This window comes from Enterobacter soli, assembly GCF_964208575.1.
In the GTDB taxonomy this organism is placed as follows: domain Bacteria; phylum Pseudomonadota; class Gammaproteobacteria; order Enterobacterales; family Enterobacteriaceae; genus Enterobacter; species Enterobacter soli_A.
This window is the reverse complement of the sequence record NZ_CAXOFU010000003.1, coordinates 171,609-284,405: the sequence shown is the minus strand read 5'-3', so window position 1 is coordinate 284,405 and position 112,797 is coordinate 171,609. Positions and strand designations below refer to the sequence as shown.

The 112,797-nt window shown below is 57.8% G+C and carries 110 protein-coding genes, 5 tRNA genes and 1 riboswitch (2 of these 116 running past the window's edge); of the genes, 70 read left to right on the top strand and 45 right to left on the bottom strand.

The features are described 5' to 3' along the window. The 3 genes in view from kdpB to kdpF are tightly spaced (at most 18 nt apart) and all read right to left on the bottom strand, a layout consistent with a single transcriptional unit that may run on beyond the window. Positions 1–1,448 carry the 5' portion of a potassium-transporting ATPase subunit KdpB gene (gene kdpB / locus AB6V08_RS04760; RefSeq protein ID WP_368541599.1) on the bottom strand. Its footprint begins 601 nt before the window's first position, so 1,448 of the gene's 2,049 nt are visible here — the first part of the coding sequence; it begins with the start codon at positions 1,446–1,448; the stop codon falls past the left edge of the window. A gap of 18 nt (positions 1,449–1,466) precedes the next feature. Further along, the gene (gene kdpA, locus AB6V08_RS04755) at positions 1,467–3,146 is read right to left on the bottom strand and encodes a potassium-transporting ATPase subunit KdpA (RefSeq protein WP_368541598.1); all 1,680 of its coding nucleotides are present in this window, start codon (positions 3,144–3,146) and stop codon (positions 1,467–1,469) included. After that, positions 3,146–3,235, bottom strand: coding sequence for a K(+)-transporting ATPase subunit F (kdpF, locus tag AB6V08_RS04750; protein WP_015386886.1), 90 nt, complete (start codon positions 3,233–3,235; stop codon positions 3,146–3,148). The genes kdpA and kdpF overlap by 1 nt, the downstream gene beginning before the upstream one ends. Positions 3,236–3,544: 309 nt before the next feature. Here kdpF and AB6V08_RS04745 point away from each other — a divergent pair, with 309 nt between their 5' ends. The 7 genes from AB6V08_RS04745 (at position 3,545) to nei (ending at position 9,264) form a co-directional block, all read left to right on the top strand. Next, positions 3,545–3,751, top strand: coding sequence for a YbfA family protein (locus tag AB6V08_RS04745; RefSeq protein ID WP_368541597.1), 207 nt, complete (start codon positions 3,545–3,547; stop codon positions 3,749–3,751). A gap of 212 nt (positions 3,752–3,963) precedes the next feature. Then, positions 3,964–5,376: a deoxyribodipyrimidine photo-lyase gene (phrB, locus tag AB6V08_RS04740; RefSeq protein WP_368541596.1), complete on the top strand. Its 1,413-nt coding sequence runs from the start codon at positions 3,964–3,966 to the stop codon at positions 5,374–5,376. Between the two features lie 10 nt (positions 5,377–5,386). Beyond that, a complete protein-coding gene (locus AB6V08_RS04735; RefSeq protein ID WP_368541617.1) occupies positions 5,387–6,130 on the top strand; it encodes a type 2 GTP cyclohydrolase I in 744 nt (247 codons plus the stop codon). Between the two features lie 14 nt (positions 6,131–6,144). Next, positions 6,145–6,801 (top strand): 5-oxoprolinase subunit PxpB, encoded by a 657-nt coding sequence (pxpB, locus tag AB6V08_RS04730; RefSeq protein ID WP_368541595.1) that lies wholly within the window; start codon positions 6,145–6,147, stop codon positions 6,799–6,801. Further along, a complete protein-coding gene (pxpC, locus tag AB6V08_RS04725; RefSeq protein WP_368541594.1) occupies positions 6,795–7,727 on the top strand; it encodes a 5-oxoprolinase subunit PxpC in 933 nt (310 codons plus the stop codon). Before pxpB ends, pxpC begins: the two co-directional genes overlap by 7 nt. Next, positions 7,714–8,451 carry a 5-oxoprolinase subunit PxpA gene (gene pxpA, locus AB6V08_RS04720; protein ID WP_368541593.1) on the top strand — a complete coding sequence of 246 codons (738 nt, stop codon included), beginning with the start codon at positions 7,714–7,716 and terminating at the stop codon, positions 8,449–8,451. Before pxpC ends, pxpA begins: the two co-directional genes overlap by 14 nt. Positions 8,452–8,472: 21 nt before the next feature. Beyond that, positions 8,473–9,264 carry an endonuclease VIII gene (gene nei / locus AB6V08_RS04715; RefSeq protein ID WP_368541592.1) on the top strand — a complete coding sequence of 264 codons (792 nt, stop codon included), beginning with the start codon at positions 8,473–8,475 and terminating at the stop codon, positions 9,262–9,264. An 85-nt stretch (positions 9,265–9,349) separates the two neighbouring features. Here nei and AB6V08_RS04710 read toward each other — a convergent pair whose 3' ends face one another. After that, positions 9,350–10,633: a citrate synthase gene (locus tag AB6V08_RS04710; protein ID WP_368541591.1), complete on the bottom strand. Its 1,284-nt coding sequence runs from the start codon at positions 10,631–10,633 to the stop codon at positions 9,350–9,352. Positions 10,634–11,272: 639 nt separating this feature from the next. Here AB6V08_RS04710 and sdhC point away from each other — a divergent pair. The 26 genes from sdhC (at position 11,273) to pnuC (ending at position 33,490) form a co-directional block, all read left to right on the top strand. Beyond that, positions 11,273–11,677, top strand: a complete 405-nt coding sequence (gene sdhC / locus AB6V08_RS04705; protein ID WP_020684965.1) for a succinate dehydrogenase cytochrome b556 subunit — start codon at positions 11,273–11,275, stop codon at positions 11,675–11,677. Continuing rightward, on the top strand, positions 11,671–12,018 hold the full coding sequence (sdhD, locus tag AB6V08_RS04700; RefSeq protein ID WP_008501088.1) for a succinate dehydrogenase membrane anchor subunit: 348 nt from the start codon (positions 11,671–11,673) through the stop codon (positions 12,016–12,018). The genes sdhC and sdhD overlap by 7 nt, the downstream gene beginning before the upstream one ends. Further along, positions 12,018–13,784, top strand: coding sequence for a succinate dehydrogenase flavoprotein subunit (gene sdhA / locus AB6V08_RS04695; protein ID WP_234673499.1), 1,767 nt, complete (start codon positions 12,018–12,020; stop codon positions 13,782–13,784). The genes sdhD and sdhA overlap by 1 nt, the downstream gene beginning before the upstream one ends. Positions 13,785–13,799: 15 nt before the next feature. Continuing rightward, positions 13,800–14,516, top strand: coding sequence for a succinate dehydrogenase iron-sulfur subunit SdhB (sdhB, locus tag AB6V08_RS04690; RefSeq protein WP_008501090.1), 717 nt, complete (start codon positions 13,800–13,802; stop codon positions 14,514–14,516). A 344-nt stretch (positions 14,517–14,860) separates the two neighbouring features. After that, the gene (sucA, locus tag AB6V08_RS04685; protein ID WP_368541590.1) at positions 14,861–17,668 is read left to right on the top strand and encodes a 2-oxoglutarate dehydrogenase E1 component; all 2,808 of its coding nucleotides are present in this window, start codon (positions 14,861–14,863) and stop codon (positions 17,666–17,668) included. A gap of 14 nt (positions 17,669–17,682) precedes the next feature. Beyond that, on the top strand, positions 17,683–18,915 hold the full coding sequence (gene odhB / locus AB6V08_RS04680; protein WP_368541589.1) for a 2-oxoglutarate dehydrogenase complex dihydrolipoyllysine-residue succinyltransferase: 1,233 nt from the start codon (positions 17,683–17,685) through the stop codon (positions 18,913–18,915). A gap of 97 nt (positions 18,916–19,012) precedes the next feature. Beyond that, on the top strand, positions 19,013–20,179 hold the full coding sequence (sucC, locus tag AB6V08_RS04675; protein WP_368541588.1) for an ADP-forming succinate--CoA ligase subunit beta: 1,167 nt from the start codon (positions 19,013–19,015) through the stop codon (positions 20,177–20,179). After that, positions 20,179–21,048 (top strand): succinate--CoA ligase subunit alpha, encoded by an 870-nt coding sequence (gene sucD / locus AB6V08_RS04670; protein ID WP_006809578.1) that lies wholly within the window; start codon positions 20,179–20,181, stop codon positions 21,046–21,048. Before sucC ends, sucD begins: the two co-directional genes overlap by 1 nt. An 806-nt stretch (positions 21,049–21,854) precedes the next feature. Continuing rightward, positions 21,855–23,423: a cytochrome ubiquinol oxidase subunit I gene (cydA, locus tag AB6V08_RS04665; protein WP_368541587.1), complete on the top strand. Its 1,569-nt coding sequence runs from the start codon at positions 21,855–21,857 to the stop codon at positions 23,421–23,423. Positions 23,424–23,438: 15 nt separating this feature from the next. Next, positions 23,439–24,578, top strand: coding sequence for a cytochrome d ubiquinol oxidase subunit II (cydB, locus tag AB6V08_RS04660; protein ID WP_368541586.1), 1,140 nt, complete (start codon positions 23,439–23,441; stop codon positions 24,576–24,578). Between the two features lie 14 nt (positions 24,579–24,592). Continuing rightward, the gene (gene cydX / locus AB6V08_RS04655; RefSeq protein ID WP_003858598.1) at positions 24,593–24,706 is read left to right on the top strand and encodes a cytochrome bd-I oxidase subunit CydX; all 114 of its coding nucleotides are present in this window, start codon (positions 24,593–24,595) and stop codon (positions 24,704–24,706) included. Beyond that, the gene (gene ybgE / locus AB6V08_RS04650; RefSeq protein ID WP_368541585.1) at positions 24,706–24,996 is read left to right on the top strand and encodes a cyd operon protein YbgE; all 291 of its coding nucleotides are present in this window, start codon (positions 24,706–24,708) and stop codon (positions 24,994–24,996) included. The genes cydX and ybgE overlap by 1 nt, the downstream gene beginning before the upstream one ends. 148 nt (positions 24,997–25,144) lie before the next feature. Further along, a complete protein-coding gene (gene ybgC / locus AB6V08_RS04645; RefSeq protein WP_014069388.1) occupies positions 25,145–25,549 on the top strand; it encodes a tol-pal system-associated acyl-CoA thioesterase in 405 nt (134 codons plus the stop codon). After that, complete coding sequence (tolQ, locus tag AB6V08_RS04640) at positions 25,546–26,238, top strand: Tol-Pal system protein TolQ (protein WP_014069389.1); 693 nt, start codon at positions 25,546–25,548, stop codon at positions 26,236–26,238. The genes ybgC and tolQ overlap by 4 nt, the downstream gene beginning before the upstream one ends. A 3-nt stretch (positions 26,239–26,241) precedes the next feature. After that, positions 26,242–26,670, top strand: a complete 429-nt coding sequence (tolR, locus tag AB6V08_RS04635; RefSeq protein WP_003858589.1) for a colicin uptake protein TolR — start codon at positions 26,242–26,244, stop codon at positions 26,668–26,670. A 41-nt stretch (positions 26,671–26,711) separates the two neighbouring features. Further along, positions 26,712–27,953, top strand: a complete 1,242-nt coding sequence (tolA, locus tag AB6V08_RS04630; RefSeq protein ID WP_368541584.1) for a cell envelope integrity protein TolA — start codon at positions 26,712–26,714, stop codon at positions 27,951–27,953. 129 nt (positions 27,954–28,082) lie between these two features. Next, positions 28,083–29,375: a Tol-Pal system beta propeller repeat protein TolB gene (tolB, locus tag AB6V08_RS04625; protein ID WP_368541583.1), complete on the top strand. Its 1,293-nt coding sequence runs from the start codon at positions 28,083–28,085 to the stop codon at positions 29,373–29,375. A 35-nt stretch (positions 29,376–29,410) separates the two neighbouring features. Further along, a complete protein-coding gene (gene pal, locus AB6V08_RS04620; protein WP_003858578.1) occupies positions 29,411–29,932 on the top strand; it encodes a peptidoglycan-associated lipoprotein Pal in 522 nt (173 codons plus the stop codon). A gap of 9 nt (positions 29,933–29,941) precedes the next feature. Then, entirely contained in the window at positions 29,942–30,730 is a 789-nt protein-coding gene (gene cpoB, locus AB6V08_RS04615; protein ID WP_368541582.1) for a cell division protein CpoB, read from the top strand. Between the two features lie 161 nt (positions 30,731–30,891). After that, a tRNA-Lys gene (locus tag AB6V08_RS04610) sits at positions 30,892–30,967 on the top strand. 27 nt (positions 30,968–30,994) lie between these two features. Beyond that, a tRNA-Val gene (locus tag AB6V08_RS04605) sits at positions 30,995–31,070 on the top strand. Positions 31,071–31,073: 3 nt separating this feature from the next. After that, positions 31,074–31,149: transfer RNA gene (locus AB6V08_RS04600), tRNA-Lys, on the top strand. A gap of 145 nt (positions 31,150–31,294) precedes the next feature. After that, positions 31,295–31,370 (top strand) — tRNA-Lys (locus AB6V08_RS04595). A gap of 23 nt (positions 31,371–31,393) precedes the next feature. Further along, a tRNA-Lys gene (locus AB6V08_RS04590) sits at positions 31,394–31,469 on the top strand. Positions 31,470–31,704: 235 nt separating this feature from the next. After that, positions 31,705–32,748: a quinolinate synthase NadA gene (gene nadA / locus AB6V08_RS04585; protein ID WP_368541581.1), complete on the top strand. Its 1,044-nt coding sequence runs from the start codon at positions 31,705–31,707 to the stop codon at positions 32,746–32,748. A 22-nt stretch (positions 32,749–32,770) separates the two neighbouring features. Beyond that, complete coding sequence (gene pnuC, locus AB6V08_RS04580; RefSeq protein ID WP_368541580.1) at positions 32,771–33,490, top strand: nicotinamide riboside transporter PnuC; 720 nt, start codon at positions 32,771–32,773, stop codon at positions 33,488–33,490. On the opposite strand, the gene zitB is transcribed toward pnuC, so the two are convergent. Together zitB and AB6V08_RS04570 are read right to left on the bottom strand one after the other, a co-directional pair. Continuing rightward, positions 33,487–34,419: a CDF family zinc transporter ZitB gene (zitB, locus tag AB6V08_RS04575; RefSeq protein WP_368541579.1), complete on the bottom strand. Its 933-nt coding sequence runs from the start codon at positions 34,417–34,419 to the stop codon at positions 33,487–33,489. The genes pnuC and zitB overlap by 4 nt on opposite strands. Positions 34,420–34,526: 107 nt before the next feature. After that, on the bottom strand, positions 34,527–34,913 hold the full coding sequence (locus AB6V08_RS04570; RefSeq protein WP_368541578.1) for a protein YbgS: 387 nt from the start codon (positions 34,911–34,913) through the stop codon (positions 34,527–34,529). A 301-nt stretch (positions 34,914–35,214) separates the two neighbouring features. On the opposite strand from AB6V08_RS04570, the gene aroG reads away from it, so the two are divergent. Beyond that, the gene (aroG, locus tag AB6V08_RS04565; protein WP_368541577.1) at positions 35,215–36,267 is read left to right on the top strand and encodes a 3-deoxy-7-phosphoheptulonate synthase AroG; all 1,053 of its coding nucleotides are present in this window, start codon (positions 35,215–35,217) and stop codon (positions 36,265–36,267) included. A 59-nt stretch (positions 36,268–36,326) separates the two neighbouring features. Here aroG and gpmA read toward each other — a convergent pair whose 3' ends face one another. The 7 genes from gpmA to modE form a co-directional block, all read right to left on the bottom strand. Then, positions 36,327–37,079: a 2,3-diphosphoglycerate-dependent phosphoglycerate mutase gene (gene gpmA / locus AB6V08_RS04560; RefSeq protein WP_234676453.1), complete on the bottom strand. Its 753-nt coding sequence runs from the start codon at positions 37,077–37,079 to the stop codon at positions 36,327–36,329. A gap of 206 nt (positions 37,080–37,285) precedes the next feature. Then, entirely contained in the window at positions 37,286–38,326 is a 1,041-nt protein-coding gene (gene galM / locus AB6V08_RS04555; protein ID WP_368541576.1) for a galactose-1-epimerase, read from the bottom strand. Then, on the bottom strand, positions 38,320–39,468 hold the full coding sequence (gene galK, locus AB6V08_RS04550) for a galactokinase (protein WP_368541575.1): 1,149 nt from the start codon (positions 39,466–39,468) through the stop codon (positions 38,320–38,322). The genes galM and galK overlap by 7 nt, the downstream gene beginning before the upstream one ends. A 3-nt stretch (positions 39,469–39,471) precedes the next feature. Continuing rightward, entirely contained in the window at positions 39,472–40,518 is a 1,047-nt protein-coding gene (gene galT / locus AB6V08_RS04545; protein ID WP_368541574.1) for a galactose-1-phosphate uridylyltransferase, read from the bottom strand. A 9-nt stretch (positions 40,519–40,527) separates the two neighbouring features. Continuing rightward, positions 40,528–41,544, bottom strand: coding sequence for a UDP-glucose 4-epimerase GalE (galE, locus tag AB6V08_RS04540; RefSeq protein WP_368541573.1), 1,017 nt, complete (start codon positions 41,542–41,544; stop codon positions 40,528–40,530). A 200-nt stretch (positions 41,545–41,744) separates the two neighbouring features. Further along, positions 41,745–43,217, bottom strand: coding sequence for a molybdate ABC transporter ATP-binding protein ModF (gene modF / locus AB6V08_RS04535; protein WP_368541572.1), 1,473 nt, complete (start codon positions 43,215–43,217; stop codon positions 41,745–41,747). Positions 43,218–43,284: 67 nt separating this feature from the next. After that, positions 43,285–44,073, bottom strand: a complete 789-nt coding sequence (modE, locus tag AB6V08_RS04530; protein ID WP_368541571.1) for a molybdenum-dependent transcriptional regulator — start codon at positions 44,071–44,073, stop codon at positions 43,285–43,287. A gap of 129 nt (positions 44,074–44,202) precedes the next feature. On the opposite strand from modE, the gene AB6V08_RS04525 reads away from it, so the two are divergent. The 4 genes from AB6V08_RS04525 (at position 44,203) to modC (ending at position 47,053) form a co-directional block, all read left to right on the top strand. Next, the gene (locus tag AB6V08_RS04525) at positions 44,203–44,352 is read left to right on the top strand and encodes an AcrZ family multidrug efflux pump-associated protein (RefSeq protein ID WP_072241805.1); all 150 of its coding nucleotides are present in this window, start codon (positions 44,203–44,205) and stop codon (positions 44,350–44,352) included. 178 nt (positions 44,353–44,530) lie between these two features. Beyond that, positions 44,531–45,307, top strand: coding sequence for a molybdate ABC transporter substrate-binding protein (gene modA, locus AB6V08_RS04520; protein ID WP_368541569.1), 777 nt, complete (start codon positions 44,531–44,533; stop codon positions 45,305–45,307). Next, positions 45,304–45,993: a molybdate ABC transporter permease subunit gene (gene modB / locus AB6V08_RS04515; protein ID WP_368541568.1), complete on the top strand. Its 690-nt coding sequence runs from the start codon at positions 45,304–45,306 to the stop codon at positions 45,991–45,993. The genes modA and modB overlap by 4 nt, the downstream gene beginning before the upstream one ends. Before the next feature lies 1 nt (position 45,994). Then, positions 45,995–47,053 carry a molybdenum ABC transporter ATP-binding protein ModC gene (modC, locus tag AB6V08_RS04510; RefSeq protein ID WP_368541567.1) on the top strand — a complete coding sequence of 353 codons (1,059 nt, stop codon included), beginning with the start codon at positions 45,995–45,997 and terminating at the stop codon, positions 47,051–47,053. Here the strand turns inward: modC and AB6V08_RS04505 are convergent, their stop codons facing one another. Then, positions 47,054–47,872 carry a pyridoxal phosphatase gene (locus AB6V08_RS04505; RefSeq protein WP_368541566.1) on the bottom strand — a complete coding sequence of 273 codons (819 nt, stop codon included), beginning with the start codon at positions 47,870–47,872 and terminating at the stop codon, positions 47,054–47,056. A gap of 140 nt (positions 47,873–48,012) precedes the next feature. Between AB6V08_RS04505 and pgl the strand changes: the two genes are divergently transcribed. The 4 genes from pgl to AB6V08_RS04485 all read left to right on the top strand — a co-directional run bounded on the left by pgl (position 48,013) and on the right by AB6V08_RS04485 (position 50,575). Then, positions 48,013–49,008 carry a 6-phosphogluconolactonase gene (gene pgl / locus AB6V08_RS04500; RefSeq protein ID WP_368541565.1) on the top strand — a complete coding sequence of 332 codons (996 nt, stop codon included), beginning with the start codon at positions 48,013–48,015 and terminating at the stop codon, positions 49,006–49,008. A gap of 369 nt (positions 49,009–49,377) precedes the next feature. Further along, entirely contained in the window at positions 49,378–49,860 is a 483-nt protein-coding gene (locus tag AB6V08_RS04495; RefSeq protein ID WP_368541564.1) for an Hcp family type VI secretion system effector, read from the top strand. After that, positions 49,857–50,333, top strand: a complete 477-nt coding sequence (locus AB6V08_RS04490; protein ID WP_368541563.1) for a DUF2778 domain-containing protein — start codon at positions 49,857–49,859, stop codon at positions 50,331–50,333. Before AB6V08_RS04495 ends, AB6V08_RS04490 begins: the two co-directional genes overlap by 4 nt. After that, positions 50,333–50,575 (top strand): hypothetical protein, encoded by a 243-nt coding sequence (locus AB6V08_RS04485; protein ID WP_368541562.1) that lies wholly within the window; start codon positions 50,333–50,335, stop codon positions 50,573–50,575. Before AB6V08_RS04490 ends, AB6V08_RS04485 begins: the two co-directional genes overlap by 1 nt. Before the next feature lie 56 nt (positions 50,576–50,631). Here AB6V08_RS04485 and AB6V08_RS04480 read toward each other — a convergent pair whose 3' ends face one another. Beyond that, positions 50,632–51,915 (bottom strand): putative acyl-CoA thioester hydrolase, encoded by a 1,284-nt coding sequence (locus AB6V08_RS04480; protein WP_368541561.1) that lies wholly within the window; start codon positions 51,913–51,915, stop codon positions 50,632–50,634. Between the two features lie 224 nt (positions 51,916–52,139). Between AB6V08_RS04480 and hutI the strand changes: the two genes are divergently transcribed. The 5 genes from hutI to hutH all read left to right on the top strand — a co-directional run bounded on the left by hutI (position 52,140) and on the right by hutH (position 58,381). Next, the gene (gene hutI, locus AB6V08_RS04475; RefSeq protein WP_368541560.1) at positions 52,140–53,363 is read left to right on the top strand and encodes an imidazolonepropionase; all 1,224 of its coding nucleotides are present in this window, start codon (positions 52,140–52,142) and stop codon (positions 53,361–53,363) included. Further along, positions 53,360–54,298: a formimidoylglutamase gene (hutG, locus tag AB6V08_RS04470; RefSeq protein WP_368541559.1), complete on the top strand. Its 939-nt coding sequence runs from the start codon at positions 53,360–53,362 to the stop codon at positions 54,296–54,298. The genes hutI and hutG overlap by 4 nt, the downstream gene beginning before the upstream one ends. Positions 54,299–54,316: 18 nt before the next feature. Further along, the gene (locus AB6V08_RS04465; RefSeq protein WP_368541558.1) at positions 54,317–55,048 is read left to right on the top strand and encodes a histidine utilization repressor; all 732 of its coding nucleotides are present in this window, start codon (positions 54,317–54,319) and stop codon (positions 55,046–55,048) included. Positions 55,049–55,175: 127 nt separating this feature from the next. Beyond that, positions 55,176–56,864, top strand: coding sequence for a urocanate hydratase (gene hutU / locus AB6V08_RS04460; protein WP_368541557.1), 1,689 nt, complete (start codon positions 55,176–55,178; stop codon positions 56,862–56,864). Then, on the top strand, positions 56,861–58,381 hold the full coding sequence (gene hutH / locus AB6V08_RS04455) for a histidine ammonia-lyase (RefSeq protein WP_368541556.1): 1,521 nt from the start codon (positions 56,861–56,863) through the stop codon (positions 58,379–58,381). Before hutU ends, hutH begins: the two co-directional genes overlap by 4 nt. A 180-nt stretch (positions 58,382–58,561) precedes the next feature. Here the strand turns inward: hutH and AB6V08_RS04450 are convergent, their stop codons facing one another. Next, complete coding sequence (locus tag AB6V08_RS04450; protein ID WP_368541555.1) at positions 58,562–59,038, bottom strand: kinase inhibitor; 477 nt, start codon at positions 59,036–59,038, stop codon at positions 58,562–58,564. 48 nt (positions 59,039–59,086) lie between these two features. Further along, the gene (gene bioA / locus AB6V08_RS04445; protein WP_439649857.1) at positions 59,087–60,376 is read right to left on the bottom strand and encodes an adenosylmethionine--8-amino-7-oxononanoate transaminase; all 1,290 of its coding nucleotides are present in this window, start codon (positions 60,374–60,376) and stop codon (positions 59,087–59,089) included. 86 nt (positions 60,377–60,462) lie between these two features. On the opposite strand from bioA, the gene bioB reads away from it, so the two are divergent. From bioB to bioD, 4 genes are read left to right on the top strand one after another with little or no spacing between them, the layout of a single operon-like run. After that, positions 60,463–61,503 carry a biotin synthase BioB gene (gene bioB / locus AB6V08_RS04440; protein WP_368541553.1) on the top strand — a complete coding sequence of 347 codons (1,041 nt, stop codon included), beginning with the start codon at positions 60,463–60,465 and terminating at the stop codon, positions 61,501–61,503. Next, entirely contained in the window at positions 61,500–62,657 is a 1,158-nt protein-coding gene (gene bioF / locus AB6V08_RS04435) for an 8-amino-7-oxononanoate synthase (protein WP_368541552.1), read from the top strand. The genes bioB and bioF overlap by 4 nt, the downstream gene beginning before the upstream one ends. Continuing rightward, positions 62,641–63,396 (top strand): malonyl-ACP O-methyltransferase BioC, encoded by a 756-nt coding sequence (bioC, locus tag AB6V08_RS04430; protein WP_368541551.1) that lies wholly within the window; start codon positions 62,641–62,643, stop codon positions 63,394–63,396. Before bioF ends, bioC begins: the two co-directional genes overlap by 17 nt. Beyond that, positions 63,389–64,090 carry a dethiobiotin synthase gene (bioD, locus tag AB6V08_RS04425; RefSeq protein ID WP_368541550.1) on the top strand — a complete coding sequence of 234 codons (702 nt, stop codon included), beginning with the start codon at positions 63,389–63,391 and terminating at the stop codon, positions 64,088–64,090. Before bioC ends, bioD begins: the two co-directional genes overlap by 8 nt. On the opposite strand, the gene AB6V08_RS04420 is transcribed toward bioD, so the two are convergent. Next, positions 64,053–64,775: an ABC transporter ATP-binding protein gene (locus AB6V08_RS04420; RefSeq protein WP_368541549.1), complete on the bottom strand. Its 723-nt coding sequence runs from the start codon at positions 64,773–64,775 to the stop codon at positions 64,053–64,055. The two genes, bioD and AB6V08_RS04420, sit on opposite strands and share 38 nt — an antisense overlap. A 753-nt stretch (positions 64,776–65,528) precedes the next feature. Here AB6V08_RS04420 and uvrB point away from each other — a divergent pair. Further along, positions 65,529–67,544, top strand: a complete 2,016-nt coding sequence (gene uvrB / locus AB6V08_RS04415; RefSeq protein ID WP_368541548.1) for an excinuclease ABC subunit UvrB — start codon at positions 65,529–65,531, stop codon at positions 67,542–67,544. Between the two features lie 96 nt (positions 67,545–67,640). Here the strand turns inward: uvrB and yvcK are convergent, their stop codons facing one another. Beyond that, positions 67,641–68,549 carry a uridine diphosphate-N-acetylglucosamine-binding protein YvcK gene (gene yvcK / locus AB6V08_RS04410; RefSeq protein WP_368541546.1) on the bottom strand — a complete coding sequence of 303 codons (909 nt, stop codon included), beginning with the start codon at positions 68,547–68,549 and terminating at the stop codon, positions 67,641–67,643. A gap of 227 nt (positions 68,550–68,776) precedes the next feature. Next, a riboswitch (molybdenum cofactor riboswitch) is annotated at positions 68,777–68,911 on the top strand. Here yvcK and moaA point away from each other — a divergent pair. The 6 genes from moaA (at position 68,899) to AB6V08_RS04380 (ending at position 72,372) form a co-directional block, all read left to right on the top strand. Then, positions 68,899–69,888, top strand: a complete 990-nt coding sequence (gene moaA / locus AB6V08_RS04405; RefSeq protein ID WP_368541545.1) for a GTP 3',8-cyclase MoaA — start codon at positions 68,899–68,901, stop codon at positions 69,886–69,888. Its footprint overlaps the riboswitch before it by 13 nt. A gap of 24 nt (positions 69,889–69,912) precedes the next feature. Then, positions 69,913–70,425, top strand: a complete 513-nt coding sequence (moaB, locus tag AB6V08_RS04400; RefSeq protein WP_368541544.1) for a molybdenum cofactor biosynthesis protein B — start codon at positions 69,913–69,915, stop codon at positions 70,423–70,425. Between the two features lie 3 nt (positions 70,426–70,428). Further along, positions 70,429–70,914, top strand: a complete 486-nt coding sequence (moaC, locus tag AB6V08_RS04395) for a cyclic pyranopterin monophosphate synthase MoaC (RefSeq protein ID WP_049008689.1) — start codon at positions 70,429–70,431, stop codon at positions 70,912–70,914. Next, positions 70,907–71,152, top strand: a complete 246-nt coding sequence (moaD, locus tag AB6V08_RS04390) for a molybdopterin synthase sulfur carrier subunit (protein WP_368541543.1) — start codon at positions 70,907–70,909, stop codon at positions 71,150–71,152. Before moaC ends, moaD begins: the two co-directional genes overlap by 8 nt. A 1-nt stretch (position 71,153) precedes the next feature. Then, complete coding sequence (gene moaE / locus AB6V08_RS04385; RefSeq protein ID WP_368541542.1) at positions 71,154–71,606, top strand: molybdopterin synthase catalytic subunit MoaE; 453 nt, start codon at positions 71,154–71,156, stop codon at positions 71,604–71,606. A 58-nt stretch (positions 71,607–71,664) separates the two neighbouring features. Next, a complete protein-coding gene (locus AB6V08_RS04380) occupies positions 71,665–72,372 on the top strand; it encodes a Bax inhibitor-1 family protein (protein ID WP_368541541.1) in 708 nt (235 codons plus the stop codon). 87 nt (positions 72,373–72,459) lie between these two features. Here AB6V08_RS04380 and AB6V08_RS04375 read toward each other — a convergent pair whose 3' ends face one another. The 3 genes from AB6V08_RS04375 to AB6V08_RS04365 are packed head-to-tail and all read right to left on the bottom strand — an operon-like array spanning position 72,460 to position 75,418. After that, positions 72,460–73,422, bottom strand: coding sequence for a lysylphosphatidylglycerol synthase domain-containing protein (locus tag AB6V08_RS04375; RefSeq protein ID WP_368541540.1), 963 nt, complete (start codon positions 73,420–73,422; stop codon positions 72,460–72,462). After that, the gene (gene clsB / locus AB6V08_RS04370) at positions 73,422–74,660 is read right to left on the bottom strand and encodes a cardiolipin synthase ClsB (RefSeq protein WP_368541539.1); all 1,239 of its coding nucleotides are present in this window, start codon (positions 74,658–74,660) and stop codon (positions 73,422–73,424) included. Before clsB ends, AB6V08_RS04375 begins: the two co-directional genes overlap by 1 nt. Next, the gene (locus AB6V08_RS04365; RefSeq protein ID WP_368541538.1) at positions 74,657–75,418 is read right to left on the bottom strand and encodes an endonuclease/exonuclease/phosphatase family protein; all 762 of its coding nucleotides are present in this window, start codon (positions 75,416–75,418) and stop codon (positions 74,657–74,659) included. Before AB6V08_RS04365 ends, clsB begins: the two co-directional genes overlap by 4 nt. A gap of 133 nt (positions 75,419–75,551) precedes the next feature. Between AB6V08_RS04365 and AB6V08_RS04360 the strand changes: the two genes are divergently transcribed. Further along, on the top strand, positions 75,552–75,962 hold the full coding sequence (locus AB6V08_RS04360; protein WP_014883088.1) for a YbhQ family protein: 411 nt from the start codon (positions 75,552–75,554) through the stop codon (positions 75,960–75,962). Here AB6V08_RS04360 and AB6V08_RS04355 read toward each other — a convergent pair. The 5 genes from AB6V08_RS04355 to cecR are packed head-to-tail and all read right to left on the bottom strand — an operon-like array spanning position 75,924 to position 81,568. Continuing rightward, positions 75,924–77,030 carry an ABC transporter permease gene (locus AB6V08_RS04355; RefSeq protein ID WP_368541537.1) on the bottom strand — a complete coding sequence of 369 codons (1,107 nt, stop codon included), beginning with the start codon at positions 77,028–77,030 and terminating at the stop codon, positions 75,924–75,926. The genes AB6V08_RS04360 and AB6V08_RS04355 overlap by 39 nt on opposite strands. Before the next feature lie 13 nt (positions 77,031–77,043). Beyond that, on the bottom strand, positions 77,044–78,177 hold the full coding sequence (locus AB6V08_RS04350; protein WP_368541536.1) for an ABC transporter permease: 1,134 nt from the start codon (positions 78,175–78,177) through the stop codon (positions 77,044–77,046). Continuing rightward, positions 78,167–79,906, bottom strand: a complete 1,740-nt coding sequence (locus AB6V08_RS04345) for an ATP-binding cassette domain-containing protein (protein ID WP_368541535.1) — start codon at positions 79,904–79,906, stop codon at positions 78,167–78,169. Before AB6V08_RS04345 ends, AB6V08_RS04350 begins: the two co-directional genes overlap by 11 nt. Further along, a complete protein-coding gene (gene hlyD, locus AB6V08_RS04340; protein ID WP_368541534.1) occupies positions 79,899–80,894 on the bottom strand; it encodes a secretion protein HlyD in 996 nt (331 codons plus the stop codon). Before hlyD ends, AB6V08_RS04345 begins: the two co-directional genes overlap by 8 nt. Then, on the bottom strand, positions 80,891–81,568 hold the full coding sequence (gene cecR, locus AB6V08_RS04335) for a transcriptional regulator CecR (protein ID WP_368541533.1): 678 nt from the start codon (positions 81,566–81,568) through the stop codon (positions 80,891–80,893). Before cecR ends, hlyD begins: the two co-directional genes overlap by 4 nt. A gap of 237 nt (positions 81,569–81,805) precedes the next feature. On the opposite strand from cecR, the gene rhlE reads away from it, so the two are divergent. Further along, on the top strand, positions 81,806–83,191 hold the full coding sequence (gene rhlE / locus AB6V08_RS04330; protein WP_368541532.1) for an ATP-dependent RNA helicase RhlE: 1,386 nt from the start codon (positions 81,806–81,808) through the stop codon (positions 83,189–83,191). A gap of 97 nt (positions 83,192–83,288) precedes the next feature. Beyond that, on the top strand, positions 83,289–85,466 hold the full coding sequence (gene dinG / locus AB6V08_RS04325) for an ATP-dependent DNA helicase DinG (RefSeq protein ID WP_368541531.1): 2,178 nt from the start codon (positions 83,289–83,291) through the stop codon (positions 85,464–85,466). Here the strand turns inward: dinG and AB6V08_RS04320 are convergent. From AB6V08_RS04320 to AB6V08_RS04300, 5 genes are all read right to left on the bottom strand, one after another. Beyond that, complete coding sequence (locus tag AB6V08_RS04320; RefSeq protein WP_368541530.1) at positions 85,453–85,962, bottom strand: fimbrial protein; 510 nt, start codon at positions 85,960–85,962, stop codon at positions 85,453–85,455. The two genes, dinG and AB6V08_RS04320, sit on opposite strands and share 14 nt — an antisense overlap. A gap of 1 nt (position 85,963) precedes the next feature. Further along, complete coding sequence (locus AB6V08_RS04315; protein WP_368541529.1) at positions 85,964–86,941, bottom strand: fimbrial protein; 978 nt, start codon at positions 86,939–86,941, stop codon at positions 85,964–85,966. Positions 86,942–86,961: 20 nt separating this feature from the next. Then, positions 86,962–89,505: a fimbria/pilus outer membrane usher protein gene (locus AB6V08_RS04310; RefSeq protein WP_368541528.1), complete on the bottom strand. Its 2,544-nt coding sequence runs from the start codon at positions 89,503–89,505 to the stop codon at positions 86,962–86,964. A gap of 30 nt (positions 89,506–89,535) precedes the next feature. Continuing rightward, positions 89,536–90,210: a molecular chaperone gene (locus tag AB6V08_RS04305; RefSeq protein WP_368541527.1), complete on the bottom strand. Its 675-nt coding sequence runs from the start codon at positions 90,208–90,210 to the stop codon at positions 89,536–89,538. A 62-nt stretch (positions 90,211–90,272) separates the two neighbouring features. Beyond that, positions 90,273–90,809, bottom strand: a complete 537-nt coding sequence (locus tag AB6V08_RS04300) for a fimbrial protein (protein WP_368541526.1) — start codon at positions 90,807–90,809, stop codon at positions 90,273–90,275. Between the two features lie 359 nt (positions 90,810–91,168). On the opposite strand from AB6V08_RS04300, the gene ybiB reads away from it, so the two are divergent. Further along, complete coding sequence (ybiB, locus tag AB6V08_RS04295) at positions 91,169–92,131, top strand: DNA-binding protein YbiB (RefSeq protein ID WP_368541525.1); 963 nt, start codon at positions 91,169–91,171, stop codon at positions 92,129–92,131. A gap of 120 nt (positions 92,132–92,251) precedes the next feature. Here the strand turns inward: ybiB and ybiJ are convergent, their stop codons facing one another. From ybiJ to mcbA, 3 genes are all read right to left on the bottom strand, one after another. Further along, positions 92,252–92,512 (bottom strand): DUF1471 family protein YbiJ, encoded by a 261-nt coding sequence (gene ybiJ, locus AB6V08_RS04290; protein WP_368541524.1) that lies wholly within the window; start codon positions 92,510–92,512, stop codon positions 92,252–92,254. A gap of 285 nt (positions 92,513–92,797) precedes the next feature. Beyond that, positions 92,798–93,064, bottom strand: a complete 267-nt coding sequence (locus tag AB6V08_RS04285) for a DksA/TraR family C4-type zinc finger protein (RefSeq protein WP_368541523.1) — start codon at positions 93,062–93,064, stop codon at positions 92,798–92,800. Positions 93,065–93,183: 119 nt separating this feature from the next. Next, positions 93,184–93,447, bottom strand: coding sequence for a DUF1471 family periplasmic protein McbA (gene mcbA / locus AB6V08_RS04280; RefSeq protein ID WP_368541522.1), 264 nt, complete (start codon positions 93,445–93,447; stop codon positions 93,184–93,186). Positions 93,448–93,690: 243 nt separating this feature from the next. Here mcbA and rlmF point away from each other — a divergent pair, with 243 nt between their 5' ends. Further along, on the top strand, positions 93,691–94,602 hold the full coding sequence (rlmF, locus tag AB6V08_RS04275) for a 23S rRNA (adenine(1618)-N(6))-methyltransferase RlmF (protein ID WP_368541521.1): 912 nt from the start codon (positions 93,691–93,693) through the stop codon (positions 94,600–94,602). A 32-nt stretch (positions 94,603–94,634) separates the two neighbouring features. Here the strand turns inward: rlmF and ybiO are convergent, their stop codons facing one another. The 6 genes from ybiO to rhtA all read right to left on the bottom strand — a co-directional run bounded on the left by ybiO (position 94,635) and on the right by rhtA (position 101,278). After that, positions 94,635–96,848 (bottom strand): mechanosensitive channel protein, encoded by a 2,214-nt coding sequence (gene ybiO, locus AB6V08_RS04270; RefSeq protein WP_368541520.1) that lies wholly within the window; start codon positions 96,846–96,848, stop codon positions 94,635–94,637. 135 nt (positions 96,849–96,983) lie between these two features. Continuing rightward, on the bottom strand, positions 96,984–97,706 hold the full coding sequence (glnQ, locus tag AB6V08_RS04265; protein WP_368541519.1) for a glutamine ABC transporter ATP-binding protein GlnQ: 723 nt from the start codon (positions 97,704–97,706) through the stop codon (positions 96,984–96,986). Continuing rightward, positions 97,703–98,362, bottom strand: a complete 660-nt coding sequence (gene glnP, locus AB6V08_RS04260; RefSeq protein WP_003858462.1) for a glutamine ABC transporter permease GlnP — start codon at positions 98,360–98,362, stop codon at positions 97,703–97,705. The genes glnQ and glnP overlap by 4 nt, the downstream gene beginning before the upstream one ends. A gap of 118 nt (positions 98,363–98,480) precedes the next feature. Next, entirely contained in the window at positions 98,481–99,224 is a 744-nt protein-coding gene (glnH, locus tag AB6V08_RS04255; RefSeq protein ID WP_368541517.1) for a glutamine ABC transporter substrate-binding protein GlnH, read from the bottom strand. Between the two features lie 361 nt (positions 99,225–99,585). Beyond that, entirely contained in the window at positions 99,586–100,089 is a 504-nt protein-coding gene (gene dps, locus AB6V08_RS04250; RefSeq protein ID WP_368541515.1) for a DNA starvation/stationary phase protection protein Dps, read from the bottom strand. A gap of 301 nt (positions 100,090–100,390) precedes the next feature. Then, a complete protein-coding gene (rhtA, locus tag AB6V08_RS04245; RefSeq protein WP_368541514.1) occupies positions 100,391–101,278 on the bottom strand; it encodes a threonine/homoserine exporter RhtA in 888 nt (295 codons plus the stop codon). A gap of 354 nt (positions 101,279–101,632) precedes the next feature. Between rhtA and ompX the strand changes: the two genes are divergently transcribed. Further along, positions 101,633–102,151, top strand: coding sequence for an outer membrane protein OmpX (ompX, locus tag AB6V08_RS04240; protein ID WP_368541513.1), 519 nt, complete (start codon positions 101,633–101,635; stop codon positions 102,149–102,151). Positions 102,152–102,311: 160 nt separating this feature from the next. On the opposite strand, the gene AB6V08_RS04235 is transcribed toward ompX, so the two are convergent. Together AB6V08_RS04235 and mntS are read right to left on the bottom strand one after the other, a co-directional pair. Continuing rightward, complete coding sequence (locus tag AB6V08_RS04235; RefSeq protein ID WP_368541512.1) at positions 102,312–103,895, bottom strand: phosphoethanolamine transferase; 1,584 nt, start codon at positions 103,893–103,895, stop codon at positions 102,312–102,314. Between the two features lie 278 nt (positions 103,896–104,173). Next, a complete protein-coding gene (mntS, locus tag AB6V08_RS04230) occupies positions 104,174–104,302 on the bottom strand; it encodes a manganase accumulation protein MntS (RefSeq protein WP_368541511.1) in 129 nt (42 codons plus the stop codon). Positions 104,303–104,485: 183 nt separating this feature from the next. Between mntS and mntR the strand changes: the two genes are divergently transcribed. From mntR to AB6V08_RS04200, 6 genes are all read left to right on the top strand, one after another. Further along, positions 104,486–104,959: a manganese-binding transcriptional regulator MntR gene (gene mntR / locus AB6V08_RS04225; RefSeq protein WP_368541510.1), complete on the top strand. Its 474-nt coding sequence runs from the start codon at positions 104,486–104,488 to the stop codon at positions 104,957–104,959. After that, positions 104,956–106,065, top strand: a complete 1,110-nt coding sequence (locus tag AB6V08_RS04220) for an anion transporter (protein WP_368541509.1) — start codon at positions 104,956–104,958, stop codon at positions 106,063–106,065. The genes mntR and AB6V08_RS04220 overlap by 4 nt, the downstream gene beginning before the upstream one ends. Positions 106,066–106,166: 101 nt before the next feature. Continuing rightward, positions 106,167–107,261, top strand: a complete 1,095-nt coding sequence (locus tag AB6V08_RS04215; protein WP_368541508.1) for an HlyD family secretion protein — start codon at positions 106,167–106,169, stop codon at positions 107,259–107,261. Then, entirely contained in the window at positions 107,258–108,829 is a 1,572-nt protein-coding gene (locus AB6V08_RS04210) for a DHA2 family efflux MFS transporter permease subunit (protein WP_368541507.1), read from the top strand. The genes AB6V08_RS04215 and AB6V08_RS04210 overlap by 4 nt, the downstream gene beginning before the upstream one ends. Beyond that, complete coding sequence (locus AB6V08_RS04205) at positions 108,829–110,352, top strand: efflux transporter outer membrane subunit (protein ID WP_368541506.1); 1,524 nt, start codon at positions 108,829–108,831, stop codon at positions 110,350–110,352. Before AB6V08_RS04210 ends, AB6V08_RS04205 begins: the two co-directional genes overlap by 1 nt. A gap of 107 nt (positions 110,353–110,459) precedes the next feature. Continuing rightward, positions 110,460–111,500 (top strand): aldo/keto reductase, encoded by a 1,041-nt coding sequence (locus tag AB6V08_RS04200; protein WP_368541505.1) that lies wholly within the window; start codon positions 110,460–110,462, stop codon positions 111,498–111,500. 164 nt (positions 111,501–111,664) lie between these two features. Here AB6V08_RS04200 and AB6V08_RS04195 read toward each other — a convergent pair whose 3' ends face one another. Then, positions 111,665–112,072, bottom strand: a complete 408-nt coding sequence (locus AB6V08_RS04195; RefSeq protein WP_368541503.1) for a hypothetical protein — start codon at positions 112,070–112,072, stop codon at positions 111,665–111,667. Positions 112,073–112,128: 56 nt separating this feature from the next. Then, on the bottom strand, positions 112,129–112,797 hold the 3' portion of the coding sequence (locus tag AB6V08_RS04190; RefSeq protein ID WP_368541501.1) for a transcriptional regulator. It continues 126 nt past the right edge of the window; only the last 669 of its 795 coding nucleotides appear in the window; its start codon lies off the right edge, out of view; it ends in the stop codon at positions 112,129–112,131.

Sequence of the window (112,797 nt, the reverse complement as noted above, 5' to 3'; positions counted from 1 at the left end):
GCGGCAATCGCCGCGGCGGTCAGACGGTTATCCCCGGTGATCATCACCGTTTTGATGCCCATTTTGCGCAGCTGGGCAAAGCGCTCTTTGATCCCGCCTTTGACGATATCCTTCAGCGCAATCACCCCGAGCACGCGCGAGCCTTCCGCCACCACCAGCGGCGTGGCGCCCTGACGGGCCACGCTTTCTACCAGCTTGTCCACTTCCGGCGGGAAATGACCGTTGTTGGCTTCGATGTGGCGGCGAATGGCATCCACGGAGCCTTTGCGGATCATCCGGTCCTGAATGTTGATCCCGCTCATGCGGGTCTGGGCGGTGAACGGCACAAAGGTGGCGTGCAGGCTCTGAACGTCGCGCTGGCGCAGGTTGAAGCGCTGCTTCGCCAGAATCACGATGCTGCGGCCTTCGGGGGTTTCGTCCGCCAGCGAGGAGAGCTGCGCCGCATCGGCCAGCGTTTTTTCATCCACGCCGGGAGCCGGAAGGAAGTCGGACGCCTGACGGTTGCCGAGGGTAATAGTCCCGGTTTTATCCAGCAGCAGCACGTCCACGTCGCCCGCCGCCTCAACGGCGCGCCCGCTGGTGGCAATCACGTTGGCGCCCAGCATCCGGCTCATCCCCGCCACGCCAATGGCGGAAAGCAGGCCGCCGATGGTGGTTGGGATCAGGCAGACCAGCAGCGCCACCAGCACGGTCACGCTCACCGCCGTGCCGCCGTATAAGGAGAACGGCCACAGGGTGGCAGTCGCCAGCAGGAAGACGATGGTCAGCGCCACCAGCAAAATGGTTAACGCGATTTCGTTTGGCGTTTTGCGGCGCTGCGCCCCTTCGACCATGGCGATCATCCGGTCGAGGAAGGTTTCGCCCGGGTTTACGCTGCACTGGATCACCAGCCAGTCGGAGAGAATACGCGTCCCGCCCGTGACCGAGGCGAAATCGCCGCCGGATTCACGGATAACCGGCGCGGACTCCCCGGTAATGGCGCTTTCATCAACCGATGCGCCGCCCTCAATGACTTCACCGTCGCAGGGAATGATGTCCCCGGCTTCCACCAGCACCACGTCGCCCTTGCGCAGCTCGTCGGCGGGGACGTGATCCATCTGCGCGCCGTATTTAGGCTCGCGCAGCTTGCGGGCGAAGGCGGTCTTTTTGACCCCTTTCAGGCTGTTGGCCTGGGCTTTGCTGCGGCCTTCCGCGAGGGCTTCGGCAAAGTTGGCGAACAGCACGGTGAACCACAGCCACAGGCTGATTGCGCCGGTGAACAGCGCATTGCCCGGCAGATGACCGGTCCCCATCGCCACCGCCAGCGCGGTGGTCAGCACGCTGCCCGTCCAGACGATAAACATCACCGGGTTATGCCACTGAACGCGCGGGCTTAACTTTTTCACCGCGTCCATTAGCGCCTGGCGAACTAACGCAGGTTCGAGCAGGGCCAGTTGTTTACGACTCATGACAAATTCTCCGCAAAATCAGCGTAAAGAGAGTGTTTCCGCGACCGGGCCTAACGCGAGGGCGGGGATAAAGGTCAGGGCGCCGACCAGCAGCACGGTGCCAATCAGCAGGCCGATAAACAGCGCGCCGTGAGTGGGCAGCGTGCCGCTGGTGGTCGGCTGTATTTTTTTACTCACCAGCGAACCGGCAATAGCCAGCACGGGCACGATGACCCCGAAGCGGCCCACGAACATGCAGAATGCCAGCAGGCAGTTCCAGAACGGCGAGTTGGCGCTCAGGCCGGCGAAGGCGCTGCCGTTGTTGTTGGCGGCGGAGGAAACGGCGTAAAGCACTTCGCTAAAGCCGTGGATGCCCGGGTTGAAAATCCCGCTGCGTCCGGCTTCGGTCATCAGCGCCAGCGCGGTGCCGAGCAGCACAAGCGCCGGGGTGACCAGAATGGCCAGCGCGGTGAGCTTCATCTCGCGCACGTCGATTTTTTTACCCAGATATTCCGGGGTACGCCCGATCATTAGCCCGGCAATGAACACCGCCAGCAGAACGAACAGCAGCATCCCGTACAGCCCGGAGCCAACGCCGCCGAAGACCACTTCGCCGATCTGCATCAGCCACATCGGGATCATGCCCCCCAGCGCGGTAAAGGAATCGTGCATGGCGTTGACCGCACCGCACGAGGCCGCCGTGGTGACCACCGCGTACAGGCTGCTGGCGAGAATGCCGAAGCGGCTCTCTTTGCCTTCCATATTGATATTGCTGTCGGCGCCCAGCGCCATGAAGTGGCTGTTGCCGTGCCACTCGGCCCACATTACCAGCGCCACGCAGACGACGAAGATAAGCGACATCGCCCACAGCAGAGTGCGGCCCTGGCGGCGGTCGTTGACCACGTCGCCGAAGGCAAAGCACAGCGCGGCGGGGATCAGGAAGATCGCCAGCATCTGCACGTAGTTGGTCAGCGCGGTGGGGTTTTCAAACGGGTGCGAGGAGTTGGCGTTGAAGAACCCGCCGCCGTTGGTGCCGAGCATTTTGATCGCCTCCTGCGACGCGACGGGCCCCATAGGCAGAAGGGCTTTTGCCCCTTCCAGCGAGGTGTAAGGCGCGCAGGGCAGCAGGTTTTGCAGAGTGCCTTGCTGGATAAAGAACAGGGCAATCAGCAGCGAAATCGGCAGCAGCACCCACAGGGTGATGCGCGTTAAGTCGACCCAGGCGTTGCCGAGCGTGCCGACATTCTGACGGGCAAAGGCGCGGGTCAGGGCGAAAATCACAGCAATGCCGCTGGCGGCAGAAAGGAAGTTCTGCACCGTTAAGCCCGCCATCTGGCTGAAGTAGCTGAGGGTGGTTTCCCCTGCGTAGGATTGCCAGTTGGTGTTACTCACGAAGCTGACGGCGGTGTTCAGCGCCAGGTGCCAGGAGAGGCCCGGAAGCTGCTGCGGGTTCAGGGGCAGGATGCCCTGCAGCATCAGCATGGCGAATAGCGCCACCAGCCCGACGAGGTTCAGCAGCAGAATCGCCGTCAGGTACTGACGCCAGTTCATCTCCTGGTCGCGTATTCCCAGCACGCGCCAGATACCTTTTTCGACGCGGCCCGCAGCGGGCAGCGCCACGTTGTTGATCATCCGCGCAAGCAAGGTTCCCAGCGGCCTTGCGAGCAGGAACAGCACCAGTAAAAAGCTGGCGATAAGCAAAAACGCCTGAGCAGCCATCAGAATGCCTCCGCATTAATCAGGGCATAGACCAGATAACCCAATAACAGGAACACCAGCACGATGCCGGTAATCAGACCTGCACTCACAATCCACCTCCGGGTGACATTTGTATTTGTGCTAACGGTAGGATTTATGGCGCAAAGATTTCGCAAAAATCAGGACGGGGGGTGTAAAAAAAGTATAAAAACGGCAAAGACCCTAATTTAACTATTGATAAGTATATTGTTAACTTTTCTGTAACTTTCTTACGGCGGGAGTGTAAATATTCACTAAATGGATGAAAATAAGTGGTCGGATGAGTAGTAAAATTACAAACAAAGCGATATTATTTTATCCAGGTCACAGATTTTGAATTTTCCGGATGACGTTTCCGGCCAACTACAGGGGAGAAAAATATGGATCTTTATAAAGACTATCCGGCTCATATCGTTCTGATGCGTCGCACTTTCGCCGTAGTGGCTGGCGTGCTGGCTCTGCCGGTGATGCTGTTCTGGAAAGATCGCGCACGTTTTTACAGCTATCTGCACCGCGTCTGGGCGAAAACCAGCGAAAAACCGGTGTGGATGGATCAGGCCGAAAAAGCGACCTGCGACTTCTACTAAAAAAAGACGTACACACAGCAATAAAGAAACCGCCAGCAGCAATGTGGCGGTTTTTTTTGTCCCCAGCGCAGGACACGTCGCGTTCAGGCCGACTCGAGCGGCCTTTTTTATTTCAGGGCGTCTACACTTCATGGCAAAGTAGTTGGAAACATGCCCCTTTTTCCTTTGGCGGCATGACCTTATGGACGTAATGGATATTAGCCTGGAGTTTTATGCCCACCCATCTGGTTTGGTTTCGCGCGGATTTACGCGTTCATGACAATATCGCCCTGGCGGCCGCCTGCCGCGCCAAAGACGCCCGCGTGCTGGGGCTGTTTATCGCCACCCCCGGTCAGTGGCAGGAGCACGAGATGGCGCCGCGTCAGGCCGCCTTTCTCAACGCTCATCTTAACGACCTGCAGCAGGCTCTTGCGGAAAAGGGCATCCCTCTCCTCTATGAAGAGGTGAGCGATTTTGCAGCCCAGGCGCAAAAGGTGCAGGAGATCTGCGAGAAGCAGGACGTTACGCACCTGTTCTATAACTACCAGTACGAATTCAACGAGCAGCAGCGGGATCGGCAGCTGGAGAAGGCGCTGGACGTGGTGGTGTGCCAGGGATTTGACGACAGCGTCATGCTCCCGCCGGGCAGCGTCATGACCGGCAGCCGCGAGATGTATAAAGTCTTTACGCCGTTCAAAAACGCCTTTATCAAGCGGCTCAAGGAGTCGCTGCCGGAGTGCGTCGCGGCGCCGTCCGCGCGGGGGGATGCGCTAACCGATCTGCCGGAGCTCACGTTTGACTACCCGCAAAAGGACTTTGACGAGGCGCTGTTCCCCGCCACGGAAAAAGCGGCCATCGCCCAGCTGCGCAGCTTCTGTAAACACGGGGCGGCAGAGTACGAGGCGCGCCGGGATTTCCCCGCCGTCGACGGCACCAGCCGCTTATCGGCCTGTTTAGCCCTCGGCGTGCTCTCTCCACGCCAGTGTTTGCATCGCCTGCTGGCCGAACAGCCTCGGGCGCTGGAGGGGGAGGGGGGCGCCGTCTGGCTCAACGAGCTGATCTGGCGCGAGTTCTATCGCCATCTGATGACATATCATCCTGCTTTATGCAAACATCGGCCATTCATTCGCTGGACGGATAAGGTCAGCTGGCAGCATAACGATAAGCACCTGAAAGCCTGGCAGGACGGGGCAACGGGCTACCCGATTGTCGATGCGGCCATGCGTCAGCTCAATGAAACCGGGTGGATGCATAACCGTCTGCGAATGATTACCGCCAGCTTCCTGGTGAAGGATCTGCTTATCGACTGGCGTATCGGGGAGCGTTATTTTATCTCTCAGCTGATCGACGGCGATCTGGCTGCGAATAACGGGGGCTGGCAGTGGGCCGCCTCCACCGGAACCGACGCGGCGCCCTATTTCCGGATTTTTAATCCGACCACCCAGGGGCAAAAATTTGATGCTGACGGCGAGTTTATCCGCCGCTGGCTGCCCGAGCTGAAGGATGTCCCGGCGAAGGCTGTCCACGAGCCGTGGGCATGGGCGGAGAAGCAGGGCGTAACGCTCGACTATCCTCGTCCTATTGTCGACCACAAACAGGCGCGCGTCGCCACGCTGGCGGCCTATGAAGCCGCCCGCAAAGATTAAGAGAATGATGATGAAAAACACTGCACTTGAAAGCCTGATTAACGAAAAGCTCAATACCAGCGCCTTTAGCGACTACGGTCCGAACGGTTTACAGGTCGAAGGGCGTGAAAACATCCAGAAAATTATCACCGGCGTGACCGCCAGCCAGGCGCTGCTGGACGAAGCGGTGCGTCAGGAGGCGGATGCGGTCATTGTCCACCACGGCTATTTCTGGAAAAACGAATCGCCGATTATTCGCGGCATGAAGCGTAACCGCCTGAAAACCCTGCTGGCCAACGACATCAACCTTTACGGCTACCATCTGCCGCTGGATGCGCACCCGGAGCTGGGCAACAACGTTCAGCTCGCGCAGCTGCTGGGCATTACCGTGATGGGCGAAATCGAACCGCTGGTGCCGTGGGGCGAGCTGGCGATGCCGGTGCCGGGGCTGGAGCTGGCCTCCTGGATTGAAGCGCGTCTGGGGCGTCGTCCGCTGTGGTGCGGCGATACCGGGCCGGATACCGTTAAGCGCGTTGCCTGGTGTACCGGCGGCGGCCAGGGCTTTATCGACAGCGCGGCGCGTTTTGGCGTGGATGCGTTCATCACCGGTGAAGTGTCGGAGCAAACCGTTCACTCCGCCCGCGAGCAGGGCCTGCACTTCTACTCTGCCGGACACCACGCCACGGAGCGCGGCGGCATCCGCGCCCTCAGCGAATGGCTGACTGAAAATACCGATCTCGACGTGACCTTTATCGATATCCCTAATCCTGCGTGATGAGAGGTGCCTGAGTGCAGCGAGCGCGTTGTTATCTTCTGGGTGAAACGGCGGTGGTGCTGGAGCTTGAGCCGCCCGTCACCCTTGCCACGCAAAAGCGGATCTGGCGGCTGACGCAGCGCCTGGCCGAGATCCCGGAGGTGGTGGAAGCCATTCCGGGGATGAATAACATCACCGTGGTGCTGCGTAATCCGCACACCGTGGCGCTGGACGCCATCGAGCGTTTGCAGCGCTGGTGGGAGGAGAGCGAAGCGCTGGAGCCGGAATCCCGCGCCATCGAGATCCCGGTGGTCTATGGCGGCAGGGGTGGCCCTGATTTGTCCGTCGTCGCCGGGCACTGCGGGCTGACGGAAAAGCAGGTGGTCGAGCTGCACGCGTCGGTGAATTACGTGGTCTGGTTCCTGGGATTCCAGCCGGGCTTTCCGTATCTGGGCGGCCTGGCGCCCGAGCTGCACACCCCCCGTCGTGCGGAGCCGCGTCTGAGCGTTCCCGCCGGGACGGTGGCGATCGGCGGGGAACAAACCGGAATTTATCCGCTTGCCTCGCCCGGCGGCTGGCAGCTGATCGGGCATACCTCCGTTCCGCTGTTTGAGCCGGGGCACGATGCGCCCATCCTTCTTCGTCCTGGGGACACGCTGCGCTTTATTCCGCAGAAGGAGGGGATATGTTAACGCTTATTCGCGCGGGGCTTTACACCTCGGTTCAGGATGCGGGGCGCTTTGGCCTGCGCCAGTCGGGCGTGAGCTACTGCGGCGCGCTCGACCGCCCGGCGCTTGAGATTGCCAACCTGCTGGTGGGCAACCCCGGCAGCACGGCGGCGCTGGAAATCACCCTCGGGCAGTGCGTGGTGGAGTTTAGCGAGGAGACCTGGTTTGCCCTGACCGGGGCAGGCTGCGACGCGACCCTTGACGGCAAAGCGGTGTGGACCGGCTGGCGCCTGCGCGCCGGTGCGGGTCAACAGCTGGTGCTTAACCGTCCGCGGCACGGGGTTCGCAGCTATCTTGCGGTGGCCGGGGGCATCGACGTGCCGGAGGTGATGGGGTCGTTCAGTACCGACGCCAAAGCGGGGATCGGCGGGCATGAAGGGCGGTTATTGCGCGACGGCGATCGTCTGGCGATCCGTCCCTCTGCACGCCATTTTTCCACCACTCAGGGGGTGAAGCAGCTGCTGTGGGGAAACCGCATTCGCGCCCTGCCGGGGCCGGAGTACCATGAGTTTGACGAGGCGTCGCAGGACGCTTTCTGGCGTTCGCCCTGGCATCTTAGCCCCCAGAGTAACCGGATGGGCTATCGCCTGCAGGGGCAGCCGCTGACCCGCACGACCGGGCGCGAAATGCTGTCGCACGGCCTGCTGCCGGGCGTGGTGCAGGTGCCGCCCAACGGTCAGCCGATTGCGCTGATGAACGACGCCCAGACTACGGGCGGCTATCCGCGCATCGCCTGTATTATCGACGCCGACCGCTATCATCTGGCGCAGATCCCGCTCGGGCAGCCGATCCACTTCGTTCAATGCTCGCTGGAAGAGGCGCTGACGGCGCGTCAGGACCAGCAGCGTTATCTGCAACAGCTGGCGTGGCGACTCGATGGTAAAGATTGATTTAAACGCCGATCTGGGCGAGGGCGGCAGCGCGGATGCGGAACTGATGACGCTGGTTTCGTCGGTAAACATTGCCTGTGGGTTCCACGCGGGGGATGCGCAGACCATGCTGACCAGCGTGCAGCACGCCATTACACACGGCGTAGCGATAGGCGCGCACCCGAGCTTTCCGGACCGGGAGAACTTTGGCCGCACGGCGATGACGCTACCGCCGGAAACCGTCTACGCCCAGACGCTGTATCAAATCGGCGCGCTGGAGGCGATGGTTCGCACCCGACATGGCGTGCTGCGCCACGTGAAGCCCCACGGAATGCTGTACAACCAGGCGGCGAAAGAGCCCGCGCTTGCCGACGCGATCGCCCGCGCGGTGCGGGACGTCAATCCCCGGCTGATTCTGGTGGGGCTGGCGGGAAGCGAGCTGATTCGCGCCGGGCAGCGCTATGGATTAACCACCCGTCAGGAGGTGTTTGCCGACCGGGGCTATCAGCCGGACGGCAGCCTGGTGCCGCGCGGCCAGCCGGGGGCGCTCATTACGGACAGCGGGCTCGCGCTGGCGCAAACTCTCGACATGGTGCGTAGCGGGCGGGTAAAAACGGCCGACGGGGCGCTGGCAAAGGTCCAGGCGGACACGGTTTGTTTACACGGCGACGGCGAGCACGCGCTGCTGTTTGCGCGTCGGCTGCGCGAGGCATTTGCGGAACACGGCATTCTCGTCAGCGCCTGAATTTCACGATAAGGATAAAAGATGCCAGAAGGTCCGGAGATCCGCCGTGCAGCGGATAGCCTGGAGGCGGCGATAAAAGGCAAACCCCTGACGGAGGTCTGGTTTGCTTTCCCTCAACTGAAACCGTTTGAAGCCGATTTGATTGGGCAAACGGTGACCTACATAGAAACCCGGGGCAAAGCGCTGCTCACGCACTTTTCCCATAACCTGACGTTATATAGCCATAACCAGCTTTACGGCGTCTGGCGGGTAGTCGACGCGGGTGAGCAGTTACAAACTTCCCGCGTGCTGCGCGTTAAGTTGCAGACCGCGGAGAAAGCCATCCTGCTTTACAGCGCGTCGGACATTGAAATGTTAACGCCAGAGCAACTGCTTACTCACCCGTTCCTGCAACGGGTAGGCCCGGATGTGCTGGATATGCGGCTGACGGCGGCCGAGGTGAAGGCCCGTCTGCTCTCGCCAAAATTCCGCAACCGCCAGTTTTCCGGTCTGTTGCTCGATCAGTCGTTTCTCGCCGGGCTGGGCAACTACCTGCGGGTGGAGATCCTCTGGGCGGTGGGGCTGGCGGCGCAGCGCAAAGCGTCCCAGCTAAGCGACGACCAGCTGGAGGCGCTGTCCCACGCGCTGCTGGATATCCCGCGCTTGTCGTATACCACGCGAGGCGTGGTGGATGACAACAAGCATCACGGGGCGCTTTTCCGGTTCAAGGTGTTTCATCGCGAGGGGAAAAAGTGCGAGCGGTGCGGCGGGATTATCGACAGGACAACGCTCGCTTCAAGGCCGTTTTACTGGTGCCCGCATTGTCAGAAATAAAAAAAGCCGGGTGGCGGCTACGCCTTACCCGGCCTACATTTCTGACTCGTAGGCCCGGCAAGCGATAGCGCCGCCGGGCATTTTTTTAGCGCTTGATATCAGACTTAAAATCACGCTGCTCGTAGCCGGTGTACAGCTGACGAGGACGGGCAATTTTCATGCCTTCGCTGTGCATTTCGTTCCAGTGCGCAATCCAGCCGACGGTACGGGCCATCGCGAAGATCACGGTGAACATGGAAGACGGAATACCCATCGCTTTCAGGATGATACCGGAGTAGAAGTCCACGTTCGGGTAGAGTTTCTTCTCGATGAAGTACGGGTCGTTCAGCGCGATGTGTTCCAGCTCCATCGCCACTTCCAGCAGGTCATCTTTGGTGCCCAGCTCTTTCAGCACTTCATGGCAGGTTTCACGCATGACGGTTGCGCGCGGGTCATAGTTTTTGTAAACACGGTGACCGAAGCCCATCAGACGGAAGGAGTCATTCTTGTCCTTCGCGCGACGCACGAATTCAGGAATGTGCTCAACGGTGCTGATCTCTTCCAGCATCTTCAGCGCCGCTTCGTTCGCGCCGCCGTGCGCCGGTCCCCAAAGGGAGGCGATGCCCGCAGCGATACAGGCGAACGGGTTCGCGCCTGAAGAGCCAGCGGTACGGACGGTAGAGGTAGAGGCGTTCTGCTCATGGTCGGCGTGCAGGATCAGGATACGGTCCATTGCGCGTTCCAGTACCGGGTTCACTTCGTACTCTTCGCATGGGGTAGAGAACATCATGCGCAGGAAGTTGCCCGCGTAGGAGAGGTCATTGCGTGGGTAAACGAATGGCTGACCGATGGAATATTTGTAACACATCGCCGCCATGGTTGGCATTTTGGACAGCAGGCGGAACGCCGCGATATCGCGGTGGCGTGGGTTATTCACGTCCAGCGAGTCGTGGTAGAACGCCGCCAGCGCGCCGGTAATACCGCACATCACCGCCATCGGGTGAGAGTCACGACGGAACGCATGGAACAGACGGGTGATCTGCTCATGAATCATGGTGTGACGGGTGACGGTGGTCTTGAATTCATCGTATTGCGCCTGCGTTGGCTTCTCGCCGTTCAGCAGGATGTAGCACACTTCCAGATAGTTGGATTCGGTAGCTAACTGATCGATGGGGAAACCGCGGTGAAGCAGGATACCTTCGTCACCGTCGATAAAGGTGATTTTGGATTCGCAAGATGCGGTGGAGGTGAAGCCTGGGTCAAAGGTGAAAACCCCTTTTGAACCCAGGGAACGGATATCAATAACATCCTGACCGAGCGTGCCTTTTAGCACATCCAGTTCAATAGCAGTGTCACCATTTAGGGTGAGCTTTGCCTTTGTATCAGCCATTTACGGTCTCCTTAGCGCCTTATGCTTAAGACTGCGCTTTACCGGATTTGCATTCAGCTGTTAATCACCGTTACCAGATTGTTATTTGGCTTACCGCTCAGCTCACGAGGACAAACCAGGGTACAGAGCTATGGCGCCTTGCAGGTAAACGAATGAAAAATCAGTGAAACAACAGCAAATCAGTGTCTTTGCAGTCCGAATTATTCAAACCTGTATATCACTAATAACTGTCCTGATAACTTCGGTCAATACCGTCACACTGTTACATAACTATTTGTCAGGTGAAAGAGAGACCTCATAACTTTTGCGCATTATATGCCTTTTCTGATGACGTTTGTAACAATATTGTTTAACATTTGTCAAATCAGATGATTAAAAATTAAAAATATGTTGTTATCGTGACCCTGATCACTGTTCCAGAGAAAACCCGACAAACTGTATGTAGGTTAATTGTAATGATTTTGTGAACGGCCTATACTGCCGCCAGGTCTCCGGAACACCCTGCAATCCCGAGCCACCCAGCGTTGTAACGTGTCGTTTTAGCATTTGGAAGCAATGTTTTGCATGACGCGCAGTTATAGAAAAGGAACGCTGCTTGACCCGCATCGCAGTCCGGAGGAAGGAAACAATAAGAACAGCATGTGGGCGTTATTCATGATAAGAAATGTGAAAAAACAAAGACCTGTCAATCTGGATCTCAAAACGATCCGATTCCCTGTAACAGCAATAGCGTCCATTTTGCACCGCGTTTCTGGTGTGATTACGTTTGTGGCGGTCGGTATTCTGCTGTGGTTACTGGGAACCAGCCTCTCCTCTCCTGAAGGATTCCTTCAGGCCTCAGCCATTATGAACAGCTTCTTCGTGAAATTTATCATGTGGGGCATTCTGACCGCGCTGGCGTACCACGTTGTTGTGGGTGTTCGCCATATGCTGATGGACTTTGGCTACCTGGAAGAGACCTTCGAAGCCGGGAAACGCTCCGCTAACATTTCATTTGTTATCACTGTCGTGCTTTCACTTCTCGCAGGAGTTCTCGTATGGTAAGCAACGCCTCGGCATTAGGACGCAACGGCGTACATGACTTCATTCTGGTCCGTGCTACCGCCATCGTTCTCACCCTTTACATCATCTATATGATCGGTTTCTTCGCCACCAGCGGCACGCTGACGTGGGAAATCTGGAGTGGGTTCTTCGGATCTGCCTTCACCAAAGTGTTCACCCTGCTGGCGCTGTTCTCCATCCTTATTCATGCCTGGATTGGCATGTGGCAGGTGTTGACCGATTACGTTAAACCACTGGCTATTCGCCTTCCTCTGCAGCTGGCTATCGTCGTTGCACTGGTGGTTTACGTCATTTATGGATTCGTTGTGGTGTGGGGTGTGTAATGAAACTGCCAGTCAGAGAATTTGATGCTGTAGTGATTGGTGCGGGTGGTGCAGGTATGCGCGCCGCACTGCAAATTTCCCAGAGCGGCCAGACCTGTGCGCTGCTCTCTAAAGTCTTCCCGACCCGTTCGCACACGGTTTCTGCCCAGGGCGGTATCACCGTTGCGCTGGGTAATTCCCATGAAGATAACTGGGAATGGCACATGTATGACACGGTAAAAGGTTCCGATTACATCGGTGACCAGGACGCCATCGAATATATGTGTAAAACCGGCCCGGAAGCGATTCTGGAGCTCGACCATATGGGTCTGCCGTTCTCCCGTCTGGAAAACGGCACGATTTATCAGCGTCCGTTTGGCGGCCAGTCGAAAAACTTCGGCGGCGAGCAGGCGGCACGTACCGCGGCAGCGGCCGACCGTACCGGCCACGCGTTGCTGCACACGCTGTATCAGCAGAACCTGAAAAACCACACCACCATCTTCTCCGAATGGTATGCGCTGGATCTGGTGAAAAACGCCGACGGCGCGGTGGTGGGTTGTACCGCACTGTGCATCGAAACCGGTGAAGTGGTTTACTTCAAAGCCCGCGCGACCGTGCTGGCAACCGGCGGCGCAGGCCGTATCTATCAGTCCACCACTAACGCCCACATCAACACCGGTGACGGCGTGGGGATGGCTATCCGCGCGGGTGTGCCGGTGCAGGATATGGAGATGTGGCAGTTTCACCCAACCGGTATCGCCGGTGCGGGCGTGCTGGTCACCGAAGGCTGCCGTGGTGAAGGCGGTTACCTGCTGAATAAACACGGCGAGCGCTTCATGGAGCGCTATGCGCCGAACGCGAAAGACCTGGCGGGTCGTGACGTGGTGGCGCGTTCCATCATGATCGAAATCCGCGAAGGCCGCGGCTGCGACGGCCCGTGGGGCCCGCACGCGAAGCTGAAGCTCGACCATCTGGGTAAAGAGGTTCTGGAATCCCGTCTGCCGGGCATCCTTGAGCTGTCCCGCACCTTCGCCCACGTTGACCCGGTTAAAGAACCGATCCCGGTTATCCCGACCTGCCACTACATGATGGGCGGTATTCCGACCAAAGTGACCGGTCAGGCGCTGACCGTGAACGAGCAGGGCGAAGACGTGGTCATTCCTGGACTGTTCGCGGTAGGCGAAATCGCCTGCGTATCCGTCCACGGTGCGAACCGTCTGGGCGGCAACTCCCTGCTGGACCTGGTGGTGTTTGGTCGCGCGGTGGGTCTGCACCTGCAAGAGTCTATTGCCGAGCAGGGCGATCTGCTTGACGCTACCGACGACGAAATCGATGCCTCTCTTGAGCGCCTCAACCGCTGGAACGGCAACCGTAACGGCGAAGATCCGGTGGAAATCCGCAAAGCGCTGCAGGAATGTATGCAGCACAACTTCTCGGTGTTCCGCGAAGGCGACGCGATGGCCAAAGGTCTTGAGCAGCTGAAAGCGATTCGCGAGCGCCTGAAAAACGCCCGTCTGGATGACACTTCCAGCGAGTTCAACACCCAGCGCGTTGAGTGCCTGGAGCTGGATAACCTGATGGAAACCGCCTTCGCGACCGCGATGTCGGCAAACTTCCGTACCGAGAGCCGTGGCGCGCATAGCCGCTTCGACTTCCCGGATCGTGATGACGAAAACTGGCTGTGCCATTCCCTGTATCTGCCAGAGTCGGAATCCATGACGCGTCGCAGCGTCAATATGGAACCGAAACTGCGTCCGGCGTTCCCGCCGAAGATTCGTACTTACTAATGCGGAGACAGGACAATGAAACTCGAATTCTCAGTTTATCGTTATAACCCGGATGTAGACGACGCACCGCGTATGCAGGATTACACGCTGGAAGCAGAAGAAGGCCGCGACATGATGCTGCTGGATGCCTTAATCCAGCTGAAAGAAAAAGACCCGACGCTCTCTTTCCGCCGCTCCTGCCGCGAAGGGGTGTGTGGCTCTGACGGCGTCAACATGAACGGTAAAAATGGTCTGGCCTGCATTACGCCGATTTCGGCGCTACAGCGTCCAGGTCAGAAAATTGTTATCCGTCCTCTGCCAGGGCTGCCGGTCGTTCGCGATTTGGTGGTAGACATGGGGCAATTCTATGCACAATATGAGAAGATTAAGCCTTACTTATTGAATAATGGGCAAAATCCACCCGCTCGTGAGCACTTACAGTCTCCTGAGCAGCGTGAAAAACTCGATGGCTTGTACGAGTGTATTCTCTGCGCATGTTGCTCAACGTCTTGCCCGTCGTTCTGGTGGAACCCGGACAAGTTTATCGGCCCGGCGGGTCTGCTGGCTGCCTATCGCTTCCTGATCGATAGCCGCGACACCGAAACCGATAGCCGTCTGGAAGGACTGAGTGACGCTTTCAGCGTATTCCGCTGCCATAGCATCATGAACTGCGTCAGTGTGTGTCCGAAGGGGCTTAACCCGACGCGCGCCATCGGCCATATTAAGTCGATGCTGCTGCAGCGCAGTGCGTAAGTAAGAAGAGGGGAGCCCTGTTCCCCTCACCCTAACCCTCTCCCACAGGGAGAGGGGATAGATTGCAGAAACCTTTAAAAACTGCCAGTTAAGTAAATAATCGAGACGTTCAGCGCGAGACAAGGCGCGGTTGAACGAATCCCCTGGAGCATAGTGAACTATGTGACTGGGGTGAGTGAAAGCCGCAACGCAGTCGCAGCCTGAACGACGAAGATTATTTAGACAGTTTCTAAAGGTTCCTTCGCGGGCCAGAAAGAGCTCGCAGGTGAACCCCGGCACGTACACGCAGTGTGCGTGGTAGTTTCTACGGCGAAAGTAAGCATAAAAATGCTTAAGGGATCACGATGCAGAACGGCGCAATGAAAGCCTGGCTGGACTCTTCTTACCTCTCTGGTTCCAACCAGAGCTGGATAGAACAGCTCTATGAAGACTTCTTAACCGATCCTGACTCAGTGGACGCAAACTGGCGTTCCATGTTCCAGCAGTTGCCTGGTACAGGGGTCAAACCGGATCAATTCCATTCCAAAACACGTGATTATTTCCGTCGTCTGGCGAAGGATGCCTCACGTTACTCTTCTGCGATTTCCGACCCTGACACCAATGCGAAGCAGGTTAAAGTCCTGCAGCTCATCAACGCTTATCGCTTCCGTGGTCACCAGCATGCGAATCTCGATCCGCTGGGACTGTGGCAGCAAGACCGTGTGGCGGATCTCGATCCGGCGTATCACGATCTGACCGAGGCCGATTTCCAGGAAAGCTTTAACGTAGGTTCTTTCGCTATCGGCAAAGACACGATGAAGCTGGGCGATCTGATCGACGCCCTCAAGCAGACCTACTGCGGCTCCATCGGCGCGGAATATATGCACATCACCTCTACGGAAGAGAAACGCTGGATCCAGCAGCGCATCGAGTCCGTGGCGGGCCACGCGAACTTCTCTACCGAAGAGAAAAAACGCTTCCTCAGCGAACTGACCGCAGCAGAAGGCCTTGAGCGCTATCTGGGCGCGAAGTTCCCGGGCGCAAAACGCTTCTCGCTGGAAGGCGGCGACGCGTTAGTGCCGATGCTGAAAGAGCTGATTCGCCATGCGGGCAACAGCGGTACACGTGAAGTGGTACTGGGCATGGCGCACCGCGGTCGTCTGAACGTGCTGGTCAACGTGCTGGGTAAAAAACCGCAGGACCTGTTCGACGAATTCGCGGGCAAACATAAAGAACACCTCGGTACCGGCGACGTGAAGTACCACATGGGCTTCTCGTCTGATATCGAAACCGAAGGCGGTCTGGTTCACCTGGCGCTGGCGTTTAACCCGTCGCACCTGGAAATCGTCAGCCCGGTGGTGATCGGCTCCGTGCGCGCGCGTCTGGATCGTCTGGACGAGCCAAGCAGCAATAAAGTGCTGCCAATCACTATTCACGGCGATGCGGCCATCACCGGCCAGGGCGTGGTTCAGGAAACCCTGAACATGTCGAAAGCGCGCGGTTACGAAGTGGGCGGTACCGTTCGCATCGTTATCAACAACCAGGTGGGCTTCACCACGTCCAACCCGCTGGATGCACGCTCTACGCCGTACTGCACCGACATCGGTAAGATGGTGCAGGCGCCAATCTTCCACGTGAACGCGGATGACCCGGAAGCGGTGGCCTTCGTGACCCGCCTGGCGCTGGACTTCCGTAACACCTTCAAACGCGACGTGCTGATCGACCTGTTCTGCTACCGCCGTCACGGCCACAACGAAGCCGACGAGCCAAGCGCAACTCAGCCGCTGATGTACCAGAAAATCAAAAAACACCCAACGCCGCGCAAAATCTACGCTGACAAGCTGGAAGCGGAAAAAGTGACGACGCTGGAAGATGCGACCGAAATGGTCAACCTCTACCGCGACGCGCTGGATGCGGGTGAGTGCGTAGTGAAAGAGCTGCGCCCAATGAACATGCACTCCTTTACCTGGTCGCCGTACCTCAACCACGAGTGGGATGAGAGCTACCCGAACAAGGTCGAGATGAAGCGTCTGCAGGAGCTGGCGAAACGCATCAGCACCGTGCCTGAGGCTATCGAGATGCAGTCCCGCGTGCAGAAAATCTACGCTGACCGTCAGTCCATGGCGGCAGGCGAGAAGCTGTTCGACTGGGGCGGGGCGGAAACGCTGGCCTACGCCACGCTGGTTGACGAAGGCATTCCTGTGCGTCTGTCCGGTGAAGATGCCGGGCGCGGCACCTTCTTCCACCGTCATGCGGTGGTGCACAACCAGACCAACGGTTCAACCTATACTCCGCTGCAGCACGTTCACAACGGTCAGGGCCAGTTCAAGGTCTGGGACTCCGTGCTGTCTGAAGAAGCGGTACTGGCATTCGAATACGGCTACGCCACCGCAGAACCACGCACCCTGACCATCTGGGAAGCGCAGTTCGGCGACTTCGCCAACGGTGCGCAGGTGGTTATCGACCAGTTCATCTCCTCCGGCGAGCAGAAGTGGGGCCGTATGTGTGGCCTGGTGATGCTGCTGCCGCACGGTTATGAAGGCCAGGGCCCGGAACACTCCTCCGCACGTCTGGAGCGCTATCTGCAGCTCTGCGCAGAGCAGAACATGCAGGTTTGCGTGCCGTCGACGCCGGCGCAGGTTTACCACATGCTGCGTCGTCAGGCGCTGCGCGGTATGCGCCGTCCGCTGGTGGTGATGTCACCGAAGTCTCTGCTGCGTCATCCGCTGGCGGTGTCCAGCCTGGATGAACTGGCTAACGGCACCTTCCTGCCGGCCATCGGCGAGATTGACGAGCTGGATCCGAAAGGCGTTAAGCGTGTCGTAATGTGTTCTGGTAAGGTCTATTACGACCTGCTGGAACAGCGCCGTAAGAACGATCAGAAAGATGTCGCCATCGTGCGTATCGAGCAGCTTTATCCATTCCCGCATCAGGCGATGCAGGACGTGTTGAAACAATACGCTCACGTACATGATTTTGTCTGGTGCCAGGAAGAGCCGCTCAACCAGGGCGCATGGTACTGTAGCCAGCATCATTTCCGTGAAGTGATTCCATTTGGGTCTGCTCTGCGTTACGCAGGTCGCCCGGCCTCCGCCTCTCCGGCGGTAGGGTATATGTCCGTTCACCAGAAGCAACAACAAGATCTGGTCAATGACGCGCTGAACGTCGATTAATTAAAGGATACAAAATGAGTAGCGTAGATATTCTTGTTCCCGACCTGCCTGAATCTGTAGCAGATGCGACCGTCGCCACCTGGCACAAAAAACCGGGCGATGCCGTTAAGCGCGATGAAGTGCTGGTAGAAATCGAAACTGACAAAGTGGTACTGGAAGTACCGGCATCGGCGGATGGCGTTCTTGATGCTGTTCTGGAAGACGAAGGCACAACCGTGACTTCTCGCCAGATCCTGGGTCGCCTGCGTGAAGGCAACAGCGCGGGTAAAGAGTCCAGCGCCAAATCTGACGAGAAAGCCTCTACGCCGGCTCAGCGCCAGCAGGCTTCTCTGGAAGAGCAGTCTAACGACGCGCTCAGCCCGGCGATCCGTCGCCTGCTGGCCGAGCACAGCCTGGATCCGGCAGCCATCAAAGGCACCGGTGTGGGCGGTCGTCTGACTCGCGAAGACATCGACAAACATCTGGCGAAAGCGCCTTCTGAAGCGAAAGCAGAAGCTAAAGCACCGGCAGCAGCGCCTGCTGCACAGCCTGCTCCGGCGCTGGGCGCACGCAGCGAAAAACGCGTGCCGATGACCCGCCTGCGCAAGCGCGTGGCCGAGCGTCTGCTGGAAGCGAAAAACTCCACCGCGATGCTGACCACCTTCAACGAAGTCAACATGAAGCCGATCATGGATCTGCGTAAGCAGTACGGCGACGCGTTCGAAAAACGTCACGGTATCCGTCTGGGCTTTATGTCCTTCTACGTGAAAGCGGTAGTTGAAGCGCTGAAACGCTACCCGGAAGTGAACGCGTCCATCGATGGCGATGACGTGGTTTACCACAACTACTTCGACGTGAGCATGGCGGTTTCTACTCCGCGCGGCCTGGTGACCCCGGTTCTGCGTGACGTAGATACGCTGGGCATGGCTGACATCGAGAAAAACATTAAAGAGCTGGCCGTTAAAGGCCGCGACGGCAAGCTGACCGTTGACGACCTGACCGGCGGTAACTTCACCATTACCAACGGCGGCGTGTTTGGCTCTCTGATGTCCACCCCAATCATCAACCCACCGCAGAGCGCGATCCTGGGTATGCACGCCATCAAAGATCGTCCGATGGCGGTAGACGGTAAAGTGGAGATCCTGCCAATGATGTACCTGGCACTCTCTTACGATCACCGTCTGATCGACGGACGCGAGTCCGTGGGCTTCCTGGTTGCCATTAAAGAGCTGCTGGAAGATCCAACGCGTCTGCTGCTGGACGTGTAGTAGTTTTTTTAGCGTCACCTGCCCTGTAGGCCGGTTCGGCAACCGCGCTGGCCTACGGGTTTAAAGATAACGATTACCTGAATAGTGGATAGAACGCATGAATTTACATGAATATCAGGCCAAACAGCTGTTTGCCCGCTACGGTTTACCTGCTCCGGTGGGCTACGCCTGTACTACCCCACGTGAAGCAGAAGAAGCGGCATCTAAAATTGGCTCCGGCCCGTGGGTAGTGAAATGTCAGGTTCACGCTGGTGGCCGTGGTAAAGCGGGCGGTGTGAAGGTTGTTAAGAGCAAAGAAGAGATCCGCGCTTTCGCTGAACACTGGCTCGGCAAGCGTCTGGTGACCTATCAGACAGATGCGAACGGTCAGCCGGTTAACCAGATCCTGGTGGAAGCGGCGACGGACATCGCGAAAGAATTGTACCTGGGCGCGGTTGTTGACCGTAGCTCCCGTCGCGTGGTGTTCATGGCGTCTACCGAAGGCGGCGTGGAAATCGAAAAAGTGGCGGAAGAGACCCCGCACCTGATCCACAAAGTGGCTATCGATCCGCTGGCAGGCCCTATGCCTTATCAGGGACGCGAGCTGGCGTTCAAGCTGGGTCTGGAAGGCAAGCTGGTTCAGCAGTTCACCAAGATCTTCATGGGTCTGGCGAACATCTTCCTGGAGCGCGATCTGGCGCTGATCGAAATCAACCCGCTGGTGATCACCACCCAGGGCGATCTGATCTGCCTCGACGGCAAGCTGGGCGCTGACGGTAACGCGCTGTTCCGCCAGGCTGACCTACGCGAAATGCGCGACCAGTCTCAGGAAGACCCGCGTGAAGCGCAGGCTGCACAGTGGGAGCTGAACTACGTGGCGCTGGATGGCAACATCGGCTGCATGGTTAACGGTGCGGGCCTGGCAATGGGCACCATGGACATCGTTAAGCTGCACGGCGGCGAGCCGGCTAACTTCCTCGACGTGGGCGGCGGTGCGACCAAAGAGCGCGTTACCGAAGCCTTCAAAATCATCCTCTCCGACGACAATGTGAAAGCCGTTCTGGTTAACATCTTCGGCGGTATCGTGCGGTGCGACCTGATCGCTGACGGTATCATCGGCGCGGTGGCAGAAGTGGGCGTTAACGTTCCGGTTGTTGTCCGTCTGGAAGGTAACAACGCTGAACTCGGCGCGAAAAAACTGGCTGATAGCGGCCTGAATATTATTGCAGCGAAAAGTCTGACGGATGCAGCTCAGCAGGTTGTTGCCGCAGTGGAGGGGAAATAATGTCCGTTTTAATTAATAAAGATACCAAGGTTATCTGCCAGGGCTTCACCGGTAGCCAGGGTACATTCCACTCTGAACAAGCGATCGCCTACGGCACGCAGATGGTTGGCGGCGTAACTCCAGGCAAAGGCGGCACCACGCACCTGGGCCTGCCGGTGTTCAACACCGTGCGTGAAGCGGTAGAAGCGACCGGCGCGACCGCAACGGTTATCTACGTTCCGGCACCGTTCTGCAAAGACTCCATCCTGGAAGCGATCGACGCAGGCATTAAGCTCATCATCACCATTACCGAAGGCATCCCGACGCTGGACATGCTGACCGTGAAGGTGAAGCTGGACGAAGCCGGCGTGCGCATGATCGGCCCGAACTGCCCGGGCGTTATCACGCCGGGCGAGTGCAAAATCGGCATCATGCCTGGCCACATTCACAAGCCGGGTAAAGTGGGCATCGTTTCCCGCTCGGGTACGCTGACCTATGAAGCGGTTAAGCAGACCACCGACTACGGTTTCGGCCAGTCTACCTGCGTGGGTATCGGCGGCGACCCGATCCCGGGCTCTAACTTCATCGATATCCTGAAGCTGTTCCAGGAAGACCCGCAGACCGAAGCGATCGTGATGATCGGTGAGATCGGCGGTAGCGCTGAAGAAGAAGCGGCGGCGTATATCAAAGATCACGTCACCAAGCCGGTTGTGGGCTACATCGCAGGCGTAACGGCGCCGAAAGGCAAACGTATGGGTCACGCGGGCGCCATCATCGCAGGCGGTAAAGGTACGGCGGACGAGAAATTCGCTGCGCTGGAAGCGGCAGGCGTGAAAACCGTGCGCAGCCTGGCCGATATCGGCGAAGCACTGAAATCCATCATTAAGTAAGTCCTCTCTGCTCCCAGGACTGGGAGCGTTGAAATAAAAAATGTCCGTTTCGACATGGTTGGCCGCTGAAAAGCGGCCTTTTTTTTGGCGCGCGTCTCCGCCGCCCGATTTGTTTGTCTGAAAAATGCGCAAACGAACGAAACGCCGAAAAGGGGAAAAAAGTCGCTTAACGTAATCGTCACCGTGAGGTGTTAATTTACAGAGATTTAAAAGTGAATTAATTGTTATTTCGCATAGGGGGCGCGAAACCAAAATGGAAAGTTATCGCGAAACGGCTAAGATTATTGGTTTGCCGCCTGCAAAAATAGCGTTCTGCATGGGTTAAAAAAAATCACCTATATTTATATTATTCCCGCCATTTGATAACCAATAATAGCTCTCTGTACACATATCATTAACATGGTTTTTACCGTGTTTACCCAATATAAACACGGTTAACAAAAGATAGTTATTTTGATTTAAATCAATGTTTAATATTTGGAAAAAGGCGCCAAAAGAGGCTAAATTGTGCCAGATCAAACTGGCCTAAAAGTAGTAAATTCGCTATATATTGATCACCGTCGAAAAACGTAAAAGTGATTCAATAAAAACCTGTTTATTGTAAGGGTTTTGCGGCGTAATATATTTGCGGGATCAATTTGGGTTTTTTATTAACGTATTCGCAACCTTTCATCACTGCTTTTTCCTCCAGTTGAGAATAAGCAACGAAGAAGGGGAGTGGATAAATTTGTATTGGGGCATGCGTGTGGATCCTTATCTAACGGGGTTCACTCTCGGAGTCTTCATGCGATGAGCAAGGAGTCATAATGTTAGACGTAGTCGAACTGTCGCGCTTACAGTTTGCCTTGACCGCGATGTACCACTTCCTGTTTGTGCCGCTGACGCTCGGTATGGCGTTCCTGCTGGCTATCATGGAAACGGTTTACGTCCTCTCCGGCAAACAGATTTATAAAGATATGACCAAGTTCTGGGGCAAGTTGTTTGGTATCAACTTCGCACTGGGCGTGGCAACCGGTCTGACCATGGAGTTCCAGTTCGGGACTAACTGGTCTTACTATTCTCATTACGTTGGGGATATCTTCGGTGCGCCGCTGGCCATTGAAGGTCTGATGGCCTTCTTCCTTGAATCCACCTTTGTAGGCCTGTTCTTCTTCGGTTGGGACCGTCTGGGCAAAGTCCAGCATATGGCGGTAACCTGGCTGGTGGCACTGGGCTCTAACCTGTCTGCACTGTGGATCCTGGTGGCTAACGGCTGGATGCAGAACCCAATCGCCTCTGATTTTAACTTCGAAACCATGCGTATGGAGATGGTCAGCTTTGCCGAGCTGGTCCTGAACCCGGTGGCACAGGTTAAATTCGTACACACCGTGGCGTCTGGCTATGTCTGCGGCGCGATGTTCATCCTGGGCATCAGCTCCTACTACATGCTGCGCGGTCGCGACTTTGCGTTCGCTAAGCGCTCCTTCGCTATCGCTGCAAGCTTCGGTATGGCTGCAATCCTGTCTGTTATTGTTCTGGGTGATGAATCCGGTTACGAAATGGGCGACGTGCAGAAAACCAAACTGGCTGCAATTGAAGCTGAATGGGAAACTCAACCGGCACCTGCCGCGTTCACCCTGTTCGGTGTACCGGATCAGGAAGCGCAGGAAAACCGCTTCTCTATTCAAATTCCTTACGCGCTGGGCATCATCGCCACTCGCTCCGTCGACAAGCAGGTGACTGGCCTGAAAGATCTGATGGTGCAGCACGAAGAGCGTATCCGTAACGGGATGAAAGCCTACTCCCTGCTGGAGCAGCTGCGTGCAGGCTCCACCGACCAGAGCGTTCGCGATCAGTTTAATGACGTGAAAAAAGACCTGGGTTACGGTCTGCTGCTGAAACGCTATACGCCGAATGTGTCTGATGCGACTGAAGCCCAGATTCAGATGGCAACCAAAGACTCCATTCCACGCGTAGCACCGCTGTACTTCGCGTTCCGTATCATGGTGGGCTGCGGCATCATCATGCTGCTGATCATCGCGGCGTCCTTCTGGTCCGTTATTCGTAACCGTATCGGTGAGAAAAAATGGCTGCTGCGTACCGCGCTGTACGGTATTCCACTGCCGTGGATTGCTATCGAATCCGGCTGGTTTGTTGCGGAATATGGCCGTCAACCGTGGGCGATTGGTGAGGTGCTGCCAACGGCAGTGGCTAACTCCTCCCTGACGGCGGGCGATCTGATTTTCTCAATGCTGCTGATTTGCGGTCTGTACACCCTGTTCCTGGTGGCTGAACTGTTCCTGATGTTCAAGTTCGCGCGCCTTGGCCCAAGCAGCCTGAAAACCGGTCGCTATCACTACGAGCAGTCCACTGCGACTACTCAGCCGGCACGCTAAGACAGGAGTCATCAAATGATCGATTATGAAGTATTGCGTTTTATCTGGTGGCTGCTGATCGGTGTTCTGCTGATTGGTTTTGCGGTCACCGACGGGTTCGACATGGGGGTAGGGATGCTCTCCCGCTTCCTCGGTCGCAATGACACCGAGCGTCGAATTATGATTAACTCCATCGCCCCGCACTGGGACGGTAACCAGGTGTGGCTGATCACCGCCGGCGGCGCGCTGTTTGCTGCCTGGCCGATGGTCTACGCGGCTGCGTTCTCCGGCTTCTACGTGGCGATGATTCTGGTGCTGGCGTCTTTATTCTTCCGTCCGGTTGGTTTCGACTACCGCTCCAAGATTGAAGACACCCGCTGGCGCAACATGTGGGACTGGGGCATCTTCATCGGTAGCTTCGTGCCGCCGCTGGTGATTGGCGTGGCGTTCGGTAACCTGCTGCAGGGCGTGCCGTTCCATATCGATGAGTACATGCGTCTTTACTACACCGGTAACTTCTTCCAGCTGCTGAATCCGTTTGGCCTGCTGGCGGGCGTGGTGAGCGTGGCGATGATCATTACTCAGGGTGCAACCTACCTGCAAATGCGTACCGTGGGTGAACTGCATCTGCGTTCACGCGCAACGTCACAGATTGCTGCGCTGGTTACCCTGGTCTGCTTCGCGCTGGGTGGCGTGTGGGTGGTGTACGGTATCGATGGCTACGTCGTGACCTCCGCGATCAACCATGCTGCACCGTCTAACCCGCTGACCAAAGAAGTGGCGCGTCAGGCAGGTGCCTGGATGGTGAACTTCAACAACATGCCTGTGCTGTGGGCTATCCCGGCTCTGGGTGTGCTGCTGCCGCTGCTGACAATCCTGACGTCTCGTCTGGAAAAAGGCGCGTGGGCATTTGTGTTCTCCTCACTGACGCTGGCGTGCATCATTCTGACGGCGGGGATCGCGATGTTCCCATTCGTTATGCCGTCCAGCACCATGCTGAACGCTAGCCTGACCATGTGGGATGCTACCTCCAGCCATATGACGCTGAACCTGATGACGTATGTTGCATGCGTGTTCGTTCCGATTGTTCTGGCCTACACCATCTGGTGTTACTGGAAAATGTTCGGACGCATCACTAAAGAACATATCGAAAGCAACACCCACTCTATGTACTAAGTAAGGAGCTGAATATGTGGTATTTCGCATGGATTTTGGGGACGCTTCTTGCTTGTGCATTTGGTGTCATCACCGCCCTGGCGCTTGAGCATGTAGAAGCGACGAAAGCAGGTGAAGAAAAACACTAATGAACATCATCGTTAAGCTTTATGCGGTGATGGATAAGCGCCCGTTGAGGGCGCTTTCTTTAGTGATGGCATTACTGCTGGCAGGCTGTATCTTCTGGGACCCTTCGCGCTTCGCGGCGAAGACCAGCGAGTTAGAGATTTGGCACGGCTTCCTCATCATGTGGGCCGTCTGTGCTGGCGTCATTCACGGTGTTGGCTTTCGTCCGAAAGCCATTCACTGGCAAGGGATTTTCTGCCCGCTCATCGCTGACCTCGTTCTTCTTGCTGGATTGATTTTCTTCTTCTTCTGAATAAGAAATGTCCGTTAACGTTATGGGCTTACTTGAGCCCATAAATATTTACTCTCCGTTTACTTTCTCCCATTCCAAACCACCTTTCCCGCGCGTATAGTAGCGAAGTTTAAAAGCATTAACTTTTGTTGCATTACCGGGATGTAAAGTGAATACAACGCTGTTTCGATGGCCGGTACGTGTCTACTACGAAGATACCGATGCCGGTGGTGTGGTCTACCACGCCAGCTACGTTGCTTTTTATGAACGGGCACGCACAGAGATGCTGCGACATCATCACTTTAGCCAGCAGGTGCTGTTGGCTGAGCGAGTTGCCTTTGTGGTACGCAAGATGACGCTCGAGTATTTTGCGCCTGCCAGACTCGACGATATGCTCGAAGTTCAAACAGAAATAACATCAATGCGCGGAACCTCGCTGGTTTTCACGCAGCGGATCCTCAATGCAGAGAACACCGTACTGAACGAAGCAGAAGTACTGATTGTCTGTGTTGATCCACTCATCATGAAGCCTCGTGCGCTTCCTAAGTCTATTGTCGCGGAGTTTAAGCAGTGACTGACATGAATATCCTTGATTTGTTCCTGAAGGCTAGCCTTCTGGTTAAACTTATCATGTTGATTTTGATTGGTTTTTCAATCGCATCCTGGGCCATCATCATCCAGAGAACGCGCATCCTCAATGCTGCTGGCCGCGAAGCCGAAGCCTTTGAAGACAAGTTCTGGTCTGGTATCGAACTTTCTCGTCTGTATCAGGAAAGCCAGGGACGCCGTGATAACCTCGCAGGCTCCGAACAAATTTTCTACAGCGGTTTCAAAGAGTTTGCCCGTCTGCATCGCGCTAACAGCCATGCGCCGGAAGCGGTAGTGGAAGGGGCGTCGCGTGCGATGCGTATCTCCATGAACCGTGAGCTCGAAACGCTTGAAACGCATATTCCGTTCCTCGGCACCGTCGGCTCGATCAGCCCGTATATCGGCCTGTTCGGTACGGTTTGGGGGATCATGCACGCCTTTATCGCGCTGGGCGCGGTAAAACAGGCTACGCTGCAAATGGTTGCACCGGGTATCGCAGAAGCGCTGATCGCGACCGCTATCGGTCTGTTCGCCGCGATCCCTGCGGTTATGGCGTACAACCGTCTGAACCAGCGCGTGAACAAACTGGAACTGAACTACGACAACTTCATGGAAGAGTTCACCGCGATTCTGCACCGTCAGGCGTTTACCAGCACCGAGAGTAACAAGGGGTAAACCATGGCCAGATCGCGTGGACGAGGTCGTCGCGAACTCAAGTCCGAAATCAATATCGTTCCGCTGCTGGACGTGCTGTTAGTGCTGTTGCTCATCTTTATGGCAACAGCGCCGATTATCACCCAGAGCGTGGAAGTTGATCTGCCGGATGCGACAGAATCACAGGCGGTAAGCACCAATGACGATCCTCCGGTCATCATTGAAGTTTCCGGCGTGGGGCAGTACAGCGTCGTGGTAGAAAAAGATCGCATGGATCAGTTGCCGCCAGAGCAGGTGATTGCCGAAGCGCAGCGCCGTCTGGAGTCAAATCCGAAAACGGTCTTCCTGATCGGTGGCGCAAAAGACGTACCATACGATGAAATTATTAAAGCGCTGAACTTGCTACATAGCGCGGGCGTTAAGTCTGTTGGCTTAATGACGCAGCCTATTTGATCACCTGCTAGCAGTGGGATACGAGTTTTTGGGAACCGATAGTGTCAAAGGCAACCGAACAAAACGATAAGCTTAAGCGAGCGATAATTATCTCCGCAGTGCTGCACGTGATTCTTTTTGCGGCACTGATCTGGAGTTCGTTCGACGAGCATATAGATGCATCAGCCGGCGGTGGTGGGGGATCTTCCATCGACGCCGTCATGGTGGATCCTGGTGCGGTAGTGCAGAACTATAATCGCCAGCAGCAGCAGCAGGCGAGTGCAAAACGTGCAGAAGAGCAGCGTGAAAAACAGGCGCAACAACAGGCTGAGGAGCTGCGTGAAAAGCAGGCCGCAGAGCAGGAGCGCCTGAAGCAGCTCGAGAAAGAACGTTTACAGGCGCAGGAAGCCGCCAAAGAGCAGGCAGAACAGCAGAAACAGGCTGAAGCTGCGGCGAAGAAAGCACAGGAACAGCAGAAGCAGGCAGAAGAAGCCGCCGCAAAAGCGGCCGCTGACGCGAAAGCGCAGGCTGATGCCCAGGCAAAACTGGCCGCTGAAGCCGCGAAGAAAGCCGCTGCTGATGCGCAGAAGAAAGCCGAAGCCGAAGCTGCGAAGAAAGCCGCTGCCGACGCTCAGAAGAAAGCCGAAGCAGAAGCCGCGAAAAAAGCCGCTGCCGATGCTCAGAAAAAAGCTGAAGCAGAGGCGGCGAAAAAAGCCGCTCAGGAAGCAGAGAAAAAAGCTGCCGCTGACGCCGCGAAGAAAGCCGCTGCTGCCGAGAAAGCGGCCGCAGAAAAAGCTGCAGCAGCAGAAAAAGCCGCCGCAGATAAAAAAGCGGCGGCTGATAAGAAAGCCGCTGCCGAAAAAGCCGCAGCGAAAAAGGCCGCCGCTGCTGAAAAAGCCGCAGCAGCCGCAGGTGTTGATGACCTGTTAGGCGATTTAAGCTCCGGTAAGAATGCGCCGAAAACCGGCGGTGGTGCGAAAGGTAGCGGCCAGCCGTCGAAAGACAGCGGTACCTCTGGTGCTAACGGTGGTGCGACAGGTGCAGATATTAGCGCCTATGCGAAGCAGATCCAGGTTGCGATTCAGAGCCGACTCTTTGACGCAGGTCTGTATCAGGGCAAGCAGTGCGTACTGCATATCTACCTTGAGCCAAGCGGCAAGTTGAAAAACGTGACGTCTGAAGGAGGCGATCCTGCGCTTTGTCAGGCTGCGTTGGCTGCAGCAAGATCGGCGAACATTCCTAAACCGCCTAGTGAGGCTGTTTATGAAAAGATAAAAGATGCCAAACTGGACTTTAAGCTGTAATCATCTCTTCTCACGGAAGTATGAAAAACAGTCTATTGTCGTAATTGGGATAAGTAGTTTTGTATATTTGGGTTTGTTAACATTCTGCTAAATTATCGTGGGTAAGGTTACCCAGATAAGGGAGATATGATGAAGCAGGCATTACGTGTAGCATTTAGTTTCTTAATGCTGTGGGCAGCTGTGCTGCACGCAGAAGTACGTATCGAGATCACCCAGGGGGTAGACTCGGCACGCCCAATCGGTGTCGTCCCGTTCCAGTGGGCTGGCCCTGGTGCTGCGCCTGAAGATATCGGTGGCATCGTTGCGGCTGACCTGCGTAACAGCGGGAAATTCAATCCATTAGATCGTTCTCGTCTGCCGCAGCAGCCGGGCACTGCGCAGGAAGTTCAACCTGCTGCATGGTCTGCGCTGGGTATTGATGCGGTCGTTGTGGGTCAGGTAACCCCTGCTCCGGACGGCGGCTATAACGTGGCTTATCAGCTGGTTGATACCGGCGGTGCGCCGGGTACCGTTCTGGCTCAGAACTCTTACAAAGTGAACAAGCAATGGCTGCGCTACGCGGGCCACACCGCAAGTGACGAAGTGTTCGAGAAGCTGACCGGCATTAAAGGTGCGTTCCGTACCCGTATCGCCTACGTGGTGCAGACCAACGGCGGCCAGTTCCCTTATGAACTGCGCGTATCCGACTACGATGGCTACAACCAGTTCACCGTTCACCGTTCACCGCAGCCGCTGATGTCTCCGGCATGGTCACCGGACGGTTCTAAACTGGCTTACGTTACCTTCGAAAGCGGCCGTTCTGCGCTGGTCATCCAGACGCTGTCTAACGGTGCCGTTCGCCAGGTTGCGTCATTCCCGCGTCACAACGGTGCGCCTTCATTCTCTCCGGATGGTTCTAAACTGGCCTTCGCGCTGTCTAAGAGCGGTAGCCTGAACCTGTACGTGATGGATATTGGCTCTGGTCAAATCCGTCAGGTGACGGATGGTCGTAGCAACAACACCGAACCGACCTGGTTCCCGGATAGCCAGAATCTGGCGTTCACCTCTGACCAGGCAGGCCGTCCGCAAATCTATAAGATTAACGTGAACGGCGGTGCTGCACAGCGTATTACCTGGGAAGGTTCGCAGAACCAGAACGCAGACGTAAGCAGCGACGGTAAGTTTATGGTAATGGTAAGTTCTGCGGGTGGTCAGCAGCACATTGCCAAACAAGATCTGGTAGCGGGTGGCGTACAAGTTCTGTCGTCAACGTTCCTGGATGAAACGCCAAGTCTGGCACCTAACGGCACTATGGTAATCTACAGCTCTTCTCAGGGGATGGGATCTGTGCTGAATCTGGTTTCTACAGATGGGCGTTTCAAAGCGCGTATTCCGGCAACTGATGGACAGGTAAAATCACCTGCCTGGTCGCCGTATCTGTAAATAATAATTAATTGATTACTAAAGGAATCATAGAAATGCAACTGAACAAAGTGCTGAAGGGGCTGATGATCGCTCTGCCTGTAATGGCAATCGCAGCGTGTTCTTCTAACAAGAACGCAAGCAATGACCAGAGCGGCGAAGGCATGATGGGTGCCGGCACCGGTATGGACGCTAACGGCAATGGCAACATGTCTTCTGAAGAGCAAGCGCGTCTTCAGATGCAGCAGCTGCAGCAGAACAATATCGTTTACTTCGATCTGGATAAATACGACATCCGTTCTGACTTCGCTGCGATGCTGGATGCTCACGCTAACTTCCTGCGTAGCAACCCATCTTACAAAGTTACCGTAGAAGGTCACGCGGACGAACGTGGTACTCCAGAGTACAACATCTCCCTGGGTGAGCGTCGTGCTAACGCCGTTAAGATGTACCTGCAGGGTAAAGGCGTTTCTGCTGACCAGATCTCCATCGTTTCTTACGGTAAAGAAAAACCTGCAGTACTGGGTCACGACGAAGCGGCTTACTCCAAAAACCGTCGTGCCGTACTGGTTTACTAAGAGAATTGCATGAGCAGTAACTTCAGACATCATCTGTTGAGTCTGTCGTTACTGGTTGGAATAGCGGCCCCCTGGGCCGCTTTTGCTCAGGCACCAATCAGTAGTGTCGGCTCAGGCTCGGTAGAAGACCGGGTCACTCAACTCGAGCGTATTTCTAATGCTCACAGCCAGCTTTTGACTCAACTCCAGCAGCAGCTTTCCGACAACCAAAATGATATTGATTCCCTGCGCGGTCAGATCCAGGAAAGCCAGTATCAGCTTAATCAGGTTGTAGAACGTCAGAAGCAGATCCTGGATCAGATCAATAGTCTGAGCAGCGGTGGTGCAGCGGCACAACCTGCAGCAGGCGATCAGAGCAGCGCGGCAACGGCTACTCCGGCTCCGGATGCATCCGCCTCGACAGGTGCGCCTGTACAGAGCGGTGACGCGAATACCGACTACAACGCAGCCATAGCCCTGGTGCAGGACAAATCTCGTCAGGACGATGCTATCGTTGCGTTTCAGAACTTCGTGAAGAAGTACCCTGATTCAACTTACCAGCCAAACGCGAATTACTGGCTGGGTCAGTTGAATTACAACAAGGGGAAAAAGGATGATGCGGCGTTTTATTTCGCCTCCGTGGTGAAAAATTACCCGAAATCACCGAAAGCACCTGACGCGATGTTCAAGGTGGGCGTGATCATGCAGGACAAAGGTGATACCGCAAAAGCGAAAGCCGTCTATCAGCAGGTTGTCGCGAAATTCCCGGGTACCGAAGGTGCCAAACAGGCGCAAAAACGTCTGAGTTCGATGGGATGATTACCGCATGACCAGAAATCGCGTTATTTCTGGTCGTGCCGCATGATTCATAAGCAGTTAAGTGATCTTCATCGAAATTTTTGTTGCGTAGAAATCTTAAATCAGTAATATATGCCGCCGTTGCCACGGGATATCAAACAACGTGAAAACAGCGTAAAAGTGGGTCGTTAGCTCAGTTGGTAGAGCAGTTGACTTTTAATCAATTGGTCGCAGGTTCGAATCCTGCACGACCCACCACTTAAAGCAGTTCCGGCAGTACAGAGTGGGTGATTAGCTCAGTTGGTAGAGCATCTCCTTTACACGGAGGGGGTCGGCGGTTCGAGCCCGTCATCACCCACCACTCGGGTCGTTAGCTCAGTTGGTAGAGCAGTTGACTTTTAATCAATTGGTCGCAGGTTCGAATCCTGCACGACCCACCAATTTTAATATCTGACTCAGATATTAAACGTGAAGGATAACGTTGCTTCAGCAACGGCCCGAAGGGCGAGGCGAAGCCGAGTCATCCTGCACGACCCACCACTTTATGTGGTACCGAGTTTAAATCTTCGAAGTCAGCACCCGAATGGGTCGTTAGCTCAGTTGGTAGAGCAGTTGACTTTTAATCAATTGGTCGCAGGTTCGAATCCTGCACGACCCACCACTTCGAAGAAAAAATCCCGCAAGGGGTCGTTAGCTCAGTTGGTAGAGCAGTTGACTTTTAATCAATTGGTCGCAGGTTCGAATCCTGCACGACCCACCAATGTAAAAAAGCGCCCTAAAGGCGCTTTTTTGCTATCCGCAGATTAATCAAATCAAGCCTGTAGGTCGGGTAAGGCGAAGCCGCCACCCGACAAATGCTACCCGCACCTAATACCAGTGACTTTTCACTCCAGATTCGCTATCTTGTTTAGTATACAAAACACAATTGCCGCTCGTTTTGCTATGTCAGGCAAAAGAAAGGCAATATTGTTAAGCCAGTAAAACGAGAAGCCATAATGAGCGTGATGTTTGATCCTGAAGTCGCAATCTATCCGTTTCCGCCAAAGCCAGCCCCGCTGAGCCTGGACGAAAAGCAATTCTACCGCGAGAAGATCAAACGCCTTCTCAAAGAGCGCGATGCGGGAATGGTGGCGCATTACTACACCGACCCGGAAATCCAGCAGCTGGCGGAAGAGACTGGCGGCTGCATTTCTGACTCACTTGAGATGGCGCGTTTCGGCGCAAAGCATCCGGCCTCTACGCTGCTGGTTGCCGGGGTGCGCTTTATGGGCGAAACCGCCAAGATATTAAGTCCTGAAAAAACCATTCTGATGCCGACGCTAAACGCCGAATGCTCCCTCGACCTCGGCTGTCCGATTGAAGAGTTTAGCGCCTTCTGCGACGCACATCCTGACCGCACCGTGGTGGTCTACGCCAATACCTCCGCTGCGGTCAAGGCGCGTGCGGACTGGGTGGTGACGTCCAGCATTGCGGTAGAATTAATTGAACATCTCGACAGCCTGGGCGAAAAAATTATCTGGGCTCCTGACCGTCACCTGGGGAACTACGTCCAGAAACAGACCGGCGCCGATGTGCTTTGCTGGCAGGGGGCGTGTATCGTTCATGACGAGTTCAAAACCCAGGCGCTGGCGCGCATGAAGGCGCTGTATCCTCAGGCCGCTATCCTCGTCCATCCTGAGTCGCCGCAGTCTATCGTCGACATGGCAGATGCCGTTGGCTCAACCAGCCAGCTGATCAATGCCGCCAAAACGCTTCCCCACAAGCAGCTTATCGTGGCGACCGATCGCGGGATCTTTTATAAGATGCAGCAAGCCGTGCCGGACAAAGAGCTGCTCGAAGCGCCGACGGCGGGTGAGGGCGCAACCTGCCGCAGCTGCGCGCATTGTCCGTGGATGGCGATGAACGGCCTGAAGGCGATTGCCGAAGGGTTAGAAACCGGCGGCGCGGCGCATGAAATCCATGTCGACGCAGCGCTGCGCGAGGGGGCGTTAATTCCTCTTAACCGTATGCTGGATTTTGCAGCTACACTACGTACTTAATTCAAAACGCTCCGGGGAAAAGATGGATTTTTTTAGCACGCAAAACATTCTGGTTCACATACCGATTGGTGCGGGTGGCTACGACCTGTCATGGATTGAGGCTATTGGCACTCTGGCGGGCCTGCTCTGCATCTGGCTGGCCAGTCTGGAGAAGATCGGCAACTACGCGTTCGGGCTGATTAACGTTACGCTCTTTGCGATTATCTTCTTCCAGATCCAGCTCTACGCGAGCCTGCTCCTGCAGCTGTTTTTCTTTGCGGCAAACATATACGGCTGGTACGCCTGGTCGCGGCAGAACAGCCAGCAGGAGGCCGAGCTGCAAATCCGCTGGCTGCCGCTGCCTAAGGCCATCGCCTGGCTTGCGGCGTGCGTTGTCGCCATCGGTCTGATGACCGTTTACATTGACCCGGTATTTGCTTTCCTGACGCGCGTCGCCGTGTCGGTGATGTCTGCGCTGGGTCTGAACGTCACTCTGCCCGAACTCCAGCCGGACGCTTTCCCGTTCTGGGATTCCTGCATGATGGTGCTGTCGATTGCGGCGATGATCCTGATGACCCGCAAATACGTCGAGAACTGGCTGCTGTGGGTGATCATTAACGTCATCAGCGTGGTGATTTTCGCCCTGCAAGGGGTGTACGCCATGTCGCTCGAATATCTGCTGCTGACCTTCATTGCCCTGAACGGTAGCCGCATGTGGATTAACAGCGCGCGTGAGCGCGGCTCTCGCGCGCTGTCGAGCTAGTGATGGTGATGATGTGAATGGCCGGACTGCGCCTCGTTCAGGTGGCAGTCCGGCCCGTTACACGCCTGATACTCCATCTGGATGGTCGAGTGGGCAATCTCGTAATGGTGTTCAAGGAAATGCCGTATGCGCTCGAGCAGGGCATCATGATCGTGCGGCGGAATAACCTGAACGTGCAGCGTCATGATTGGCTTTTCACCCACCAGCCAGACGTGAACGTGGTGGACGTTTCGCACCTCCGGTATCGAGCGGCACAGATTGCGCTTCAGCGCCGGGATATCCAGCGAGTCCGGCGCCCCTTCCAGTAACTCGTTGACGCTCTCCTTCAGCAGCTGCCAGGCGCTGCGCAGCACCAGGCACGACACCAGCACGGAGAGGATGGGGTCGATGGGCGTCCAGCCCGTAAACAGGATCACCAGCGCCGCGGCGATGGCCCCGACCGAACCAAGCAGATCCCCCAGCACGTGCAGCGCCGCTGCGCGCACGTTCAGATTCTTTTCCCCGCTGCCGCGATGCAAAATCCAGAACGCCAGAATATTGGCAACCAGGCCTGCAACGGCAATTACCATCATGGTCGCTCCGGCAACCGGCTGCGGGTGCCTGAATCGCTGGATGGCTTCCCAGACGATAAGAATGGTGATCACCACCAGCGCGATGGCGTTAACGAAGGCGGCAAGAGTGGTGAGCCTGAGCCAGCCAAAGGTGTGGCGGGCGTTGGGCGGGCGGCGGGCAAACTGCACGGCTAGCAGGGCAAAGAGCAGGGCTGCGGCGTCGGTGAGCATATGCCCGGCATCGGCCAGCAGCGCCAGCGAGCCTGAAATCAACCCGCCGATAACCTCGATGACCATAAAGGTCGCGGTTACGCCGAAGGCCAGCATCAGCCTTTTTGCGTTGTCATCCCCGCCGGAATGCGAATGGGAGTGCGCCATAAAATCTTTCCTGATTCGTTATTGTTGTCAGTGTAGATTTTTTAATATTTTGTACAAAAAAGAAAGGAGAGCCGAAGCTCTCCTGATGCATTAAACCTGATTGGGCGTTACTGCGTTGTGCCGTCGGTTTTGGTGTCCGCACCGCTGCCGACCTTGTCGTTGGTGTCCGGACATTTACCGTCTTTACACATTGAATTTTTATGAACCTCGTCGCTGGTCATCCCATCGTGGTTCGCGGTGCCGGAGCTGGAACCGTTCGGGTGCAGCATAGTCCCTTCGGTATTGGTGTTGGTATTGCCGGTGTTAATCTGGCTGTTATCGACGTTGTTAGGGGCTAGATTCTGTTTTGCATCAGGGGCGGGCTGGCCGGCAGCCGCCGCCGCGTTTGCATCGCCGTTGCTGTCCGATGCGCCAGTCTCTGCTGCAAGGACGCTGCCGCTGGCCAGGGTCAGGGTGGCCGTCAGGAAAAGGGTTGCCAGTTTAGTCATTTTCATCATGCTGCTCCTGTTCTTGTCGTTACGCTGGAAAACATTCCAACAGCGCATCTCTTCGAAGGCGAAAGATTCCAACATAATGACTTATGTCAGTATGGAATCGTGTTTAAGCAGTAAAAGTTAGTTGTTACAGTTAAAAAGCTTAGGCCAGATCTCATTTTTCGCTATTTTGTGGCGTTTTTTAGCTGAATTCCAGGAATTATCTGCCCGAAGTGTAAAAGCCCGTTTACACTTCCTGGCCGACAAGATAGATTGAAGGGATTGCTTTCATTACTAAAGATATGGCAGAGCCGGAACCAAGATGAATTATCAGAACGACGATTTACGCATCAAAGAGATCAATGAGTTATTACCTCCAGTAGCGCTCCTTGAAAAATTCCCCGCCACTGAAAACGCTGCAAACACCGTTTCTCATGCGCGCAAAGCGATCCACAAGATCCTTAAAGGCAACGACGATCGCCTGCTGGTGGTGATTGGCCCATGCTCCATCCACGATCCTGCTGCGGCAAAAGAGTACGCTGCGCGCCTCCTCACCCTGCGTGAAGAGCTGAAGGGCGAGCTGGAAATCGTGATGCGCGTCTATTTCGAAAAGCCGCGCACCACCGTTGGCTGGAAAGGGCTGATTAACGATCCGCACATGGACAACAGCTTCCAGATCAACGACGGCCTGCGCATTGCGCGTAAGCTGCTGCTGGAAATCAACGACAGCGGTCTGCCGGCTGCCGGCGAATTCCTCGACATGATCACCCCTCAGTATCTGGCTGACCTGATGAGCTGGGGCGCGATTGGCGCGCGTACCACCGAATCTCAGGTGCACCGCGAGCTGGCCTCTGGCCTGTCGTGCCCGGTTGGATTCAAAAACGGCACCGACGGCACCATTAAAGTGGCGATTGACGCCATCAACGCCGCCGGTGCACCGCACTGCTTCCTGTCAGTGACCAAATGGGGCCACTCCGCCATCGTCAACACCAGCGGTAACGGTGATTGCCATATCATTCTGCGCGGCGGCAAAGAGCCGAACTACAGCGCCAAACACGTGGCGGAAGTGAAAACCGGTCTGGAAAAAGCGGGCCTGGCGCCGCAGGTGATGATCGACTTCAGCCACGCTAACTCCAGTAAGCAGTTCAAAAAGCAGATGGAAGTGGGCGCGGACGTTTGTCAGCAGATCGCGAACGGTGAGAACGCGGTGATTGGCGTGATGATCGAAAGCCACCTGGTGGAAGGAAATCAGAATCTGGAAGGCAGCGAGCCGCTGGTGTACGGCAAGAGCGTGACGGATGCCTGCATCGGCTGGGAAGACACGGATACGATCCTGCGTCAGCTGGCGAATGCGGTAAAAGCGCGCCGCGGCTGACAGGCCCAGGCCAAAAAAAAGCGTGGAATGCTCCACGCTTTTTTTATGTCTGGCGAAACTTACTTCGCTTTACCCTGGTTCGCTACCGCCGCCGCTTTTGCAGCGATTTCGTCAGCGTTGCCCAGATAGTAGTGTTTGATAGGCTTGAAGTTCTCGTCGAACTCATACACCAGCGGTACGCCGGTTGGGATGTTCAGCTCGAGGATTTCGTCTTCGCCCATGTTGTCCAGGTATTTCACCAGCGCACGCAGGGAGTTACCGTGAGCGGCGATGATCACGCGCTCGCCGCTTTTCAGGCGTGGCAGGATGGTTTCGTTCCAGTAAGGCACAACGCGGTCGATGGTCAGCGCCAGGCTTTCAGTCTGCGGCAGCTCGGCGTCGGTCAGTTTCGCGTAGCGCGGATCGTGACCCGGGTAGCGCTCGTCGTCTTTGGTCAGCTCTGGCGGAGTCACCGCGAAGCCGCGACGCCACTGTTTAACCTGCTCGTCACCGTATTTTTCAGCGGTTTCAGCTTTGTTCAGGCCCTGCAGCGCACCGTAGTGACGCTCGTTCAGTTTCCAGGATTTCTCAACCGGCAGCCAGGCCTGATCCAGTTCGTCCAGAACGTTCCACAGGGTATGGATGGCACGTTTCAGCACAGAGGTGTAAGCAAAATCAAAGCTGAAGCCTTCTTCCTTCAGCAGTTTACCTGCCGCTTTTGCTTCGCTTACGCCTTTCTCGGACAGATCAACATCGTACCAACCGGTGAAGCGGTTTTCGTTGTTCCACTGGCTTTCGCCGTGGCGCACCAGGACCAGCTTAGTAATAGCCATTTCTTACTCCTCAAGCATATATTGAATGATAACAATTCTTATTATATTGCCGTGACAATGTCAGCAGCAACGCTTACCCCTAACCATAGCGAAAATAGTCCCGGAGTGTAAGGTGCTTGTGAATGCAGGGTTAGGATTTTGTCTGCGACTGGCGGTAATTTCAGCAAGGCGCGCAGAAAAAAGCCCTCCGGATAGAGGGCTGATGGTTAACGCGGAATAAAGTGATATTCCGTCAGGCTAACGTACTCGTCGCCCGGGCGCAGAATGCAGTCTGGCTGCGGCCACTCCGGGTGGTTCGGGCTGTCCGGCAGGAACTCGCTTTCCAGCGCCAGACCCTGCCAGTCGCTGTACGCGCCCTGTTCGCGCGCGGTGGTGCCGCCGAGGAAGTTGCCGGAGTAGAACTGCAGGGCAGGGGCGGTGGTATAGACCGTCATTTGCAGCTTCTCATCTGCCGACCAGACCTGTGCGGCGGGCTGCTTCACGTCGCCTTTAGCCTGAAGCAGGAAGGCGTGGTCATAGCCTTTCACCTTGCGCTGATCGTCGTCGCTGAGGAAGTCCTGGGCGACAGGCTTAGCGCTGCGGAAATCAAAGCTGGTGCCGTCCACGGATTTCAGCCCCTGATGCGGGATCCCCATTTCATCCACCGGCAGATAGTGTTCCGCCAGGATCTGCAGCTTATGGTTACGCACGTCGCCCTGGCTGCCGTCGAGGTTGAAATAGGCGTGGTTGGTCAGGTTGACCGGGCACGGCTTATCCACGGTGGCGCGATACTCAATCGCGATGCGGTTATCGTCCGTCAGGGTAAAGCGCGCGGTGGCGGTAAGATTACCCGGGAAGCCCTGATCGCCGTCGAGCGAATCGAGCGAGAACAGCACCTGGCCGTCGTTTTGCTGCACGATGCGCCAGCGGCGCTTGTCAAAACCTTCCGGCCCGCCGTGCAGCTGGTTATCACCCTGGCTTGGCAGCAGCCGATAGCTCTCGCCGTCCAGCGCGAAGCGGCTGTTGGCGATGCGGTTGGCGTAACGGCCAACGGAAGCGCCGAGAAACGCCGCCTGATTAACGTACTGCTCGGGCGATGCGCAGCCGAGCAGGGTTTCGCGCACGCTGCCGTCAGGCATTGGCACACGCGCTGAGAGTAATGTGGCGCCCCAGTCCATCAGCGTAACCACCATCCCCGCGCTGTTGCGCAGGGTTAACAGGCGATACGGCAGACCATCCGGGGCGAGAGTGGGGGTTTCGTTTAGCACTGTCCTGCTCCTTGCGATGCTTTACATACATAGAAGGTTTCTTTGATACCGGTTTTGGCTTCGTACTGCTTCGCCACCGCGTCCTGAACCGCTGGAACCAGCGCTTCTGGCACCAGCGCCACCACGCAGCCGCCAAAACCGCCGCCGGTCATGCGCACGCCGCCTTTATCGCCGATGGTTGCCTTCACGATATCCACCAGCGTGTCGATCTGCGGCACGGTAATTTCGAAATCATCGCGCATGGAGGCGTGAGATTCCGCCATCAGCTCGCCCATGCGTTTTAAATCACCCTGCGCCAGCGCGGACGCGGCCTCCACGGTGCGGGCGTTTTCCGTCAGCACGTGGCGCACGCGTTTTGCCACGACCGGGTCAAGCTCGTGGGCGACTTTATTGAATTCACTGAGGGTCACATCGCGCAGCGCGGGCTGCTGGAAGAAACGCGCGCCGGTTTCGCACTGCTGGCGGCGGGTGTTGTACTCGCTGCCCACCAGGGTGCGTTTGAAGTTGCTGTTAATGATAATCACCGCCGCGCCTTTCGGCAGCGGTACCGCTTTGGTGCCGAGCGAGCGGCAGTCGATCAGCAGCGCGTGTTCTTTCTTGCCGAGAGCGGAAATCAGCTGATCCATAATCCCGCAGTTGCAGCCGACGAACTGGTTCTCCGCCTCCTGACCGTTCAGGGCGATTTGCGCCCCGTCCAGCGGCAGATGATAAAGCTGCTGGAAAACCGTCCCGACGGCCACTTCCAGAGAAGCCGATGAGCTCAGGCCCGCGCCCTGCGGAACGTTGCCGCTGATGATAAGGTCGGCACCGCCAAAGCTCTTGTTGCGCTGCTGCAGATGCTTCACCACGCCGCGCACGTAGTTCGACCACTGCTGCGCGTCGTGAGCCACGATGGGCGCATCCAGGGAGAACTCGTCCGCCTGATTGTCGTAATCGGCGGCAATCACGCGAACGATGCGGTCGTCGCGTTTCGCGCAGGCGATCGTCGTCTGGTAATCAATCGCGCACGGCAGCACGAAGCCGTCGTTATAGTCGGTGTGTTCGCCAATCAGGTTAACGCGACCAGGTGCCTGAATAACGTGGGTGGCAGGGTAGCCAAATGTTTCAGCAAACAGGGATTGTGTTTTATCTTTCAGACTCATTTTTTAGACTCCTGATTCGCGGTAATGGACGTCGCTTACGGCGCGAAGGCGTTCTGCTGCCTGCTCAGCCGTTAAATCTCGCTGGGTTTCCGCCAGCATTTCATAGCCCACCATAAACTTACGTACCGTCGCGGAACGCAGCAGCGGTGGATAGAAATGGGCGTGCAACTGCCAGTGCTGATTCTCTTCGCCGTTAAACGGCGCACCGTGCCAGCCCATGGAGTACGGGAAGGAGCACTGGAAGAGATTATCGTAGCGGCTGGTCAGCTTTTTCAGCGCCAGGGCGAGGTCGTCGCGCTGGGCGTCGCTGAGATCGGTGATGCGCTGCACGTGGGCTTTTGGCAGCAGCAGCGTTTCAAACGGCCAGGCCGCCCAGTAGGGGACAACCGCCAGCCAGTGTTCCGTTTCGACCACGGTCCGGCTGCCGTCGGCCAGCTCGCGGCGGGTGTAATCCAGCAGCAGCGGCGAGCCGTTTTGCGCGTAGTACGCTTTTTGCAGACGGTCTTCGCGCTCGGCTTCGTTAGGCAGGAAGCTGTTCGCCCAGACCTGTCCATGCGGATGCGGGTTAGAGCAGCCCATCGCCGCGCCTTTGTTTTCAAACACCTGCACCCACGGGTAGCTCTGGCCCAGTTCGGCGGTCTGCGCCTGCCAGGTGCTGACCACCTCTTTCAGGGCGTCGACGCTCAGCTCCGGCAGGGTTTTGCTGTGATCCGGTGAGAAGCAGATCACGCGGCTGGTGCCGCGCGCGCTTTCACAGCGCATCAGCGGATCGTCACTTTCCGGCGCGTCCGGGGTGTCGGTCATCAGGGCCGCGAAGTCGTTGGTAAAAACGAAGGTGCCTTTGTAGTCCGGGTTTTTATCGCCCGTAACGCGGGTGTTGCCCGGACACAGGAAGCAGTCAGGATCGTGCTGCGGGAGCGTTTGTTTCGCAGGGGTCTCTTGCGCCCCCTGCCAGGGGCGCTTGGCGCGATGCGGAGAAACTAAAATCCATTGCCCGCTGAGCGGGTTAAAACGACGATGTGGATGATCGACGGGATTAAATTGCGTCATGACAAATCCTTAATCCGGATAGCCCTGTGGATGGCGTGACTGCCAGTGCCAGGTATCTTGTGCCATTTCATCGAGCGTGCGCGTCACGCGCCAGTTCAGCTCTTTGTCGGCTTTGGTGGCGTCCGCCCAGTAGGCCGGAAGATCGCCATCGCGACGCGGCGCGAAGTGGTAGTTCACCGGTTTCCCGCAGGCTTTACTGAATGCGTTAACCACATCCAGCACGCTGCTGCCCACGCCCGCGCCGAGGTTGTAAATATGCACGCCCGGCTTACCCGCCAGCTGCTGCATTGCGGCAACGTGGCCGTCAGCTAAATCCATCACGTGAATGTAATCACGCACGCCGGTGCCGTCTTCGGTTGGGTAATCGTTGCCAAAAATAGCCAGCGAGTCGCGGCGACCGACGGCAACCTGCGCGATGTACGGCATCAGGTTGTTCGGAATGCCCTGCGGATCTTCACCCATATCGCCGGACGCGTGCGCACCAACCGGGTTGAAGTAGCGCAGCAGGGCGATGCTCCACTCTGGCTGGGCTTTTTGCAGGTCGGTCAGGATCTGTTCCACCATCAGCTTGCTTTTGCCATACGGGCTTTGCGGCGTACCGGTAGGGAAACTTTCGACGTAAGGAATTTTTGGCTGATCGCCGTAAACGGTGGCGGAGGAGCTGAAGATAAAGTTTTTGACGTTTGCCGCGCGCATGGCGGAAACGAGGCTCAGCGTACCGGTGACGTTGTTGTCGTAGTACTCAAGCGGTTTTGCTACGGATTCGCCAACCGCTTTCAGGCCAGCAAAGTGGATTACGGCTTCGATGGCGTGGTCGTGCAGGATTTCGGTCATCAACGCTTCGTTGCGGATGTCGCCTTCGATGAAGGTCGGCTGTTTGCCGCCAAGACGTTCAATGACGGGCAGCACGCTGCGCTTACTATTGCACAGGTTGTCGAGGATGATGACATCATGACCGTTTTGCAGCAGCTGCACACAGGTATGACTTCCGATGTAACCGCTACCACCTGTTACCAGAACTCGCATATTTCGCTCCATTGGGCTTATGGTATGTATTAACCTTAGCATAACAGAGTCAGAAAAAGTGTGACATGGGATAAAATAGTGGAATCGTTTACACTGTTCGCTAAAGCCGATTTTAGAATAGGTTCAGCCATTCTAGATCAAAGAGATAGAGTTGTAATGTTGCAGGTTATCTGAAAAGCGGGGGCCGCGCCCCCTGCGGGTTAATCGATTTTGCTCAGCAGGTAGCGATAGCGTTCGCCGTCCGGGACAAACTCCAGTCGGTGAGTGATGCAGGACGGGGCGTCTTCCGCGTGGTGCGACACGAACAGCAGCTGGGTTTCACCTTCGCCAATCAGCACGTCCACAAAGCGGCGGATCAGCTGGCGGTTGAGCGGGTCGAGCCCCTGGAGCGGCTCGTCCAGGATCAGCAGCGTAGGGTGCTTCACCAGCGCGCGCACGATCAGGGCCAGGCGCTGCTGCCCCCACGACAGGCTGTGGAACGGCGCGTCGGCCACCCGGCTATCCATCCCCAGAATATCAAGCCACTGCTGCGCCAGCTTGTGCTGTTTGTCCGACACCGCCTGATAGATGCCGATGGAGTCAAAATAGCCGGAGAGGATCACGTTGCGCACCGTGGTGCTTACGCGGTAGTCCAGATGCAGGCTGCTGCTCACATAGCCGATATGCTTTTTGATATCCCAGATGGTTTCACCGCTGCCCCGGCGGCGGCCGAAGAGCGTCAAATCGTTGCTGTAGCCCTGGGGATGATCGCCGGTTATCAGGCTCAGCAGCGTCGATTTCCCGGCGCCGTTCGGGCCGACAATCTGCCAGTGCTCGCCGGGATTGACCGTCCAGCTTAGCTGGTCGAGGATCGGCCGATCGTTATAGGAAACCACGCCGTTCTTCAGCACGATGCGCGGCTGGAGGGGATCGAGTCCGTGTCGGGCAGACGGCGCGTCCGGTTCCGGCAGGGCGATGCCGTCCAGCTTTTCGCTGTGCGCCAGCTGGGCAATCAGCGCCTGGTTGAGCAGCGCGGATTTTTCGCCGGTTTCCGTAAGGCTGCAGTCGGCCAGCACGCCCGCGTATTGCACAAAGTCGGGAATTTCATCAAAGCGGTTCAGCACCAGCACGATGGTATAGCCCTGCTGGTTGAGCGTGCCGAGCAGCGTCGCGAGCTGGGCGCGGGACTGCACGTCCAGCCCGTCAAAGGGTTCATCCAGAATCAGCAGTTCCGGCTCGCTCATCAGCGCCTGGCACAGCAGGGTTTTGCGCGTTTCACCGGTGGAGAGGTATTTGAAGCGGCGTTCAAGCAGGGCGGTGATACCGAACTGTTCCGCCAGCCGCTCGCAGCGGGCGCGGTCTTTCACCTCGTCCTGGATAATTTCCGCCGTGGTGCGCCCGGTATCCTCTTCGCCCGGGCTGAGCAGGTCGGTGTTGTTGCGCTGCCACTCATCGCTGACCAGCTTTTGCAGCTGCTCAAACGACAGGCGGGTCAGGCGCGTGAAGCGGCACTCGCGCTCGCCTTTGAGCTGGGTGAGCTCGCCCGCCAGCGCGCGGGCCAGTGCGGACTTGCCGCTGCCGTTGGTGCCGACAAAGGCCCAGCTTTCACCCGCGCGGAGCGTTAAATCAGGCAGCGTCAGCGTTCGGGTATCGCTAAGACGAAACGTGCCTTGCGAAATATGCAATGATGACATGATTTATCCCATTTTTTGCAGCAATAAGCGTCAGGGATACCCACTGTCGGCACGATTGTCAATGCACTCAGCACAATGTGGCGATAATCACCCGGTCGGCGTTGAAATATGCGGTCACGACAGCACCTTCTTCTAAATCTGCGGCGTCCGTCACCGGCACCGTGGCGCACAGCACCTGGCCGTCCGGCAGCGTCATCAGCACTTCGCACTGCGCTTCGCCGCGTTCGATATGGCTGATGGCACCCGAAAGCTGGTTGTCGGCGTCCTTCGCCAGCGCGGGATCGCGCGTGATATTCACCCACGGCGCTTTCAGCAGCACCAGCACCTCTTTGCCTTCATCCAGGCCCAGGCGCTGCCCGCTCTGGGCGGTGATCGCCGCCTTCAGGCGCGTGGTGCCGTCGGCAAGCAGAACGTCGATATGCTGCTGCACCTGCGAGTTATCGCGGGCCGTCACCGTTCCAAACCACTGGTTGCGCGCGCTGGTTTGCAGTGAAAAGCGGGAAATCGCCGCCAGCAGGCTGTCGAGCGGCAGGTTGTCGTCGTCGCTCAGCACGTCGAAGGCTTTTTGCTGAATTTTCGCCAGCAGATCGTAAAGCTGGATCAGGCGCTGGCCGTAGCGGGTGAGCACCGCGCCGCCGCCGCCTTTGCCGCCGGTTGCCCGGTCAACGATTGCCTGCTCGCTTAACGTATTCATGTCATTGATGGCATCCCAGGCGCTTTTATAGCTGATGCCCGCATTCTTTGCCCCCTGGCTAATTGAGCCGGTTTGCTCTATTTGTTTAAGCAGGGAGATACGTCGCGGGTCGGCGAAAAGCTTATGCTGAAGTCGTAGGGTGAGGAGAATTTCGGCCTGCATAGCGGTGTGTCCTGGCAAAAAGCGTATTGTGACCCAAATGCCCCGGTGGGCAAAGTCCACCGCACAAAAGGGGATGTTTTTATTACTTTTCAGGGTAGAATATGCCGTTCACACTGTCTGGAGAAAACCATGTTAGAGTTGTTGAAAAGTCTGGTATTCGCCGTGATCATGGTACCCGTAGTGATGGCCATCATCCTCGGCGCCATCTACGGCCTGGGTGAAGTGTTCAACGTATTTTCGAACATTGGTCATAAAGACCAGCCTAAAAAGCAGCATTGATTCCCTACAGAACGCCCGGCTTGTCCGGGCGTTTTGCTCTCAAGTTTCTCTCTTTCCCGCCGATATCATTTACAGCATCAGCCTGGTTTACTCATTAATCGGTACGATTAAACGCTAGGATATCCCTGTAGTTATCGTTATATTTGTTTGTATATAACGAAACTCACAGGAGCTACAGATGGCACGTACAGGGTTACGCCTTATCGCAGGGGCAGTATTGACGCTTTCTCTCGCTGGTCACGCGCTGGCAGACGAAGGTAAAATCACGGTCTTTGCCGCGGCGTCGTTGACCAACGCGATGCAGGATATTGCTGCAGAATATAAAAAAGAGAAGAACATTGAGGTGGTATCCTCTTTTGCGTCCTCTTCCACGCTGGCTCGCCAGATAGAAGCGGGGGCACCGGCGGATCTGTTTATTTCGGCCGATCAGAAATGGATGGATTACGCGGCAGATAAAAAATCTGTCGATACCGCTACGCGCGAAACGCTGCTGGGCAACAGCCTGGTTGTCGTGGCGCCAAAAGCCAGCGCGCAGGGCGATATCACCATTAACAAAGAGACAAACTGGACCCGCCTGCTGAGCGGTGGCCGTCTGGCGGTGGGCGATCCAGAGCACGTCCCTGCGGGCATTTATGCCAAAGAAGCGCTGCAAAAGCTGGGCGCGTGGGAAACGCTGTCGCCTAAGCTGGCCCCGGCGGAAGACGTGCGCGGCGCGCTGGCGCTGGTGGAGCGCAGCGAAGCGCCGCTGGGCATTGTTTACGGCTCTGATGCCGTTGCCAGCAAGGGCGTGAAAGTGGTTGGTACGTTCCCGGAAGATTCCCACAAGAAGGTGGAATACCCGGTGGCGATTGTTGATGGACATAAAAATGCGACGGTCAGCGCCTTCGTGGATTACCTGAAGGGCCCGCAGGCGTCTGCCATCTTTAAACGTTACGGATTTACGACTCACGAATGATATTGACCGATCCTGAATGGCAGGCCGTGCTGCTGAGCCTTAAAGTCTCTTCCCTGGCGGTTGCATTAAGTCTACCTTTTGGGATCTTCTTTGCCTGTCTGCTGGTTCGCTGCAGGTTCCCAGGCAAAGCCCTTCTGGACAGCGTTCTTCATCTTCCCCTCGTGCTGCCGCCCGTGGTGGTCGGCTATCTGCTGCTGATTGCGATGGGCCGACGCGGGTTTATCGGCCAATGGCTCTACGACTGGTTTGGCCTGACGTTTGCTTTTAGCTGGCGCGGCGCGGTGCTGGCGGCGGCGGTGATGTCCTTCCCGCTGATGGTGCGGGCGATTCGCCTCGCGCTGGAAGGCGTAGATATTAAGCTCGAACAGGCGGCGCGCACCCTGGGCGCAGGGCGCTGGCGGGTGTTTTTCACCATCACGCTTCCGCTGACGCTGCCGGGCATCATCGTCGGGACGGTGCTGGCCTTTGCCCGCTCGCTCGGCGAGTTCGGGGCGACCATCACCTTTGTCTCAAACATTCCCGGCGAAACGCGCACCATTCCGTCGGCGATGTATACCCTGATCCAGACGCCGGGCGGAGAGAGCGCGGCGGCGCGGCTGTGCATTATCTCGATTGTGCTGGCGCTGGCGTCCCTGCTGGTGTCGGAATGGCTGGCGCGCCTGAGCCGCGAACGGATGGGGAAATAAAATGCTGGAACTGAATTTCACCCAGACGCTCGGCAACCACTGCCTGACGCTGAACGAAACCCTCCCCGCAACCGGCATTACCGCCATTTTTGGCGTGTCGGGTGCCGGGAAAACGTCGCTGATAAACGCCATCAGCGGCCTGACGCGCCCGCAGTCCGGGCGCATCGTGCTGAACAACCGCGTTCTAAGCGACGTGGAAAACAAGATTTACCTCGCCCCGGAAAAGCGCCGCATCGGCTATGTGTTCCAGGATGCGCGCCTGTTCCCGCACTACAGCGTGCGCGGCAACCTGCGCTACGGCATGGCGAAAAGCATGGCCGGGCAGTTTGATAAGCTGGTGGATCTGCTCGGGATCGGGCAGCTGCTTGAGCGCCTGCCGTCGTCGCTGTCCGGCGGTGAAAAGCAGCGCGTCGCCATTGGCCGCGCGCTACTGACCGCGCCGGAGCTGCTATTGCTTGACGAGCCGCTGGCCTCGCTGGACATTCCCCGCAAGCGCGAGCTGCTGCCGTACCTGCAACGCCTCGCCCGCGAAATCAATATTCCGATGCTCTACGTCAGCCACTCGCTGGATGAAATTCTGCATCTGGCCGACAGGGTGCTGGTGCTGGAAAACGGCAGCGTGAAGGCCTTTGGCCCGCTGGAGGAGGTGTGGGGCAGCAGCGTCATGCACCCGTGGCTGCCGCAGGAGCAGCAGAGCAGCATCATCAAGGTGAGCGTGCTGGAGCACCATCCGCACTACGCCATGACCGCGCTGGCGCTTGGGGATCAGCACCTGTGGGTCAATAAGATCGATAAGCCGCTGCAGGCCACGCTGCGTATTCGCATTCAGGCGTCGGATGTTTCGCTGGTGCTGCAGCCGCCGCTGCAAACCAGCATTCGCAACATTCTGCGCGCCAAAGTGGCGGAGTGTTTCGACGACAACGGGCAGGTGGAGGTGAAGCTGGAGGTCGGCAGCAAGACGCTCTGGGCGCGCATCAGCCCGTGGGCCAGAGATGAGCTAGGGATCAAGCCTGGCCTGTGGCTTTACGCACAAATCAAGAGCGTCTCGATTACCACCTGATTACAGCAGGTGGGTGTAGATGTACTGCGCGATGCTGTCGGTGATGTTATCCCCGATCACCACGTTGGCGCGCGCTTTAATGGCCTCGTCGGCATTGCCCATCGCCACGCCGGTGCCGGCGGCTTCCAGCATACTGATATCGTTATAGTTATCGCCAAAGGCCGTCACGTCCTGCATTGACCAGCCCTGCGACTCCACGAACTGCGTCAGGCGTTTGCCTTTGCTGTTGCCTTGACGGGCGATATCCACCTGATCGTGCCACGACCACTCGCACTCCAGCCCCAGCGTCTGCTCCACGTGCTTCGCAAACGCGTTCAGCTTCACGGTGTCTTCGTCGGTCAGGGCAAATTTCCAGATAGCCTCAACGTCCGCCGCGGCCTGGCGCAGTGAAGGCACCTGGGTAAAGACCGGGCGCTGGGCTTCGGGCAGGGAGAGCGCCCAGTTGCTGGTGCGGATCACGTGGCCGGTCGGGCGCTCGTAGACCATCGCGTTATCGACGTACATCAGTCCGTGAATGGCGTGTTCATCCAGCAGATCGATTAATTGCAGCGCCTGGGGAACGGGCAGCGGATCGGAGGCTAAAACCTTTTTTGCCTGATAATCATACAAATAGGTGCCATTACAACAAATTGCAGGTGTATCTAACGCCAGTGCCTGATAAAAAGGATGAATGGCAACGTGATGTCGACCCGTTACGATGAGGAGTTGATATCCCGCTTCTTTGGCGCGTTTCAGCGCTTCAAGAGAAGAGGGCAGCAGGGTTTTTTGAGGGGTAAGCAGTGTTCCGTCTAAATCCAGTGCAATCACACGCGAGGTCATTTGGTCTTCCGGGTTAATGTTGAATTTAAGGTCTTACGGGATGGTACACCGAGAGAAGACCGCTGCAACATTCCAGACTAAAATTCAGCATTCACCGTTAAAAATAATCACTTTCACGCGCAGTGAGGAAAGGAGTATTCATGAAACAAACCGTTTATACCGCCAGTCCTGAAAGTCAGCAGATCCATGTCTGGCGTTTGAATGCAGAAGGCTCACTCACGCTGGTTCAGGTTGTTGATGTTCCGGGGCAAGTTCAGCCGATGGTCATCAGCCCGGATAAACGTTTTCTCTATGTCGGCGTGCGCCCGGAGTTCCGCGTGCTGGCCTACCGTATCTCCCCGGACGATGGCGCACTGACCTACACCGCAGAGGCACCGCTGCCGGGCAGCCCGACCCATATCTCTACCGATCGTAAAGGCAACTTCGTGTTCAGCGGTTCGTACAATGCTGGCTGCGTGAGCGTGACGCGCCTGGAAGACGGCATTCCGCGTGAAACGGTCGACGTGGTGGAAGGGCTGGAAGGCTGCCACTCGGCAAACATCTCCCCGGACAACCGCACCCTGTGGGTGCCCGCGCTGAAGCAGGATCGCATCTGCCTGTTTACCCTGAGCGACGACGGTCACCTGGTGGCGCAGACCCCGGCGGAAGTAACCACCGTAGAAGGCGCGGGCCCGCGTCATCTGGTGTTCCATCCAAACCAGCAGTACGCCTACGTGGTGAACGAGCTGAACAGCTCCGTGGACGTGTGGGAGCTGAAAGATCCGAACGGCCAGATTGAGTGCGTTCAGACGCTGGACATGATGCCGTCTGACTTCTCCGACACCCGCTGGGCGGCGGATATCCACATCACTCCGGACGGCCGCCACCTGTACGCCTGCGATCGCACTTCAAGCCTGATCACCGTGTTCAGCGTATCGGAAGACGGCAGCGTGCTGGCGATTGAAGGCTTCCAGCCGACCGAAACCCAGCCGCGCGGCTTTAATATCGATCACAGCGGTAAATACCTGATCGCGGCGGGACAGAAATCCCACCACATCGCGCTGTACGAAATCAAAGGCGAGCAGGGGCTGCTGGAAGAGAAAGGGCGCTACGCCGTCGGCCAGGGGCCAATGTGGGTTGTGATTAACGCGCACTAAGCGGCAGAAAACAAAAAACCTCGCAAATGCGAGGTTTTTTTATGTCCGGGATACGGCTCCTGTGATGAGAGCAGGTATCCCGGAGGATAATTAATTCATGCAGGGTTTAATATTAACTGAGTATGTCATAGCTAAATTATTGCTCCTGGAATATCGATATTGATAGCTTAAATGAGCTGCAAAAAGGCGAAGTTAGGAATAATGGGGCGTAATGACCAACTCCGATTATTTATAACTAGCGTGAATTATCTACGACAATAAAACAATGTAAATATATCAGTTACGATAAGGGCCAGAATTACCGTGTTGTATTAATTGAATTCATTGTGTATGGTCAAATTTTAATAACAGCAAAAGGACTTACTAACAATGGCAATTCCCGCGTATTTATGGATGAAGGATGATGGCGGTGCAGATATTAAAGGTTCCGTTGATGTACAGGGCCGTGAAGGAAGTATAGAGGTATTAGCATTCAGTCATGGTTTGCATCTACCAACTGATAACAGTACCGGTAAAATAACCGCAACACGTTTACATTCGCCACTGACATTTCAAAAAGAGTTTGATTCCTCAAGTCCATACATCTATAAAGCCGTAGCACAAGGCCGTACCCTGAAAAGCGTAGAGCTAAAATGGTATAGAATTAACTATTCAGGACAGGAAGAAGAATATTTTAATATGCTTTTAGAGAATGTTAAAGTCATTTCAATTTGTCCGATGATGCATGATTGTAAAAATCCCGCCTCCGAAAAGCATAATCACTTAGAGGCTGTTTCGTTGCGGTATGAAAAAATCACATGGAAACACAACGATGGGAATATCAGCTTTTCTGACGCATGGAATGAGCGATGATTCACTGTACCTTCTTTCTGAATGGTCATCGGCTGAGCAATCTTTGCTGCCCGGGAATAGGTTTTTTCCCCGCCTATTCAGGTACGGGTTCCTCACGTAATAATCCTGATGATATTTCAAAACCGTCAATTGGCCCACTTCCACCGGGTTTATACTATATTGTCACACGCGGTAGAGGAGGATTGTTAACTGGACTGAGCGATGCACTGGCTTCATTTGTTTCTGGATCCGAACGGTCATTATGGTTTGCACTTTATCGACATGATGCTCAAATCGATGATGTAACATTTATTGATAAAGTGGAAAGGGGACATTTTAGATTACATCCCGCTGGCTATAAGGGAGTGAGTGAAGGGTGTATCACATTACCTCGCCTGTCAGATTTCTTGATGTTACGTGATGCATTATTAGAAACGCCCACACAACTCATCATGGGGTCTTTAACGGCTTTTGGAACAGTACAGGTGTATTAATGAAACCGATACAATATACATTATTATGGATTGGCGAGGCGCTGCTTTTCTCGGTGGTATTAATAGTGCTTTATGCTTTTATTCCTGAGAGCAAAGCCTACAATATTATCAGGAACTTCACTGGAGTGATTCCTGGCGATACATGGGATAAATACTATTTTCTTTTTTTATGTTTATCTTCTTTATTCATTGTAGCCGTTATAGTTTTTATAAGTGCAGTCTTCAAAAAAGATAACCTGTAACACGGCCTCAAAAAAAACCTCGCAAAAGCGAGGTTTTTTTATGTCCGGGATACGGATTACTGCTTAGGCTCTGCCACGACCTTGCTGCCCACGCCGCGGTTGTTGTATTCCCACATGCGGTTGAAGCGAGTGTCGTTCAGGTTGCGCTGCACGTTACCTTTATCATCCACCGCACCGGTGTTGCCGGCGAACGGACGTTTGGAGATAGCGGCGTCGGCCCACGGTTTCGCCACGTTGAAGCCTTCGTTGATCACGCTGTCACGAATCACAACCTGACCGTTGGTGTTGGCATCCACATCCAGGGAGCGACCGAGCTGCGCCACGCCGTCACCGGACGCGGTAAAGCGGCTGTTGACGGCCAGGAAGCCGTAGTAGAGGTTGGACTGCGTTGCCGGAGCAAACACGTAACCTTCCTGCTGCGTGCGGGAGTTGACTACGCGGAACTCGGTGTTATCAAACACCACCGCGCCGCGGCCGGACACGATATCCACGTCGCCTTCAACGTAGCTGTTGGTCACCAGCGTGCGGGTCAGACGGTTGTTTTGCAGCGTGTTCTGCACGCCGCTGTTGGTCACGAAGAAGGTGTTCTGACGGCCCAGAATGTTCACGTTGTTGATCTGAACGCGATCGCCATCGGTGCGCAGCGCGACGGCCTGATGGTTGCCCGCGTCAACGCTGTCACCCACGGTGTTCTGAATGGTCAGGTTCTGCAGCTGCAGGCCGTTGTTCTGTGACCAGAAGACCGCAGAGCACATCATGCCCACGGTGGCGCTGCGCTTGCTCTGGCAGTTATCAAACATGTACCACGCCGGCTTGCCGGGCATGTATTTACCAGCCGGGTTCACCAGACGACGCCAGGTGTTGGTGTCGATTTCAGAGTCGATCGCCAGACCAATTTTCACGTCGATGGCTTTTTCGCCCGTACCGTACAGGGTAATGCTGCCCGGTGCGGCTGGCACGTAGACGGTGCCTTCGTATTCGCCTGGCAGGATGGCGATGTACTGGCGGGACGCGCTGTGTTTGGTGATTGCCGCATCAACCGCCGCCTGAATAGAGGTGTGCGTTACGCCCTGCGCACCTGCCGGGCCCACCACGAAGTCGGGCTGTTTTGGCAGGTTAATAGAAGAAGGCGTCCACGGCGCGGCGTTCGGATCCATCGCGGTGAAGTAGTTTGCGCGGTTGAAGTTTTTGGCTTCATCGGCGGACAGAATCGGACGAGATGCAGTGCCCGGCGCAGCCTGCTCAGAAGGCTGCTGATCCGGCGGCGTTGAGCTACAGGCGGATAATGTCACGCCGAAGGCGAGCGCTAACGCCAGACGGGAAATCCTGGAAATGTTCAAGGTAAAGCTCCTGGGTATGCAAGTCTTAACGGTATAGACGAAATAGCCTGCTTTTTTATACTAAGTTGAGCGAAACGGGAAGATAAAAAGGGTAAAAGTTGCATTTTCTCAACGGTGAAGGCGGGGAATTCATCACAAATAAATAACATTTTCCGCTCGGGCGGTTGACAGCCGCAGACGGATGAAAATAAATGTCTATACAACCCATGACAAGTGGAAGCCCCATGCAGCAGCTTCATCCCGACGATGTGATATGGCGTAACGCGCGACTGGCCACGATGGATCCTCATCATTCTGCCCCCTACGGACTTCTTGAGCAGCACGCGCTGGTTGTCCGCGACCGGGCGATTCTGGCCGTTATCCCCGAAGCCGACATTCCCCAGGAGCACCCTAACTGCGTTGATTTACAGGGGAGGCTCGTCACCCCCGGCCTTATCGACTGCCATAACCATCTGGTGTTTGGCGGCGATCGCGCCGCAGAGTGGGAGCAGCGGCTAAACGGCGTTTCCTACCAGACCATCAGCGCCCGGGGCGGCGGCATTAACGCCACCGTCACCGCCACGCGCAGCAGCACGCCGGAAACCTTGCTGGCCCTCGCCCGGCAGCGCCTTCTGCGGTTAATGAATGAAGGGGTCACCACCCTTGAAATCAAATCAGGCTACGGGCTTAGCGCCGAATCGGAAGAGAAGATGCTCGACGTGGCGCGCAAGCTCGGGCGGGACAACCCGGTAGAAATCAGCCCGACGCTGCTGTCGGCGCACGCCGTCCCGGCGGAGTACCGCCACGATCCCGATGCCTACATCACGCTGGTGTGTGACGACATTATGCCCGCGCTGTGGCGCAAAGGGCTGTTTGAAGCCGTGGACGTGTTCTGCGAAAACGTCGGCTTTACCCCCGCCCAGAGCGAACGCGTGTTTAAGGCCGCCGCTCGGCTGGGGATCCCGGTCAAGGGGCACGTAGAGCAGCTGTCGAACCTGGGCGGCGCGGCGCTGGTGAGCCGCTATCAGGGGCTCTCTGCCGATCATATTGAGTATCTCGATGAAGCGGGCGTGAAGGCAATGGCGGCCAGCGGCACCGCGGCGGTGCTGCTGCCCGGCGCATTCTATTTTCTTCAGGAGCGCCAGCGCCCGCCGGTTGAGCTGCTCAGAACGCACGGCGTCGCGATGGCGGTCGCCACCGACTACAACCCCGGCACCAGCCCGTTTGCCAGCCTCCATCTGGCGATGAACATGGCCTGCGTGCAGTTTGGCCTGACGCCGGAAGAGGCGTGGGCTGGCGTGACGCGCCACGCGGCGCGGGCGCTCGGGCGGGGCAAAACCCACGGGCAGCTCAAGGCCGGGTATGTGGCTGACTTTATCGTCTGGGACGCGCAAAGCCCGGTGGAGATGGTCTACGAGCCGGGGCGTAACCCGCTGTATCAACGCATTTTTCGGGGAGAAGCGGTATGATGCTCTGGCATCCGGTATCAAACGACGTCTGGCAGGGGCGCGACGACAGCGCGGAGTCCAGCGCGGCCAAACGCCTTTTCCAGACTCTCGTCCAGGCGCAGGCGTTCGAGCCCGCAGGCGCGGGCATCGCCCTGCTGGGCTTTGAGTGTGACGAGGGCGTCAGGCGCAACCTCGGCAGGCCGGGGGCGGCGCACGCGCCGGATGCGATCCGCAGGGCGCTGGCAAACATGGCAAGCCATCGGGGGCACGAGCGGCTGGTGGACATGGGCTCAATATACGCCGAGGGCGAAGGGCTCGAAGCCGCGCAGCAGGCGTTAAGCGATGCGGTGGTTCAGTGCCAGCGGTCGGGAATGCGCACGCTGGTGCTCGGCGGCGGGCACGAAATCGCGTGGGCGCACGGGCGCGGCGTGCTGGACGCCTTTCCGGGCGAGCGGGTGGTTATCATTAATCTTGATGCCCATCTCGACCTGCGCAAGGCCGAACGCGCCACATCGGGCACGCCGTTTCGCCAGCTTGCCCACTACTGCGCCGCGCAGTCGCGGGAGTTTCACTACGCCTGCTTCGGCGTCAGCCGCGCGGCGAACACCCAGGCGCTGTGGGATGAGGCCGGACGGCTGAACGTCACGCTGGTGGAAGATCTCGATTTTCGCCGCGACGCGCTCCCGGTGCTTGAGCAGGTTCTGGCCCGGGCGGACGGCGTCTACCTGACGATTGATCTCGACGTGCTGCCCGCCGGGGAAATGCCCGCGGTATCGGCCCCGGCGGCGCTGGGGATCCCGGCGCTGGATCTGCTGCCGGTTATCGAGCGCGTCTGCCGCAGCGGAAAGCTGCGGGCGGCAGATTTGGTCGAGTTTAATCCGCATTACGACCGGGACGGACAGGGGGCGAAGCTTGCCGCGCGTCTGGCCTGGCAAATTGCTCACTGGTGGGCATAACACAGTTAAGGAGTCATCATGTTTTCACGCTCACCCGAGCAGCCCAGCCCTCCGGCGCCTTTTTATGAAAAGGTTAAGCAGGCGATAAGCGAAAAAATCGCGGCGGGCGTCTGGCGCGCGCACGACCGTATTCCGTCCGAGGCCGAGCTGGTGGCGCAGTTTGGCTTTAGCCGCATGACCGTCAACCGGGCGCTGCGCGAACTGACCGATGAAGGGCTGCTGGTGCGTTTGCAGGGCGTCGGCACCTTCGTCGCCGAGCCAAAAGGCCAGTCGGCGCTGTTTGAAATTCGCAGCATCGCCGACGAAATTACCGCCCGGCATCATCAGCACCGCTGCGAGGTGCGGGTGCTGGAGGCGACCCAGGCCAGCGCCGAGCAGGCGATAGAGCTGAACGTTAAGGAGGGGACGCGGATCTTCCATTCGGTGATGGTGCATTTTGAGAATGACATCCCGGTGCAGATTGAAGATCGCTGCGTCAACGCCGAGCGCGTGCCGGAGTATCTGGCGCAGGATTACACCCGCACCACGCCGCACGCCTATCTCTCGCTCGTCGCGCCGCTGACGGAAGGGGAGCACATCGTGGAAGCGGTTCGCGCAACGCCGCAGGAGTGCGAGCTGCTGCGCATCAAAGAGCAGGATCCCTGTCTGCTGATCCGCCGCCGCACCTGGTCATCGTCGCAGATTGTCTCCCACGCCAGGCTGCTCTATCCGGGAAGCCGCTACCGTTTGCAGGGCCATTTCATGTCGTAACGGCTGAAATCGTGATAGCTAACGCAATATAACAAAATTGTATCTTTTTTGTTAAAACCAGCCTTGTGTGTGCTTGTCTATACAAGTATATCTAATTGCATCATCAGTCCCGAATGAGGAGCACACAATGTCGTCAGGTAAATACCGCCAGCAGGATGTTCGCGCCCCGCGCGGCACTCAGCTCACCGCAAAAAGCTGGCTCACCGAAGCACCGCTGCGCATGTTGATGAACAACCTCGATCCCGAGGTCGCAGAGAATCCCCATGAGCTCGTGGTTTACGGCGGCATCGGCCGCGCCGCGCGCAACTGGGCGTGCTACGACGCCATTGTGAACGCGCTGACGCAGCTCGAAGACGATGAAACCCTGCTGGTGCAGTCCGGCAAGCCGGTCGGCGTGTTCAAAACCCACGCCAACGCCCCGCGGGTGCTGATTGCCAACTCCAACCTGGTGCCGCACTGGGCGACCTGGGAACACTTCAACGAGCTGGACGCCAAAGGGCTGGCGATGTACGGCCAGATGACCGCGGGCAGCTGGATCTACATCGGCAGCCAGGGCATCGTGCAGGGCACCTACGAAACCTTCGTGGAAGCAGGCCGCCAGCACTACGGCGGCTCCCTGAAGGGGCGCTGGGTGCTGACCGCCGGCTTGGGCGGCATGGGCGGCGCGCAGCCGCTGGCGGCGACCCTCGCGGGGGCCTGCTCGCTGAACATTGAATGCCAGCAAAGCCGCATCGATTTCCGTCTGCGCACCCGCTACGTGGACGAGCAGGCGGACAACCTCGACGACGCGCTGGCCCGCATCAAGAAATACACTGCCGAAGGCAAGGCCGTGTCGATTGCGCTGTGCGGCAACGCGGCGGATATCCTCCCACAGCTGGTGGCGCGCGGCGTGCGACCGGATCTGGTCACCGACCAGACCAGCGCCCACGATCCGCTCCACGGCTATCTGCCAAAAGGCTGGACGTGGGAAACCTACCAGCAGAAGGCGGAAACCGACCCGGAAGGCACGGTGCTCGCCGCCAAGCGGTCTATGGCAGAGCACGTTTCCGCGATGCTGGCCTTCAGCGCGATGGGCATTCCGACCTTCGATTACGGCAACAACATTCGCCAGATGGCAAAAGAGATGGGCGTCAGCAACGCCTTTGACTTCCCCGGCTTCGTACCTGCCTACATTCGCCCGCTGTTCTGCCGCGGCATCGGCCCGTTCCGCTGGGTGGCGCTCTCCGGCGACCCGGAAGATATCTACAAAACCGACGCGAAGGTAAAAGAGATTATCGCGGACGATGAGCACCTGCACCGCTGGCTCGACATGGCGCGGGAGCGCATTAACTTCCAGGGCCTGCCGGCGCGCATCTGCTGGGTGGGTCTGGAGTGGCGGCAGAAGCTGGGCCTGGCGTTCAACGAAATGGTGCGCAGCGGCGAAGTCTCCGCGCCGATCGTTATCGGGCGTGACCATCTGGACTCCGGCTCGGTTGCCAGCCCGAACCGCGAAACCGAAGCCATGCGCGACGGCTCAGACGCGGTATCCGACTGGCCGCTGCTGAATGCCTTGCTGAATACCGCCAGCGGCGCGACCTGGGTGTCGCTGCACCACGGCGGCGGCGTGGGGATGGGCTTCTCCCAGCACTCGGGGATGGTCATCGTCTGCGATGGCACCGACGACGCGGCGGCGCGAATCGCGCGCGTGCTGCACAACGACCCGGCCACCGGCGTGATGCGCCACGCGGATGCGGGTTACGACATTGCGATTGAATGTGCCAAAGAGCAGGGGCTAAACCTGCCGATGATCCCTGCCACACAAGGAAAGCATGAATGAACGCTCTTACCCTTACTCCCGGCTCTCTGACGTTACAACAGCTGCGCAGCGTCTGGCGTCAGCCGGTGACGCTCACGCTCGATGAAAGCGCCCACGCGGCGATCAACAACAGCGTAGCCTGCGTCGAAGCCATCGTAGCCGAAGGGCGCACGGCCTACGGCATCAACACCGGGTTTGGCCTGCTGGCGCAGACCCGCATCGCCACCCACGATCTGGAAAATTTGCAGCGCTCGCTGGTGCTCTCCCACGCCGCGGGCGTGGGCCAGCCGCTGGACGATGACATCGTGCGGCTGATGATGGTGCTTAAGATCAACAGCCTGGCGCGCGGCTTCTCGGGCATTCGCCTGAGCGTGATCCAGGCGCTGATGGCGCTGGTAAACGCCGAAGTGTATCCGTGGATCCCGGCGAAGGGCTCGGTCGGGGCCTCCGGCGACCTTGCGCCGCTGGCGCACATGTCGTTGCTGCTGCTGGGCGAGGGCAAAGCGCGCTGGCAGGGCGAGTGGCTTCCGGCGAAAGAGGCGCTGGCCAAGGCCGGACTGGCGCCGATCACGCTGGCGGCGAAAGAGGGGCTGGCGCTGCTTAACGGTACGCAGGCCTCGACGGCGTTCGCCCTGCGCGGCCTGTTTGAAGCCGAAGACCTGTTTGCCTCGGCGGTGGTGTGCGGCGCGTTGACCACCGAAGCGGTGCTCGGCTCGCGTCGTCCGTTTGACGCCCGTATTCACGAGGTGCGCGGCCAGCGCGGGCAGATTGACGCCGCGGCGATGTATCGCCACCTGCTGACCGACACCAGCGACATTGCCGAGTCCCACCATAACTGCGACAAGGTGCAGGATCCGTACTCTCTGCGCTGCCAGCCTCAGGTGATGGGCGCGTGCCTGACCCAGCTGCGCCAGGCGGCAGAGGTGCTGCTGGTGGAGGCCAACGCGGTGTCGGATAACCCGCTGGTGTTTGCCGAGGAGAATGACGTGGTCTCCGGCGGCAACTTCCATGCCGAGCCGGTGGCGATGGCGGCGGATAATATCGCCCTGGCGATTGCCGAGGTGGGGGCGTTGTCCGAGCGCCGTATCGCGCTGATGATGGACAAGCACATGTCCCAGCTGCCGCCGTTCCTGGTGCGCAACGGTGGGGTGAACTCGGGCTTTATGATTGCCCAGGTGACCGCGGCGGCGCTGGCGAGCGAGAACAAAGCGCTGTCGCATCCGCACAGCGTTGACAGCCTGCCGACTTCCGCCAATCAGGAAGATCACGTGTCGATGGCGCCCGCCGCCGGGCGTCGCCTGTGGGAAATGGCGTCCAACACCCGAGGCGTGTTGGCGGTGGAATGGCTGGCGGCGTGTCAGGGGATTGATCTTCGCGAAGGGCTGAAGTCCAGCGCCCTGCTGGAGCAGGCGCGTTACGCGCTGCGCGAGCAGGTTTCGCATTACGATGACGACCGCTTCTTTGCGCCGGATATTGATAAGGCGATGCAGCTTCTGGAAGAAGGGCGTCTGGTGGGGCTGCTGCCGTCGGTGCTGTGATTTTTCCCCTCACCCTAACCCTCTCCCCGAAGGGGCGAGGGGATTAAAGGCCTTCTCCCCCTCCCCGTGGTGGTGAGGAGCTCTGAGGTTTTCTCCCTCTCCCCATGGTGGTGAGGGGCTCTAAGGTTTTCTCCCTCTCCCTGTGGGAGAGGGCCGGGGTGAGGGCATCAGGCCGCTCGATCAGGAATACATCGCCGTAATCGACGCGCTTCCCAGCGTATGGAAATGCACGTTAAACCCAACCATCGCGCCGCTCGCGCCTTCATCCACCTCAATCCTGTCCACGTCCAGGGCGTGAACCGTGAAGATATAGCGGTGGGTTTCGCCCTTCGGCGGAGCCGCGCCGCCGTAGCCCGCTTTACCGAAATCGGTGCGCGTCTGGATTGCACCTTCCGGCAGCGCGGCCACGCCGGAGCCTGACCCCTGCGGCAGCACGCGCGTGTCGGCCGGCAGGTTGGCGACAATCCAGTGCCACCAGCCGGAGCCGGTTGGCGCGTCCGGGTCGTAGCAGGTCACGACAAAGCTTTTGGTTCCGGCGGGAACGTCGTCCCACGCCAGGTGCGGGGAGAGGTTATCCCCCTGATACCCCATACCGTTAAACACGTGGCGTTCGGGCAGCTTCTCGCCGTCGCGCAGATCCTGACTGATGATTTTCATACGGTTTATCCTCGTTAACCACTTGTTCTTGAAGTGTAACGCATTGGCTTAAATCGCGAAATGCGCCGGGATATTCACCGCCTCAACCACCGCAGCCGTCAACTTTCGCAGCTCGTCGGCGGTAATGATGTACGGCGGCATCAGGTAGATCAGCTTGCCAAACGGACGCACCCAGACGCCGCGCTCAACGAAGAAGCGCTGAAGGGCGGCCATGTTCACCGGATGGGTCGTCTCAATCACGCCGATGGCGCCGAGGACGCGCACGTCGGCGACAAATTCCGAGCCGGACGCCGCGTTCAGCTCCTGCCTGAGCTGCGCCTCAATCGTCGCCACCTGAGCTTGCCACTCGCCGCTTTCGAGGATCGCAAGGCTCTCGCCCGCCACCGCGCACGCCAGCGGATTGCCCATAAAGGTCGGGCCGTGCATAAAGCAGCCCGCCTCGCCGTCGCTGATGGTATCGGCAACCCGGCGCGTGGTGAGGGTGGCGGAGAGCGTCATGGTACCTCCGGTCAGCGCTTTGCCGAGGCACAGGATGTCCGACGCGATGCCCGCGTGCTCGCAGGCGAACAGCTTCCCGGTGCGGCCAAACCCGGTCGCTATCTCGTCGGCAATCAGCAAAATGCCTTCGCGATCGCACATCCTGCGGATGCGCTTCAGCCACTCCGGGTGATACATGCGCATCCCGCCCGCGCCCTGCACAATCGGCTCAAGGATCACGGCGGCAATCTCGTGGCGGTGGGCAGCCATCAGGCGCGCAAAGCCGACCATGTCCATCTCGTTCCACTCGCCGTCGAAGCGGCTTTGCGGTGCGGGGGCGAACAGGTTCTCCGGCAGATAGCCTTTCCACAGGCTGTGCATGGAGTTGTCCGGATCGCACACCGACATCGCGCCAAAGGTATCCCCGTGATAGCCGTTGCGGAAGGTGAGGAAGCGCTGCCGCGATTCGCCTCGGGCGTGCCAGTACTGCAGCGCCATTTTCATCGCCACTTCAACCGCCACCGAGCCGGAATCGGCAAGGAAAACGCACTCCAGCGGCTCCGGCGTCATCGCCACCAGACGGTGGCATAAATCCACCGCGGGCTGATGGGTGATCCCGCCGAACATCACGTGGGACATCCGGTCTATCTGCGCCTTCATCGCCGCATTCAGGCGCGGGTGGTTGTAGCCGTGGATCGCCGCCCACCAGGAGGACATGCCGTCTACCAGCGCTTCGCCGCCGGCAAGCTGCAGCGTGCAGCCGTGGGCAGACTCGACCGGATAAACCGGCAGCGGGTGGGTCGTGGAGGTGTAAGGGTGCCAGATATGCTGCCTGTCGAAGGCGAGATCGTCCTGAGTCATAATCGACTTGTAAACCATTTTGAAAACATTTAGGTTTACAAGTATAAACCGAACCGAGAATTAACAAAACCCTTTGGAGAAGCCCCATGGCTCACCACGCACGCTGGACGATGTCGCAAGTTACTGAATTATTCAATAAACCTTTCCTGGAGCTGATGTTCGAAGCGCAGCAGGTACACCGCCAGCACTTCGATCCGCGCCACGTTCAGGTCAGCACGCTGCTGTCGATCAAAACCGGCGCCTGCCCGGAAGACTGCAAGTATTGCCCCCAGAGCGCCCGCTATAAAACCGGCCTTGAATCCGAACGCCTGATGGAGGTGGAGCAGGTGCTCGACTCCGCGCGCAAGGCCAAAAACGCCGGATCGACCCGCTTCTGCATGGGTGCGGCGTGGAAAAACCCGCACGACCGCGACATGCCGTATCTGGAGCAGATGGTCAAAGGCGTGAAGGAGATGGGGCTGGAAGCCTGCATGACGCTGGGGACGCTCAACGACGAGCAGGCGCAGCGCCTGTCGGCGGCGGGGCTGGATTACTACAACCACAACCTCGACACCTCGCCGGAGTTTTACGGCAACATCATCACCACCCGTACCTATCAGGAGCGCCTGGACACGCTGGAAAAAGTGCGCGATGCCGGGATTAAAGTCTGCTCCGGCGGTATCGTCGGGCTGGGCGAAACCGTGAAGGACCGCGCGGGCCTGCTGCTCCAGCTGGCGAACCTGCCGACCCCGCCGGAAAGCGTGCCGATCAACATGCTGGTGAAGGTCAAAGGCACGCCTCTGGCGGACAACGACGACGTGGACGCGTTCGATTTTATCCGCACCATCGCCGTGGCGCGCATCATGATGCCGCGCTCGTTCGTGCGCCTCTCCGCGGGCCGCGAGCAGATGAACGAACAGACCCAGGCGATGTGCTTTATGGCGGGCGCTAACTCCATTTTCTACGGCTGCAAGCTGCTCACCACGCCGAACCCGGAAGAGGACAAAGACGTTCAGCTGTTCCGCAAGCTGGGGCTGAACCCGCACCAGACCGACGTGCTGACCGGCGATATCGAACAGCAGCAGCACCTGGAGCAGCAAATTTTCAACGCCGACACCGACCAGTTCTACAACGCGGCAGCCGTATGACCTGGGAGCAGCGCATCAGCGCCGCCCTGGCGGAGCGCCGGGCGGCAGACGCCTTTCGCGTGCGCGGCGCGGTTGAAAACGGCGCGGGCCGTTTTCTCACCCGCGACCGGAAGCGGTTCTGTAATTTCTCCAGCAATGACTATCTCGGCCTGAGCCAGCACCCGCAGATTGTGCGCGCCTGGCAGCAGGGCGCCGAGCGCTACGGCGTGGGCAGCGGCGGGTCGGGCCACGTCAGCGGCTACACCACCGCCCATCAGGCGCTGGAGGAGCAGCTTGCCGACTGGCTTGGCTACCCGCGCGCGCTGCTGTTTATCTCCGGCTTTGCCGCCAATCAGGCGGTGATTGCCGCCCTGATGGGCAAAGACGACCGGATCCTGGCCGACCGCTTAAGCCACGCCTCGCTGCTGGAGGCGGCAAGCCTCAGCCCGGCGCAGCTGCGCCGCTTTGCCCATAACGATGCCGGCCAGCTTCAAACCCTGCTCGCTAAGCCCTGCGACGGCCAGCAGCTGGTGGTGACGGAAGGGGTATTCAGCATGGACGGCGACAGCGCGCCGCTCGCTCAGCTGCACGCCGGGGCGGCGCGGCAAAACGCGTGGCTGCTGGTGGATGATGCCCACGGTATCGGGGTTGTTGGCGAGGAGGGGCGCGGCAGCGCGTATCAGCAAAACGTGAAGCCCGAGCTGCTGGTGGTGACCTTCGGCAAGGGCTTTGGCGTCAGCGGCGCGGCGGTGCTGTGCAGCGAACCGGCTGCCGACTATCTGCTGCAGTTCGCCCGCCACCTGATCTACAGCACCAGCATGCCCCCGGCGCAGGCCGTGGCGCTTTCCGCGTCGCTGGCGGTGATTCGCAGCGACGACGGCGCATCCCGCCGCGCGCGCTTAGCGGAGCACATCCGCCGCTTCCGCCGGGGCCTTGCCGGGCTGCCGTTCCGCAGCACCGATTCCCACAGCGCTATCCAGCCGATCGTCGTCGGGGATAACGGCCGGGCGCTGGGCCTGGCGCAGGGGCTGCGCGAACGTGGCATGTGGGTCACGGCTATTCGCCCGCCGACCGTTCCGCCGGGCACCGCGCGCCTGCGCCTGACGCTGACGGCGGCGCACGAAGCCGACGATATCGATACGCTGATGGAGGCGCTGCATGTCGCCAGTCAATAAGCAGGCCATTGCCGCCGCGTTTGGGCGGGCGGCGCAGAGCTATTCCCGGCACGACGAGCTGCAGCGCCGGAGCGCGTGCGGGTTGCTTTCCGCGCTTGGCGAGGGGCATTTCCCGCAGGTGCTGGACGCCGGATGCGGGCCGGGGGCGAACAGCCGCTACTGGCGCGAGGCCGGGAGCCGCGTGACGGCTATCGATCTCTCCCCGCAGATGCTGGACGAGGCGCGGCAGCAGCAGGCCGCCGACCGCTATCTGCTGGCGGATATCGAAGCCATTCCCCTGGCGGACGCGCAGTTTGACCTGGTCTGGAGCCACCTGGCGGTGCAGTGGTGCAGCAGCCTGCCGCAGGCGCTGCGCGAGCTGTACCGCGTGGCGCGCCCGGGCGGGAAGGTGGCGTTCACCACGCTGCTTGAAAGCTCGCTGCCGGAGCTGAATCAGGCCTGGCAGGCGGTGGACGCGCAGCCGCACGCTAACCGCTTTTTAGCGCAGGATGAGGTAATCAAAGCCCTGCACGGCTGGCGCTATCGCCACGCGGTGCAGACCATCACGCTGCCCTTTGACGATGCGCTGAGCGCCATGCGATCGCTGAAGGGCATCGGGGCCACGCACCTGCACACCGGGCGCGACAAAAAGCCGCTCACCCGCGGTCAGCTTCGGCGTCTGGAGCTTGCCTGGCCGCAGCAGCAGGGGGCGTTCACGCTCTCTTATCAACTTTTTCATGGGATTATCGAACGTGACTGAACGTTATTTTGTGACCGGCACGGACACCGAAGTGGGTAAAACGGTCGCCAGCTCGGCGCTGCTGCAGGCGGCGAATCTGCAAGGGTATGTCACCGCAGGCTACAAGCCCGTGGCCTCCGGCAGCGAGATGACGCCGGAGGGGCTGCGCAATAGCGACGCCCTGGCGCTGCAATACCACAGCAGCCTGGCGCTTGCCTATCCGCAGGTGAACCCGTATACCTTCGCCGAGCCGACCTCGCCGCACATCATCAGCGCCGACGAGGGGCGCAGCATTGATTTCGCCGTGCTGTCCGAGGGCCTGCGCGCGCTGGAGCAGCGCGCCGAATGGGTGCTGGTGGAGGGGGCTGGCGGCTGGTTTACGCCGCTCTCCGACGAGCAGACCTTTGCCGACTGGGTGCAGGCGGAGCAGCTTCCGGTCATTCTGGTGGTCGGCGTGAAGCTGGGCTGCATCAATCACGCGATGTTAACCGCGCAGGCGGTTCAGCAGGCCGGGCTGCGCCTGGCGGGCTGGATAGCCAACGACGTGGTGGCACCCGGAAAGCGGCATCAGGCGTATTTAACCACCCTTAAGCGCGTGCTTCCGGCTCCGTTCCTCGGGGAGATCCCCTGGCTCGCAGAGGGGGCAGAACGCGCCGACACCGGGCGCTATCTGGATCTCAGCGCCTTGCCTCAAGCGACATCCAGTGGGCGATAAGCTCGTCGTTTAGCTCGTTAACGTGGCCCTGCGCCACGTTACGCCCGCGATAGAGCATGCAGAAGCGGTCGGCCACCCGGCGGATAAACGACAGCTGCTGCTCCGCCAGCAATACCGTCATGCCTAACTCCCGGTTCAGCCGCGCCAGCAGCTGCGTGAGCTTCTGGGCAAAGCTCGGCTCTGCGCCGTGCATCGGCTCATCCAGAATCAATACCCGCGGGCGCGTGACCAGCGCGTTGGCCAGCGCCAGCTGGTACTGCACGTCCGGCGACAGCCCGTTGGCGCGACGCTGGCGCAGGGGATGGAGCTGCGGGAACAGGTCAAACATCTCGCTTTTGGCGACGGGATCGGCCGTGCCGGTTGCCCGCATCGCAATGTGCAGATTCTCTTCAACGGTAAGCTGGGAAAAAATCCGCCGGTCCTGCGGCACGTAGCCAATGCGAGGAGTCTGGCGCTGGCCGGGGGCCTGGCTCAGCAGGTCGCAGGGCGGGGCGCCCGCTTCATGCCAGACGATGGTTCCGCTCTCGACGGGCAGATTGCCCACAATGCAGTTCATCAGGGTCGTTTTCCCCATCCCCGGCAGGCCGATCACGCCCGTACACTGGCCCTGGGGAAAATCTAAATCAACATTCCACAGCGTATGTTGGCTTCCGTAGAACTGGTTTACTGCACGCAGACTCAACATGTTTCTCTCCTTAAAAATCGATGTGGGCAGAGCTCGTGAGATGTTCTGCAAAACTCCTGCCAGAAGAGATAAGCGGACTAAAAAAGATGATTTTTTAGGACTACGTCCCGCGCCCGGACGCCATGTGTGAACAATTTGCACAGTCGCAGTGCCGGGGATGTTGAGCGGTGGTGCAGCAGAGCATTTGATGGATTTGTGATTAAGATCTCACCAATCCGTTATCATCGGCTCAACTGATTATCATCAAAAAATAGCTATAAAAATTTTTTGTGACCCCGGCGATGGGAAAAACCGGGAATTGCCCGAGTGGCGGTCTGTACGGGCTGGAGGCAGTTATCCACTATTCCTGTGGATAACCATGTGCATTAGAGTTAGAAAACACGCGATAAGCGAGAGAATACGCGGGTTACGCCTGAATTGGTGCGAAACGCGGCTTTAGGAAATATCTGTTAAAAATTAACTGGTTAAATAAAAGCAATTGTCGTAACGAAACTGTCACCTGGAAAGCTGAAACTTTTCTTACACGGGTTGACAAATGTTAAAAAAGAAAAAGTTCTGGGGATAACCCCATCTCGCTAGCGTTTTATCTCGTCCCGGCCTAAATTTTGACCTTATTCGCGCTAATCATCCCGACGCTATCCTAAACATCCTGACACGCCACTGGTTTTTCATCCAGTATCTTTTACTGGCAATCCTGGCATTGACGAGTAAAATTACTCACCTGCCGCTAATAACGTCATCAGGTCATCGCCCATGAGTAAACCGTTCAAACTGAATTCTGCTTTCCGCCCCTCGGGCGACCAGCCTGAGGCTATCCGTCGTCTGGAAGAGGGGCTGGAAGATGGTCTGGCACATCAAACCCTGCTGGGTGTGACCGGCTCCGGTAAAACCTTTACCATCGCCAACGTCATTGCGGATTTGCAGCGCCCGACCATGGTGCTGGCGCCCAACAAAACCCTGGCGGCACAGCTTTACGGCGAAATGAAAGAGTTCTTCCCGGAGAACGCGGTGGAGTACTTCGTGTCGTACTACGATTACTACCAGCCAGAAGCCTACGTGCCGAGCTCGGACACCTTTATCGAGAAAGATGCCTCGGTGAACGAACACATCGAACAGATGCGTCTGTCGGCGACCAAAGCGCTGCTGGAGCGTCGCGACGTGGTTGTGGTGGCATCGGTCTCCGCTATCTACGGTCTGGGCGATCCGGATCTCTATCTGAAGATGATGCTGCACCTGACCCAGGGGATGATCATCGACCAGCGCGCCATCCTGCGCCGCCTCGCCGAGTTGCAGTACACCCGCAACGACCAGGCGTTCCAGCGCGGTACGTTCCGCGTGCGCGGTGAGGTTATTGATATCTTCCCGGCGGAATCGGACGACATGGCCCTGCGTGTTGAGCTGTTCGACGAAGAGGTTGAGCGCCTGTCGCTGTTCGACCCGCTGACCGGGCACATCGAGTCCACCATTCAGCGCTTCACCGTTTACCCGAAAACGCACTACGTGACGCCGCGCGAGCGCATCGTACAGGCGATGGAAGACATCAAAGTTGAGCTGGCAGACCGTCGCAAGGTGCTGCTGGCGAATAACAAACTGCTGGAAGAGCAGCGCCTCAGCCAGCGCACCCAGTTCGATCTCGAAATGATGAACGAGCTGGGCTACTGCTCCGGCATCGAAAACTACTCGCGCTACCTGTCCGGGCGCGGGCCGGGCGAGGCGCCGCCCACCCTGTTTGACTACCTTCCGGCAGACGGCCTGCTGGTGATTGACGAATCTCACGTCACCATTCCGCAGATTGGCGGCATGTACCGCGGCGACCGGGCGCGTAAAGAGACGCTGGTGGAGTACGGCTTCCGCCTGCCGTCGGCGCTGGATAACCGTCCAATGAAGTTTGAAGAGTTCGAGGCGCTGGCGCCGCAAACCATCTACGTCTCGGCCACGCCGGGCAACTACGAGCTGGAAAAATCCGGCGATGAAGTGGTGGATCAGGTGGTGCGTCCAACGGGGCTGCTCGACCCGATTATCGAGGTGCGTCCGGTGGCGACCCAGGTTGACGATCTGCTGTCCGAGATCCGCGCGCGTTCGGCGATCAACGAGCGCGTGCTGGTGACCACGCTCACCAAGCGCATGGCGGAAGATCTTACCGAGTATCTCGAAGAGCACGGCGAGAAGGTGCGCTACCTGCACTCGGACATCGATACCGTGGAGCGTATGGAAATCATCCGCGACCTGCGTCTGGGCGAGTTTGACGTGCTGGTGGGTATCAACCTGCTGCGAGAGGGTCTGGACATGCCTGAGGTGTCGCTGGTGGCGATTCTGGACGCCGACAAAGAGGGCTTCCTGCGTTCTGAGCGTTCGCTGATCCAGACCATCGGCCGCGCCGCGCGTAACGTTAACGGTAAGGCGATTCTGTACGGCGATAAAATCACGCCGTCGATGGCGAAGGCGATTGGTGAAACGGAGCGTCGTCGCGAGAAACAGCAGCGCTACAACGAAGAGCACGGCATTACGCCGCAGGGCCTGAACAAGAAGGTGGTGGATATTCTGGCGCTGGGTCAGAACATCGCTAAGACCAAAGCCAAAGGGCGCGGCAAAGCGCGTTCCGTGGTGGAAGAAGATACCGTGGCGCTGACGCCGAAAGCGCTGCAGCAGAAAATCCACGAACTCGAAGCGCAGATGATGCAGCACGCGCAAAACCTCGAGTTCGAAGAGGCGGCGCAGCTCCGCGACCAGCTGCATCAGCTAAGGGATTTGTTTATTGCGGCGTCCTAGGTAAACGCAAGATGGCAGCCAGTGGCTGCCATCTTTATGTTTTTCTCCCTCTCCCCGTGGGAGAGGGTTGGGGTGAGGGCATCAGGCCGCACTCAATTACCCCAGCGCCTGAATCGCCTTCTCCAGCGCCGCGCGCAGCAAATGCCGATCGTGGCGATACTGAATATCGCTGGCCTCCAGCGGCTCCTGCACCACCACGCGCGCGCCAATGCCGGACACATCCACCTTCGGCCCAACCACCACCGCATCGATAATCTTTTTCCCGACGTACTGCTCCATCATGTTGAGCTTATCCGCCAGCGTCAGGTTCGCCGCCGCCGGGCTCAGCTCGCGCCCCAGGTTGCCGATATAGACCATCGGCGCCGGGGTTCTGCGCAGCGCCTGGGCCAGCTCTTTAACCAGCAGGCCGGGCATCAGGCTGGTGTAAAAGCTGCCGGGGCCGATCAGAATCAAATCGGCTTCGCTGATTGCGTCAACCGCTTCGCGGGTGGCCGGCACGCTCGGGTAGATCATCAGCTCTTTTGGCGGCTGGGTGAGCTGATCGATATTCACTTCCCCGTACACTTCATGCCCTTCCACGTCGATCGCCATCAGATCGACCGGATGTTCGGACATTGGGATCAGGAAGGCGTCCACTTTCAGCAGATTACGGATTAAATTGATGGCCTCTAACGGCCGCACGCTCAGGTGATCGAGCGCCTTTAACATCAGATTTCCGAGGTTATGCCCGGAAAGTTCGCCGTTGCCGCCAAAACGGTACTCAAACATGGCGGAAGCGACGCTCGGCTCAGTGATTAACTGATTTAAGCAGTTGCGCATGTCGCCCCACGCGATGCCTCCTTCCGAACGACGAATGCGCCCGGTGGAACCGCCGTTGTCGGTGGTGGTGACGATCCCGGTGAGCCGGGAGCCGAGTGAAGAGAGTGAAGACATCACTCGTCCCAGACCGTGGCCTCCGCCGATAGCCACAACCCGGTCAAGATCCGCAAAAGTGCGATTGCGCATACATCATCCTTATAACGTTCGATCTGCGTAACAGTAACCTAACTACCCCTAAAAGACGATGCTTCACCCGGCTCAAAATGACGTATATCAATGCGAAACCGCGAGTTTTGCGTATTCTGTAGCGAAAATGCACGATTAGGTCGTTATGTATATAACTATATAGCGAAATCCGATCGTGGCGAAGTGCCGTTTTCCGCGCTACTATCGCCATAACCACGTTTTCATTTTTTGAAAACATACACTCTAGCCCTTGTGCCTGTGTCGAAAGATATGGCGCTCTGGCCGTGGCGGAACTGCCACCAGGGTACAGAAAGAAATGACTGTGCCTCCCGTATCTGGAAAGGTGTACATGGCTTCACAACTCACTGATGCTTTCGCGCGTAAGTTTTACTATTTACGTCTGTCGATTACCGACGTGTGCAATTTTCGTTGCACCTACTGCCTGCCCGACGGCTACAAACCTGGCAGCACCACCAACAACGGCTTCCTCTCCGTGGATGAAGTGCGCCGCGTAACGCGCGCGTTCTCCGCCCTCGGCACTGAAAAAGTGCGTCTGACCGGGGGCGAGCCCTCTCTGCGCCGCGATTTCCCCGACATCATTGCCGCCGTGCGTGAAAACCCGCGCATTCGCCAGATTGCGGTCACCACCAACGGTTACCGTATGGCGCGCGACGTGGCGAACTGGCGCGAGGCGGGGCTGACGGCGATCAACGTTAGCGTCGATAGCCTCGATGCCCGCCAGTTCCACGCCATTACCGGCCAGGACAAGTTCCGCCAGGTGATGGACGGCATCGACGCCGCGTTTACCGCCGGGTTCGACAAGGTCAAGGTCAATACGGTGCTGATGCGCGATGTAAACCATCATCAGCTGGACACCTTCCTGGCGTGGATCAAACCGCGCCGCATTCAACTGCGTTTTATTGAGCTGATGGAAACGGGCGAGAGCAGCGAGCTGTTCCGCCGCCATCATATCTCCGGCATGGTGCTGCGCGACGCGCTGCTGAGGCGCGGCTGGATCCACCAGATCCGCCAGCGCAGCGACGGCCCGGCGCAGGTCTTCTGCCACCCTGATTACGAAGGGGAAATCGGGCTTATCATGCCGTATGAGAAGGACTTCTGCGCCAGCTGCAACCGCCTGCGCGTGTCGTCGGTGGGCAAACTGCACCTGTGCCTGTTCGGCGACGGCGGCGTGGATCTTCGCGATTTGCTGGAAGAAGACGCTCAGCAGGACGCGCTTGAAGCGCGCATTTCCGACGCGCTGACGCACAAAAAGCAGACCCACTTCCTGCATCAGGGCAACACCGGAATTACTCAGAACCTGTCGTACATTGGCGGGTAATCAGGCTTAAGAAGGAACCAGAAGATGAGTCAGGTAAGCGCAGAGTTTATCCCAACCCGTATTGCCATTCTTACCGTTTCTGACCGCCGCGGCGAAGAGGACGATACCTCCGGCCACTGGCTGCGCGATGCCGCGACCGACGCGGGGCATCACGTTGTTGACAAAGCGATAGTGAAAGAGAACCGCTACGCCATTCGCGCGGAAGTGTCCCGCTGGATCGCGAGCGATGAGGTGCAGGTCGTTCTGATTACGGGCGGCACCGGCTTTACCGCAGGCGATCAGGCTCCCGAAGCGCTGGTGCCGCTGTTTGACCGCGAAATCCAGGGGTTTGGCGAAGTGTTCCGCATGCTCTCCTTCGAAGAGATTGGCACCTCGACCCTGCAATCGCGCGCGGTCGCGGGCGTGGCGAACAAAACGCTGATTTTTGCCATGCCGGGCTCGACCAAAGCGTGCCGTACCGCGTGGGACAACATTATCGCTCCGCAGCTGGATGCCCTTACCCGTCCGTGTAATTTCCATCCCCATTTAAAGAAATAAGCTATGTCGCAACTGACCCACATTAACGCCGCTGGCGAAGCGCATATGGTGGATGTTTCTGCCAAAGCGGAAACCGTGCGCGAAGCCCGCGCCGAAGCGTTCGTCACCATGCTGCCAGAAACCCTGGCGATGATTATCGATGGCAGCCATCACAAGGGTGATGTGTTCGCCACCGCCCGCATTGCCGGCATTCAGGCGGCAAAACGCACCTGGGATTTAATCCCGCTGTGCCACCCGCTGATGCTGAGCAAGGTTGAGGTTAACCTCCAGGCGCAGCCGGAGCACAGCCGCGTGCGCATTGAGTCCCTGTGCCGCTTAACCGGCAAAACCGGCGTTGAGATGGAAGCGCTAACGGCAGCGTCCGTTGCCGCGCTGACCATCTACGACATGTGCAAAGCCGTCCAAAAGGACATGGTGATTGGCCCGGTGCGCCTGCTGGCGAAAAGCGGCGGCAAATCCGGTGATTTTAAGGTGGACAGCCATGATTAAGGTGCTCTTTTTTGCCCAGGTTCGCGAGCTGGTCAATACCGACAGCCTGACGCTGGACGCGCCGTTCGAAAACGTTGCCGCCCTTCGCGCGCATCTTGCGGGGCAGGGCGACCGCTGGGCGCTGGCGCTGGACGAAGGCAAGCTGCTGGCGGCGGTGAACCAGACGCTGGTGGAGTTTACCCATCCGCTGAAGTCCGGCGATGAGGTGGCCTTCTTCCCGCCGGTGACAGGGGGCTAAGATGACAGACACTCGCATTCTGGTCGGGCCTGAACGCTTTAACGTCGGCACTGAATACGGCTGGCTGGCGGAGCGGGACGAAGATGGCGCGGTCGTCACCTTCACCGGAAAAGTCCGGAATCATAATTTGGGCGACAGCGTAAAAGCGCTTACGCTGGAACACTATCCCGGCATGACGGAAAAATCCCTGGCGGCGATCGTTGAAGAGGCGCGCGGCCGCTGGGCGCTCGGACGAGTCACTGTTATCCACCGCATCGGCGAAATGTGGCCGGGGGAGGAGATTGTTTTCGTCGGCGTCACCAGCGCGCACCGCGGCAGCGCGTTTGAAGCCGGGGAGTTCATCATGGATTACCTGAAAACTAAGGCGCCGTTCTGGAAACGTGAAGCGACGCCGGAAGGCGAGCGGTGGGTTGAATCGCGCGATAGCGATAAGCAGGCCGCCAGCCGTTGGTAGTTGGTTTACGCAGATGTGTTAGTCTTAGACTGTATGTCCCATTAACCAGGAGTGAATCATGGACCGATTTCCGCGTTCCGATTCGATAGTGCAGCAGACCCGTACCGGGCTGCAAACGTATATGGCTCAGGTGTACGGCTGGATGACGGTCGGCCTGCTGCTTACCGCGTTTATCGCGTGGTATGCCGCAAATACGCCCGATCTGATGATGTTTATCTTTTCCAACAAATTCACCTTCTACGGGCTGATTATCGCGCAGCTTGCGCTGGTGTTCGTGCTCTCGGGTCTGGTGCACAAGCTTAGCGCAGGGATGGCGACCACGCTGTTCATGCTCTATTCGGCGCTGACCGGGCTGACGCTCTCCAGCATCTTCATCGTTTATACCTACTCGTCCATCGCCAGCACCTTCGTGGTGGCAGGCGGAATGTTCGGCGCAATGAGCCTGTACGGCTACACCACGAAGCGCGACCTGAGCGGCTTAGGCAGCATGCTGTTCATGGGGCTGATTGGTATCGTGCTGGCGTCGCTGGTGAACCTGTGGCTGAAGAGCGAAGCGCTGATGTGGGTGGTGACCTACATTGGGGTGGTGGTGTTTGTCGGGTTGACGGCCTACGACACCCAGAAGCTGAAAAACATCGGGCAGCAGATTGACGTGCGCGACGGCTCAACGCTGCGTAAATACTCTATTCTTGGCGCACTGACGCTGTATCTGGACTTTATCAACCTGTTCCTGATGCTGCTGCGCATTTTGGGGAACCGTCGCTAAGAGTGCGGTCTGGTGCCCTCACCCTGACCCTCTCCCACGGGAGAGGGGACAAACACTAAAAACGGCAACAGGGTTGCCGTTTTGCGTTTATTTAGCCATCGCCTTCTCGTTCTTCGCTCTGAGCTTCTTCGCCCGACTCTCCAGCACCAGATAACAGACCGTTGCCAGCGCCAGCGGCAGGAAGTAATAGAGCATTCGGTAGGCCAGCAGCGCGGCGATGATCGTGCCCTGAGAAACGTGCTCTCCGGCGAGCAGGGCGATAAACACCGCCTCCAGCACGCCGATCCCCGCAGGGATATGCACAATCACCCCGGCGATACTGCTCACCAGCAGCACCCCCAGCACGAAGAAGTAGTTCACCTCTTCGCCAATCAGCAGCCAGATAATTGCCCCCATCGCCATCCAGTTGGCGCTGGAAACCGCCATTTGCAATACCGCGAATCGCCACGACGGCAGCACCAGCTTCTGCCCCTTGATAGTCATATGCCGGCGCTTAGCGAAGGCGCAGGCCCACAGGTAGACGGCGATAATCAGCAGCAGCACGATGCCCAAAATGCGCAGCGTGAATTCATCGATATACCAGTGGGCGGGAAGCTGCACCACGCCGATGGTGAAGATCACGCCGCCGAGCAAAATGTAGCCCAGCCAGTTGGTGGTGATGCTCAGGGAGAAAATCCGGGTGATGGTGCCCCCCGGCAGCCCGAGGCGCGAATACAGGCGGTAGCGCATGCCGATGCCGCCGACCCAGGTGCTCAGCGTCAGGTTAAAGGCGTAGCAGATGAACGACACCAGCATCACCTGCCGTTTGGCCAGCTTATGCCCGCAGTAGGCGCGCCCCAGCAGGTCGTAGCAGCCGTAAATCAGGTAGCTGACGATCACCAGCCCGACCGCGCCGAGCAGCACCATCCGGTTGTAGTTGCGGATGACCTTCCACACCTCTTCCCAGTCGACCTTCTGGGCGTACACCACCAGCAGCACCGCCACGGCGATGAAGAACAGCCAGGTGAGGATTTTTTTCGCCAGCCTCCAGCGGGGATGGGATTTCGACATCAGGTTTTGCCTCCATCTTCCGCTTCAACGCGGTCCTGGGTTTCCATTTCGGGCTGCACCGGCGGGTCCACCAGCGCCAGCTTCGGCGTGTGGGCGGGCAGCCAGCCGACCATCGCCGGGAAGTGGCGCAGGAAGTGGAACACCACCACGCCAATCCCCAGGTTCCACCAGCTGCGTTTGGGCACCATCGACTCGTCCACCCGCACGCAGTCGTGGGTGATAAGCCCCTGCAGGTTGTCGCGCAGGGTCTGGTTGAACTGGCGATCGTAGATGATCAGGTTGGCCTCCAGGTTGAGCGACAGGCTCAGCGGATCGAGATTGCTGGAGCCGACGGTCGCCCAGTGGTCGTCCATCACCGCCACCTTGCCGTGAAGCGGACGGCGGCGGTATTCGTAGATTTGCACGCCGCCTTTCACCAGGTAGTTGTAGAGCAGGCGGGCGCCAACCTTCACAATCGGCATATCCGGCTCGCCCTGCACAATCAGCTTCACCCGCACGCCGCGGCGGGCGGCATTGCGCATGGCGTGCAGCAGGCGGTAGCCCGGGAAGAAGTAGGCGTTCGCGATAATCACCTCGCGCTTCGCGTTCGCCAGCATCTTCAGGTAATGGCGTTCGATGTCGTCCCGGTGCTCGTCGTTATCCCGCCAGACGAACAGCGCCTGCGCTTCGCCGGGGAAACGGTTCTCTTCCGGACGGTGGCGGCGTTTCCACCAGCGGCGAACGCGCTCCTTGCCGGGTAAATTTTCCAGCTCAAACAGCAGAATATCCTGAACCACCGGCCCTTCGATGCGAATCGCATAGTCCTGCTTGGCCTCCGGACCGTAGTCGGACATGTGCTCCGCCGAGTAGTTGATGCCTCCGACAAAGGCTATAGACTCATCGACCACCACAATTTTTCGGTGCATCCGGCGGAAAAGGTTGGTGCGCATCCCGAACAGCCGCGGGCCGGGATCGTAATAGCGGAACACCACGCCCGCCGCGGTGAGTTCGTTGACGAATTCATCGCTTAAATCCGGCGAGCCGTAGCCGTCGAGCAGCACCTCAATCTGAATGCCGCGCTGGGCGGCGCGCAGCAGCACGCTGTGCAGCTGTTTTCCCACGTCATCCTCAAACCAGATAAAGGTTTCGAGGATCACTTTTTTTTGTGCCTGGCTAATCGCTTCAAACACCGCCGGATAATAGTTATCACCATTTTCCAGCAGCGTGATCCGATTGCCTTCCTGCCACGTACATTTCATAGATGGATCTCCGCGCTGAGCGGGGCATGGTCAGACAAATGTCGCCAGTTGAGTAGCGCCAGCGCCGTCGGACTGCTGGCGTGAGCGTTTTTTACGTAGATGCGATCGAGGCGCAGCAGGGGGAAGCGCACCGGGAACGTCCGCGCCGGTCTGCCGTGGGCGCGGGTAAAAATCTCCTCCAGCCCGGCCTCCACCTTCAGCGGATGGTTGGCCCGCTGCCGCCAGTCGTTGAAATCGCCGGCAACCACCACGGGGTCGCCTTCCGGCAGGGCGTTGGTCCATTCAGCCAGCATTTGCAGCTGCGCCTGACGGTGCGCTTCACGCAGGCCGAGATGCACGCAGCCCACGTGTACCGGAAAATCCAGGTCCGGCGGGGCGATACGGCAGTAAAGCAGGCCGCGTTTTTCGCTCTCACCCACCGAGACGTCCCGGTTTTCATAATGTTCGATGGGAAAACGCGACAGCACCGCGTTGCCGTGGTGGCCTTCCGGGTAGACCGCGTTGCGCCCGTAGGCGTAATCGCTCCACATGGTATCGGCCAAAAATTCGTAGTGCGGGGTGTCCGGCCAGTTTTCGAAATGCATCGGGTGAACCTCGTGGGCACCCATCACTTCTTGCAGGCAGACGATGTCCGCGCTGACCGTGCGCACCGCGTCGCGCAGCTCCGGTAAAATGAAGCGGCGGTTAAATGCTGTGAAGCCTTTATGAATGTTAATCGTCAGCACTCTCAGCGAGAAGTGCTGCATTTTTTTGCTCATAAACACCTTCCTGGGTGACTATCCCGATGAAAATAAAGTGTAGTCGGCGTCACAAAAAGGTGCGGTGATACGGAATTTTCCGTAAAGTGCGGTAGTCTGATTGAGCAGATAAAAATTCTTCAGGAGAGAAGCCATGAAGTGGCAACAACGCGTTCGTGTCGCAACAGGTCTTAGTTGCTGGCAGATAATGTTGCATTTACTGGTCGTGGCCGTACTGGTGATGGGCTGGATGAGCGGCACGCTGGTGCGTGTCGGCCTGGGGTTATGCGTGCTTTACGGCGTAACGGTACTGTCGATGCTGTTTTTACAGCGCCACCATGAAGCGCGCTGGCGCGAGGTGGGTGATGTGCTCGAAGAGCTCACCACCACCTGGTATTTTGGTGCCGCAATGATTGTGCTTTGGCTGCTGTCGCGCGTGCTGCAAAACAACCTGCTGCTGGCTCTTGCGGGTCTGGCAATCCTCGCAGGGCCTGCGGTGGTATCGTTGCTGACCAAAGAGAAAAAGCTACGCAATGTTGCGTCTAAACATCGCGTACGCCACTGATCCCGTCGTGGCCGCTATGACCAGTAGCGGCCACAAGCTTCCCCAGACAATGTCCAGACTCGCATCCTTCAGATAAATTTGCTTGGTGATATCCGTGAAGTGACGTATCGGGTTTATCCAGGTCAGATCCTGTAGCCACACCGGCATGTTCTCCACCGGAGAGACATACCCCGACAGCAATATCGCCGGCATCATAAAGACGAACACCCCGATAAACGCCTGCTGCTGCGTGGAGCAGAGCGCCGAAATCAGCAGGCCAAATCCCACCAGCGACAGCCCGTAAATCAGCATCGTGAAGTAAAACAGCGCCAGCGAACCGGCAAACGGGATCTGGTACGCCCAAATTCCCACCCCGAGCACGATGGTGGCCTGGAAGGTGGCGACAATCAGCGCCGGAACCGCTTTGCCCACGAATATCTGCCACGTTGACAGCGGGGAGACCAGCAGCTGGTCGAGCGTGCCCTGTTCCCGCTCGCGCGCCACGGACAGCGAGGTGACGATCATCACGCCGATGGTGGTGATCATGGCGATCAGCGACGGCACCACAAACCACTTGTAGTCCAGATTCGGGTTATACCAGTTGCGCACCACCAGCGTGCTGTTGTTGGGTTTGGTTTTGCCCTCCATCAGCTCCTGCTGATAATCCTTCACCACCTGCTGAAGATAGTTGGCGGCGATCTGGGCGCTGTTGGAGTTACGCCCGTCGAGGATCAGCTGCATCGGCGCGGTCTGGAAGCTGTCCAGATTGCGGGAAAAATCCGCCGGGAAGCGCACCAGCAGCAGCGCCTTTTGCGTGTCGATGGTGGGCTGGATCTCCTGCGGGCTTTTCAGCAGCAGGATATGGGTAAAGGCTTTCGCCCGGGCAAACCGCTGCGTCAGCTCGACGGCGTGTTTCCCGCTGTCTTCGTTGTAGATGGCGATGGTGGCGTTGGTCACCTCCAGCGTGGCGGCGAACGGGAACAGTAAGACCTGTATCAGCACCGGCAGCACCAGAATGGCGCGGGTCTGCGGCTCGCGCAGCAGGGATTGCAGCTCTTTGCGAATCAATGTCCATAAACGGTGAAACATCGCGTCGTCCTCCTTAATCCAGGCGCCGTTTGGTTTTCATCCACGTCAGCCCGACAAACATCACCGCCGAGGCCATCAAAAACAGAATGTTGATCGCCAGCACCACCGGGATATTCCCCGCCAGGAACAGGCTTTGCAGGGTGCTGACGAAATAGCGCGCCGGAATAATGTAGGTCACCGCGCGGATCGCCGCGGGCATACTGTCTATCTGGAAGATAAAGCCCGACAGCATAATCGACGGCAGAAACGCGGCGTTAAGCGCCACCTGTGCGGCGTTAAACTGGTTGCGGGTAATGGTCGAAATCAGCAGCCCCATGCCAAGCGTGCTGAGTAAAAACAGGCTGGTGATCAAGAACAGCAGCACCAGCGAGCCGCGGTAGGGCACGCCAAGAATAAAGACCGACACCAGCATACAGAGCAGCATCGCCAGCATTCCGAGGAAGTAGTAGGGGATAAGCTTGCAGAGCAGCAGCTCGACCCGGGTCACTTCGGTGGAGAGCAGCGCTTCCATCGTGCCGCGCTCCCACTCGCGGGCGATCACCAGCGAGGTCAGAATGGCGCCGATCACCGTCATGATGATGGTCACCGCGCCGGGGATAATAAAATGCTGGCTGATGGCGGCGGGGTTAAACCAGTAGCGGGTCTGCACGTCAATCAAGGGCTCAAACGTCTCGCCCCGGTCTTCGGCGCGCTGCATTTGCCACAGCTGCCAGATGCCCTCCACGTACCCCTGCACGAAGTTCGCGGTGTTCGGCTCGCTGCCGTCGGTAATCACCTGAATCGGCGCGTCGGTGTTCGCCCGCGCCATGTTGGCGGCGAAATCCACCGGGATCACCACCAGGCCGCGAATTTTCCCGGCCTGCATTTTCTGGATCAATTCCTGGCGGCTGTCGCTGATGGTGGCGTCAATGTAGGGCGAGCCGGTCATGGCGTGGGTAAAGTCCAGCGCCTCTTCGCTCTGCTGTTCGAGCAAAATCCCCACCCGCAGCTTGCTGGAGTCGAGGTTAATGCCGTAGCCGAAGATAAACAGCAGCAGCAGCGGGATCACCACCGCAATCAGCCAGCTGCTGGGATCGCGCACGATCTGGCGAGTCTCTTTGACGCACAGGGCGCGTACCCTGCGCCAGGAAATTGCGCTAGTGCTCATGGCTATGCTCCTTATCCCAGTCGTGGATCAGGGTGATAAACGCCTGCTCCATGGTCGGGTCCGGCTGGTCGCTGTCGGCGGCCTGGGCCTTCAGGTCGTCCGGCGTGCCGTGGGCGATCAGCTTGCCGCGATAGACCAGCCCGATGCGGTCGCAGTATTCCGCCTCGTCCATAAAGTGGGTGGTCACCATCACCGTCACCCCTTTTTCCACCATGCTGTTGATGTGCAGCCAAAACTCGCGGCGGGTGAGGGGGTCAACGCCGGAGGTGGGTTCGTCGAGGAACAGAATATCCGGCTCGTGCATCAGCGAACACGCCAGGGCCAGACGCTGCTTAAACCCGAGCGGCAGGTCGTCGGTGGCGTGGGAGGCGATGCTGGTCAGGCTGAAGGCGTCGCTCATGCGGCGAATCTTCTCGTTCTGCGCCCTGCCGCGCAGGCCGTAGACGCCGGAGAAAAAGCGCAGGTTCTGTTCTACCGTCAGGTTGCCGTACAGGGAGAATTTTTGCGCCATATAGCCCAGATGCTGGCGCGCTTTGCCGGAGCTGACCTTTAAATCCATATCCAGCACCAGCGCCTTGCCGGAGGTGGGCACCAGCAGGCCGCACATCATCTTAAAGGTGGTGGATTTTCCGGCGCCGTTCGGCCCGAGCAGGCCGAAAATTTCCCCGCGCTTCACCGCGAAATCCACGTTGTCGGTGGCGGCAAAATCACCAAACTTTTTGGTGAGGGATTTGGCCTCAATCACCGTTTCACCCGGCGTGCCGTCAACGGTGTGCAGAATGGCCCCCAGCGGAGATTCCGAGGTGCCCGCGCCGCCGAGCAGGTCGATAAAGGCATCCTCAAAGCGCGGGGCGGTCTCTTCCATTTCAACGTCGGGCATTCCCGGCGCGCGGCGAATGTCGTCCGCGGTGGCCTCTTTTTTCAGGATCAGGCGCACCGAGCGCCCCTGAATCATCCCGTCGCTCACCTGGGGCAGCTTCAGCACCCGCTGCAGCAGCCTGCGGTTGGACTCCTGCGGGCTGTGCAGCAGGAAGCTGCGCCCGGCCATGCTTTGCGTCAGCTCGGTGGGCTCGCCCTGGTAGAGCAGCTCGCCTTCGTTCATCAGCAGCACGTCGCGGCACTGCTCGGCCTCGTCAAGGTAGGAGGTGCTCCAGAGGATCAGCATGCCGTCGCCCGCCAGCTCGTGCACCATCTGCCACAGCTCCCGGCGCGAAATCGGGTCAACGCCGACGCCCGGCTCGTCCAGCAGCAGCACCTTCGGCTCCCCCACCAGCGTGCAGGCCAGCCCCAGCTTCTGCTTCATCCCGCCGGAGAGCTTCCCGGCAAGGCGATCCGTGAACGGCCCCAGGGCGGTAAATTCCAGCAGGCGGGCGAAGGTTTTCTGCCGGGTCTCCCCGGTGACGCTGCGCAGGTCGGCGTACAGGTTGAGGTTTTCCATCACCGTCAGATCTTCGTACAGGCCGAACTTTTGCGGCATATAGCCGAGGATGGCGTGCAGGGCGCTGTCGTCGTTGATCGGATCGAGACCCAGCACCTGTGCGCGGCCCTCGTCCGGCTTGAGCAGCCCGGCGAGCATCCGCATCAGGGTGGTTTTACCCGCGCCGTCCGGGCCAACCAGCCCGGTGACATAGCCTTTCTGAATGGTGCAGTTCAGCGGCGCAACGGCGGGCTTGTCCATTCCGGCAAAGCGTTTGACTAAACCTTCAAGCTGGATAACCGCATCATTCATGTTTATCCCCATCGCTGAAGGTGACGGTGACCGGCATCCCCTGACGCAGCGCGTCGTCGGCGTCCGTCACGATAATGCGCAGGCGATAAACCAGGTCGGTGCGCAGATCCGGCGTTTCAACGGTTTTCGGGGTGAACTCGGCGGTAGGCGACACAAAGCCGACCTTGCCGTGATACGGCTTGTCCGGGCGACCGTCGGTGTAGAGCAGCAGCTCGCGTCCCGGCTGTACCTGGCCGAGATTCGGTTCATCAATGTAGGCGCGCACCCACACCGGGCGGGTCAGGGAGAGGGTAAGGACGGTGCTGCCCGCGCTCAGCATGCTGCCCGGCTCCACGGCGCGGGTCAGAATGGTGCCGTCGGACGGGGCGACCAGCGTGGTGTCATGCAGATCTAGCTGCGCCTGGGCAAGCTGCGCCTGCGCCTGCTCAAGGCTGGCTTTCGCCTGGGCGATATCCTGCGGGCGGTTACCGGTGTGGTACTGGCTAAGCTTGTCCTGGGCGGATTTCAGCGTCGCCTGCGCCTGGTCGCGGGACGAGCGCGCGTTTTCCAGATCGTTGGCGGAGATAGTGCGGCTTTTCCACAGCCCCTGCTGGCGGGCGTAGAAGTTCTGCGCGTAGTCATAGGCGGCCTGGGCCTGCTTAACCGCGGCGGCGGCCTGCGAAATCTCTTCGTCACGGTAGCCGGCCAGCATCAGGTCGTACTGCGCCTGTGCTACGGAGACCCCGGCTTTCGCCTGCATCAGCGCGTTTTCGTAGGGCGCTTTGTCCAGCATCCCCAGCGTCTGCCCGGTTTTAATGGCATCGCCTTCGTCAACGCCGAGGGACGCCAGCCGTCCGCCAACGCGGAAACTCATATTAACGGTGCGAATATCCACGTTGCCGTAGAGCGTCAGACCTTTGTCCTGCTGGCTTTGATACCACAGCCAGCCGCCGATCCCCGCAGCGAGTAAAACAACAACCACCAGAATGATGGCGACAGGTTTTTTCATGACTTCAGGCTCCTTTGCGTTAAGCCCTGCAGGATCAGATCGAGGTGGCAGGCGATCACCCGGCTAATCTGCGCGGCTTTATCCTCATCGAATTGTGTCCAGCCGGTACGTAACAGAATGGTTTCCCGCCCGAGGCGAAAGGCGAGCACTTCGCCGAGCAGGGCATGGGTGTGCAAAATGGTGTCGGTGTCGTCCGCCTCGCGCCCGGTGTAGGCGGCAATCAGCCGGGTCAGATGGGTGTGCATCGGGGCAATCACCTGGTCGTGAACCAGCTGGTAGGCGGAGGAGGGCGAAAGCTGCTCGCGTGAGATAAACTTACTCAGGTTCAGCGTGTCGTCGTGGGTCAGCATGCGGATCATGTTGTGGCAGGCGCTGAGGATAAGCTCGCGAATGGCCGCCCGGTCGGGGGAGGGCTGCTCAAGCAGCGCGCTGGCCTCTTCGACGTGGGGGCGGAACTGGGTGCTGATAAAGTCGGCGATCCACTGGGCGCAGGCGAGGTATAAATCCTCTTTTGAGCCAAAATAGTAGGTGATGGCGGCGATGTTCTGCCCGGCCTGAGCGGCGATATCGCGGGTGGTGGCGTGGAGTCCGTATTCGCCAAACTGGGCCAGCGCGGCGGCGATAAGCTGGCTTTTCGCCTGTTCGCCTTTGGTAGTGGTCGGGGTTGTATTCATAGCGCCACTCGGAATTAATCAATCGATTGATTAACTTTATGCCTGGTTCACTATTTTGTCCAGCGGCCCCCTTCGGCGGGAAATGTTCGGTTCAGGGATCGCGGAGGGATATTTTATGCGCCGCGTCACAAAAGCTGCTACACTCCGCTGCTTCGCGACATTGTGGTTTTTGTCCTCTCAATTGTTATATCTCCCTGAAAACTACACCTGTGATGGTCGGGGCGGTTCGGAGTTTTTATGTCTTTTGATTCCCTTGGCCTGAACCCGGAAATTCTGCGCGCCGTTGCAGAACAGGGCTACCTTGAGCCAACCCCGATCCAGAAGCAGGCGATCCCTGCCGTGCTGGAAGGCCGCGACCTGATGGCCAGCGCCCAGACCGGTACCGGTAAAACCGCAGGCTTTACCCTGCCGCTGTTAGAGCTGCTGGTAAAAAAAGAGCCGCACGCCAAAGGCCGTCGCCCGGTACGCGCCCTTATCCTTACGCCAACCCGTGAGCTGGCGGCGCAGATTGGTGAGAACGTGCGTGAGTACAGCCGCTATCTCAACATTCGCTCGCTGGTGATCTTCGGCGGCGTGAGCATTAACCCACAGATGATGAAGCTGCGCGGCGGCGTGGACGTGCTGGTGGCAACGCCGGGCCGTCTGCTGGATCTGGAACACCAGAACGCCGTGAAGCTCGATAACGTTGAAATCCTGGTGCTGGATGAAGCCGACCGTATGCTGGATATGGGCTTTATTCACGACATTCGCCGCGTGCTGGCCAAGCTGCCGCCGAAGCGCCAGAACCTGCTGTTCTCCGCGACCTTCTCCGACGACATCAAAGCGCTGGCGGAAAAACTGCTGCACAACCCGCTGGAAATCGAAGTCGCGCGCCGCAACACCGCCTCCGAGCAGGTGACCCAGCACGTTCACTTTGTGGATAAAAAGCGCAAGCGCGAGCTGCTCTCCCAGATGATCGGCCAGGGCAACTGGCAGCAAGTGCTGGTCTTTACCCGCACCAAGCACGGCGCTAACCACCTGGCGGAACAGCTGAATAAAGACGGCATCCGCAGCGCCGCCATCCATGGTAACAAGAGCCAGGGCGCGCGTACCCGTGCGCTGGCAGACTTTAAATCCGGCGACATTCGCGTGCTGGTGGCAACCGACATCGCCGCGCGCGGTCTGGATATCGAAGAGCTGCCGCATGTGGTGAACTACGAGCTGCCGAACGTGCCGGAAGATTACGTACACCGTATCGGCCGTACCGGCCGCGCGGCGGCAACCGGTGAAGCGCTGTCGCTGGTGTGCGTCGATGAACACAAGCTGCTGCGCGATATCGAACGTCTGCTGAAAAAAGAGATCCCGCGTATCGAAACGCCGGGCTACGAGGTTGACCCGTCTATTAAAGCCGAGCCGATCCAGAACGGTCGTCAGGGCGGCGGTCGCGGTCAGGGCGGCGGCGGTCGCGGACAGCAGCCGCGCCGTGCTGAAGGCGGTGCGCCGAAGGCCTCCTCCGGTAAACCGCCGCGTCGCATCGGCGAAGCGAAATCCGGCGGTGAAAACCCGTGGCGCAGCGGTGAAGCGAAGCCATCCGGAGAAGGGCAGCGTCGTCGCCGCCCGCGCAAACCGGCTAACCCGCAGTAATCTGGAAGCCCGGCCGTAAAGCCGGGCTTTTCTTTTTGCGACAAGCAAAAGAAAGTGCCACAATAGTGGCTGTTTATACAGTATTTCAGGTTTTCCGATGGCCTTAACCGCTGCGCTCAAAGCGCAAATTGGCGCCTGGTATAAGGCGCTACAGCAGCAGATCCCCGACTTTATCCCCCGAGCGCCGCAGCGGCAGATGATTGCCGACGTGGCGAAAACGCTCGCCGGGGACGACGGGCGGCATCTGGCGATTGAAGCCCCCACCGGCGTCGGGAAAACCCTCTCGTATCTGATCCCCGGTATCGCCATCGCCCGCGAAGAGCAAAAAACGCTGGTGATCAGCACCGCCAACGTGGCCCTGCAGGATCAGATCTACAGCAAAGATTTACCCCTGCTGCGCAAGATTATCCCGGAGCTGCGCTTTACCGCCGCGTTTGGCCGCGGGCGCTACGTCTGCCCGCGCAATCTGGCGGCGCTCGCCAGCAGCGAGCCAACCCAGCAGGATCTGCTGGCGTTTCTCGACGACGAACTCACGCCCAACAACAAGGCCGAGCAGGAGCAGTGTGCGAAGCTTAAGGCCGATCTCGACGGCTACAAATGGGACGGCCTGCGGGATCACACCAGCCAGGCGATTGGCGACGATCTCTGGCGCAGGCTCAGCACCGATAAGGCGAGCTGCCTGAACCGCAACTGCCACTACTACCGCGAGTGCCCGTTTTTTGTCGCGCGCCGTGAGATCCAGGAAGCGGAAGTGGTGGTGGCAAACCACGCGCTGGTGATGGCGGCGCTGGAAAGCGAAGCGGTGCTGCCGGACCCGAAAAACCTGCTGCTGGTGCTCGACGAAGGCCACCACCTGCCGGACGTGGCGCGGGACGCGCTGGAGATGAGCGCCGAAATCACCGCCCCGTGGTTCCGCCTGCAGCTCGATCTGTTTTGCAAGCTGGTGGCGACCTGCATGGAGCAGTTCCGCCCGAAAACCACGCCGCCGCTGGCGGTGCCCGAGCGGCTCAGCGAGCACTGCGAAGAGGTCTACACCCTGATTGCCTCGCTGAACAACATCCTCAATCTCTATCTCCCGGCAACCCAGGAGGCGGAACACCGCTTTGCAATGGGCGAGCTGCCGGAGGAGATCATGGAGATCTGCCAGCAGCTGGCGAAGCATCTTGAAAAGCTGCGCGGGCTGGCGGAGATGTTCTTAAACGATCTCAGCGAGAAAACCGGCACTCACGACGTGGTGCGTTTGCACCGCGTCCTGCTGCAAATGAACCGCGCGCTGGGCATGTTTGAAGCCCAGAGCAAGCTGTGGCGGCTGGCGTCGATGGCGCAGGCCTCGGGCGCGCCGGTCACCAAATGGGCGACCCGGGACGTGAAGGACGGGCAGGCGCATCTTTTCTTCCACTGCGTCGGCATCCGCGTGGCCGATCAGCTGGAAAAACTCATCTGGCGCACCGTGCCGCACGTGGTGGTCACCTCCGCGACCCTGCGCTCGCTGAACAGCTTCTCGCGCTTACAGGAAATGAGCGGCCTGCGTGAAAAGGCGGGCGACCGCTTTGTGGCGCTGGATTCACCCTTCAACCACTGCGAGCAGGGCAAGCTGGTGATCCCGCGCATGAAGTATGAGCCGCTGATGGAGAACGAGGAGCAGCACGTTGCCGAGATGGCGGCCTACTTCCGCGAACAGCTGGAGAGCAAGAAATTCCCCGGCATGCTGGTGCTGTTTGCCAGCGGCCGCGCGATGCAGCGTTTTCTGGAGCACGTTACCGACCTGCGGCTGCTGCTGCTGGTGCAGGGCGATCAGCCGCGCTACCGGCTGGTGGAGCTGCACCGCAAGCGGATCGAAAGCGGCGAGCGCAGCGTGCTGGTGGGGTTACAGTCCTTTGCCGAAGGTCTGGATCTGAAAGGCGATTACCTGACCCAGGTGCATATCCATAAAATAGCCTTCCCGCCCATCGACAGCCCGGTGGTGATCACCGAAGGGGAGTGGCTCAAGAGCCTGAACCGCTATCCGTTTGAGGTGCAAAGCCTGCCCGCGGCGTCGTTTAACTTGATCCAGCAGGTAGGCCGACTGATTCGAAGCCACGGCTGCTGGGGTGAAGTGGTTATTTACGACAAACGCCTGCTCACCAAAAACTACGGCCAGCGGCTGCTGAACGCCCTGCCGATCTTCCCTATCGAACAGCCGGACGTGCCCGAGGTAAAAAAAAGCCCGGCGAAACTGCCTGCCGGGCGTCGGAAAAGCATCCGTGCTAAGGGGCGCGGTCCTACTGGTAAGTGAAGGTAGCCTGTACCACGCTTGAGAATGTCCCGGCGCTGACCGGCATGCTGGTGGTGTAGTAACGGGCCGAAAACGGAAAGTCTGCGGTGTGGGTGCTGCTGTCGATCACCGCGTTAAAGCTGGAGAGCGGCGCAAGGGTAATCGAGTCCGTGCGGTCTGCCAGCTCCAGCGCCAGCCCTTTTGCCGTCCCGGTGTTGGCAAATTTATTCGGGTGAATCGAATCCGGCTGCCCGTTCACCGTGACGGTGGCGACCATCAGGCTCGGCGGGCAGTTCGACAGCGTCAGATCGAAATTTTTCCACTTCCCGGTATCGCCCACGTCCCTGAAGTTGCTGGCAATCTCCTGACCCAAATCCACCACCATATTCCGGCTGCTGCCGTCCACCTGGCAGGTGGTGTCGTAGATATTGCCGACAACGTTAAGCGTCACGTTGGTGGCCTGCACGCCCGCCGTCGCGAGCAGGGCCAGCGCGGGAAGCAGCTTGCGCAGCGTCATATCAGTTGTACTCCATGTCGATGGTCATCACGGTGTTGGCTTTTCCGGCGGTGACCTGCACATCGGTCTGGAAGTAATCCACCGAGAAAGGAATGTCGTTCGGGACGTTGGCCTGAGTCGCCCCGCCCACCGGAATCGGATAGTCGTAGCGCAGATCCACGCCGTCCAGCAGCACGCGTACCCCGACGCCCGTGGCGCTGTCCGGCCCCGGCGTCAGGTTGATCACGTCGCCAAAGGTGCTGTTCACCCCGTTGGCGCTGGTGATACTGGCGGTAAAGGCGGTGTCGTTGTCGCAGGTGGCCGTGAGGTGGAAATTGTTCCAGCCGGTGTAAGACCCGACGTGGTTGAACTGGCTGACGGGGAAATCCCCCAGCGTTACGGTCAGATTCATCGGGTCGATAGAGCAGGTGGTAGTGATGGGCGAGATGGTGCTGCTGTACCTGGTTTCGTTGTTGGTGCCCAGCGGCGCCTCGTCGTGAACGTTAAAGCCAAAGCGCGACGTCGCGAGCGTGATCACCCCGGAGGCGACCGTCGTCGCGGTCTTCACCAGTCTTATCGAATAGGTGAAGTTAAAGTTCTGGCTGCTGTCCACCGTTCCCACTGGCGTGGCGGTGCTGTTGCAGGCGCTGCCTTTGCCCTGAATGACCTGTCCGGCGCTGTTAAGCATTTCGATCCCCACGCCCGCCACGCCGGTTTCATACACTCCCGGCAGGCCGGGCACTTCCGTACCCAGCCCCAGATAGCAGGCCGTGATAACGGTGTTGTTCAGCGTGCCGGTGCAGCTCCCCGTCACGCTGTGGGTTTCCGTTGACGCGGGAACAATGCCCCCGACCGCCAGGCTTGGCGATACCGGCACTTTGCCCGCGCTCAGCGTGTAGGGCAGATCGCTGGTGGTGCAGGTCGCCGCGTGGGCGTGGGGCATAAAAAGCGCGCCGGCGGAGAGCGTTATCAGCAAAAAAGCATAGCGAAACAGAGACATGGTTATTTCCTGTTTTTGGGTCAGGAGCACTGGGCCGTGACGTTAATAATCTGGCTTCCGTTACCGGACGGAAGGTGATACGAGGCGGTGCAGCGGGTATCGGCGGTTCTGCCCCAGCTGACCTTCAGCGTCCCTTTTTGATGCATTCCCGACAGGAACACCTGCCCGTCGTCGCCGACGATAAATTCACCGCTATCCCCCGCGGCCGACGCGGTGGCGCCGAACGGAACCGGATGCCCGTCGGCCCGGCGCAGGGTCATCAGCACGCGGCTGCCCACGCGGGGAGTAAAGCTCGCGCGCACCACCGCGCCGCGCGTTGGCGTCACGACCTTGACCGCGTGGTCCACGTCGGCGGAATCCGGCAGCGTTTCGGTATTGAGCGCGACGGTGTTGTGACGGTACGGCGAGACATACGGCACAATCGCGTAGCCGCGGAAGTCGGTATTCACCCCGGTCTGGTTGCTGATGTTGGTGCCGTCCGCGCCCGGCGCTTCCACCAGCGCCACGGTATCGCCCATCGGCTGGCCAAGCGTCACGCCGTGCGCGTGGGCGATAACGCTGCCCTGCAGGCCAAAATTGACCTGCCGCTGGCTGTTGTCCTGGGAGTAGCCCGCCGTGGTTTCGCCGTAGGTGCCTTTGTAATCCGCGTTCAGGTTGGTGGTATCGCCGTTGGACTGGCTGTGGCCCTGCTGCATGCTCCAGCTGAGGTTATTTTCAGCCAGCGCGGTTCCGTTGATCCCCACGCTCTGGGTGGTGTCGTGCTTCGTGCTGTTCAGGTTGTAGTTCGCCCAGGTGTTGCTCATCCAGCGGTCGAGCGGAACGGATATGTTCAGGGCGATGGTGCGGTCGTTGCTGTAATCGCTGTCGTCATCGCCGTCGTAGGTGTTTTTGTTGTAGCCGTAGTTAATGCCGTAGCTGATCCCATGCCAGCTGTTGGTATACCCGACGCTGACGGAGGTCATATTCTGCTGGCTGTTCCAGTAGTTCTCTTTCACGTAGCTCAGGTTTATTGAGCCAAAACCGCCGCCCAGAGACTGGTCGACGGTGGCTTCCTGGCGGCTGCGGCGGCGATCCGGCGGCGTCCAGTCGTCGTTCCGGGTGTGGGAATCCAGCACTTCGCCAAGGGTGTAAAAGCCCGACGTGTTGTAGCGATACCCCGCCATCGAAAAATGGGTGCCGGTGGCGGCGAAATCTTTGCTGTAGCGCAAACGCCAGGACTGGCCCCGGGAGGTGGAATCCACGCCGCCTAACGCCGTGCGGGCGGTGGTGGCGTCCACGGAAACCGCGCCGAAGTCACCGATGTTCTTACCGATGCCGAGCGCCAGCGCGCTGTAGTATTTGCTGGCCTGAACGCCGCCGTAGGCGGTAAACCCAAACGGCAGGCCGTACATCGCCGTGCCCTGCATGAACGGCGTCTTCTCCACGTCGTCGTCATAGCTGCGATAGCGCCCGGCGGTGAGGCTGTACTTGAAGCGCCCCTCGCGCTGCAAAACCGGAACCGACGCGAAAGGCACCACGAAGTGCTGCTCGCTGCCGTCGGTCTCTTTCACCGTGACGTTCAAATCGCCGCTGCCGCCGGTGGGGTAGAGGTCGTCAATCACAAACGCGCCGGGCGCGACGAAGTTCTGGTAAATGACATAGCCGTTTTGCCGGACGGTGACCTGCGCGTTGCTGTGGGCAATCCCGCGGATGACCGGGGCGAAGCCCTTCATGCTGTCGGGCAACATATCGTCGTCAGACGCCATCTGCGCGCCAGTAAAGGAAATGCTGTCAAACACGTCGGCCGGCGACGAGCTCTGCCCGAGGGTCAGCTCGCTGTTGAGCCTGATAATGTCCCGCTGCCCGTAGGTGTAAACCGACGAAAACTCGCTCTGGTCGCTGTCGCCGCCGCTGGTTTTGCTCCAGGTGGAGTAGTTGCGAAAGCGCCACGCGCCCAGGTTCAGACCGGGACGCAGGTTCAGGTATTCGCTCTGCTGGCTGGTGCCGTTGGCCTCTTTGCTGTGGCTGTTGCCCGCAGAAAAGCTGTAGTTGAGCAGGCCGGCGTTAATACCTTCATCCAGCTCTTCCGGCGGCACGTAGCCGCGCGGGATCTGGATAATCGCGGTTTGCGGAATGCTCAGCAGCAGCTGCTGCTGGCTGACGCGAAAGGTCGCTTTAGCGGCATCCATCACCGAAAGATCCACGCAGCCGTTGTGCTCCGCCTGGGTGAATTTTTCGTTCTGGATGCCGAGGCTTTTTAATTCATCAAGGCTCAGGCAGGGCTGAAGCGTGGATTGATTATCCGCGCCTTTTTTAAGATCGAAGGTGACCTCTTTGTTGGCCACTTTATTATTATTGACGTAAATATCGACGTGGTATTTCCCCGGCGCCTGTCCCGGCCCGGTTTCAAATACGCTGAGGTCGGTTTTTCCCTGGTCGGGATTATCGACGTCAAGCAGCGCCGGGTTAAAATAATCTTCGGCTAAGGCGTTATGCGCGGAAATACCGACGACAACCATCCCCAATGCGGTAAGCATTTTAAGGTGATGGCGTTTTGGCGGTTTTGTGTCGTAATCCCAGGGCATAATTATTTCCGTTAATTATTGTATTAGCGGTTAGCGAAGCGTAGCGGTCCAGGCTTTAGAGATAGCGCCGTAATCGTTAATAATTTTCCAGCTGACGGTATTGCCTGCGGTATTGGTCGGCATTTCAAAATGACTCTCGCCTTTTGGCATGGCGTAAGAGACTTTTTGCAATTTCTTGCCGCCTAGGGTGATTTCCTGGAAATTCATATAGAACGGGGTAGGGTTATCAACAATAAGCTGATGCCCCTGGGCGTGCCACTGTAATTGAGAGGCCACATCGTCCGGTTTGCCGGTAATAGCGCTCGGGCGGTACAGTAATTTAATGCGCGTTTTAATCGCGATTTGCAGGGTATTCACGTTATCCTGGCGGGTAGACGACGGAATAGATTTTATATTGAGCCAGTACAGGGATTCGCGATCCTCCGGCAGGTTTCCCCCGGTGCGGATCACGCGCAGAACGTTGTCCTGCTTGCCGTCGAGGCGGAACAGCGGCGGCGTAATCAAAAAGGGCGCTTTTTCGCGAGCGTTGCTTTCACTCTCAACCCAGGACTGCACCAGGTAATCGATATTGTCCGGGTTGGTGACCTGAATGGAGGATTCTTTTTTACTTTCTGGATAAACAAGGCGGGTGCCGCCGATAGTGATCCCCGCGTGTGCGGTTGAAGCCATTAAAGCCAGTGAGGAGAGCAACAGGAATTTACGCATAGTTTGACCGTTAATAAGGAATAACAGATATTAGCCACCCGTAATGGCTAATATCTGTTTAATTAGTTATAAACGACAGTAAAGGTGGATACCGCGTTTGCTTGTCCAGCAACGATGCTCGCGCCAGTCTGAATATAACGTGCGCCAAATTGCAGATCGTTAGTGGTGGTGCCCGACGTCAGCGTATATTCCTTTGAGGCAGAATATAAGCTAATTGGGCTGGAGTTATTATCGAGCAACTGCACGCCAACACCCGTTGCCGCACCCGTACCTGACGTTAATGCAAGAACATCCGCGTCATTTGAATCAGGCGTGCCGCCAAAATTAATGGAGGCGGTGGTCACGGTATCCGGGCAATTTTTCAGCTGGATATCAAAGCGAGTGGTTGCTGCCGTTGAGCCTGAACCCGTAAATGCCGATTTAGCCACTTTCCCTAATGTCACATCCAGGGGATTGCTAAGGCTATTTACAACCGTACAGGCCGAATCGATAATTTCACCCGTGAAATTAACTTGACCTTCACCATTCGTAGCGGCAAGAGCAGGAACGGAAGCGCAAACAATCCCTGCGACAATGCCCGCCATAAATATCTTTTTCATTCAAATTCCCATATGAAAATATAATCAAAATGTACTAAACATCACCGCGGTGATTAATTCGAACGAGACTATGAATCATGGGATTTTCTTATTCAATTAACCTTCACTTCATTCCCGATTAACTGAATTTAACGTGTGTGACATTTGTCACACTCTTACTGGAATTGGCTTATAAAACAACGAGAAGAGAATGTGTCAAAACGTGTCTGCTGTGTTAAGTTACGGAAATTGTGACTACTTTTACCCAATCCTGATGCCCTAACGCGCGGAAACGGCGGGGAAGGTGATACGGAAATGATTAACCGCTACACATTTATCAGGGCTATAGTATCGGCAACGCATTAAAACGGAGAGATCTCGTGGATTATCGCAAAATTATCAAAGAGGTGGGGCGCGGTAAAAACCACGCTCGCGACCTGGACCTTGAAACGGCGCGCGCGCTTTACACCCACATGCTCAACGGCGACGTGCCGGAGCTGGAAATGGGCGGCATTTTGATTGCGCTGCGTATTAAAGGTGAAGGTGAAGCGGAAATGCGCGGATTTTACGAGGCGATGCAGGCGCAGACTCTCCGCTTAACGCCGCCCGTGGCGAAACCGATGCCGATTGTTATTCCCACCTACAACGGCGCGCGCAAGCAGGCGAACCTGACGCCGCTGCTGGCTATTTTGCTCAACAAGCTCGGTTTCCCGGTTGTGGTACACGGCGTCAGCGAAGATCCCACTCGCGTGCTGACCGAAACCATCTTCGAACTGCTGGGCATTCAACCGACCCTGCACGCCGGCCAGGCGCAGGCGCAGCTCGACGGACATCATCCGGTCTTTATTCCGGTCAAAGCGCTCTGCCCGCCGCTGGAAAAACAGCTGGATATGCGCTGGAGAATGGGCGTGCGCAACAGCGCCCACACTCTGGCAAAACTGGCGACGCCGTTTGCCGAAGACGCCGCGCTGCGCCTGTCCAGCGTGTCTCATCCGGAATACGTCACCCGCGTGGCCAACTTCTTTGACGATATCGGCGGCCGCGCGCTGCTGATGCACGGCACGGAAGGGGAGGTGTACGCCAACCCGCAGCGGTGTCCGCAGCAGATGCTGATTGATTCCGCGGGCGCGCGCGTGCTGCTGGAGCGCGGCGAAGAGAATAAAGACGTGGTTCTGCCGCAGGCGAAAGATCCGCAAACCACCGCGCACTGGATTGTGGAGTGTCTGTCAGGCAAAGTGCCCGTCCCGCACGCCATCAAGCTGCAAATGGCCTGCTGCCTGGTGGCAACGGGAGAAGTTGACTCGGTGGACGCCGGGCTGGCGCGCGTGGCGCAATCTTTTTAGGCAAAAAAAAGCCCGTCCAGTGGCGGACGGGCAAACAAAGGGTAACAACAACAGGGTCAATGATGAGGGTTGGAGCAACTCGCCAGAGGGTTTAGCGAGCGTGGAGCATCAGTCGTTCACTTACTTGTAGATAACCGCAGTACCGCTCAGTTTGTTATTGGTGTTCGCGGAGGTAATGGTGTATCCGCTTGCACCTGCAGCAGCTGCTTTCTCAGCCAGTTTCGCTTCCAGACCGTCCAGAGTCGTCGCGCCTTCTGCACTGACAACACCGATTTTGTTCATGCTCTGAGCCTGAGCAGGGGAAACTGCGTCAGCGGCGAATGCGCCAAAAGACAGAGCGGACAGGGCAACAGCGGCAACAGCATATTTGATGGTTTTCATAGTTAATCTCTCGCAGGTTATTCTGTTAGGGGGACGATGTTCCGTCGATGTGATAAGTATCACGGTTTTTTACGAAAGATAAAATCGAAGAGAATTGACGGCGTTGCTCAAATAATTTGAATGACAAATAAGTTATTGAATATTAATAAATTCAAATGATGGATTTACGTTTCTTGCCGCTTCGCTTTACAGAACACTTTTTAATCGCATTTTTTGCTACGCGTCAGGCTCAAATTCGTGAGCGTAAAGGAAACCGCTTGCGCGGTGAGTTTAGGTAAAGCAAAGTCAACGTAGCTGGCTGTCTTTCGATCCTCTGCGATTATATCCTGCATGTGAGGTGTTATGTGAATCTTTATCCTGCTGGCAGGCGATACATAACCGCACTCCGGGAATGGCTTTACGCCGCGCCTCCGGAATAGGTTCCCCGCACTCTTCGCATTCCGCCAGGCTTTCGCCGCGCGGGATCTCACCGCGAGCGCGCGCGACGGCATCTTCAATTGTACTGTTGATCTGTTCGTTAACGGCGTCATCATTCGCCCAGCCGGAAGCCATAGCGTTCTCCTCGCGTAGTCGCACTGTCTAAACTATGTGGGGTTAAAAAGTGAACAATCAAGGCAGGAAAGACGAGAACTGCATCTGTCGTTCAGATGCAGTGTTCTCAGAAAGGAAGCTTATTTATAGATAGTGGCAGTACCAAACATCCGTTTATCGCCGCTGGCGGAATTGACTACAATGCCTTTGGCACCTTCTTCACGGGCTTTGTCGGCCAGCTTCGCCTGAAGATCGTCAAGGTTTGCTGCGCCCGTTACGGAGACCGTACCTGCCGGGCGGAGCTGGCTGGTGTCGGTGCTGTCGGTGAGCGACTGAACGGCCAGGGCCGAGAACGATGCGCCTGCCAGCGCACCAGCGATAACAAGGGTCAGATATCTCTTCATAATCACATCCTCTGGAGGGAACAACGGGTGATTCCCTGTAAGTTTAGAAGCTTACAGAGTGTGATTTAGCGCAAAAATTTGATGATGATCTGCTTATTTTTTGAACGATGTTTTTTGACAAATCGTTGACAGATCATAGACATACAGGCTACTGATTTTTGTCTATTTTTTGCGCTTCGCAGAGAAATATTTACCGTTGGGTCATCAAAGGGTATCTTACGCCGCTGTTTAAAGGAGATTGCCATGACTTCGCAAAAGCCGGGATTGCACCCGCGTAACCGCCACCGCAGCCGCTATGATATGCAGGCCCTCTGCCTGAGCTGCCCACCGCTGCAGGACTTTATCGTGCAAACCCCTGTGGGTGAGCCCTCGGTCAATTTTGCCGATCCGCAGGCGGTCAAAATGCTGAACAAGGCGCTGCTGGCGCACTTTTACGGCGTGGCGAACTGGGACATTCCCGACGGCTTTCTCTGCCCACCGGTTCCGGGGCGTGCGGATTACGTCCATCATCTGGCCGATCTGCTGGCGGACGATAACGCGGGTGTGGTTCCGCCGCAGGCGACCATTCTGGACATCGGCACCGGCGCGAACCTTATCTATCCCCTGATTGGCGCGCACGAATACGGCTGGCGCTTTACCGGCAGCGAGATCGACGCCAGCGCCTTTGCCAGCGCGCAGGCCATTATTAACGGCAATGCCGGGCTGAGCCGCGCCGTTCGCCTGCGTCGGCAGAAAGATCCGGCGTTCATCTTCAACGGCATCATCCATAAGAATGAACAGTACGTTGCCACGATGTGCAACCCGCCGTTCCACGATTCGGCGGCCTCTGCCCGCGCGGGCAGCGAGCGCAAGCGCCGCAACCTCGGTCAGGCCGAAGACGCCGCGCTGAACTTTGGCGGCCAGCAGCAGGAGCTGTGGTGCGAGGGCGGGGAAGTGGCCTTCATCCTGAAAATGATCGCAGAGAGCAAAGCCTATGGGCGCCAGGTGAAGTGGTTTACTACGCTGGTTTCACGCGGCGACAACCTGCCGCCGCTGTACCGCGCCCTGACCGAAGCGGGCGCGGTGAAAGTGGTCAAAAAAGAGATGTCCCAGGGCCAGAAGCAGAGCCGCTTCATCGCCTGGTCGTTTATGGACGATAACAAACGCAGCAAGTAATCTTTTAGCGCCGCTGCCGCCCGGCAGCGTGCTTAAAGCGTCGGCTCCTGCGGCGGCGGCGCGAATGACGGCGGCGAGAGTACCTGATAGGTCTGCACCGGCATCCGCACGTCCGCCAGATCGAAGTGTTTTTTCACCATGCTGTCGAGGGCAAAGCGCACCGTCCACTGCTTCAGCGGCTGGGTGGTAAACGACACGCGCAGGGTAAAGGCGGTGTTGGTCAGCCCGACAATGCCCGCAAACGACGGCTCGCCAATCACCAGCCCGCGAATATCCTCCATCTCCATCAGCTCGTCCACCGCGTCTTTCAGCGCCTGCTTCGCCTTGTCGGCGTCTTCGTGGCGATCGACATCGTAGTTCGCCACCACCGAGCCGATGCCGCGCACGAAGTTCGCGAAGGTGGTGATCGATGACCACGGAATGATGTGGTACGCCCCGGTGTCCTGACGCACGCCGACGGAGCGAATCGACATCCGCTCCACCGTGCCGGTTAGCGGCCCGATGGTGACCAGATCCCCGGTATTCATCCCGTTCTCAAACTGAATAAAGATGCCGGTGATAATGTCCTTCACCAGCGTTTGCGAACCGAAAGAGATTGCCAGACCCAGCGCACCGGCACCCGCCAGCAGCGGCGCGATGTTAACGCCGATTTCCGACAGCACAATCATGATGGTAATGGTGCTGATGATCACCGCCAGCGCGTTGCGGAACAGCGTCAGCAGGGTTCGCGCGCGGGCGCTCGGCAGCGGCCGACCGTGAATATCCGATACCAGGCGGTTCTCGATAAGGCTCGCCAGCAGCGTCCAGCCCACGGCGGAGAAGAACAGGATCAGCGCGATGCGGATCAGGATATCGACGGTTTTCTCCCCCGCGCCGTTGTGCAGCCAGTTCCAGAAGTCAAACAGCCCCCACGCGTTAAGCAGCAGCATGATCGCCACGCAGACGGTGAGAATGCGCGCCACCTTGAGCGACACCGACATCCAGCCGTTCACGCGCTTTTGCAGCTCGGGATAGTTGCGCTGCACCTGCGCGGAGAGGGTGATGGTTTTGGAGATCCAGCGCGAGAGCAGGCCGGAAACGAAGGCCGCGATGCCGATAATCGCCAGGCTTTTAAAAGTCGCGCCCATCATAAACTTCAGGCTGTTGCCCGGATCGAACAGCGAGAAGAAGCACAGAACAATAAAGTAGGCGCTCGCCAGCCAGTGCCACACCAGCGCGAACGCCCGGATAAACAGGCTAAAGAACGAGAGCGAGCGATCGGCGAGGTGCAGCAGCCCCTGGGTGATGGCCTTTTTGTTGTGGAAGATGAGGTACAGCGCCCACACCGTAATGCACAGCATGATCAGCACGTTCGCCAGCGCGCCAAACTGAACGTTGACCTGATTGGAGATAATCGGCACGGCGACCAGCAGGCCGTAGCCAATCAGCCCGCTCAGCACGCTGAGCCGCACGGCCCAGTATTTTGCGGTGTCGTCCTGAATGGCAAAAGGGCGCAGTTCCGGCACGCGCGGGCAGAAGATCAGGCGCAGCAGCGCCTTGAAGAACTCAATCAGCGCGAAGGCGTTCAGAAACAGCGCCTGCTGGAAGGCGATGGTTTTGTTGCCCCCGTTGAGCCTGTCGGCCAGCACCTGACCGATAAACAGCGTCAATGCCAGCAGCAGTAAATCGATGATAAAGGCGCCCGCAATCATCGCGGGCAGGTGCAGCCAGCTGCTCTTGTGCTGGTTCTTTTTACGTCCCCAGTGGCCCATTTTTTTGTACAGCGGCCAGGCGCAGAGGCGTATCAGCCAGTAAAAAAGGAAGACGGCGCCGGCCAGCATTAAAAACTGGGTGGCGGCGGTGGAAAAGGTCTGCGGGTTAAACGGCTTGTGCGGGGAGCCAATCAGGTTGCGGTAGAGCTGGGCAAAGCGGGAGGAGAGCACGTCGCCGTAGTGGCGGCTGATATCGGTGACGTTTTCCAGCACCGTTTTTTGCTCCTCCACCCCGGGAGGCGTGATGGTCGGAACCGCCTCCTGCGGCGGCGTGGCGGCGACTTTTCGCAGCTGGCCGATCAGCTCCTGCCGGGAGGCGTCGTTTTCCAGCACGTCCGCAAGGGCGCCGTAGGCCGCTTTTTTCTGTTCTGCATCGGGTTCGGGAGGCGGGGCATTTTGCGACGTGGCGGCGGTGGACGCGGTGACGCCGGGGATCGTCACGGCGAACGATGGCGCACTCAACAGGCTAAGCAACAGCAGCAGGATCCACGGCACGGCGTCCTCCGGTAAAAATGTTCAACAAAATGATAAGTATAGAGCGCGAGGAGCAGAGGGGGATTTTTGGGAACAATCTGGCACAAAAAAGCCGGGTGCTGCTTGCGCATACCCGGCTTTACATACACGGCTGAATTACGACACGTGCTGGAGGAACTCCTGCAAGCGCTGGCTCGGCGGGTTCGCAATCAGATCCTGCGGGTTGCCGTCTTCGGCGATGCGGCCCTTGTCGATGAAGATCAGGCGGGACGCCACCTTTTCGGCAAAGCCGATTTCGTGGGTCACGATCACCATCGTCATGCCTTCTTCAGCCAGATCCTGCATGACTTTCAGCACCTCGTGGCGCAGCTCGGGGTCGAGCGCCGAGGTGGGCTCATCAAACAGCATCATTTTAGGCTTCACCGCCAGCGCACGGGCAATCGCCACGCGCTGCTGCTGGCCGCCCGACAGCTCGGAAGGGTAGTGGTGCGAACGCTCCGCCAGGCCGACTTTCGCCAGCAGGTCTTTCGCCAGCGCTTCCGCCGCCGCTTTGTTCGCCCCGCGCACGCGCAGCGGGCCAAACATCACGTTCTCCAGCGCCGTCAGGTGCGGGAAGAGGTAGAACTGCTGGAACACCATACCGGCTTCCTGGCGAATCAACCGCTCGTCGACTTTCGGGTCGTTTACCTTCAGGCCATCGACAATCAGGTCGCCGCTGGTGATCTCTTCCAGCTTGTTGATGCAGCGCAGCAGGGTAGATTTACCGGAGCCGGACGGCCCGATAATCACCACCACTTCACCCTGCTTGATGTTCAAATCGATATTGTGCAGCACCTGGGTTGGGCCAAAGTGCTTGGAAACGTTTTTAAATTCAATCACAGGATTTTCATCCTTCTTTCAAGACGACGCAGAACAAAGCTCAGAACCAGGGTGATGATCAGGTAGACAACCGCGACCGCACTCCAGATTTCCAGCGCGCGGAAGTTGCCAGCGATGATCTCCTGGCCCTGACGGGTCAGCTCTGCAACACCAATAACGATAAACAGCGAGGTGTCTTTGATACTGATGATCCACTGGTTGCCCAGCGGCGGCAGCATGCGGCGCAGCGCCAGCGGCAGAATCACGTGGCGGATGGTTTCGCGACGTGAAAGACCCAGCGCCAGACCGGCTTCACTGAACCCTTTATGAATCGACAGCACCGCGCCGCGGGTAATTTCCGCGATGTAGGCACCCGAGTTGATCATAATGGTCACGACCGCCGCGCTGAACGGATCGATGCGCAGGTCGGTGAAGGCCATAGGCAGGGCGAAGTAGATGAACATGACCTGGACGACAATCGGCGTCCCGCGGATCACTTCGATGAAAACCAGTGCGATGTGGTTAGCAATCCAGCCACCATAGGTGCGGGCGAAACCGGCGACGAGGCCGATGATCAACCCGCCAACCAGACCGAGGACCGAAATCCACAGGGTCATTTTGGCGCCTTCAAGCAAGAGAGGAATGGCAGGCCAGATGGCGCTCCAGTCAAACTGCATGATGTATTCCTGTATACCGTGGTAAAAACAAAAAATTAGCCGGAGGAATGACTAAAATTGTAGGCCCGGTAAACGCAAGCGCCACCGGGCGTTACTGTACCTGATTAATCAGGCTGAATTATTTAGGCTCTGTACCGAACCATTTTTTATAGATTTCGTTATAGGTGCCGTTCTCTTTCAGGGTTTTCAGCGCGCCGTTCACTTTCGTGCGCAGGTCGTCGCTGCCTTTAGGGAACGCAATACCGTACTGCTGCGCTTCCAGAGAATCGCCCACCGCTTTGAACTTGCCGTTGCCCGCGGTTTTGATGAAGTACAGGATGTTTGGCGTATCGTGCAGAACCGCGTCAGCGCGGCTGGTGCCCAGCTCCATGTACGCGTTGTCGATGTTCGGGAACTGGCGCAGGTCTTTGGTTTTGATGTTGGCTTTCGCGTAGTCAACGGAGCCGGTGCCGCCCTTAACCGCCACCACTTTGCCGTCGAGATTTTTCACGTCTTTGATCTCGTTGTTGTCCGCTTTTACCATCACCAGCAGGCCGCTTTTGTAGTAGCCGTCAGAGAAGTCGATCGCTTTTTTACGTTCGTCGGTAATGGTGATACCCGCCAGCGCCAGGTCAACGTTCTTGGTTTGCAGGGCCGGGATGATGCCGCTGAAGTCCATTGGCTTCAGGGTGTAATCGAGTTTGAGTTCTTTTGCGATTGCCGCCCACAGATCCACATCAAAACCAACGTATTTATCGCCCTGCTTGAATTCAAACGGAACGAACGCGGTATCAGTCGCCACAACGAGTTTGTCGGCGGCCTGAGAGGACACCGCAAAAGCCAGGGTAAGTGCAGCCAGTGAAACTTTTAATACAGACTTCATAGCATTTCCTTTTATATCCACGGGGCGATCCCCTGCGAGAACGTCAGGCACAATGAAAAAATCATGCCAACTTTACAAGCTGTTGTTTTGCAAAGGGGATGAGGTCACGCGTTGCACAATGAACGTGGCAATAACGGATTATTGCACCAATTCGGAGCACCGTTTTGGTGCGCTTCGTTTTGGTCAACTGACGGGAAGATATTTAGCGCAAATCCAGATGAAAAAACAATCTTCCATTAACCGTTGTGTGAGGTGATTATTACATTTCGTTCACTTTTGCCGGGTGGAAGCGGAAATGCGTGCACCATAAAAGTGCAAAACCCTCACCAGAGGCGAGGGTTTGATAGAAAATTCGTATGGATTATTCGATGTTAGATTCGATGAACCACAGGAATTTGTCCAGGTCGCGAGACGCCGCGGTAAGAATATCTGCCGTGTCTTCGTCTTTGGCTTCTTCAATGGATTTACGCACGTCGTTAGCGACGATGGCATAGCGGTCTGCCAGCTCTTTCAGGTGATCCTGAACGGTGTGGATATCCAGCGGGTAGCTTTTCAGCGGCGTTTTGCTGTTGATAACCTGCGTGGTACCCAGCGCGACGCCACCCAGCTGCACGGCGCGTTCTGCCATGGTGTCCAGGTGATCGGTCAGCGCAGTGCGGAAGCCATCCAGCATTTCATGCACGGCGATAAAGTTTGCACCGCGCATGTTCCAGTGGGCCTGTTTGGTGATCAACGACAGGTCAATGAACTGGATCACCTGGCGATTCAGCAGCTCAACGGTCGCTTTCTTATCGCTATCCGATACATCGTTACGGGTATAAAGCAGATTAGACGCTTTTGATTTTACCAATTTAGCGGTACTCATAATCTCAAATCCTCTTGATGTTAGTGTCCCAGGTAATTACCGGAAAAGAGTATAGCACCTGTTTGATAACCTGCGTTTTTGGTACTGCCTATCGGTTTAATAGCAAGGAGGGACTTGAGAAAATAAAGCGTTTATTTTCAACATGATAAAATATTTATTGCAGGGATGTGACTATTTTTGGCATCAGGACGAAATTTTGGTGGGCTATTTCAGAATATGACGACAATTGTTAACAGATAATTCAGCAGGCAGTTTTGGCCTATATTCTGCATGGCACTCAGGCCATGCAGCGGGGGCAACGCTAATTAATATCGACTTTCTCGATTTTGCTTTCCGGGCGAAGGGTGAGGGTTGAGCCCATCGACGCCGCGATAATAGAGCAGAGCGCGAGCGTCTGGGTGAGCGTCAGGGTTTCGTCGAGGAACACCATGCCGGAAATCGCCGCCAGGGCGGGCTCCATGCTCATCAGGGTGCCAAAAATCCGCGTGGGAAGACGGGTCAGGGCGATCATCTCCAGCGAGTAGGGCAGTGCGGTAGAGAGAATGGCGACCGCCAGGCCGATCGGCATGACCGACCATTGCCAGATGGAGTCGGTTGCCTGCGCCATGCCAATCGGCACAAACACGATGGCGGCAATGAGCGAGCCGAGCGCAACCGTCGCCGGGCCATGCTCCTCCCCGGCGCGCTGTCCGGTAAGGATGTAGACCGCCCAGCAGGCTCCCGCGCCGAGCGCCAGGGCGGCACCGGTAAGATCGATCTGCGAAACGTCCTGGCCGAGCGGCAGCAGGAACCACAGTCCCAGCACGGCGAGCACTACCCAGATAAAGTCGACCGGACGGCGGGATGAGAACAGCGCCACCGCCAGCGGGCCGGTGAACTCAAGGGCAACGGCGATGCCGAGCGGGATGGTCTGGATAGAGAGGTAGAACATATAGTTCATCGCCCCGAGGGACAGACCGTAGAACAGCAGGGGCAGGCGCTGCTCTTTCTTAAAGCGCAGCCGCCAGGGTTTGAAGATCACCACGAGGATGGCGGTTCCCAGCGCGATACGCAGGGCCGTGACGCCGGGCGCGCCCACCAGCGGGAACAGCGATTTTGCCAGCGACGCGCCGCTCTGGATCGAGAGCATGGCAATAAGTATGACTGCAACCGGCATCCAGACCGACGACTTGCGGGATAACCCTGGCATCCTTTCTCCTGTCAATTTATGTCAAAGGAAGTAAAAGCCGCAGTGTAATGGAAATAACCTGCAACGGTTGAGACTCCGTTGAAAAAAAAAGCGGTGAAATCCGTAAAATGGTTAAGCGTTGATGAATTTATCAGCTAACAGATTAGGAATAATCTGGATGAATGTGGTGTCATTGACGCGCAATATTAGCGTTTTGATGTGAAAATTCTATGATATTTGAATGAGATAACTGAGGCTGGAAACGTTCTGTTACATCAAAGCTTCGGTTAGACATCATGAATCCGAAAGAGTTTCACATTATTTTTTGATATATTTAAAACTTACGGATTAACTTGAAGCACATTTGAGGTGGTTATGAAAAAAATTGCATGTCTTTCAGCACTGGCAGCTGTTCTGGCTGTTTCCGCAGGTACTGCTGTAGCTGCTACTTCTACTGTTACTGGTGGTTACGCTCAGAGCGATATGCAGGGCGTGATGAACAAAGCTAACGGTTTCAACCTGAAATACCGCTACGAGCAGGACAACAACCCACTGGGCGTGATCGGTTCATTTACTTACACTGAAAAAGACCGTTTCGACGACAGCGCTTACAACAAAGCACAGTACTACGGCATCACTGCAGGTCCAGCTTACCGTCTGAACGACTGGGCTAGCATCTACGGTGTTGTAGGTGTGGGTTACGGTAAATTCCAGCAGACCGAAAACGAAAGTGCTAACCGCACTGCAAGCACCAGCGACTACGGTTTCTCCTATGGCGCGGGCCTGCAGTTCAACCCAATCGAAAACGTTGCTCTGGACTTCTCTTACGAGCAGAGCCGTATTCGTAACGTTGACGTTGGCACCTGGATCGCGGGCGTTGGTTACCGCTTCTAATCACTTCGGTGAGCCAGTAAAAAATCCGCCCAATGTGGCGGATTTTTTTTTGCCTGAAAACGTAAAACGGCAACCCAGAGCTGCCGTTTTTAGCGTTTGTTCCCTCACCCAGTGGGAGAGGGCCAGGGTGAGGGCATCACGCCGCTCGCCCCTGCATCAATCACTTACTCTTAATATCAAACACATCCGTACCCAGATGGTTGTAGTCAACTTTCTGTAACTTGAAGTTGGTAATGTAAACCTGGGGTCCCTTTTTGTTCGAGACAAACGGGTAATCATTTTTGATCTCTTTCGCGGCGATCCCGGTCCACTGCGAGAAGAACTTCAGGAAATCATTCGCCGAGCGACGCGCCTTCACGATGCGATGCGTTTTGTCATCGCTCGACAGCACCATAAACGGCACCTGGAAGTTCTGCTGGAATTTGTCGTCGTGGGCCAGATACTGCACCTCTTTCCCCCGCTCCTTAAACGCTAAGCCGTGGTCGGAGAAATAGACCATCGAGAAGCTGTCCCCGGTGTTGCGAAGCTGGGTATAGAGCTTGCTCAGCAGATCGTCCGTTTGCGTCATGGTGAAGAGGTAGCACGAGGTCTCCTTCGACTGGACGAACTCGGCGTATTTCCCCTGCGTGCGGTCGCAGGCCTGAGGATGCGAGCCCATCAGATGCAGCACAATCAGCTGCGGCTGGGTGCGCTGGGTGGCAAAGACCTGCGCGGTCATCTTCAGCAGGGCTTCGTCCTTCGTGTTTTTATCGGCTTCGAAATCCCCGTTTTTCAGGAACTGAACTTCGTCAGCCCGCTTTGCAATGCTGGCGATGGCGGTATCGTATTCCCCGATTTGCCCCTGGTTTGAGAACCACCAGGTCTGGAACCCGGCGCGGTTGGCCAGGGTGACAAAGTTGTCCTGATACTGCGGCTTGCCATCAACCACGCGGTTCAGCGTCAGCCCGAGGGACTTCTGCGTTGAGCCGCTGGCCGCGATGTAGTCGGTAAACAGGGTACCGTTAACCGAGCTGGCGAACGGGGTGTTATCCCAGTGGCCGCCAAACGCGCCCAGCGCATCGCGACGCGCGCTTTCGCCAATCACCACCACATAGGTATGATATTTCGGTTTCACCGCCAGCACGTTCCAGGTGTCTTTCATGTTCGACAGCTCGGCCATGCGCGCCTGCTCATCAACCACTTCCTGGTTATTCACCACCACGTCTTTTACGAAGCGAAATACCGGGTAGCCCGTGTCCTTAAGCTTAAATACCCCGCCCCAGGCGAGGTTCTGCACCGGTGCGACAAAGAACGCCGCCACGCTGATGGCCAGACACAGATGTTCTATTTTACCCCAGGCTTTTTTCTCTTCCGGCCTGCGGCGCACGGCGATGACGCCCAGCGCAAAGATGAAAAGCCCGATCACATAGCTGTACCACGGGAAGATGGTCAGGATCTCGGTCGACTCTTCCATATTGGTGGAGTGCAGCGCCAGCAGGGTATTAAAGTTCGGCGAGCCGTAGGCCTGGCCAAACGGGAAGTAGAGGGCCGCGATCAGAGAACAAACCCCGACTAACGTTTTCTGCGCGATCGGTGCGCTTCGCCACAGCAGGTGAAGAATGCAGGTGAAGGCAACGGCGTAAAGCAGGCTAAAGGGATAGCCCAGCGCGAAGTTAATCAGCAGCGATTGCAGAAAGTAGAATCCCGTCCACGGGCTTAAGGCCCGGCTGCGGGTAATGAGTGTTTCTTTCAGGGTTACGTTCATAGATCACTATCATGAAAACGCCATGTGCTCACCCTGGCGTCGAGGGTCAAAGCCTGCCTGACAGTGCGTGGAGAGGGAATGTGGGTCCGCTTCAGCGAGCCGCAAATAGTGCAGGGCTGCAAGAAGATAGTGCGAGCGCTAAATAAGGTCAACAGTTGCTAAGCAGATGTTTTGCGAGAGGGATTACAAAACCGCGAAAAAGATCGGGAATTAGCCGGCCAGCGGCCAGTTTACAGCGGAAGTGTGACAAAAAAATGAAGCGGCGTACCGCACGCCGCTTAGTGGGAGGGTTTATCGTCCTGGTGCGGTTTGTTGTTAAAGATATCGCAAAGCATATTCAACAACATCAGCCGGACTTTAAAGGGAGAGTGGGTAAACACGTTCATGCACCTCTTGAATTCGTTCATGTGACCTCCTGATTTCAGATCCCTTCGATCCGTGAAGGGTGACTGCATTACATACAGATATAGCACAGGCTATATTGTATAGCTACGGCTATTTCGTTAATTTTTTGTGCTTGTTCCGCTATGGTTTACAATGTGCGCTCTTGTCACAGGGCGCGGGAAGCGTCACCCCATTGAGGACACACAATGAACCGTCGCGCAGGTAAGCCAACAACAAAAAAAACGACGCAACTGGTTAATGTTGAAGAGCATGTAGAAGGGTTTCGTCAGGTGCGTGAAGCGCATCGTCGTGAATTGATTGATGACTACGTTGAGCTGATTTCCGATTTAATTCGCGAGGTTGGAGAAGCGCGCCAGGTGGATATGGCCGCGCGGCTGGGGGTTTCTCAGCCAACTGTCGCAAAAATGTTAAAACGCCTGGCGTCGGTGGGCCTGATCGAAATGATCCCCTGGCGCGGCGTGTTTTTAACCCCGGAGGGGGAGAAGCTGGCCCACGCGAGCCGCGAGCGTCACCAGATTGTGGAAAACTTTTTGCTGGTGCTGGGCGTGAGTCAGGACATCGCGCGCCGGGATGCCGAAGGGATGGAACATCACGTCAGCGAAGAGACGCTGGCGAAATTCCACGAGTTCACCCTCAAATACGGTCCAGCCGCTGAATGAACATCCCCGGACTGCAGGCGCTGAAGCGCGATCGTTTCTTTCATCTCTTATTGATCATCGGGGCCGGGTTAAGCTTTTTCGTGCCCTTTGCCCCGCATACCTGGCCTGCGGCCATCGACTGGCGCACCATTATTACCCTCAGCGGTTTAATGATGCTGACCAAGGGCGTGGAGCTGAGCGGCTATTTTGACGTGCTGGGGCGCAAAATGGTGCGCCGCTTTGCCACCGAGCGCAGGCTGTCGCTGTTTATGGTCTTCTCAGCCGCCGTGCTGTCGACCTTCCTGACGAACGACGTGGCGCTGTTTATCGTGGTGCCGCTGACCCTAACGCTACGCAGGCTCTGCGAAATCCCGGTCACCCGGCTGATTATCTTTGAGGCGCTGGCCGTTAACGCGGGCTCGCTGCTGACGCCCATCGGCAACCCGCAAAACATCCTGCTCTGGGGGCGCTCCGGGCTGTCGTTCGCGGCGTTTACCTGGCAAATGGCGCCCCTGGCGCTGGTGATGATGCTCTCCCTGCTGGCGGTGTGCTGGTTTGCGTTTCCCGATAAAAAGCTTCAGTACCACAGCGGCAGCACCGGCCCCGACTGGAAGCCGCGCCTGGTCTGGAGCTGTCTGGCGCTCTACATCGTCTTCCTGACGGCGCTGGAGATGAAGCAGGAGCTGGCCGGCGTGGCGCTGGTCGCCTGCGGATTTTTATTCCTCGCCCGACACGTGCTGGTGAGCGTGGACTGGACGCTGCTGCTGGTGTTTATGGCGATGTTCATTGACGTGCATCTGCTGATCCAGCTGCCGGTGCTGCAAAGCGCGCTTCATAGCGTCAGCGGCTTGCCGCAGGCGGGCCTGTGGCTGACGGCCATCGGGCTGTCGCAGGTTATCAGCAACGTGCCTTCGACCATTTTACTCCTCAACTATGTCCCGCCAACGGCGCTGCTGGCCTGGGCGGTTAACGTCGGCGGGTTTGGCCTGCTTCCCGGCTCGCTCGCCAACCTGATCGCCCTGCGCATGGCGAACGATCGCCGCATCTGGTGGCGCTTCCATTTATGGTCGATCCCGATGCTGATCTGGGCCGCCGCCGCCGGTTTCGGATTATTCCTTCTCATATAGTGCGTTAATTGTCAGTTTATCCTGGCAAATGTATAGCAACGTCCTAGCTTTAGTGAACGGCATAGTGTGATGCCGCTCACTGACAGGACCGTTGCTGAACTATGGCAGAAGAACAAAACCCACCTGCTGACGAGCAGGAAAAGAACAATAACGAGCGCAAGCGCCCCGGTAAAAAACCGCTCATCATTCTCGGCATCGTGGTCGTGGTGATGGTGATTGTGGCGCTGGTCTGGTGGTTTTTAACCCGTAACGAAGAAACCACCGACGATGCCTTTACCGACGGCGACGTGGTGACCATTGCCCCCAAAACGGCAGGCTATGTCACGTCGCTTAACGTGCGCGATAACCAGCGCGTGAAAAAGGGCGATCTGCTGGTGGTGATCGATCCTCGCGATACCACCGCCCAGCGCGATCAGGCTCAGGCCCAGCTTGGGCTGGCGATGGCGCAGCTGCACCAGGCGCAGGCGCAGCTGGCGCTCTCAAAAGTGCAGTATCCCGCCCAGCGCGACGAAGCCAAAGCGCAGGTGCTGAAGGCTCAGGCCGACATGGCTAACGCCCAGGCGGAGTACCGCCGTCAGCGCGGGGTCGATCCGCGTGCGACCACCCAGCAAAGCATCGATTCCGCTAACGCCCAGCTGCGAAGCGCGCAGGCCGGTCTGGCGAGCGCCCAGGCGCAGCTGGAAGTGGCAGAGCAGGTTCAGCTGCAGATCCGCCAGCAGGAAACCAACGTCGAGGCCCGGGAGCGCCAGGTCGACCAGGCCAAAGCGCAGCTCGAAACGGCAAACCTTAACCTCTCCTATACCGAAGTTCGCGCCCCGTTCGACGGCTACGTCACCAAACGCAACGTGCAGCCGGGGACGCTGGTGCAGGCCGGCACGGCGCTGTTCTCGCTGGTTTCACCGAATATCTGGGTGGTGGCTAACTTTAAAGAGTCGCAGCTTGAGCGCATGAAGCCGGGCAACAAGGTGACGGTGTCCGTCGATGCCTGGCCGGATATGGAGCTGGAAGGGCATATCGACAGCATCCAGCAGGGAAGCGGCTCGCGGTTCTCGGCCTTCCCGTCGGAAAACGCCACCGGTAACTTTGTCAAAATCGTGCAGCGCGTGCCGGTGAAGATTGTGATTGATAAAGGGCTGGATCCGAACAAACCGCTGCCGCTGGGGCTGTCGGTTGAGCCGAAGGTCACGCTGGAATGACGGACCATAGCCACGACAGCTGGAAGCCCGCCAGCAACCCGTGGGCGGTGGCGATTGTGGTCACGCTGGCGGTGTTTATGGAGATCCTCGACACCACCATCGTCAACGTGGCGCTGCCGCACGTGGCGGGGTCGCTCTCGGCCAGCTATGACGAATCCACCTGGGTGCTGACCAGCTACCTGGTGGCAAACGGCATCGTGCTACCCATCTCCGCCTTTCTGAGCAGGCTGTTTGGCCGCAAGCAGTTCTTCCTGATCTGCATTGTGATGTTCACCATCTGCTCTTTTCTGTGCGGGATCGCCACCGAGCTGTGGCAAATCATACTGTTCCGCGTGATGCAGGGCTTCTTCGGCGGCGGCCTGCAGCCCACGCAGCAGTCGGTGCTGCTCGACTACTTCAAGCCGGAGGACAGGGGCAAAGCCTTTGGCCTGTCGTCCATCGCTATTATCGTCGCTCCGGTGCTCGGCCCGACGCTCGGCGGCTGGATCACCGACAACTACTCCTGGCGCTGGGTCTTCTTTATCAACATCCCGGTCGGGATTGTGACGGTGCTGGCGATCTATCAGCTGCTGGAAGATCCGCCGTGGGAGAGCAAATCGAAAGAGAAGCTCTCTATCGACTGGACGGGGATTGGCCTCATCGCCCTCGGCCTCGGCTGCCTGCAGGTGATGCTCGACCGCGGGGAAGATGACGACTGGTTCTATTCGAACTTTATTCGCACTTTCGCGGTGCTGACGCTCATCGGCATTATCGGCGCGATTTACTGGCTGCTGTACGCCAAAAAACCGGTGGTGGATCTGCACTGCATGAAGGATCGCAACTTTGCGATTTCGAGCCTGCTGATGGCGGGTATGGCCATGATCCTGTACGGCAGCTCGGTGGTGATCCCGCAGCTTGCCCAGCAGGATTTAGGCTACACCGCCACCTGGTCCGGGCTGGTGCTCTCGCCCGGCGCGGTGCTGATCGTGCTGACCATCCCGCTGGTGCTCAAGCTGATGCCGGTGGTGCAGACGCGCTGGATCATCGCCTTCGGCTTTACCTGCCTGGCGGTATCGTTCTTCTGGTCGCGCACCCTGACGCCGGATATCGATTTCGAAACCCTGGTGCTGTTCCGTAGCGCCCAGTCTATCGGGCTCGGGTTCCTGTTCGTGCCGCTCACCACCATCGCCTTTATTTCGATTCCGCGACGGCTGAATGCAGACGCGGCGGCGCTGTTCACCATGTTCCGCAACGTGGCGGGCTCCATTGGGATTTCGCTCTCAACGGCGGCCATCACCGAACGCTCACAGGCGCACAGCGCGCATCTGGCGTATCACGCCTCGCCGTTTAACGAACAGTTCCAGCTCGCGATAAGGGAAAGCGCCCAGGCGATTCAGAACTTCACCACCCAGGTGGGCGACCCGACCGGCATCGCCACCGGGCGCATGTACCAGACCATGATCGAGCAGTCGCGTTTTCTGGCCTATATCGACGTCTTCACCCTCCTGAGCGCGGTGGCCTTTTTACTGATTCCGTTTTGTTTGTTGCTCTCGCCGGTTAAGAGCGAGGGGAGTGCAGGAGCACACTGATGATACACAGACGTTTACACCCCCTGATGATAATGATGCTGCTGGTTGGCTGCGCCGTGGGGCCGGACTACCAGCAGCCCGCGCCGCCAGCCGTCACGCACTGGAATGACAAGGGCGACAGCGAGGTGAAATCGAAAACTACCTCCGCCGCAACCAACCCGCGCTGGTGGAAAACCTTCGGCTCCGCGCAGCTCGACAGCCTGATTGAGCGCGCCATTGCCGGGAACTTATCGCTGCAGCAAACGGTGCTGCGCATCGCCGGCGCGCGCGAGCAGATCAACCAGGCGGGCGGGGCGTTTTATCCGTCGGTAAATGGCAATCTTCAGGCAACGCGCCAGCAGCTGGGGCTGGAGGGGGAGCTGAAATCCCACGGCGTCTACGATCAAATCGATAACGTGGATCCGTCGCTAAAAGGGGCGCTAGGGCCGCTGACCCAGCCGATTAACCTGTATCAGGGGAGCTTTGACGCGCAGTGGGAGATAGACCTGTGGGGCAAAGTGCGCCGTCAGGTTGAAGCCGCCGAAGCGCAGCAGAGAGCGGCTATCGAGCAGCGCAACGACGCCCTGGTGTCGCTGGAGGCCGAAGTGGCACGCGCGTGGCTGCAGCTGCGCGGCGCCCAGAGCATTATCGCCACCCTGAACACCCAGATTGAGAGCGCCCAGCAGACCCTGGATCTTACCGACAGCCGCCAGCGCGGCGGGCTATCGCCGCAGATGGACGTGGAAAACGCCCGCGCCCAGCTGGGGAATCTGGAAGCGCAATTGCCGCAGTATCAGGCCCAGGAGCGTCAGGCGATGAACGGCCTGGCAATCCTGCTCGGCAAGCCGCCGGGGGCGCTGGACGCCGAGCTGCAGTCCGCCCAGCCGATGCCGGTGCTGCCGGATATCGTGCAGACGGGCATTCCTTCCACGCTGGCGCGCCGCCGTCCCGACGTGCGTGAAGCGGAGGCGAATCTCCATGCCGCGACCGCGCAAATCGGCGTGTCGGTGGCAGAGCTGTTCCCGAGCTTCACCCTTTCCGGGCAGTTTGGCCTGCGCAACAGCGAAAGCAACTGGCTCACCGACTGGAGCAGCCACTTCTACAGCTTTGGCCCGCAGGTCTCTATTCCCATCTTCCAGGGCGGACGGCTTGTGTCGAGCGTGAAGGTGGCGCGGGCGCAGCAGGGGGCGGCGGTGCTGGACTATCGCCAGACGGTGCTTACCGCGCTGGGGGATGTAGAAAACGCGCTGGTGAGCTATCGCACCGACCAGCAGCGTGAGGCGGGACTGGCGAAAACCATCGATGCGCTGCAAAACGCCTTTGACCTGGCGAGCGACAGCTACCGGCAGGGGATCGCCAGCTTTATCGACGTGCTGGACGCCCAGCGCCAGCTGGCTCAGGCCCAGCAGCAGCGCGCCCAGGCGCAGGTGCAAAGCGCGCTCGACCTGGTGGCGCTGTATAAGGCGCTCGGCGGCGGCTGGGAGCCGTATCAGCAGGTACAGCTTCCGGATTACAAGGTCTTCGGCGACGCCCCGCGCGGATAAAGATTCAGAGGATTGGGCAAGAAATGGACAGGAACGCCACATTCGCGATGGCCGAGGGGCGGGTATAACTATCTGGCACCCATCAAACGACATGCGAGGAAAGTCTTATGCGTTATCAAAAACTGGGCAATACCGGTCTGTTTGTTTCAGAGCTGTGCCTCGGCACCATGACCTTTGGTGGCGAAGGCGGTATGTGGGGCAAGATTGGCCAGCTGCGGCAGAGCGAGTCTGAGCAGCTGGTGGGACGCGCCCTGGAGGCGGGCATCAACTTTATTGATACGGCGAACGTTTACTCGGAAGGGCGTTCGGAGGAGATCCTCGGCCAGGCGCTGAAAAACCTGAAGGTGCCGCGTGAAAACGTCGTGGTTGCCACCAAGGCGTTTGGCGAAACGGGCACCGCCGGAGTGAACTCCCGCGGCAGCTCGCGCTACCACATCATCAGCAGTGTGAAGGAGAGCCTGCGCCGCCTGCAGATGGATCATATCGATCTCTACCAGCTTCACGGTTTCGATCCGGCGACGCCAATCGAAGAGACGCTGTACGCCCTGGACAACCTGGTGCAGCACGGCCACGTGCGCTACGTCGGCGTGTCGAACTGGGCGGCCTGGCAAATCATGAAGGCGCTGGGAATTTCAGAGCGCCTCGGGCTGGCCCGTTTTGCCTCACTTCAGGCCTATTACACCATCGCCGGGCGCGATCTGGAGCGCGAGCTGGTGCCGATGCTGCAAAGCGAAGGGGTCGGGCTGATGGTCTGGAGCCCGCTGGCGGGCGGCCTGCTGAGCGGTAAATACGGCCGCGACGGGCAGAGCGAGTCCGGCGGTCGCCGTCTGGAGTTTGACTTCCCGCCGGTTGAGAAAGATCGCGCCTTCGACTGCGTGGACGTGATGCGCACCATTGCGGAAAGCAAAGGGGCGTCCGTGGCGCAAATCGCGCTTGCGTGGCTGCTGCACCAGAAAGCCGTGACCAGCGTGATTATTGGCGCGAAACGCGTCGATCAGCTGGATGACAATATCGCCGCCACGGGCATTCGCCTGAGCGAAGACGAGCTTAAGCAGCTCGATGCCGTCAGCGCGCTGCCGCGGGAATATCCCGGCTGGATGCTGGAGCGTCAGGGCGAATACCGTCGCAACCAGCTGGCGCAGCAGTAACTCCTTTTCCCCCGGTGGGGCTTCTGCCCGCCGGGGATTCTTCAAGAGCCTGACCTCCTGCAGTATAAAATTAACGATATGCCACCATGGATGTCATGGAGTTGATAAAGAGATATATACCCTTTTTTTATTATCATATTTAAGCGTCCTGCTTTAGATAAGTGTTACCGGGGGATTTTTTTGCATAGTAGAAGAGGAATGCCATTTTGTCGGATTAGATAACTTCCATCATTCTGTTGGCGGAACAGATAGATAAAATCAACATTTTCACTGGTGACAGAGAATGGGAGTAAATGACTTAACGCTTCATCTATATCGTCTCCCCGCAATGAGGTTTTATTGCCGGTAAAACGGACATGATAGTCTTCGCCTTTGACTTGATATGTAATACCGGAAACCGTTTTGACCGGAGTCTGCATGCCTTCAGGCGAAATATAATCCCCGCTGATCTGAACACTGCCTTTTTCGCGATACATATAAAGCGTCACCTTTGCCTGCAGGCGACTGTTGTTGATCTGACTGTCAAATGCCGACATGCAATGGATTACGTTCTCTTCTAATCTGTTTTTCATCTCCAGCAGATGATGAATAGAGTAAGCGAATATCAGAATACTCACTGCACAAATTGCTATTCTGATAACCGTTGATAGCCTGAGCTGCATATCCTGTCTGCCTTTTCTGTACTGTCACATGATAGATAAAATACGCTGAGATGATTACGGTACGGGGTAATAAATCTCAGTGGTAATCTGCTGCAGCCGGAAGTAATACCCGGCAAAATAGTCAGAAGCTGTTCAGTTTCCACGTCTGACAGGGTTTGCCGTTTATTGATGTAAATCTCACACCCGGAATGTTTCCCTGCATAAGTAAAATCAGCGGTGAAATCATCATCACGTGACGCTACATAATTAAAAGAGGCGAAGATAAATATCAACGCCGCAAGAAGAATAAACAACACGGAGACCGGGAGAACAAGACGTAGCAACAGAGGAGAGACAGTCTGCCTGAGTGATTCAGTGTCATCGACGGGACGCTGTAATTCAGACGAGTTTTTATCTGTAACCGAAATAACTGAGGTGTCACTGACTGTCACCGGCATAGTTTCATTAAACCGGAATCCCTGCCTGGGTACGGTGATGATAAATTCTTCATTACTGTCAGCAACTTTCTTGAAAGCTTTGCGGGCCAGGAGAATATTTTGGTACAGGGTATTGGGGGATACGTCTTTATAAGACTCGCCCCAGCCTGCTTTATATAGCTCAGCCTGGCTGACGATATTGCCCTTCGCCGCCAGTAG

Excerpts from the sequence above, each read along its gene's own strand:
- kdpA (WP_368541598.1), bottom strand. The coding sequence starts at position 3,146 with ATGGCTGCTCAGGCGTTTTTGCTTATCGCCAGCTTTTTACTGGTGCTG.
- AB6V08_RS04745 (WP_368541597.1), top strand. The coding sequence starts at position 3,545 with ATGGATCTTTATAAAGACTATCCGGCTCATATCGTTCTGATGCGTCGC.
- phrB (WP_368541596.1), top strand. The coding sequence starts at position 3,964 with ATGCCCACCCATCTGGTTTGGTTTCGCGCGGATTTACGCGTTCATGAC.
- AB6V08_RS04735 (WP_368541617.1), top strand. The coding sequence starts at position 5,387 with ATGAAAAACACTGCACTTGAAAGCCTGATTAACGAAAAGCTCAATACC.
- pxpC (WP_368541594.1), top strand. The coding sequence starts at position 6,795 with ATGTTAACGCTTATTCGCGCGGGGCTTTACACCTCGGTTCAGGATGCG.
- pxpA (WP_368541593.1), top strand. The coding sequence starts at position 7,714 with ATGGTAAAGATTGATTTAAACGCCGATCTGGGCGAGGGCGGCAGCGCG.
- nei (WP_368541592.1), top strand. The coding sequence starts at position 8,473 with ATGCCAGAAGGTCCGGAGATCCGCCGTGCAGCGGATAGCCTGGAGGCG.
- AB6V08_RS04710 (WP_368541591.1), bottom strand. The coding sequence starts at position 10,633 with ATGGCTGATACAAAGGCAAAGCTCACCCTAAATGGTGACACTGCTATT.
- sdhC (WP_020684965.1), top strand. The coding sequence starts at position 11,273 with ATGTGGGCGTTATTCATGATAAGAAATGTGAAAAAACAAAGACCTGTC.
- sdhD (WP_008501088.1), top strand. The coding sequence starts at position 11,671 with ATGGTAAGCAACGCCTCGGCATTAGGACGCAACGGCGTACATGACTTC.
- sdhA (WP_234673499.1), top strand. The coding sequence starts at position 12,018 with ATGAAACTGCCAGTCAGAGAATTTGATGCTGTAGTGATTGGTGCGGGT.
- sdhB (WP_008501090.1), top strand. The coding sequence starts at position 13,800 with ATGAAACTCGAATTCTCAGTTTATCGTTATAACCCGGATGTAGACGAC.
- sucA (WP_368541590.1), top strand. The coding sequence starts at position 14,861 with ATGCAGAACGGCGCAATGAAAGCCTGGCTGGACTCTTCTTACCTCTCT.
- odhB (WP_368541589.1), top strand. The coding sequence starts at position 17,683 with ATGAGTAGCGTAGATATTCTTGTTCCCGACCTGCCTGAATCTGTAGCA.
- sucC (WP_368541588.1), top strand. The coding sequence starts at position 19,013 with ATGAATTTACATGAATATCAGGCCAAACAGCTGTTTGCCCGCTACGGT.
- sucD (WP_006809578.1), top strand. The coding sequence starts at position 20,179 with ATGTCCGTTTTAATTAATAAAGATACCAAGGTTATCTGCCAGGGCTTC.
- cydA (WP_368541587.1), top strand. The coding sequence starts at position 21,855 with ATGTTAGACGTAGTCGAACTGTCGCGCTTACAGTTTGCCTTGACCGCG.
- cydB (WP_368541586.1), top strand. The coding sequence starts at position 23,439 with ATGATCGATTATGAAGTATTGCGTTTTATCTGGTGGCTGCTGATCGGT.
- cydX (WP_003858598.1), top strand. The coding sequence starts at position 24,593 with ATGTGGTATTTCGCATGGATTTTGGGGACGCTTCTTGCTTGTGCATTT.
- ybgE (WP_368541585.1), top strand. The coding sequence starts at position 24,706 with ATGAACATCATCGTTAAGCTTTATGCGGTGATGGATAAGCGCCCGTTG.
- tolR (WP_003858589.1), top strand. The coding sequence starts at position 26,242 with ATGGCCAGATCGCGTGGACGAGGTCGTCGCGAACTCAAGTCCGAAATC.
- tolB (WP_368541583.1), top strand. The coding sequence starts at position 28,083 with ATGAAGCAGGCATTACGTGTAGCATTTAGTTTCTTAATGCTGTGGGCA.
- pal (WP_003858578.1), top strand. The coding sequence starts at position 29,411 with ATGCAACTGAACAAAGTGCTGAAGGGGCTGATGATCGCTCTGCCTGTA.
- cpoB (WP_368541582.1), top strand. The coding sequence starts at position 29,942 with ATGAGCAGTAACTTCAGACATCATCTGTTGAGTCTGTCGTTACTGGTT.
- nadA (WP_368541581.1), top strand. The coding sequence starts at position 31,705 with ATGAGCGTGATGTTTGATCCTGAAGTCGCAATCTATCCGTTTCCGCCA.
- pnuC (WP_368541580.1), top strand. The coding sequence starts at position 32,771 with ATGGATTTTTTTAGCACGCAAAACATTCTGGTTCACATACCGATTGGT.
- zitB (WP_368541579.1), bottom strand. The coding sequence starts at position 34,419 with ATGGCGCACTCCCATTCGCATTCCGGCGGGGATGACAACGCAAAAAGG.
- AB6V08_RS04570 (WP_368541578.1), bottom strand. The coding sequence starts at position 34,913 with ATGAAAATGACTAAACTGGCAACCCTTTTCCTGACGGCCACCCTGACC.
- aroG (WP_368541577.1), top strand. The coding sequence starts at position 35,215 with ATGAATTATCAGAACGACGATTTACGCATCAAAGAGATCAATGAGTTA.
- gpmA (WP_234676453.1), bottom strand. The coding sequence starts at position 37,079 with ATGGCTATTACTAAGCTGGTCCTGGTGCGCCACGGCGAAAGCCAGTGG.
- galK (WP_368541575.1), bottom strand. The coding sequence starts at position 39,468 with ATGAGTCTGAAAGATAAAACACAATCCCTGTTTGCTGAAACATTTGGC.
- galT (WP_368541574.1), bottom strand. The coding sequence starts at position 40,518 with ATGACGCAATTTAATCCCGTCGATCATCCACATCGTCGTTTTAACCCG.
- galE (WP_368541573.1), bottom strand. The coding sequence starts at position 41,544 with ATGCGAGTTCTGGTAACAGGTGGTAGCGGTTACATCGGAAGTCATACC.
- modF (WP_368541572.1), bottom strand. The coding sequence starts at position 43,217 with ATGTCATCATTGCATATTTCGCAAGGCACGTTTCGTCTTAGCGATACC.
- modE (WP_368541571.1), bottom strand. The coding sequence starts at position 44,073 with ATGCAGGCCGAAATTCTCCTCACCCTACGACTTCAGCATAAGCTTTTC.
- AB6V08_RS04525 (WP_072241805.1), top strand. The coding sequence starts at position 44,203 with ATGTTAGAGTTGTTGAAAAGTCTGGTATTCGCCGTGATCATGGTACCC.
- modA (WP_368541569.1), top strand. The coding sequence starts at position 44,531 with ATGGCACGTACAGGGTTACGCCTTATCGCAGGGGCAGTATTGACGCTT.
- modB (WP_368541568.1), top strand. The coding sequence starts at position 45,304 with ATGATATTGACCGATCCTGAATGGCAGGCCGTGCTGCTGAGCCTTAAA.
- modC (WP_368541567.1), top strand. The coding sequence starts at position 45,995 with ATGCTGGAACTGAATTTCACCCAGACGCTCGGCAACCACTGCCTGACG.
- AB6V08_RS04505 (WP_368541566.1), bottom strand. The coding sequence starts at position 47,872 with ATGACCTCGCGTGTGATTGCACTGGATTTAGACGGAACACTGCTTACC.
- pgl (WP_368541565.1), top strand. The coding sequence starts at position 48,013 with ATGAAACAAACCGTTTATACCGCCAGTCCTGAAAGTCAGCAGATCCAT.
- AB6V08_RS04495 (WP_368541564.1), top strand. The coding sequence starts at position 49,378 with ATGGCAATTCCCGCGTATTTATGGATGAAGGATGATGGCGGTGCAGAT.
- AB6V08_RS04490 (WP_368541563.1), top strand. The coding sequence starts at position 49,857 with ATGATTCACTGTACCTTCTTTCTGAATGGTCATCGGCTGAGCAATCTT.
- AB6V08_RS04485 (WP_368541562.1), top strand. The coding sequence starts at position 50,333 with ATGAAACCGATACAATATACATTATTATGGATTGGCGAGGCGCTGCTT.
- hutI (WP_368541560.1), top strand. The coding sequence starts at position 52,140 with ATGCAGCAGCTTCATCCCGACGATGTGATATGGCGTAACGCGCGACTG.
- hutG (WP_368541559.1), top strand. The coding sequence starts at position 53,360 with ATGATGCTCTGGCATCCGGTATCAAACGACGTCTGGCAGGGGCGCGAC.
- AB6V08_RS04465 (WP_368541558.1), top strand. The coding sequence starts at position 54,317 with ATGTTTTCACGCTCACCCGAGCAGCCCAGCCCTCCGGCGCCTTTTTAT.
- hutU (WP_368541557.1), top strand. The coding sequence starts at position 55,176 with ATGTCGTCAGGTAAATACCGCCAGCAGGATGTTCGCGCCCCGCGCGGC.
- hutH (WP_368541556.1), top strand. The coding sequence starts at position 56,861 with ATGAACGCTCTTACCCTTACTCCCGGCTCTCTGACGTTACAACAGCTG.
- AB6V08_RS04450 (WP_368541555.1), bottom strand. The coding sequence starts at position 59,038 with ATGAAAATCATCAGTCAGGATCTGCGCGACGGCGAGAAGCTGCCCGAA.
- bioA (WP_439649857.1), bottom strand. The coding sequence starts at position 60,376 with ATGACTCAGGACGATCTCGCCTTCGACAGGCAGCATATCTGGCACCCT.
- bioB (WP_368541553.1), top strand. The coding sequence starts at position 60,463 with ATGGCTCACCACGCACGCTGGACGATGTCGCAAGTTACTGAATTATTC.
- bioF (WP_368541552.1), top strand. The coding sequence starts at position 61,500 with ATGACCTGGGAGCAGCGCATCAGCGCCGCCCTGGCGGAGCGCCGGGCG.
- bioC (WP_368541551.1), top strand. The coding sequence starts at position 62,641 with ATGTCGCCAGTCAATAAGCAGGCCATTGCCGCCGCGTTTGGGCGGGCG.
- AB6V08_RS04420 (WP_368541549.1), bottom strand. The coding sequence starts at position 64,775 with ATGTTGAGTCTGCGTGCAGTAAACCAGTTCTACGGAAGCCAACATACG.
- uvrB (WP_368541548.1), top strand. The coding sequence starts at position 65,529 with ATGAGTAAACCGTTCAAACTGAATTCTGCTTTCCGCCCCTCGGGCGAC.
- yvcK (WP_368541546.1), bottom strand. The coding sequence starts at position 68,549 with ATGCGCAATCGCACTTTTGCGGATCTTGACCGGGTTGTGGCTATCGGC.
- moaA (WP_368541545.1), top strand. The coding sequence starts at position 68,899 with ATGGCTTCACAACTCACTGATGCTTTCGCGCGTAAGTTTTACTATTTA.
- moaB (WP_368541544.1), top strand. The coding sequence starts at position 69,913 with ATGAGTCAGGTAAGCGCAGAGTTTATCCCAACCCGTATTGCCATTCTT.
- moaC (WP_049008689.1), top strand. The coding sequence starts at position 70,429 with ATGTCGCAACTGACCCACATTAACGCCGCTGGCGAAGCGCATATGGTG.
- moaD (WP_368541543.1), top strand. The coding sequence starts at position 70,907 with ATGATTAAGGTGCTCTTTTTTGCCCAGGTTCGCGAGCTGGTCAATACC.
- moaE (WP_368541542.1), top strand. The coding sequence starts at position 71,154 with ATGACAGACACTCGCATTCTGGTCGGGCCTGAACGCTTTAACGTCGGC.
- AB6V08_RS04380 (WP_368541541.1), top strand. The coding sequence starts at position 71,665 with ATGGACCGATTTCCGCGTTCCGATTCGATAGTGCAGCAGACCCGTACC.
- AB6V08_RS04375 (WP_368541540.1), bottom strand. The coding sequence starts at position 73,422 with ATGTCGAAATCCCATCCCCGCTGGAGGCTGGCGAAAAAAATCCTCACC.
- clsB (WP_368541539.1), bottom strand. The coding sequence starts at position 74,660 with ATGAAATGTACGTGGCAGGAAGGCAATCGGATCACGCTGCTGGAAAAT.
- AB6V08_RS04365 (WP_368541538.1), bottom strand. The coding sequence starts at position 75,418 with ATGAGCAAAAAAATGCAGCACTTCTCGCTGAGAGTGCTGACGATTAAC.
- AB6V08_RS04360 (WP_014883088.1), top strand. The coding sequence starts at position 75,552 with ATGAAGTGGCAACAACGCGTTCGTGTCGCAACAGGTCTTAGTTGCTGG.
- AB6V08_RS04355 (WP_368541537.1), bottom strand. The coding sequence starts at position 77,030 with ATGTTTCACCGTTTATGGACATTGATTCGCAAAGAGCTGCAATCCCTG.
- AB6V08_RS04350 (WP_368541536.1), bottom strand. The coding sequence starts at position 78,177 with ATGAGCACTAGCGCAATTTCCTGGCGCAGGGTACGCGCCCTGTGCGTC.
- AB6V08_RS04345 (WP_368541535.1), bottom strand. The coding sequence starts at position 79,906 with ATGAATGATGCGGTTATCCAGCTTGAAGGTTTAGTCAAACGCTTTGCC.
- hlyD (WP_368541534.1), bottom strand. The coding sequence starts at position 80,894 with ATGAAAAAACCTGTCGCCATCATTCTGGTGGTTGTTGTTTTACTCGCT.
- cecR (WP_368541533.1), bottom strand. The coding sequence starts at position 81,568 with ATGAATACAACCCCGACCACTACCAAAGGCGAACAGGCGAAAAGCCAG.
- rhlE (WP_368541532.1), top strand. The coding sequence starts at position 81,806 with ATGTCTTTTGATTCCCTTGGCCTGAACCCGGAAATTCTGCGCGCCGTT.
- dinG (WP_368541531.1), top strand. The coding sequence starts at position 83,289 with ATGGCCTTAACCGCTGCGCTCAAAGCGCAAATTGGCGCCTGGTATAAG.
- AB6V08_RS04320 (WP_368541530.1), bottom strand. The coding sequence starts at position 85,962 with ATGACGCTGCGCAAGCTGCTTCCCGCGCTGGCCCTGCTCGCGACGGCG.
- AB6V08_RS04315 (WP_368541529.1), bottom strand. The coding sequence starts at position 86,941 with ATGTCTCTGTTTCGCTATGCTTTTTTGCTGATAACGCTCTCCGCCGGC.
- AB6V08_RS04310 (WP_368541528.1), bottom strand. The coding sequence starts at position 89,505 with ATGCCCTGGGATTACGACACAAAACCGCCAAAACGCCATCACCTTAAA.
- AB6V08_RS04305 (WP_368541527.1), bottom strand. The coding sequence starts at position 90,210 with ATGCGTAAATTCCTGTTGCTCTCCTCACTGGCTTTAATGGCTTCAACC.
- AB6V08_RS04300 (WP_368541526.1), bottom strand. The coding sequence starts at position 90,809 with ATGAAAAAGATATTTATGGCGGGCATTGTCGCAGGGATTGTTTGCGCT.
- ybiJ (WP_368541524.1), bottom strand. The coding sequence starts at position 92,512 with ATGAAAACCATCAAATATGCTGTTGCCGCTGTTGCCCTGTCCGCTCTG.
- AB6V08_RS04285 (WP_368541523.1), bottom strand. The coding sequence starts at position 93,064 with ATGGCTTCCGGCTGGGCGAATGATGACGCCGTTAACGAACAGATCAAC.
- mcbA (WP_368541522.1), bottom strand. The coding sequence starts at position 93,447 with ATGAAGAGATATCTGACCCTTGTTATCGCTGGTGCGCTGGCAGGCGCA.
- rlmF (WP_368541521.1), top strand. The coding sequence starts at position 93,691 with ATGACTTCGCAAAAGCCGGGATTGCACCCGCGTAACCGCCACCGCAGC.
- glnP (WP_003858462.1), bottom strand. The coding sequence starts at position 98,362 with ATGCAGTTTGACTGGAGCGCCATCTGGCCTGCCATTCCTCTCTTGCTT.
- glnH (WP_368541517.1), bottom strand. The coding sequence starts at position 99,224 with ATGAAGTCTGTATTAAAAGTTTCACTGGCTGCACTTACCCTGGCTTTT.
- dps (WP_368541515.1), bottom strand. The coding sequence starts at position 100,089 with ATGAGTACCGCTAAATTGGTAAAATCAAAAGCGTCTAATCTGCTTTAT.
- rhtA (WP_368541514.1), bottom strand. The coding sequence starts at position 101,278 with ATGCCAGGGTTATCCCGCAAGTCGTCGGTCTGGATGCCGGTTGCAGTC.
- ompX (WP_368541513.1), top strand. The coding sequence starts at position 101,633 with ATGAAAAAAATTGCATGTCTTTCAGCACTGGCAGCTGTTCTGGCTGTT.
- AB6V08_RS04235 (WP_368541512.1), bottom strand. The coding sequence starts at position 103,895 with ATGAACGTAACCCTGAAAGAAACACTCATTACCCGCAGCCGGGCCTTA.
- mntS (WP_368541511.1), bottom strand. The coding sequence starts at position 104,302 with ATGAACGAATTCAAGAGGTGCATGAACGTGTTTACCCACTCTCCCTTT.
- mntR (WP_368541510.1), top strand. The coding sequence starts at position 104,486 with ATGAACCGTCGCGCAGGTAAGCCAACAACAAAAAAAACGACGCAACTG.
- AB6V08_RS04220 (WP_368541509.1), top strand. The coding sequence starts at position 104,956 with ATGAACATCCCCGGACTGCAGGCGCTGAAGCGCGATCGTTTCTTTCAT.
- AB6V08_RS04215 (WP_368541508.1), top strand. The coding sequence starts at position 106,167 with ATGGCAGAAGAACAAAACCCACCTGCTGACGAGCAGGAAAAGAACAAT.
- AB6V08_RS04210 (WP_368541507.1), top strand. The coding sequence starts at position 107,258 with ATGACGGACCATAGCCACGACAGCTGGAAGCCCGCCAGCAACCCGTGG.
- AB6V08_RS04205 (WP_368541506.1), top strand. The coding sequence starts at position 108,829 with ATGATACACAGACGTTTACACCCCCTGATGATAATGATGCTGCTGGTT.
- AB6V08_RS04200 (WP_368541505.1), top strand. The coding sequence starts at position 110,460 with ATGCGTTATCAAAAACTGGGCAATACCGGTCTGTTTGTTTCAGAGCTG.
- AB6V08_RS04195 (WP_368541503.1), bottom strand. The coding sequence starts at position 112,072 with ATGAAAAACAGATTAGAAGAGAACGTAATCCATTGCATGTCGGCATTT.